Source organism: Chitinophaga parva (assembly GCF_003071345.1).
Lineage (GTDB): Bacteria > Bacteroidota > Bacteroidia > Chitinophagales > Chitinophagaceae > Chitinophaga > Chitinophaga parva.
Genome location: NZ_QCYK01000003.1, coordinates 980,414 through 1,095,756 on the forward strand (window position 1 = coordinate 980,414; position 115,343 = coordinate 1,095,756).

Consider the following 115,343-nt stretch of genomic DNA (forward strand, 5'->3'; position numbering starts at 1 on the left):
CATCCGGCAGGGCCGCTACTTCCAGCTGGGGCGGTGCCAGGTCTGCCGCAGCCGTGTCTACCATACCACATAAATAATTAAGGGTGGCAAAATCGTTGCGGTATTGCAGCTCCTGTTGCTGCAGTGACAGTTCCTGCTGCTGCACGGTCACGAGGAAGGCCAGGTAATCCGTTTGCCGGTATATATTACTATCTGTCATGCGCTTCAGCAGGGAGGCCTCCTGGCGCAGCAGGCGGGCGGTTTCTTCGGTGAAGTGCAGTTGTTCCAGGTCGCCGTAAGTGGTGATGTACTGGGTGGTAATGGTGCGTTGCAGGTCCTGGATGGTGCGCACGGCGTTGTTGTCCAGCGCCTGGTTTTGCAGGGTAATGGCGCGCAGCTGGGTGTTGAGGTTTTGCTTACCCGTAAAGTTCTTGCGCACGGTTACCACGGCGTTTACCAGCGCCCCGTTGGTGATCACCTCATCATAGCCCCAGCCATGGATGTTAGGTGCATACAGGTTGTTACTGGAACCGTCTACCAGGAGGCCATACCCGGCGCGGAGCCGCAGGCTGTCTATGCGGTTAGATGCCTGCTGTTGCTGCAGGTCATTGAGCAGGGGGCTATTGGTAGTGGCTTGTTGCAGGTAATCGTTGAGCGTGCGGGTCTGGGCCAGCGAAGGCAGTTGCAGGAGTACAAGCAGGAGTAAGTGGTATAACGTTTTCACGTAGCAAACCTAGCGGCTGATTCTGTGTAGAATGTGTAGCGGCGTGTTAAATAACGTTAAATTAAAAAGGGTTTCAAACCTACGTCTGAAACCCTTTTTTGACCTCTCGTGACTCCGTCTGGATTCAAACCAGAAACCTTTTGATTCGTAGTCAAATGCTCTATTCAGTTGAGCTACGGAGCCGTAGTTGTGATTGGGATTGCAAAGGTAGCCAAAAATTTAAAACTGCCAAATTTTTGTTGCTGAACCTGCTAAAATTTTCAGAGAAAAGCGGTGCTTCTTTTTGAAAAGAAAAGAGGCAAACCCTTTTGCTTGTTTGCCTCTTTTGTGACTCCGTCTGGATTCAAACCAGAAACCTTTTGATTCGTAGTCAAATGCTCTATTCAGTTGAGCTACGGAGCCGTTGTTTGTTCAGCGGGTGGCAAAAGTAGGATTCTTTTTTTAATTGCCAAATGCTTTTAAAATTTTTTTCTGCGGGCGGGGCTGTGGATAGTGCATGTGTATAACGTTGAAGATGAAGGCGGAAGCGGGTTGCGGGCTGATGCGCTGCTGTGGAAAAATGACTATCGGGGATAGGAGGTTGCCCATTCGGCCATAAATAAAAATGGTGGCATGCCATTTTAGTTGTACCTTCAGTTTTTCTTATTTTAATTTTTTACTGAATGACAACAAAGTATCAAGGAACCGTAAAGTTCTTTAACGATGCAAAAGGCTTTGGCTTTATCAAGCATGACGAGTCTAACAAAGAAACCTTCGTACACGCGAATGGTCTGATCCACGAAATCCAGCAGGATGACCGCGTGGAGTTTGAACTGCAGGAAGGCCGTAAAGGCATGAACGCAGTGAACGTTCGCCGCATCGACTAAGCAGAGGCCAGTTTCATATACTGACCTTGCTTCAATATATTAAACTTTACCTCTCTTCCCAAGCCCCGGCCTACTGGCCGGGGCTTTTTTACGTCCATTCCGCTATATTTGCGGCATAACACACTGATCTTGAAAATTCAACTCTGGAGCATAGGGAAAGAGAACGATGCTTACATCCGGGATGGTATTGCAGTATTCCAGAAAAGGCTGCAACATTATACGGACTTTGAGCTGCGCCTCATCCCTACCGTGAAGCAGGCCGCTTCCCTCCCACTGCCGGAGCTGAAAAAGGCCGAAGGGAAAATGATCCTGGACATGCTGGGCCCACAAGATTACCTGGTGGCATTGGATGAGCGGGGCAAAACCTTTACCACGCTGCAACTGGCCGATTTCCTGCAGCAGCGCATCAATGCGGCCACCCGCCAGGTGGTGATCCTCATAGGCGGGGCCTATGGCATAGATGCACCGGTATTGCAGCGCGCCCAATTGCAATTATCATTATCTTCCCTCACGTTTCCACACCAGCTGGTACGGCTCATCATGACGGAACAACTGTACCGGGCTTATACGGTATTACAAAACGAAAAGTATCATCATCAATAAAAAGAACCCATTGCCATGCAAATGTCTGCGACGCTGATTATTATTGTCCTTACCTGTGTGATCTCCCTCATTGCTTTTTACCAGGAAGGTTTGATGGAAGACCTGGCCATGTATCCTTATGAAGTGCGTACCCGGCACCAGTACTACCGTTTCCTGACCAATGGTTTTGTGCATGCCAACTGGATGCACCTGTTCTTCAACATGTATTCTTTTTACTGGGTAGGGCAGGCCGTGGAAAGTATCTTTGCGCAGATCAACTCCTGGCACTATATGTTCCCGCTGTATTATGGCCTGGGCATCGTGATACCGAGCATTCCCTATTTTTTCCGCCACCGTTTTGATCCCAACCGCCTGGCAGTGGGTGCTTCCGGCGCGGTATCTGCCTGCATCTTCAGCATTGTGCTGATAGAGCCCTGGTCTCCCATCTGGATCTTCTTTCTTAAAATGCCGCTTATCCTGTATGGCGTTGTGTTCCTGGCTATCAGTGCCTACATGGCCAACCGCGATTCCGGTACCGGCGGCGGCATTGCACACGGGGTGCATTTCTGGGGCGCGGTGTATGGGTTTGTATTTCCCATTATCCTGGAGCCCAGCCTTCTTTCCCGCTTCATTGCGCAGCTGCTGGGGCCTATTTTCAGATAGTGTATTTAGCATTTATGCATAACGCTGCCATAGCAAAATGATTTTGAATTAATTGGCCGCAAAGCCGCGCGCAGCCCGCAATTGTACCATATTTACAAGTTGTAAAAATGGTACAATTGCGGCTTTTTCTTATATTCGGTTACGTATTGCCGATGCCCTATGAGCTATAGAATTTTCTTTTCCGTTGTAGACAAGCAGCGCCCGGCTTTCTATCACAAGATACGCCGTCCCTATGCGGGCGCCTTCCTGGTGGCAGTGTTGCTCTGCGCCGTAGGCACCGCTTTTTCGCTGGTAAATGGATTCCTGCTTTTCTTACTCATTGCCGTGGGCGTGATCGTGTTCATCGCCGTACCGGTGATCACCCTGGAAGAATACCGCCTGCTGGGTGAAATGGTGGTGGGAGAACATATCCTTACTATCAAGGTGGGCAATGTGTCTTACGCCTATTATATGGCAGACATTGACAACATGGTGATCCGCTTTTCCGGCTACAAGAAGCAACACACGCAGGATGGCCCGGAAACCCATCCCAGCCTGGGCATCCGTAACTTCATCGAGTTTGACCACAAAGGGGCGCACTGTTCTTTTGAAGTGTTGTTTGTAGAAGAACACCTGCCGGCGCTCAACCGCATGTTCGACGTCTGGTATTCCTACCGCTATCCGTTCCGGCTGTACAGCGGCCAACGGGAGATCATGAAATTTTAGGAAAGTCTAATGCCTTGTTAATCAATTTTTACCCATGTTTGGAATGTCATTTGCTAGGATGAACTAACTTCATTCATACACGCACATGGCCAGACATACGTATAAAACCGGCATTATAGGCAACTGCGCTTTCATTGCGCACATAGGCATGAACACTAACGTAGAGTGGCTCTGCTGGCCGCGGATGGACAGTTCCTTCGTATTTGGCGGCCTGCTGGACCCGCAGAAAGGCGGTGAGTTCTCTATTTTGCCGGACGGTGAATTTACTTCCCATCAATATTACCTGGACAATACCAACATCCTCGTTACCGAGATCACGGCACAGGATGGCAACAGCTACCGGGTAACCGACTTTGCCCCGCGCTTCTTCCAGTATGACCGCTACTTTAAGCCCCTGATGATGATCCGCAAGGTGGAGCCCCTGCAGCAAACCGCCCGCGTGCGGGTGCGCTGTAATCCCGTGTGCGAGTATGGAAGCATGCCCCAGCAAAAATTCCGTGGCAGCAGCCACATTGAATTTGACGGGTGCACGGAGCGCATGCGCCTCACCACCAATATTCCTATCAGCTACATTATGGAAGACCAGTTCTTTGTGCTGAATGAGGTTAAGTACATGGTGCTCACTTATGGCAATCCCCTGGAAGCCGCGCTGGTAAGCACTGCGGACCGTTTTTTCCGCGAAACGGAACGATACTGGCGCACGTGGATCAAACATTCTTCCATTGCCAACTATTTCCAGCCGTATGTGATCCGTTCGGCCCTAGCCCTGAAGATCCACCAGTTTGAAGATACCGGGGCCATCATAGCAGCCAGCACCACCAGCCTGCCGGAATTCCCGGGTAGTGGGCGCAACTGGGACTACCGCTACTGCTGGTTGCGCGATACGTATTATGTGATCACTTCCCTGAATCACATCGGGCATTTTGAAGAGATGGAGAAATACTTCAACTACATCACCGATATTTCCTTCTCGGAAGACTTCCGCTACCAGCCCCTGTACGGCATTACCGGTACCAAGGAACTGGTGGAGACCATCCTGCCCCACCTCTCCGGCTACCAGGGCAACCAGCCGGTACGCATTGGCAACCAGGCCTACGAACATATACAAAATGATATTTACGGGCAGGTGCTTATTTCCATGCTGCCCTTGTATACAGACCACCGTTTTATTTTCTCGGAGCGCAAGGACAGCGCCCGCTGGGTAGCTTACCTGCTGGATAAAATAGAACGCACTATTGATGAAAAAGATGCCGGTATCTGGGAGTTCCGCAACTTTGCCAACGTACACTGTTACAGTAACCTGTTCCAGTGGGCAGGTTGCTCCGCCGCGGAGAAAATGGCCCGCACCATCGGTGACATTAACCTGGAAAACCGTGCCCGTGGCCTGAAAGAGCGGGCTGCTGCTAATATAGAAAGCTGCTACGACCCGCTGCGCAAAGTGTACACCAACGCAGCCGGCGGCACAGCCCTGGATGCCAGTACCCTGCAGCTCATTAACATGCAGTACCTGGACCCCAACAGTGAACGTGCGCGGGACCACCTGGCAGCATTGGAGAAGGAACTGAAAACGCCCAACGGCCTCTTTTACCGCTACCTGCACAGCGATGATTTTGGCAAGCCCAAAACCACTTTCCTGGTGTGCGCTTTCTGGTACGTGGAAGCCCTGGCCTGCGTGGGCCGCCTGGAAGACGCACAGCGCGAGTTCGGTAACCTGCTGAAATTCTCCAACCACCTGCTGCTCTTCAGCGAAGACGTGGATGAAGAAGATGGCAGCCAGTGGGGCAATTTCCCGCAGGCATACAGCCACGTGGGTTTGATGAATGCCGCGTACCGCATCGCCATGAAGCTGGATGTGCCGATCTTCCTGTAATTGTTAAAAATATTTATAAACAAAAAACCCTGGGGCCATGGCTCCAGGGTTTTTGCAATCTAATTCGCCATCGCATTTTGCTCCTGCAGGAACATTTTCAGCAACTGTCTTACCTCGCGGAAACTGCGGAGGTAGAAGCGGGCAGCGCTGATGTAACTGCCTACTTTGATGGTGTAGGCCGTGGCGGGTAAGGCCTTAAAGATGTCTTCATCTGTTACGTCATCGCCTATGCCCATGATGAAATCAAAGGAGGCTTCTTTCATCCACGACAGGGCAGCTTTGCCTTTATTGATCTCCACATTTTTTATTTCAATGACCTTATCGCCAGGGAGCAGTTGCAGGGGCTTGTCTGCAATGTAATAGCGCAGGGTGTCTACCAGTTCGTTAGCGCGCAACTCGCCCAGGCCTTCTTCCACTTTGCGGTAATGCCACACCAGTGAGTAGCTTTTTTCTTCAATGAGGGCGCCGGGCGTACGGTCTGTGAAGGTGTCCAGGATGGGCAGGATCTCTCCTTTCCACTGGTCCGTGAGGCCGGGGAGCTGCGTCCACTCCCCTTCCTGGCTTTTTTGCCAGGCCCCATGCTCTGCAATGAGGTCTATGGGCAACTGGCCAAACCACTGCTGCAGGTTATCTTTCTTGCGGCCGCTCACCAGTACCAGTTGGTTCTGGGGATCATTGGCCAGTGTGGTCAGGATCTTGTACAGCTCCGGGTCGGGGCTGGCCTCTTCCAGGTTTATATTAAAATCCACCAGTGTACCATCGTAATCCAGGAAGATGGCACGTTTGGAGGCGTGCACGTAATCGCGCACCATCTCCTGGGCCATGGTCATATTGATGCGGCGGGCCAGCATGCTTTGCTGGGTTTTCTTCACATCATCCAGGGTGGCCATAAAGAGTTTTACCCAGTGGTGCACGTTGAACTTGGCCACTATCTGGCGCATGGATTTCATACGGTGCTGCTGCTCCGGCAGCGACATTTCCAGGGCCTCATCAATGGCGGCCGCAATGGCGTTGGCATCGTTGGGATTTACCACAATGGCGTCTATCAGTTCCTTGGAGGCGCCCGCCATTTCACTGAGGATAAGCACCCCGTTGTTGTGAATGCGGCTGGCTACGTACTCCTTCGCCACGAGGTTCATCCCGTCGCGCATGGGCGTTACAAGGCAGATGTCCGCCAGGTTATACAGGGCGGCCAGTATTTCCAGTGGAAAGCTGCGGTAAAAATAATGGATAGGACTCCATCCCATGGTGCGGTAGCGGGCATTGATGTTACCCACCAGCTGGTCTATCTGGTCGCGCAGTTCCTTGTAGCGCGGCACGGTATCCCGGGAGGGGACAATGATCATGGCCAGGCCTACTTTTTCAATAGCCCAGGGATTGTTTTGCAGGAAAAGGTCAAAGCCCTGGAGGCGCTGCAGGATGCCTTTGCTATAATCCAGGCGGTCTATGGATAAGATGATGCGGATGTCCTGGAAGCGCTTGGCCAGCACCTGCACCTGGTTTTGCACACCGGCAGTGGAGGATAATGATTCAAACTTGCGGTTGTCAATCCCCATGGGGAAAGTTTCCACCATTACGCTGCGGTCGTTCACGGTAATGGTATTGGCAGATGCATGATAGGCCAGCAGGCGTACGCAGCTGCCTATGAAATGGCGGGCATCATCAAAGGTATGGAAGCCGATGAGATCCGCGCCCAGTATGCCATTGAGCAGTTCCACACGCCAGGGTATGAGACGGAACAATTCGTAAGAGGGGAATGGAATGTGCTGGAAGAAGCCGATGGAAGCATCCGGCAGGTCTGCACGGAGCATGCCGGGCAGCAGCAGTAACTGGTAGTCCTGCACCCAGATCACATCTCCCGGCTCTGCCACGGCCAGTATGGCCTCCTTGAATTTCTCATTGACCCGTATGTAGAAATCCCAGTAGGACTGCTCATAACGGGCATAAGTGCTCATGTAATGGAAGATAGGCCACAGGATCTCATTGCTGAATCCTTCGTAAAACTGGTTGATCTCTTCAGCAGTAAGATATACAGGCAACAGGTTCAATTTTGCCAGCTCTGTTTTGAGCTCGGTCTGTTCCATGACGTCGGTCACTTCCTGGCCGGGCCATCCAATCCATACATTGTTCCCTTCACGATACACAGAACCCAGGCCGGTGGCCAGGCCACCTTCACTGGGGGTCAATACAATTTCCCCGTTTTTACGGGTGATCTTCACGGGCAGTCTGTTGGATACAATAATGGTTTTTCGCATGATATAAATCCGTTTCCGATTAAATAAAAAAAGGGATGATACATGGGCGGATTAAGTGTGTCCCTCTATGGTTCGATAACGCCCATTTTCGCAGTATAATACTTTTTTCAGCGTTTACACACATATGTTTACCTGTAATAGATGCCGCAATTTTTGTGCAAACTATCTCGGTGTGGAATAACTGCGTGTATATGGGGTGCAATGGACGCAGGTTGAAGTAGCTATAAACGGGCTGTAAATGAGTGGGTTATGAATATTAAAAGTAAAATGACGGGAAGGCGGTTACACTTATAAATTTATTTGTTCTGTTCAACTTCGTACCTTATTTTTGTTTCCATTATAATTTCTTTCAAATGGAACAAAAATTTCAGGGAACTGTAAAGTTCTTCAACGAAGCAAAAGGTTTTGGCTTCATCAAGCACGAAGCTACTAACCGCGAAACTTTCGTACACGCAACCGGTCTGATCGACCAGATCCAGCAGAACGACCGCGTGGAATTCGAAGTAAAAGACGGCAAGAAAGGTGAAAATGCCGTGAATGTTAGACGTATTGATTAAGTTCGCTTTTTTAAATACATCATTGAGGTCCCGCCGGTTCCGGCGGGATTTTTTTTTGTGGCTATGGCAGGCTACCGGAACAAAAGAGGGTTGTCTCAAAGTTTTGAAACAGCCCCCTTTGTATTTGCAGTTGAAATTGGGATCTGTAAGTTCCGCGCATTCGCAATGGCAGGTTGCGGAATTTATGCCATCAAAATTTAAACTTCAACCCCACATTGGCTCCCAGCCCGCCAATATTGATGTAGGATTTCAAATCGTTAGACGGTTTGTTGTTATCCTTGTACAGCGTCTGCGCCCCGTTGGTACCGGTGGGCGTATTGGAGCTGGCATCCAGCGTGGTTACATAATCCGTATAACGCTCCGCCGTGCTGAGATCTCCCAGTCCGCGGTGTACGGTCTGCCCCGTGGGCTGACCGGTGACGGCATTGATGATCACCGTGTTTTCATCATACGCCGTTACTTCCTTCGATTTGCCATGTACCGGCACATTGCGGTATTCTGCTTCTACAAAGAGGTCGAACCGGGAACTGAGGGCAAAGCTGAGGCCCAGCGCTCCCTGGAAACCTACTGTCACATTGGGCTTTATCTGTTCATGGCGTGACACGGTGGTTTGTGCAATAGCCGTGGCACTGGGGCGGCTGGTCTGCGATGCTTCCGTTGTTATGTTGAGCCGGCCCCATAGTGGTACCACCACGCCAAAACGCACGTAGGGATTCACTTTGGCAAAGCCGGGGCTCATCACCACGCTGGGCGCAAAATCCACAGCATGTACATACCCGTGCGATTCCACGGCGCCCAACACCGTACTGGGCGAGCCTTCTGCCGTAACCGTCTGTTTGGTCATCAGGTTTTTGGCACTGGCATAGTAGTTAAAGGTACCTTCTATGCCTATGTATTTATTGAAGTTCCAGCCTACGCTCACACCGGACCTGAACCCTGCGCCGTAAGAGCCGGTGAGCACCTTGTCGGAGATCACGGTGGTGGCGCCGGTGCTGGTGTTGATGCTTTCATGGGTATCGTGAGGAGGATAAGGCCCCACATCGGGGAACTGGCCCTGTGACACGCTGAAATAGTAGCCTGCGGCCACTTTGAGGTAGAGCCCGTGGGTGCGGGGTGTCTCCTCTTTTTTATCCCTGCTGGTGGATTGGGCCCATGCGCCGGTGCTGAGCAAAAGCGCTGCGCCAGCGATAAGAACGTGGAGCGTTTTCATAAAAATTGTTTTGGTTTTTGTCGGGTTACAGAGCGATTTTGATTTGTTGTTAAATGCCGGATCGTGGAATAGACAATTTTCTTTTTCGTTTCAGGAGTATAATTGCAATGTTAAGGAATAGTTATCATATAAAGTGCGGAAATGGGGTAAAAAGCAAAGCCATTCTACAGCAGTGTGCAGAATGGCTAATTACTTTGTAGCATGTTATTATGCATTTAGGACATGGCTTCTGATCTGGCGTTGCGGCGGATGTCGTCTGCCGTGTCGTTGCTTTCATTGAGGATGGTGAGAATGCGTTCTCTCACGTCGTCCCTAAGGCCACTGATCTGCTGGCTGAACACATCTTTCAGGTGGCTGAGGTCTTCAGAGGTGGTGCCCCATACATTGCGGGCTTTACGCTGCCAGGTGCGGGCGGTGTCTTTGATCTTTTCGCGGGTGTCTTCACCAGATTCCGGTGCAACGAGCAGTCCGGCTGCAAAACCGGCCGCCAGGCCGATCAGGGCGCCTGTAAGTACTTTAGACATAAGATAGCTTTTTATGGTTAAAGAATCCTGTTCACAAATGACCCGGGGCTGCCGGATGAAGACCAGAAGTCCAAATATCAGGCCGGTTTGGCCCCGGCTGGCAGTGTGGAATTTGCCGGTTCCACACCTCAACGTGAGGACTTTTTACCGGTAAAAGCTATTGTTTGCCGGGTTGCTGCTTAAAGATATGCACCAGCATTGCGTACAATTCCGGGTGATGGCTTTCCAGCAAATGAGGCTGCTGGAAGAAGTATTCCGATGCCACCGCCAGGAACTCTGCCGGATTAGTGGCGGCATATGGGTTGATGTCGGAATGCCCTTGTTCTATACGCTGGATCTCGTGGTGGATGACCTGCAGCCAGGGAATGCTGTAGGCATGTTCCAGCAGGTTTTCCGGCACCCCGTCTGTAGAGCCATCTGATTTATCCAGGAGGTGTACAAATTCATGGATGGCGGTGTTGTGGTTCCCCTGCTGCAGGAAGCCCGCCCGCAGGGCATTTTGGGACAGTAACATCTGCCCGTTCATGGCGCCGCTGCCCACCATGCCCAGCACATTGCGCTCCCCTCCTTCAAACTGGTATTGCTCATTAAAGGTGTCCGGGTAGAGGATCACGTTGGTGAGGTTAAAGTATTTCCAATCCCTGAACCCGAAGATGGGGATAATGGCGCTGGCGGCCACCAGTACCTTATCCAGCGGTTCCACGGTAGCCCCCACTCCTTCTACCCTCACCTGCTTCAAAAACTCCGCACAATCTGCCTCAAAGCGCAACTTTTCTGCATCCGTTAGTTGCTGGTAATATCTTACGTGTTGCTGCAGCATTTCCTGCAAAGCCGCCGGCACCGCGCTTTTGCGGCGCAGATAGCGCTTCCGTAAATAACGGGCATAGCTGAAAATGACGAGGGCGACAAAGATGGTGAGGATGTACATAAAATTGGTCCTAGGTCTTAGGTCTTAAGTCTTAGGTCTTTTGTCTCAGGTTGATTTGTTGGGACCTGGGACCTAAGACAATCATTTATATTTCAAAAAGATCTCCGTGGCCCCGTAGCCATATTTGGGATGGTACTGGTTTACAAAGTAATTCACCTCGCGGGTGAGGCGGAGGATGTCGTGGATCTCGTCACGGAGCTTGCCTTTGCCTACGCCGTGGATGGCGATGAGTGTGGGCTGGTGGTGATGGATGGCCAGGTCCAGGTAGTGCTGGAATTCATTGAGCTGGATGCCCAGTATTTCCAGGTTGGAGAGACCTTTCCAGTCGTCTGTCAGCTTTTCAATGTGCAGGTCCACTTCCTGTTTGGGTTGTTGTTTGGGCTGTTGTTGCAGCGTGATGCTGTTTACCGCACTGGGATTGTAGGAAGGCACGTCAAAGCCGGCATCGGCGGACTTTTCCGGGTATTTTTCAAAAAGAGGGAAGGTAAGCGTGGCACCCTGGCGCATGTGCAGGTCACTGAGTTGCTGGAAGAGATGTTTGGGCTTCAGTTTCCAGGTTTTCGCAAAAGTGGGCGCCAGCTTGGGATCCGGATCTTTTAAGGAGAATACAAATTCAAAGCGGGGCGCATCATTGAGATTTTCAAACAGCAGGTCTGCCAGGTAAAAATTGCTGAAAGGCAGCACCGTGTTGCGGATCTCCAGGTGCAGGTGGCGGTTCAGGTAGATCTGGAAATTGAAATTGTAGGCAGTGGCATTTTCATTCAGCAGGTGAAACTTCAGCAGTTCCACTTCTTCTTCCATGCCGCGGCCCGCATATACAGGCAGTATGGAAAGCATGACGCCTTTTTCCATGCGGATCTGCCCTCCCAGTTTTTCTTTCTTTATTTCCTCACCCCGGGTCAGGTTTGGCTTGATGGAGGTTTGCGGTTTCTTTTGCGTGAAGCGGTGAAAATATGGGAAGTCGATCTGGTCGAGGTACACTGGAAATTGCACTTTCCCGATCTCGATCATGACCATTTTGTCGTTGATGATATCGATGATCCTGCCCTCTTCTTTGGAATGGAGGAGGATGATCTGGTCTCCTATTTCGTATTTCATGCCGCAAAAATACGGCGTTTTGCGAAAGAAAACCGTTGGGCCTTGAGACCTGGGGCCTCCCTTATCTCACACCCAGGTAAACACCGGCGCTGTTGCCACAAAATGCACTTCCAGGGGATCTACTTTGGGCTGGAGCCATGCTGCAAAATATTCCATGCCCGGTTGTTCGCTGGCAATGTGGCCCAGGACGATGAGGGCCGTGTTATGGCCCAGCAAACGCCCGTCCCGTATGTATTCTGCGGTTTCCCATTCCCGGGTTTCGCCGATGATCAGCACATCCGGACGTCCCTGCTCTACCAGTTGCACCTGCGATTCACTGGATGGCGCGCCAGGGCGCAGGCCTATTTTGGAAACGGGTTGTTGCAGGTCGCCGATGACGCGGAAATGATCTATGCCCAGTGTGCTTTTCAGGTGGTTCACCAGCCCACCCAGCGTGGTAGCGGGAATGTTGAACACGCGCGCTGTAAGATCATGATCCAGCTGCACCTGCGGCAGCCAGCCTGTTTTTTTGAGGAAGCCGTAGAAGATGGTATCAGGTTGCATGGCGTGGATGTAATCGTGGCAGCACCATACAGCTATCTTGTGTTCGGCCAGCAGCGCGGCTTTCCCGGCTATCACCTGGTTATTGGGCGTCCAGTCTTTTTTATCGGCGTGGTTGAAGAAGGTAGGCTCGTGCGCAATAATAAAATTGGCGCCCAGTTTTATGGCTTCTTTGATCACGGAGATGGTGGCAAACATGGTAGTTACAATACCGGTGACCTCCTGGTCCGGGCTGCCGGATTTTAAGGTATCTACCGTGTTGGGGATGGGCTGCAGGTTGCCGGCTTTCAATACCAGGTTGATGACGTCCTGCACGGTCACTGGCTTGTGGCTGGCCAGTACACGGGAAAAGGGCATTGCACTGAACGCCAGTGCTGCTGCGGCCCCGGAGGCCTGGGTAAGGAAGGTACGGCGGGTAGCATATTGTGGCATATGAAGGGTTGTATTTGGCATAAAAAAATTGCCTGACACTCGTGATTAGGACTGTCAGGCAATGTTTGTGTTACATGGCGGCACTGCACCGCGGCCGCCCGCACAGCTTGAGCTGTGTTGTTTATGATGGGTTATCTAAACCACGTTTAAGCTACTTCTTCGGGATGGCGCCGCCAGTGGCCGTCTATAGACCAGGGGCCGCTGCCTTCCACCAGGAAAAAGATCATCATACAAAGGCACAATACCGTTTGCCATAATACGGTGTGCGCGGAAAACAGGCCGGTAGGAGAATTGGCAAAGAACAGGGCGCCTACCAGAATAGGAAGGTTTACGATAATAGCCAGCCGGGTAAGTAATCCCAGCGCGATGAATAAGCCGCCCAGCAAGTGGGCAAAGATGATAAAATGAGCCATACCAACAGACAGGGCAGCCCAATCACGGTGTGTGTTGATCAGGGTGATCAGATCGTCCCGGTTCTGTATGAACATAACGCCTTTCCAAAACAAGAAAATACCTAATGCAAAACGAATGATATCCAGCCAGCGGGGATGGTGATTATCACCCCAGCCGCCTATGCGATCGAGTAAATTCATAGCGTTAAAATTTAAGGTTTCTAAGTTCAAAGAGCGGTGCACACATAAGTTACGAAAAATACCGGGAAAATCGTGCCACGGCGGGGATTTGGGCGGAAAAAATGTAACGGGTGTGGCATACAGGGTACCGGGGATATTGATGAGGGTGCTTTGAACGCGGAATTATAAAAAGGGGGAAGCGACTTAACACTGGCGGAATGCAGGGCAAAAATAACAAAGGCCCCCGCGCAATGTGCAGGGACCTTTTTTGTGCAGTCAATGTTTTTATGCGAGATGGTCAACTTTGGCTACCGCAGGACCTTTGGCCAGCTTGCTGTTTTTGCGGCTGTACCCAAAATAAATGGTAAGGCCTATCACCAGCCATACACCAAATACTTCCCAGTTGCGGGCGCCGATCTCAGTCATCAGGTACAGGCAGCACAGCAGGCCCAGGATGGGGATGAGCGACAATTTATGTATCACGCACTGCACCGCCAGGATAGCCGTGGCAATGAGGAAAATAATAAAGGGAATGGCTTCTCTTATATCAGCCCAACCGTTGGCAAAAGTAAGCCGCTCTGCCAGCTGGTGCCGGAAGGTAATACCTGCCACCAGCAGCAATACCGGGATAATGAAACGGCTGCTGATGTAAGGAATGCGGAAGCTGCCGCCTGAGGCGCCTTTTTCTTCCCTGGGCAGTAGCAATACGCCGCCGCATACCAGGATAAAGGCAAACAAGGTACCGATGCTGGTAAGGTCTGTAACGATGGTGAGGTTGAGGAACAACGCCGGGATACCTACAATAATGCCGGTAATGATCGTGGCAAATGAAGGAGTACGAAATCTTTTATGGATCCGGGAAAATGCTTTGGGCAACAGGCCGTCACGGCTCATGCTCATCCAGATGCGGGGCTGCCCTATCTGGAATACCAGCAGTACGCTGGTCGTGGCCACCACGGCGCTTACGGAGATAATGTAGCTTACCCAGTCCAATTTAACGGCGGTGAATACAAACGCCAGCGGGTCGGTCACTTTCAGTTGGGAATAGGATACCATGCCGGTAAGCACCAGCGCAATGGCAATGTACAACACGGTGCAGATCACCAGGGAGTACATCATGCCTTTGGGTAGGTCGCGCTGGGGATTGGCGCATTCTTCGGCGGTGGTGCTCACCGCGTCAAAACCAATGTAGGCAAAGAATACCGCCGATACGCCTTTCAGCACGCCGCCAAATCCATTGGGCATGAAAGGATGCCAGTTTGCCGTGTTCACATAGAACGCACCGGCAATGATCACCAGCAGGATCACCGCTATCTTGAGGGCCACCATGTAGTTGGCCGTTTTCTTACTTTCTGAAATGCCCACATAAGCCAGGTAGGTGACGATCACCACGATGAAGAACGCCGGCAGGTTCAGGATCACGGGCAGGCCAAAGATGTGTGGCGCATTGGCCAGTATTTCCGGGGTGGCACTGTCGTAGTTGCTCACTGTCCATGCGGGCAGGTGAAGGTGCAGGCCTTCCAGCAGGTTGGCAAAATAACCGCTCCACGAAATGGCTACGGCAATGTTGCCAATGGCATATTCCAGGATCAGGGCCCATCCTATTACCCAGGCGGCCAGTTCGCCGAAGGCTACATAAGAATAGGTATAAGCACTTCCGGATACAGGAATGCGGGAAGCAAATTCGGCATAACAAAGTGCGCAGAAACCGCAGGTAATGGCCGTGATGATGAACAGTACAGTAACACCGGGACCGCCGTCAAAGGAGGCCTGGCCAATGGTACTGAAGATCCCTGCACCGATCACGGCGGCAATGCCCATGGCGGTGAGGTCTTTCACCGTTAACACTTTATTCATTCCTCCATGGCCGTCGTTCAGTCCATCCTGGGCATCTTTTAAAATGGTGGTAAGGGACTTCTTGCGAAAGAGGGAATTGGACATAAATGGAATTGGTTAATGAAGGAAGCTAGGTTTGTTTTGTTGTAGTTGTAAGATAAGTAAAGCTGCTTAATGTTGGCGGTGCAGCAGGAAATCTGCTACTTCGGTGAGCGGGTGTTTACGGCCAGACACCACGGCGATGGCCTCCAGGTGGTCAAATGCCAGCTGGGTATAACGTTCCTTCTCCTTTTCTGCCCATGCATCTACTTTGCAGTCGCGGAAGACCTGCAGGGTGCGGCCCACCTTGTCATCGCCGGTATAGTCCAGCAGGCGGCGCAACTCTTCGCGCTGGGCGGGGTTGCAGAATTCCAGGGCTTTGAGCAGCAGGAAAGTTTTCTTGTTCACCAGGATATCCCCTCCTACCTGCTTTCCAAACTTTTCCGGGTCGCCAAAGGCATCCAGGTAGTCATCCTGGATCTGGAAGGCAATGCCCACATTCTTTCCAAACTCGTATAAATGCGCCTGGTTCCCCTCGCTGCCCCCGCCAATGATGGCGCCAAGCTGCAGGCTGGCAGCCAGCAACACGGAGGTTTTGAGGCCTATCATATGCACATAGTCGGCATACTGTACCTGGCCCGGATCCATTTTTTCAAAGTCCATATCCAGTTGCTGGCCTTCGCATACTTCAATGGCCGCCTTGTTGAACACGGCGGTGAGCCTTTGCTGGTAGCGCGGCTGCACCTTGTTGAGGAACTGGTATACGTAGATCAGCATTACATCCCCGGCCAGCAGGGCGGTGCTGTCGTTGTACTTGGTATGTACAGTGGGCATGCCCCGGCGCAGGGGAGCCTTGTCCATGATATCGTCGTGAATGAGGGTAAAGTTATGGAACAGCTCTACTGCATTGCCTACCTGGAAAGCGTCGGGGTGCAGCTCGTCGAAGAGTTCATTGCCCATGAGGGTCAGTACCGGGCGTATGCGCTTGCCGCCTATGCCCAGGATATAGCCGGCGGGCTCATACAATGATGCGGGCGTACCGGGGAAATGCCATTGGCTGAACTGCTTTTCGAATAGTGCGATTAAGTCTTGGAACGAGTGCATGGAGTGAATTTAACCAGGTGCAAAATAGTGAAAATTGTCCTAGGTCTTAAGTCTTAGGTCTTAAGTCTTGGGCAGTAGGTAACGACAAAAAAAGCCCGGAGCTTTTCTCCGGGCTTTAGGGACTTCCTGGTGGAAGGTTATTTCTTTTTCTTCACGGCTGCTTTTTTGGCGGCGGCTTTAGGCGCGGGTTTCGCGGCTTTCTTGGCAGCTGCTTTGGGCTTGGCCCTGGAGGTTGTTTTTGTGGCGGCTTTGGCTGTTGGCTTGGCAGTAGCTTTCTTTGCGGCTGCTTTGGAAGCGGGTTTCGCGGCCTTTACAGCAGCTTTTTTGGCGGCCGCTTTTTTAGCGGGGGCCTTGGCCGTGGTTTTGGCTGCGGCTTTTTTCGGAGCGGCTTTGGTGGCCTTTTTCGCAGTTACGGCTTTCTTGGCCGGTGCGGTAGCTTTCTTCGGCGTTTCCTTTTTAGCGGCGGTGGTTTTGGTTACCTTTTTCTTTGGCGCTTCTTTCACCTTTTTCGCAGCGGCTCTTTTGGCCGGTTCGGCTTTTTTCGGAGCGGCTTTGGCAGTTTTTTCCGCAGTGGTGGCTACTGTTTTGGCTTTCAGCTTTTTAGCGGTAGCAACGGCTGCTGCTTTTTTCTCTTCTGTTTTGGCAGCTTTGGTGGTAGCGGCTTTGGTGGCTGCTTTAGCCGTTTTTGCCACGGCCTTTTCAAATTTGGCTGCTTCTTTCAGTTGCTTGGCCGGAATAGCTTTGGATTTTGGTTTTACCTTTTTCAGGTCCTCTTTCGCGGCTTTTTCCGGTGCGGCTGCTGTGGCCTTGGTTTTCTTAGCCGGGGCTTCTGCGGCTTTGGTAGCCTTTTTAGCGGCAGTTTTCTTCACCGGTTCTTCTTCCACGGGGGCGGCTTTTTTAACGGCCTGTTTGGTGGCTTTCTTAGCTGGTGTGGCTACTACCGGTGCTGCTTTTTCCTTACCCTTGTCCTTGCCTTTGGTCTTAGTGGCTGGTGCGGGTGTGGCTTCCACGGGTGCTGGTGCAGCAGGAGTACCAGCAGCGGCTGCGGCTTCCCTGGCCAGGCGTGCTTCTTCCATGGCGCGTTGTTTACGGGCCTTTTCACGCAGCTTGCGCTTTTGATTCTTGGACAGCTTGGGCGCTGGCTCCTGGCCGCTGATGGGTTGTGCCTGGCCCTGCAACGGTTTGCCGGAAACGGGGCGCTGTGGCTGGTTTTCGGCTTGTTCCTGTTGCTCGCCTTCCTGGGCTTTATACTCGCGTTTTTTATCACGGCGCTTTTTCTTCCGTTCGCGGTTGCGCTGGCGGCGGCGTTCGCGTTCAGCTTCGCTGAGGCCCTGCTCCTGCTGTTGCTCCACTGCTTCCGCTTCTGCTTCCTGTTCCTGGGGAGCGGCCAGTGGCTTGGGCTTTTGTTTGTGCTTGTGCTGCGGTTGCTGGCGGCCTACGTTGGTGCGCATTACATCGCCGGGGGCGCGGCCATAGCCAGGTTCGTCCAGGTCGTAGTCCAGCTGGCGTTTATCCAGGTTAGCGGCTACTACCTTGATCTTTACTTTATCACCGATGGAGAATTTGATGCCGGTATTAGCACCCACCAGGGCGTATTCATTTTCGTTGTAGCGGAAATCGTCCTTGGCGGTGAGGCTGTGGATGCTTACCAGGCCTTCGCACTTGGTATCTACGGTCTCTACCCAGAAACCGAAGTTGCTCACGCCGCTGATCACGCCGGCAAAAGTATCGCCAATGAACTGCTGCATGTATTCCACCTGCTTGTATTTGTTGCCGGCGCGCTCACTTTCCATGGCCTTGCGTTCCATTTCAGAGCAGTGTTTGCACTTGGCATCCATTTCAGGGTCGGGGCGCACTTCGTTGTTCAGGCATTCCTGGATCACGCGGTGCACCAGCACGTCCGGATAGCGGCGGATGGGTGATGTGAAGTGGGCGTAATGTTCAAAGCCCAGGCCATAGTGGCCAATGTTTGACGTCGTGTAAGATGCTTTGGCCATGGTGCGGATGCCCATGGTTTCCAGCACGTGCTGCTCGGGGCGGCCATGCGCCAGTTGCAGCATTTTATTGAAGGAGGCGGCAATGGTCTCCGGTGTATGCATATCGAATTTATAGCCAAACTGCAGGGCGAACACGGAGAATATCTTCAGTTTCTCTTCATCCGGGTTATCATGCACGCGGTATGGGAAGGGCACGGGCTGGCCATTCACCCGCAGGCTGCTTACGTATTCTGCCACGGTGCGGTTGGCCAGCAGCATGAGTTCTTCAATGAGCTGGTGGGCTTCCTTACTTTCTTTCAGTATTACGCCAATGGGCTTGCCGTCAGGGTCCAGCTGGAATTTCACTTCCGTGGATGAGAAGTTGATGGCGCCATTGCGGAAGCGATCTGCCCGCAGCTGGCGGGCCATGTTATTGAGCAGCAGGATCTCATTGCGATAATGGGGGCCTTTGCCGGATTCAATGACTTCCTGCACTTCTTCGTAGGTGAAGCGGTGGTCGGAGTGGATCACGGTGCGGCCTATCCATTTGTTCTTCACTTTCCCGTCTGCCGTCATTTCAAACATGGCGGAGAAAGTGAGCTTATCTTCATGCGGGCGCAGGGAGCAAAGCTCGTTGGAGATCTTTTCCGGCAGCATGGGTAGCACGCGATCCGGCAAATACACGCTGGTAGCGCGTTTGTAGGCTTCTGCGTCCAGGGCGGAGCCGGGGCGCACATAATAGCTTACATCTGCAATGTGCACGCCTACTTCATAGTTACCTGTTTTGAGGAGGCGGATGGAAATGGCGTCATCAAAGTCTTTGGCGTCGTAAGGGTCTATGGTGAAGGTGGTTACCTTGCGGAAATCTTTACGTTTGGCTACTTCTTCCTGGGGTATTTCCTGGGGCAGTTTGTTGGTTTCTTCCATCACTTCATCGGGGAAGTTGAGGATAAAGCCATTGTCCAGCAGGATCTCTTTCATGGCCATATCACCGGCGTTGCGGGCGTCCAGGATCTCTACCACTTCCCCGGAGGGCTTGCGGCTTTTGCCGGACTCACCGCCCCAGCTGGTGATCTTTACCAGGGCCTTATCCCCGTTCACACCGCCTTTCAGCGCAGAGAGGGGAATATAAATATCGGGCAGCGTTGCATTGCGTTCAGACACGAGGAAAGCAAAGTTGTCACTCACCTGGAGGGTGCCGGTAAATTCGCTCTTCTTGCGGGTGTTCACCTGGGTGATCACTCCTTCCATACGGCCTTTGCCCTGGTGGACCACCTTTACGGTTACTTCATCGCCATTTTGCGCAGTGTTCAGATCATGGGGTCTTACCATAATATCGCGCTCCACGCCTTCTACGATCACGAAGGCCATGCCGGAACGGGTAATTTCTAACTTGCCAGTGTAGGTCTGGCCCGAGGAATTATTGTGTTGCTGCTGATGATGACGCTGTTGGTGATGGTTATGACTGCCCCGATTTGTATTCTTTTTTTTGTTCTTGTTTCTTGACATTGGGATGTTCGCTTGGTATTAGTTGTTAGTGACACGGCCCTCTATGTTTGTTGCATTCCCGGGCCCGTGTGTTAAGCATTCTGTTCCGCCGAGGCCGAGATCAGCGTATTTGCTATATAATCAAAAATATAATTATTAAATGAATCTCCCGCCTGATCCAGGAAGGAAATTTCTATGGGCATCACCGCGATGGTGAGCCCTGCTGCTTCAATCTCCTGCTGCAGCAGGTGCAGGCGCACGGCGTCTTTCTCGGTCGTGATCACCAGTTTGCGTGCACCGGGCAGGTCGTCCAGCTCTTTCCGGATCTTTGCCACGTCTGCAGGTCCGTAATAATAATGATCGGCAAAAGGCAGGAGGAACACCTTTTTGAACGATTGCTGTAGATGCCGCAGCAACGGCTCCGGGCGGGCTATGCCGGCCACCACCAGTACCGCATCGTATTGCCCCGGGTCAAAGGGCTCTGCGGTAAAAAGATCATACAACTGGCCGTACTGCAGGGCCGTGAAGTACAATTGCTGACCGGGCTGGGGCGCAATCTCCCGGCGGATGGCGTCCATTTCTTCCTTACCCAGGTCTGGCGGGCATTTGCTCACGATGATCACATTGGCCCGGAGGTAACCTTTCCGGCCTTCTCTCAGGTAACCAAAGGGCACCACGTGGTCTTTCGTGAAGCGGCGGCTGTAATCGGTCAGGAGGATGTTGAGCCCCGGTTTCACCGAGCGGTGCTGGAAAGCATCGTCCAGCAGGATCACCTGGGTATCGGGTACATCGCTCACCAACTGCGGAATGGCCAGCATGCGCTCCTCGCCTACACACACCGTAATGTCGGGGAATTTGCGGTGGAACTGCATGGGCTCATCCCCGATGTCATTGGCCGTGCTGCGGGCACCTGCCAGCACGTAGCCCCTGGTGCGGCGCTGGTAGCCGCGGCTCAGCGTGGCCACCCGGTATACGTCTTTCAGCAGCCGGATGAGGTACTCTACATGCGGGCTCTTGCCGGTGCCCCCCATTGATAAGTTGCCTACGGCGATCACTGGCAGGCTAAACTCCACGGCCGTAAGCACTTTGGAGTCGTATAAGCGGTTGCGCAGCCACATGATAAGGCCATACAGCAAAGAAAAGGGGTACAGCAGGAACTTCAAATATCTGAGCACGTTCATTTAGCTTTTAAAATCATAAATCGCCTGCGGCGTGATGGCCATCTTCAGCCGTACATCCCAGGGACCGGCATCATCGATGGCCGGCACCGGGTCAAACTGGCTGAGGCCAACGGTCAGTACATCCGGGCGGCATTGCTGCAAAAAACGGTCATACATGCCCTTACCGTAGCCGGCCCGGTGGCCCCGGAGGTCAAACGCCAGCAGGGGCACAAATACCAGGTCTATGCTGGAAGGCGCCACCAGCGTGCCTCCCGCGGGTTCCGTCATACCGTAGCGATGGGTGGTCAGCACGGTATGCGCATCCCAAAGATAATGCAGCATTTGACTGGTTTGCATGTCTGTGCTAGATAAAACTAAATTAACCTGCGGATGGGCCTCCCGCAACCATTGGGCCAGGGGCCGGGTGTCCACCTCTTTTTTTGCATCAATGGGCAGGAACAGGTGCACATAGCGCATGCTGCTGTAATCGAGGTCCATGCAGTGTTGCAGGATAGCGGCATTGGCAGTGGCAGCAGCCGTAGCGGGGAGATTGAGCCGCTTTTCCAGGTAAGTGATGCGCAGGTCTTTTTTAGTAGGCATGGCTTATCCGAAATTAAACGTCTGCGCTTTTACAAAAGCTTTGTCTATGTGGTCTGCAAACGGGATGCGCCCCAGTTTGGGGTACCTGCTCCAGCGCACAATGTCGTTTTCGTTGCTGTTTTCCGGGCCGTTAAAGATCCAACCCATCACCGGAGCGCCTTTTGCCCGCAGGATCTCCGCGGTCAGCAAAGCGTGGTTAATGCTCCCCAGGTAGTTCTGGGCCACAATGATCACGCGCGCCTGCAGTTGCAATACCATGTCCAGCATGAACTGGTCTTCATTAAGTGGTACCAGGATGCCGCCGGCGCCTTCTATCACCAGGGGACGTACCACGGGCTGGTGCTTTCTGGCCTGCTCCACGATGGGGCGCAACTGGATGGTGACACCTTCCATGCGGGCTGCCAGGTGCGGACTGGCGGGCGCTTTGAGCTTGTACAGCTCCGGGTGGCAGATCGTAAAATTGTTGCTGATCAACGCTTTCACGGTATCGCGGTCGGTACCTTCCATCAGGCCGGTCTGCACGGGCTTCCAGTAGTCGGCCTGCAGGGCTTCGGTAACGCAGGCGGCAGTAATGGTCTTTCCCACACCGGTACCTATCCCTGTGATAAAAATGCTGTTCATGGACGCAAAGGTAGTGTTTCGCGTACAACGTACAATGTACAGCCTACAATGTACCTCCTGGAGCGGAAATGACGTCGCGGTATGCTGTACGCCCTACTTTGTACAATTTCACTACATTCGCAAGGAATCATTTTTCCATTATGAAAATTTGCAACAACATCCTTGATACCATTGGCAATACCCCGATGGTAAAGCTGAATAAGATCACGGCAGCCCTGCCCTGCACGGTGCTGGCCAAGGTGGAATTCTTTAACCCCGGTAATTCTATTAAAGACCGCATGGCCATTAAAATGGTGGAAGTGGCAGAAGCAGACGGGCGCCTGAAACCCGGCGGCACCATCATTGAAGGCACTTCCGGCAATACCGGCATGGGGCTGGCCCTGGCAGCGGTGATCAAAGGTTACAAATGCATTTTTACCACCACAGATAAGCAGTCCAAGGAAAAGATGGACATCCTCAAAGCGCTGGGCGCAGAGGTGATCGTGTGCCCCACCAACGTGGAGCCGGAAGATCCCCGCTCCTACTACTCCGTGAGCAAGCGCCTGGCCAAAGAAGTGCCCAATTCCTGGTACGTGAATCAATATGATAACCTGGCCAACCGCGATGCGCACTATGAGCAAACGGGCCCCGAGATCTGGGAACAAACGGATGGAAAGATCACCCACCTGGTAGTGGCCACCGGCACCGGAGGCACCATTACCGGCACCGGCAAATACCTGAAGGAAAAAAATCCGGATATTAAAGTGTGGGCCATAGACAGCTACGGCTCCCTGCTGAAAAAATACTTTGAAACCGGTGAGCTGGATATGAGTGAAGTATACCCTTACATTACGGAAGGCATTGGGGAAGACTTTGTACCGGAGAACTATGACATGGACGTGATAGACCAGTTTGAAAAGGTGACGGATAAAGACGGCGCCGTGATGGCGCGCCGCATTGCCAAGGAAGAAGGCATCTTTGTGGGTTACTCCGCCGGATCCGCCCTGGCAGGCCTTATGCAGCTGAAAAGCCAGTTGAAGCCTGCTGATGTAGTGGTAGTGATCTTCCATGACCACGGCAGCCGCTATGTAGGCAAAGTATACAACGACCAGTGGATGATGGAACGGGGTTTCCTGGATGTAAAGACCGTGAAAGATGTAGTAGGCGCCCGCGCCGGCAAGCCCCTGGTGACCATCAGACCGGATGAAAAAGTGAGCGACGCCATCGCCAAAATGAAGAAGTTCGACATTGAACATATTCCCGTGCTGCAAAACGGCGATGTGATAGGTTCCGTATCTGAAAACGGCTTGTTCCTGCGCCTCATTGACGACGCCAACATTAAAGAGGCTGCCGTGAAAACCGTGATGCAGCCTGCATTTCCGCTGGTAGGGATGGATACGCCCATTGAGAAATTATCTTCCTACATCAACAAAGAAAATGGTGCGGTACTTACGAAGGATGACAGTGGTAACTATCACATTGTAACGAAGTATGATATTATACAGGCGTTAGGAAGTTAAATGATGTACATGGTACCTGGTACAAATGCTATGAAAATATTCACCGATCAATTACAACGCACTGTGCGCCTGGGTTTCCCGCCAAGGCGCATTGTTTCTTTGGTGCCATCGCAAACGGAGCTGCTGCATGCACTGGGCCTGGAAGCGGAAGTGGTAGGCATTACTAAGTTCTGCATCCACCCGGCGGCGTGGTTCCGTAGCAAGACCCGGGTGGGTGGCACCAGGCAGCTGAATATAGAGACCATCCGCCAGTTGCAACCGGACCTGGTCATTGCCAACAAGGAGGAGAATGAGCAGGTACAGATTGAAGCACTGGAAAAGGAATTCCTTGTGTGGGTGAGCGATATACAAACCTTGCCGGATGCGGGTGATATGATGCTGCGGGTGGGCGCGCTCACCGGCCGCGCGGAAAAAGCACAGGAGATCGTGAACGAAATTATGCAGCGCTTTGCGCAGCTGGCAGTAGCTGTGGCAGGCACCAAACGCAGGCGGGTGGCTTACTTCATCTGGCGTAACCCCTGGATGGTAGCGGCTTCGAACACGTTCATTGATTGCATACTGGACCAGTATGGGTTTACAAATGTATTTGCAAAAGAAAGCCGCTATCCTGTTTTTACCACGGAGCAGCTGCGCAAGGTAGATTGCGACCTGGTACTGCTTTCATCGGAGCCTTATCCATTTGGGGAGAAACATATGGCAGAGATGCACGATATATTTCCCGGCGCCATCATCAAGCTGGTGGATGGGGAAATGTTTTCCTGGTATGGCAGTCATTTGTTGCAAACGCCCGGCTATTGGGGCCAGGTGGCAGGATAAGCGGCCAGCGCGTTATCCCTTCAGCCCACCGAAAATGCTGGTCATCATTACCAGCAATACCAGCAACGTAATGCCGATATACAGCTTGTCCTTTTCCAAAACAAAGCCCACGAGTGAAAATGCCACGCGGAGAATGGGCGTAGCAATGAGCAACAGTGCGCCTAACTGGATGATCTCCGGGGAACTGCCGGTCACTGCCCCGTGGAAAATGCCGCTGTAGGTGGTGTAGCCATTGGTTTCCCCTTTAAAGACATTGTAGGCGGGCACCGGTAAATTACCTTTCATCATAAGATAACAAACCCCGCCGATAAAAGCTACAAGGCAGGCCGTGAGTACGCCATAGCGCAGCAGTTGCCCCACCAGTTGTTCTACATCCGTATCTTTCCAGCTGCGGTTTTTCTTTTCCATGTGTAACCGGTTTAACGTTAAAACTTGTGCTGGTAGCCGTTATAGATCATCTCTATGGCTACAAAGGTGATGGCTACGCAAAAGATGAGGCGCAGCGCCCTGGTGTTCATGCGCATCAGCAGTTTGGAACCGGTGAAAGCACCGGCCAATACACCGAGCATTACCGGAAATGCGAGCCCGGGGTCCACGTACCCACGTTGCAGGTACACCACCGCGCTTGCCGCTGCGGTGACGCCGATCATAAAATTACTGGTGGTAGTGCTCACTTTGAATGGGATGCGCATGGCCGTGTCCATAGCCAGTACTTTTAATGCGCCGGAGCCAATGCCCAGCAGGCCTGAGATAATGCCGGCCAGCGTCATGATGGAAAAGCCGGCGCCTACGTTCTTCAACTGGTAGGCCACTTCTCCGTGGTCTGTTGGGTATGTGTTATTAAGTTTGAGGATGCCCGCCCACTTACTGCCGGTGGTGAGTGCCTGCTCGTTCTTTTTTCTTAACGTCATGATGGCGGAAAAGATCAGCACTATACCAAAAAGAATGGCAATGGTGTTGGTAGGGGTATACACGGCTATCAGCGCACCCAGCACGGCGCCTATGGTAGTGGCTATTTCCAGGAACATACCCAGCCGCATGTTGGTAATGCCTTCCTTTACATATGCACTGGCAGACCCGCTGGAAGTGGCAATGGAGGCGAGCAGCGCTGCCCCGATGGCGTAGCGGATGTCCACGCCAAAGGCCAGGGTAAGCAGTGGAATGACCACCACGCCGCCACCCAGCCCGGTAAGGGAGCCGAGCAAACCGGCCAGGTAAGCGCCAGCCAGGAGAATGAGACTGAAGGTGAGTATTGTCATAAGGGGAGGTTATGTATCATTGGCACACTATATAACAGTCATGCTTATACGCTTTTTCCATCAGCTCTTTTAACACCAGGAAATCATTAACCAGGTGCAGCATGTTATACAGCTTCCCTTCCTTCAGGTCATCTGTCCACTCGCCGGGGTAAATATCATTCTCATTAAGTTCCTCCGCATCATATGCATCCTCCACCTGCACTTCATCCAGTGTATGCAGCAGGTCGCGGATCTGCGCTACTACATCCGGTGATTGATAGTGCAGGCCTTCTTCAATGGCATCGCCCAGTGCTTCAAAGTGGGCTGCATTCCAGTTGCTGAAATCAATGTCCTGCGCTTCACCGATGAAAGCATCGGGATAAAAAATAGCATTCACCAGGATCTCCGTATCCTCATCACTGATCAGTATTTTGTCCAGCAGGAACAGTAATGCATCTGCACTGCCCTGGAAACGGGCATGTGCAACAGCGCCTTTGGACGGATCGGCACCGGGGCCGCTGAGGGCCTGGAAAGCCTTGGCTGGCAAGGCATACAGGGTTCTTACTTCGCTCATTCTTTGTCAAATACTTTTTCCCCGCCAATGAAAGTGGCGAGTACCTTGGTTTGCAATACTTGTTTGGCATCCACCTTCATCAGGTCCTGGTCCAGGATGATGAAATCCGCTTTCTTACCGGGCTCCAGGCTGCCTACTTCTGTTTCCAGGAAGTCTGCTTTGGCGGCCCAGATGGTCATGCCGCGCAGGGCCTGTTCCCGGGTCAGGGCATTTTCCATCTGGAAACCGCCTGCGGGATAGCCGCTGGTATCTTGCCGGAAAACCGCTGCCAGGAAGGTTTTGAAGGGAGATATATCTTCCACGGGGAAGTCTGTGCCCAGGGGCAGCCAGCCATTTTGTTTCAGCAACTGCTGGTAAGCATAAGCACCTTTGAGCCGCTCCTCGCCCAGCCTTTCACCGGCCCAGCGCATATCGCTGGTAGCGTGGGTGGGTTGCACGGAAGGGATGATGCTGGCCTGGCCAAACAGGGCAAAGTCCTGCGGATCCACAACCTGCGCGTGCTCTATGCGCCAGCGTTTATCATTTTTACCGGACAGGTATTTATTGTAAATATTTAAGATAGTACGGTTACCGGAATCGCCAATGGCGTGGGTACACATCTGGAACTCCGTGGTGGAAAGCATATTTGCAATGGAATCGAAATGTGCAGGGCTGCTCAGCAGGAAACCATTCCAGCCGGGCTTGTCGCTGTAGGGCCGCAACAGGCAGGCGCCCCGGCTGCCCAGTGCTCCATCTGCATACACTTTTACGCCGTGCACATACAGGCGGTCTGTTTTGTAAGGGCCGCGGTGCAGGTAATAAGCGTAATTGGCGCTATCGTCAGACATCATTACATACAGGCGCATTTTCAGTTTGCCTTCCTGCTGCAAGGCATCCATCATATTAATGGCATCCACCTCCAGGCCGCAATCCGTGATCATCGTGAGGCCCTGTGCAAAGCAATTGGTTTGCGCAGCACCCAGCCATTTTTCAAGCAACGCTTTATTGGCCGCAGGCTCCACGGCTTCCATACGGTGCGCGGCATTATCCACCAGCACGCCGGTCAGCACACCGTTACTGGTCTCAATGCTGCCGCCTTCTATTTTGTCGCCGGCCTTGATGCCGGCCAGTTCCAGGGCTTTGGCATTGGCCAGCACGGCGTGGCCATCCACCCGGGAGAGTACCACGGGTTTATCCGGGAATAGATCATTGAGCACTTTATTATCCGGGAAGGCCTTGCCGGGCCAGCGGTTCTGGTCCCACCCGTTGCCGGTGATCCATGTTTCTCCGGGATGCGCAGCTGCAAAGGCTTTTACGCGTGCGGTCACTTCCTCAAAACTATTGGCGCCGTAGAGGTTTACGGCATAAAGGGATTTGCCATATTCCAGGAAATGCGCGTGGGCGTCTATGAACCCGGGGTAGATGAATTTTCCTTTGGCATCAATGGTGTTCTGCGGGTCAAAGCGGGCCTGGAGGCCGGCCGTAGTGCCGGTAGCTACCACGTGCCCGCCCTGGATCACGATGGCTTCTGCGGTGGAGAATGCGCTGTCTATCGTATATACATGCGCGTTATACACCAGCAGGTCGGCCGGCTTGCGGGAATTGCAGGCAGTGGCCAGTATGAGCAGGGCTACAAGGAAGGTGTGCAACTGTTTCATAGCAGGTATTTGGGTATAAATATAAAAGATAACTGCCACATGCCCCGGTATTTGAAAGTTGGAAATGACGGGCGGGAAATTGCATGCCCGCCAATTTGGACGTTTTCGAAACATTCCTGCCAGATTTGCATTTTGCCGGCAAGGATTATATATTTGCTTTCCTTTAAACGAAGAAACATGGGAAAATACAGAGCTGGCGTATTATTCGGCGATGAGCTGAAAGCGCTGTACAATGATGCGAAAGCACAAGGTTTTGCAATGCCTGCAGTAAACGTAATCGGTACTGATTCCATTAATGCAGTGCTGGAAACAGCCGCTAAAGTGAACTCTCCGGTAATTATTCAGTTCTCCAACGGTGGCGCGCAATTCTTTGCGGGCAAAGGTATGCCGAATGACAAACTGCAAGCAAACATTTCAGGTGCCATTTCCGGTGCCAAGCACGTGCACGAGGTGGCCAAGTATTATGGTGTGCCCGTAGTACTGCATACCGACCACGCTGCCGCCAAATGGCTGCCCTGGATCGATGGCCTGCTGGACGCTGGTGAAGCATTTAAAAAGCAAACCGGCCAGCCCCTCTTCTCCTCCCACATGCTGGACCTGTCTGAAGAGCCCATCCACGAAAACATTGAAACTTCCAAGAAATATTTCCAGCGCATGGCCCCCCTGGGCATGTCCATCGAAATTGAACTGGGTGTAACCGGCGGTGAAGAAGATGGTGTGGACAACAGTGGTGTAGACAACTCCAAGTTGTATACCCAGCCGGAAGACGTAGCCCTGGCTTACGAAACCCTGTCTGAAGTGAGCCCCCTGTTCACCATCGCGGCAGCTTTCGGTAACGTGCATGGCGTGTACACGCCTGGTAACGTGGAACTGCGTCCCGAGATCCTGAAGAACAGCCAGGACTTTATCCAGGCAAAACATAAAACCGCTGAAAAGCCCGTGTACTATGTATTCCATGGCGGTAGCGGCTCTCCTAAACACCAGATCGCGGAAGCGCTGACCTACGGTGTGATCAAGATGAACATTGATACTGATATGCAATGGGCATTCTGGGAAGGCATCCTGCATTACTACAAATCCAAAGAAGGCTACCTGCAGTCACAGCTGGGCAACCCCGAAGGTGCAGACAAGCCGAACAAAAAATACTACGATCCGCGCGTATGGCTGCGTAAGGGCGAAGAAAACTTCGTAAAACGCCTGGAAGAAGCATTCCAGGACCTGAACTGCATTAACCGTAACGCATAAATGCATCCAAGCTATAAGCCCCACGTTGTTTTGCCAGCGTGGGGCTTTTCCTTGCTACCTAAGACCCAGGGCACAACACCTAAGGCCCGGTAATATATAATGATATTTATATATTGTTTGCGAACATAATATGAGATTGCGCGACAAATAACGTAGATTTGCCAATTGAAACCCATAATGTATTTGAAATCAATCTGTTTCGTCACCAAAATAAGAATATGAATGGCTGTCTATGAATTTATTCGTATCTTGCACGCCTTTACGTATTCGTAACTCAATATTAACATATGTCCAGCTGGTTTAAACGCATTAAACAAGGCATCTCTACATCTACCAGTGAAAAGAAAGAAGCACCGGACGGATTATGGCATAAATGTCCTAGCTGTAAGAAAACCTACACCGTACGTGACCTCCGGGAAAACTACTATGTGTGCCCGAACTGCAATTTTCACAACCGCATTGACTCTAAAGAATACTTCGAAATTATATTTGACGATAAGAAAGGCGCTGAGCTTTTCGCTAACATTTACCCTAAGGATTTCCTGGGCTTCAAGGACCTGAAACCGTATGACCAGCGCCTGGTGGAAGCGCAGAAAAAATCCGGCCTTACGGATGCCATGCGCGTGGCGCATGGCGAAGTAGGTGGTTATGGCCTGGTGGTGGCCTGTATGGACTTCTCCTTCATTGGTGGTTCTATGGGCTCTGTGGTGGGAGAAAAGATTGCCCGTGCCATTGATTATTGCATTGCCCACAAAAAGGCCCTGCTCATCATTTCCAAATCCGGCGGCGCCCGTATGATGGAAAGTGCTTTCTCCCTGATGCAGATGGCCAAAACATCGGCCAAGCTTACCCAGCTGGCGGATGCCAGGATCCCCTACATTTCACTGATGACAGACCCCACCACCGGTGGTGTTACTGCCTCTTACGCAATGCTGGGTGATCTGAATGTGGCGGAACCCGGCGCCCTCATTGGTTTTGCCGGCCCCCGCATCATTAAGGAAACCATCCGCAAAGACCTGCCCCCTGGTTTCCAGAGCGCAGAATTCCTGCTGGAGCACGGCTTCCTGGACAAGATCGTAGACCGTAAAGAACTTAAACAACAACTGACGGTACTGCTGCAGTTGTTTGCACACTAATACCTGCCGCCGGCAGTGTACATTTTATGAAAAAACTGGAATTAAAGAACAGATCGGCTTACTATGAATATGCGATTGAAGACAAATACATCGCAGGCATGGTACTTACCGGCACGGAGATCAAATCCATCCGCGCGGGTAAGGTGAGCTTTAACGATTCCTTCTGTTTCTTTGACCGGGATGAGCTGTGGGTAAAGAGCCTGCACATTGCAGAATATTCCTTTGGCACCACGGCAAACCACCTTCCCCTGCAGGAACGTAAGTTACTGCTCACCAAAAAAGAGTTGCGCAAGTGGCAGCAGAAGATGAAAGAACGCGGCTATACCATTATCCCGCTGCGGATCTTCATCAATGACAAGGGCCTTGCCAAAATGGAAATTGGCCTGGGTAAAGGAAAGAAGCTGCATGATAAGCGGGACACTATTAAGGAACGTGAAGCAGACCGGGAACTGAGAAGGAATTATAAAGTATAAAGACATAGCAAAAGGCCGTCCCGGTTGGGGCGGCCTTTTGCTATGGAGAATTGGCGGGCAGGCAATTCTCTGCTCAATCATTTCCCACTTTCATCTTACGTTGTTGCGGGGATCACGGCCGCGATGAAAATCCCACCAAAGCTACCCCCAGCTTTGCCGCCAGTCCTTCCGCGCCCCAGCGCATCACCTCCCGGTGGTTTGCATGAAAGAAAGGCCTGGCCAATGGCGCAAGGACATTCATCCATCGCTTTTTCGTACATACGTTCCAGTTATACTTCACATTTACAATCCCATCCGCCGCCGTGATGTGAAAGATCCCCTCCCCTTCCAGGTCGCCGGTACAGGCGCAGCGCAGCAGTGTGTAAGGTATTTCCGCTAGCAGTTCCAGGTTGAAACGCAGCACATAAGGCATGCGGCTACGCAATGCATAGGCGTTCACCGCATGCAGGCCATCGGCATCCGCCGGGCAAAGGTTCGTTACGGAGAGAATGCCTTTCCACCACGTGGGCCATTGCTCCGTGGCGTAAATGACATCCCACACGGCGGGCAGGGACGCCTGCAACTGCCAGTTGGTTTCAAAACGGTAAATGGCGGGTTGAATCATGACAACACAAATTACTAATTCCGGGCCAGTGACAAATTATAATTAGTTTTAATGCTTTTGTGGGTGGTTTAAACTTAAAATACTATTTTGGCACCCTGAATCATACCTATCAACGTACCTGCATGTTTCCCGTACTCAGAAAGTCCCTCCTGCTCCCTGCACTTGCGCTCCTGTTGCTTTTTGCCTGTAAGAGCGGTGAAAAATTATACAATAAAGGCCGCTATGACGAGGCGGTGAATGCCTTTGTAAAGAAACTGCAGCAACGCCCGCAGGATGAAACCGCCCTGCGCCTGTTGCGGGAAGCCTACAACCAGTCCCTGGCCTCACACGAGGCAGTGGTGAACCGCTACCTGGTGTCTAACGATGCCCTGAAATGGGAAGGCATCAAGCAGGAATACCGTGCCATGCAGGCATTGTATAACGCGATCCACACCAGCCCGGCCGCACTGGGCGTGGTGACGCCCAAAGATTATTCCGCTGATATTTCAGGTGCCCGGCAGAATGCCGCGGATGTTCGCTACCAGCGTGGCGTGGCTTTATTGCAGCAAAACAACAAAAGCGCTTCCCGCCAGGCTTTCGATGAATTTGTGGCCTGCCTGGCGCAGCAACGTGATTATAAAGACGCCGCTGCCCTGCGCGACCAGGCATTTGCCGAAGGCGTGACCAACGTGATCGTAAGCCGCATCGAGGTTCGTTCTCCTTACTACCAGTTCACGGTAGACCAGTTCCGCAATTCGCTGGTCAATGACCTGAAGAATGCCAGTGACATGGGACGCTTTGTACGCTATTATGATGAATCTGAATTGACCACCAACAATATCCGCCCGGATGCCTGGCTGCAGATGCAGTTCTTCGACTTTGTAGTGGGCGAAACCCACACAGACCGTTACGCACAGGACCTGAGCAGGGATGTGGTGGTACAACTGAACCAGCAAGACAGCACCGGCAAATACCTGGAACGCCACATCACGGTAAGAGGCACGCTCACCACCATTACCCGCACGGTGATCACCAAGGGTATGATGGACTATCAGCTGGTAGCGCAGGGTAGTAACCGCATGATCTCCCAGGACCGTCTGCCGGGCAGCTTTACCTGGCAAAACCAGTTTGCCATTTTTAAAGGAGATGACCGGGTGCTGGATGATGCGCAGCGCAAGCTGTTGCAGAACAGGGACGTGCCGCCCCCGCCGCCCCAGGATCTTTTTATGGCGTTTACCCGTCCTATTTATAGTCAAATGGCCGGGAATTTGCAGCGCCTATCGGGTGTTTTGTAAAACAACATTAAAACCCCGCGTATGAAAAGAATGTTCGTGATGGGATGTTTGCTGGCCGCCGTAAGTACCTGGACAGCCTGCTCCCACTCCAAATCCGCCACTGGCGCCACTTCCAATGCTACTTCTGAAAATCCCTCCCTGCTGTACGACAAGGACTGGAGGCTGGTGAGCATGCAGGGGGAGCTGGTTGACACCGCCGGCATGCACCGCATCCCCGCTATCCGCTTTGGCAAATCGGACCACCGTGTAAGCGGCAATGGTGGCTGCAACGGGATGGGCGGTACCTTCACCGTTACGGGCGATAAACTGCATTTCTCCCCGCTGATCTCCACCAAGATGGCCTGCCCTAACCTGGACGTGGAAAATAAGTACTTTAAGCTCCTGGACCAGGCTACCCGTTTTGAGGTAAGCGAGGGGCGCCTGGAGCTGTTCAATGACAGCGGGTCCATCCTGCTGTTTGCGAATCCATAATTTTTTTGACACGCATTCGAAATAAACCTATATTTATAACGTTATAGCAACAGTCGAACGAGAGCACCCGGGCCCGCCCGGAGTGCTCTTTTTTGTATTCTTTACGATTATTTAACAAGAAAAAGACAATTCCATTGCAGTCGCGGTTGGCTGCATGGGGCGTCCCCTTTAATTTTGCAACATCCAAAACGGAAGCGTACCGAACCCGTCAACAAGTGCTGAATCACAACATGAAGAATATTAAAGTAATCATCGCCGTCGTTGCCATTGTGGGGGTATTTGCTGCCTGCCATAAGGCACAGGATACTACCTTGCCGAATGCCTTTTCGCTGAATGGTACCATGTACGGCACCCCTGTGGCCACTGCGGTTACCGCCGGTACCGCATACCAGGTGCTGACCCTCAGCAACGGGAATGTCAATGACTCCACGAGCCCCCGCGTGATCTTTGCCGTGGACTCGCTGGTAACGCCCTGGAGCTACCAGCCTTACGATTCATCCTCCCCCGCCAGCTACAACAGCATGCTGATGGCACAGGTGAGCTATAAAGACTCTACCCATAAAACCCTCACGAAACTACTGGATGGTACACTGACCATTCACAAGACCAATCCCACCCATTTTGTAATTGATTACGCCCTGGCGTATGATACGGTTTCCCTGACGGGCCATTTTAGCGGGACGATTGAGGGGTTGAAATAGCGGTGTACGCGCTGCGCAGCAGCGCTAGGCATCATTTTTAAAACCCCAGTCAGCCAGGTGAGGACCGTTATCGGCGGCCTGGGTGGCTAACTGGTCGCAGCGGATGTTGCCTTCATTAGTGGCGTGGCCTTTTACCCACTGGAAGCGGATCTTGTGCTTTTTGAGCAAAGGAATGAGGCGTTCCCAAAGGTCGCGGTTCTTTTTGTCCTTGAAGTTGGTGCGTTGCCAGTTCCAGAGCCATCCTTTTTCAATGGCATTTACTACGTACTGGCTGTCTGTGTAAAGGATGATGTCCAGTCCTTCGCGGTTCAGGGCTTCCAGGGCGGCAATGACGCCCATCAGCTCCATGCGGTTGTTGGTGGTATTGCGGTAGCCCTGCGATAGTTCCTTCTGGACCTTGCCCCAGATCATCACCACGCCATAACCACCCGGGCCTGGATTGCCGCGGGATGCACCATCGGTATATATGATCAGTTGCGACATGAATTAAATTGTAGAGGTATTGTGTAGTAAGTATGATGTAATCCTTACTGCACCGTACAAATTTGAGCGGGCGCAAAAATAACATTTTGGAGTACATGATCAAAGCAAACATCCACTTCTCCGTACTTATACTTACTACATAATACCTGCTAACACCCGCTACACCTGTATCACACCCACATTGAAAGCCTGCTCCAAAGGCGCCTGGTTGGCGGCCTGCAGGCTTTGGGCAATGATCTTGCGGGTATCTGCCGGATCAATGATCTCATCTACCCAGAGGCGGGCGGCGGCATAGTAGGGAGTGGTCTGCTCATTATAGCGTGTAGTGATCTCCGTTAGTAGTTTTTGCTCTGCCTCCGGGGTAATGGTTTCCCCTTTGGCTTTGAGGGTGGCTACCTGGATCTGCAACAGGGTTTTGGCAGCCTGCTCCCCTCCCATTACGGCTATTTTGGCATTGGGCCATGCAAAGATGAAGCGGGGATCGTAGGCTTTGCCACACATGGCGTAGTTGCCTGCCCCGTAAGAATTTCCCACGATCACGGTGATCTTGGGCACCACAGAGTTGGCCACGGCATTCACGAGTTTTGCGCCGTCCTTGATAATGCCGGCGTGCTCGCTGCGGCTGCCCACCATGAAGCCGGTAACGTCCTGCAGGAATACCAGCGGGATCTTTTTCTGGTTGCAGTTCATGATAAAGCGGGCTGCCTTGTCGGCGCTATCGTTGTAGATCACGCCACCCATTTGCATTTCCCCTTTTTTGTTCTTTACCATTTTGCGCTGGTTGGCCACGATGCCTACAGCCCATCCTTCTATGCGTGCATACCCGCATAAAATGGTTTTGCCGTAATCTTCCTTGTATTCATCAAACACGCCGTCGTCCACGATGTGGGCAATGAGGTCGTGCATATCGTAAGGGCGGGTGCTATCTGCGGGTATCACGCCGTAAATGTCTGTGCTGGGGGCCTTGGGCGCCAGGGGGGCAATGTGGTCGAACCCTGCACTGGCGGGCTTTCCCAGCCGGTGCATGATCTTTTTGATATGATCCAGGCATTCCTGGTCATTGGCAAATTTATAATCGGCCACCCCGGAAATGCTGGTATGGGTAATGGCACCACCCAGGGTTTCCGCGTCCACATCTTCACCAATGGCGGCTTTCACCAGGTAAGGGCCCGCCAGGAAAATAGAACCGTTGCCTTCTACCATCAGGATCTCGTCACTCATCACGGGAAGGTAGGCGCCGCCTGCTACGCAACTGCCCATCACGGCAGCTATCTGCGTAATGCCCATGGCACTCATGCGGGCGTTGTTGCGGAATACGCGTCCAAAATGTTCTTTGTCTGCAAAGATCTCGTCCTGCATGGGCAGGTATACGCCGGCACTGTCTACCAGGTAAATGATGGGCAGGTGGTTTTCCATGGCTATTTCCTGGAGGCGCAGGTTTTTCTTGCCCGTCATGGGGAACCAGGCGCCTGCCTTTACCGTCATATCATTGGCAACGATCACGCATTGACGGCCACTCACATACCCAATACCGCCTACGGTGCCGGCAGCAGGACAACCACCCTGCTCCGCATACATTTCGTAGGCTGCAAAGGCGCCGATCTCCATGAAATGAGAACCGGGATCAATGAGGTATTCAATCCGTTCGCGGGCAGTGAGCTTGCCACGTTGTCTTACTTTTTCCAATGCTTTTTTGCCGCCCCCGTGGGCAATTTCGCCCAACTTCGTTTTCATGGCACTGGTGGCCAGTTTCAGGGCATCTTCATTCTTGTTGAACTGTAGTTTTGATGATTCCATCGGAGAGAAAATAATTTCTAAAAACAATTTCCAACTTCAGGGAAATTCCAATTTCAATTTTCAAACAGGTGGAACTTCCCGGGTGGGCTATCTGTGATGATGGTAATTCGAGGTACTGTTTTCATTTTGCAAGTGGTGTGCCTTGCAGTCACGCATTTCAATTGACGAAAAAAAAGTGGATTTACCAAAAACAAAAAGCCAGGCACTGGATGCCCGGCTTTTGAAAAATTGTTTTACGAACCTTGTGCACTTAAAATCGGAGGTCGGATCTGATGGGTGGTCTGTCCTTGAATGGGGATGGATACATCCGTGCCTCTCAACTCCAGTAATGATCTTTATCAAATCTTTGTTCGTACACATATTTGCCAAACAGCTGTGTGTACTTTTCCCCGCTTTTCTTGAAGCCTACATTTTCGAGCAGTTCTGTCATGGCAGGTTGCTCGTTGGTGGTGAACATGTTGATCTTCTGGTACAACTTGTCTTTGCAGAAGGCCAGTACATCCTGCATAATATGCATGTCCACCCCTTTACCACGGTGCTCAGGGTGCACGAAGAACCAGCGTAGCTGGGCAAGGTGGCGACTCTGGGCCAGGATGGCAGCGGCACCTACGATCTGGCCTTTGTAAGTGGCCAGCCAGATGCGGTCTTTCACCGGGTTGTAGGTCTGCATGAAATCGTTGAACTCCTTGATCACGTGCGGCTCATAGGTCTGGTTGTAACCCAGCTCAGGGCCCAGCACACTGCCGTGCAGGTAGATGAGGTAACCCAGGTCGCCGGGCTCCAGGGAGTGGCGGAATACGATGTCGTGTTGCACATCGGGCTCCATGTTGCCGTCCTTTTGCCGGAATACATCCTGGATGGTGTGCATGGCATGGACCAGGTGCTCGTGACGGGCCTCCGGCACGGGCTTCAGGAGATTGATCACCTGCGTGTCCTGGTGTTCCGCGGCTACCGCCAGCAGTTTTTTGCCTTTCCCGGTGAGTTGGATGTACTGGGTGCGCGCATCGTTGGGCACTTTGCGGCGGCTTACCAGTTGCTCGGCCTCAAAGGATTTCAGCATACGGCTCAGGTAGCCGGGGTCAATGCGCAATTGCTGGATGAGGGTGCTCGACCGGCAATTGTCCTGCTGGCTAATAGCTTGCAATACCGTCAGTTCTGTGGACGACAAGTGATGGTCCGGGATCGGTTGTTGAAGGGCATTGGATAGTTCGGTAAAGAAACCGGTAAAATCTTTCACGGTTTCAATCAAATCAGGCGTCAAGGGATTCATCTTATTAATTGTCAGCGAAAAATACAAAACAAATTGACACGGGCAAACAGTTTTCGTTGACGCAGACAATTTTACAGTAAAAATGCAACTTTTATGTGAGGAGAATGCGCTGCCGGCATTGAGCCTGAATGGGTAAGATGGCAGACCAGACATTTTTGCAGGCGGCCTCTCCCCGGCATAGCTATTGCAGTGTTTAGCCGGGCCAATTTCCCTATGACCGGCCCATTAACACGACCTTATGAACGTAAAAGATTACTATAAAATCCTGGGCGTTGAGAAGTCCGCTTCCGACGACGAAATAAAGAAGGCCTACCGCAAAATGGCCAAAAAGTACCACCCTGATAAAAATCCGGGTGACAAGGCCGCGGAGGAAAAGTTCAAGGAAGCCAATGAAGCTTACGAAGTGCTCAGCGATGCCGAAAAACGCAAGAAATATGACCAGTTTGGGTCCGACTGGCAGCACTACGAGCAGCGTGGTGGCCGCCCGGAAGATTTTGACTGGAGCAATTTTGGCGGCAATGCCTATGGTGGCGGCCATTCTTACAGCTACAACTTCGGCGGTGGCGAGGAAGAAGGTGGCCAGTTCTCCGACTTCTTTGAAGCCCTCTTCGGGCAGCGCTTTGGAGGCGGTACCGGTGGTCGCAGGCAGCAGGCAAGGGGCCCGCAGAAGGGCAATAACCTTAACGCCACGATGGAAGTAAGCCTGGAAGATGCCTACAAAGGTGGCAGCCGCCAGGTGGAAGTAAATGGCTCCCGCCTGAGCATTAAACTGAAACCCGGCCTGCAAAACGGCCAGGTGATCCGCCTCAAAGGCAAAGGCCAGGAAAGCCGCAGTGGTGGCGAGCCGGGAGACCTGCTCATTACCATACAGGTGGCGCCGGATAACCGTTTTGAACTGAAAGGACAGGATATTTACACCGACGCCCCGGTAGATCTTTACGTGGCCCTGCTGGGGGGTAAAGCGCAGGTAACCCTGCCTGGTGGCGCCATTAACATGACCATTCCCGAAGGCACTAACAGCGGTAAGGTATTCCGCCTCAAAGGCAAAGGTATGCCGGACTACCATCACCCCAACCAGGCCGGTGACCTCTTCATCAAAGTGATGGTGCAGGTGCCCACCAACCTGAGTGAAAAAGAAAAGGCCCTGTTCCGCCAGCTGGCACAGGAACGTGGCATTACCGTATAGCAACTGCAAGCAATCCAATAAACCAAACAGGCAGGTAAATTGATTTTTACCTGCCCGTTTTTTATACTGCCCGCCTGGGGATCTTTGCTCCTGCCCCCTTTCCCGGGGAGCAGCGAAAATTCACTCCGGGGCCTTGCATACCTTGGGTAAACCTGATACCCCGGAACTATTTTAGTGGATCATTTCCGGTGCTGCCGGCTTCTCCAGCAGGTAGCGATAGATAAACCGCATCTTTTCATTTTCAAAATGCGTGCGTGCCATGCCTGGCCAGCCATGGCGGCCACCCGGATAGAACATCATTTCAAAGTGCTTGTCCAGTGACTGCAGCTTGCGCACCAGTTGAAGGCTGTTCTGCAGGTGTACGTTATCATCAATAGTGCCGTGCACGATCTGCAACATGCCAGTTTTGTCGTTGTATTTATCGGCAAAGGTGAGCACTGCGCCATTCTTGTAGCCTTCAGGATTGTCTTTCGGCGTATCCATGTAACGCTCCGTGTAGTGGGAGTCGTACAGGCTCCAGTCTGTAACGCTGCCGCCTGCCATGGCGTAGTTGAATACATCGGCATATTTGGTCACCGCCAGGCAGCTCATATAACCGCCGTAGCTAAAGCCAGTGATGCAGATCTTTTTGGGGTCTGCATAGCCTTTGTTCTCCAGGTATTTTACGATGGTGGCGTAGTCTTTCAGTTCCCAATCGCCCAGGTCGCGGTACATGTAGTTGACGCCGGCTTTGCCAAACTGGCCGCTGGCGCGGTGATCCATGGCAATCTGGATAATGCCTTCCTTGGCCAGCCACTGCTGGTTTGCATTTACGCTGAAGCGGTCATACACGGTGCCTGCATTAGGGCCTCCATAAATGCTGATCAGCACGGGGTAGCGTTTGGTGCTATCCATGTGCAGGGGCCAGGTGATAACGGCCGGCAGGTCAAATTTACCATCCTCACTTTTTACGCGGATCAGTTCTGTTTTAGCGTATTCGTACTTGTCGTAGTCAGCGCCTTTGCTGTCTGCAATGTTGGCGATCACCTTGCCGGTATTGGCTACCAGGGCCACTTTCGTGGGGGTGTTGATATTAGAGTACGTAGTTACGAAGTACTTGCCGGTGGGCGATACATTTACATCATTGTAATAATCGCCGGAGGTGAGGCGCTTAAAGCCGCTGCCATCCAGCTTTACACTGTACAGGTCTATGCGGGTGCTGTTTTCCTTGCGGGCGGTAAAGTATACCACGCCTGCTTTTTCATCAATGCGGGGCACGGCCAGCACGGAATACTCACCGGGTGCCAGTTGGCGGATCAGCTTACCCTGCATGTCGTGGTAGTACATTTGCATCCAGCCACTTTTATCGCTGAGGTATACGTAGCCTTTGTTGTTTGCCAGGAAGTTGAAACGGTCTACACGGTCTTCCAGGTCAATCCAGGTTTTCTGCTGCTCACGGTATAACTCAGATTTGGCGCCGGTTTCCAGGGAAATGGCGTAGAGGTGGTAATCGTTCTGGTCGCGGTTCAGCCATTGTACCCAGAGAGAGCTGCCGCTGGCATCCCAGTGCGGGGTGCCAAAGTACTGGTCGTCTTTTTCGTTGAAGTCGGCCCATACGGTTCTGGCAGTATTGATGTCTGCAATGCCCACTTTTACCTCGGGGTTGGGATCACCGGCTTTGGGATAGCGGGTGTTTTCCAGGAAGCCATGCTGGCCGGTTTCATCGTAGATGGGGAACACGGGCACCATGCTTTCATCCGTGCGGAAGTAAGCAATGTGTTTGCTGTCGGGGCTCCACCAGTAGGCTTTGTACTGGGTGGCACGGCCCAGGATCTCTTCCATGTACACCCAGCTGGCGTAGCCATTCAGGATGGTGCTGGTACCATCGGTGGTGAGCTGGGTTTCTTTATTGGTCTGCAGGTCATACACGTACAGGTTATTGGCCCGGGTGTATGCTGCGTGCAGGTGGTCAGGAGAAAGCGTGGGTACTTTTTCGGCGGTCTCCGTTTTGGTGAGCTGGCGTTCACCATTGGCGTCTTTATAAAATACGTCGCCGTCTTTCAGGAATACAGACTGTGGTGCGGCTGCGGGCTGGGCTTCCGTGGCGGTGGCAGGGCGGTTTTTACCGGTGGCGGCATTATAGATCACGTAGGTGGACGCGCCGTTATTGCGTTGTTCCAGGAGCACTTCATGGTCATTGAGCCAGAAGCGGGGAACGGGCAGGGACTGGGTGATGGCTGCGGACTTGTCGTGGGTGAGCGCGTCGGCGGCAAGGGGCCGCTGCTGGGCGTTTGCGGCGACTGTCATCAGCAAGGCCATGGACGCTAGTTGATATCGCATCAAGGTTTTTAGATTTTGTTGCAGTTTGAAAATGATGGCACGTAAAATAGGGAAAAAATGGAAAGTTGTCGTGTGAGGTGGGGGGCGTGGTTAATTTTGAGGATGTTCGGTTGGTGTGGTCTTAATATCGGCCCTTGTTTTCGGCAGGCAACCGGGATAGTTGATCTGCACAAAATCAATGAGTTTTTCCCTTACATAGCAACGCAGGTCAAAGGCGTTGCCACTGTTGGTGGCGCTCATGAGGGCGCGGACCTCGATGGTATGTTCGCTGGCGTTGGTCACCTGGATGGAATTCACGCGTTTGTCCCACAGCGGGTTTTCGTTGAGCAGGCGGGTAAACTCCTTGCGCAGCGGTTGTATGGGCATGGAATAATCCAGGTACAGGAAGGCAGTGCCCAGGATAGCGGCACTGTTGCGGGTCCAGTTCTGGAAGGGTTTTTCAATGAAATAATTAATGGGAAGAATAAGGCTGCGCTGGTCCCAGATGCTTACCACTACGTAGGTGAGCGTGATCTCTTCTACCCGGCCCCACTCCTCTTCCACCACCAGCACATCGTCTATGCGGATGGGTTGTGTAAAGGCGATCTGGAAGCCGGCCAGCAGGTTGCCCAGGGATTTCTGGGCGGCAAAGCCGATGATGATACCGCCCACGCCCACGCCGGTGAGCAGGCCGGTGCCCAGCTTGCGGAGGTGGTCAAAACTGAGCAGGATGGCACATATAGCCAGGATTACGATCACGCTGATCATAAACTTGCGTATAAACGTGATCTGGGTGCGGATCTTGCGCTCCCGCAGGTTGTCGGTCTTGCTCAGGTCGTACACGTGGAAAACGTAGTCTTCAAATACTTTTACAATGCCGATGAGCAGGGCCGCAAAGGCCAAGGTGAGGAAGATATCTACCGCTTTGTCGAACACCATTTCGTCCTTGCGGCTCAGGCGCATGTAGGGCTGTACCACGTTGAGGATCAGGAAAGGCAGCAGGTAATTTACCGGGCGGCCCAGGTTGCGCAGGATGGAGCGCAGGAGTGAAAACCCTTCTTTCTTGCGGGCAGAGAGTTTTAAAATACCTGCCAGCAGGAACTTAATGAGCAGGCCCACTACCAGCGCACTGGCCACCAGTAACAGGTTCCAGAAGAAATCAGGCAGGTGATCCAGCGTGTTGTAAATATTATTCCACATACGGCGTGTCTTGGTTGGGCTTAGTGTAACAAAATACGTTCCAGTGAAAGGGGGCCCGGACAAACAATGCCCACCGTCAACAAACCAGCAGGCGTGTAACCGGTGGAACAGATGACTTAAATCAGTTTTTGAAAACGGCTGGTATATTTTTCAAATTAATACATAGCTTTGCCTTGGTTTTGAAACAGCTACTTACCATATTATCTGCGATCGTCATATTACTCCAGCCTTTTCGCGGGGTACTGGACGCGCTGGCAGTAAACCAGCAGCATTATTATGTTTCTACCGTGCACACCCTCCATGGCCGCCCCGTGATCTATTGCGGTGATGAGGAATCCCTTCACAAAAAAGTACAAAAAGACCAGCAGCAGCGCTCCTCAGAAGAATCGTCTGACAGCCAGCGTACCGCGGTAGCTTTTCCCCTCTTTTGCACCACATTTGATAGCTATACAGCTCCTTTGCCGCCCACAGTGACCCAACTGTTTACTGCAACCCTGCAAAACAAGCCGGTAAAGGGTTTTCACGAGATCTTCCATCCGCCCTGTAACGCGTAATAAGGCGCACCGCTCCCCGGTGCAGATTTTGCGTGGCAGCTATTAGGTTATAGCTCCACCGGTTGTATTTATCATTATCTCCCTCCTTATTACTGATCCTCTATGTTCAAGCATAGCCTCGTTCTCTTATTACTGGGCGCAGGCGCTATGGCACACGCACAGTCCGTACACGGCGTGGTGTATGATGCCCTTACGCGCGAGCCCCTGCCCATGGCCATTGTATGTGATGCACACCAGCATCGCAGCAGCGCCAATGCCAGTGGTCATTTCCAGATACAAACCCAAGACAGTGTTTTATACATCAGCATGAATGGTTACCAGCTGGCTAAGGTAGCCGTGAAACCTTTGATGGACGTGCCTTTGCAGGTGTCGTCCAAAGAGCTGCAAACGGTGGTGGTCTCTGCCAGCCGCACCGCGGAAAAGCGCAGCGAAGCACCGGTAGCCATCAGCACCATTAGTGCGCAAACCATTGCAGATAACAAGGCCAACCGCCTGGACCAGTTACTGAACCAGGTGAGCGGCGTGATGATGGTAAACCTGGGCAATGAACAACATGAAATGAGCATCCGCCAGCCCATGACCACCAAGAGCCTGTTCCTTTACCTGGAGGACGGCATTCCCATCCGCACTACCGGCGTGTATAACCATAATGCCATGCTGGAACTTAATATGACGGCTGCCCGCCAGATAGAGATCATCAAGGGGCCGGCGTCTTCCTTGTATGGTGCAGAAGCGATAGGGGGTGCGGTGAATATTATCACAGCTGCCCCGCCGGCCTTACCTGGCGGCACTTTCAGCCTGCAGGCCAATAACAATGGTTACAAGCGTGCCGATGTGCAGGCCGGCACCAGCTTTGGCAAATGGGGGATGCTGGTGAGTGGCTACTATGCCAACCGGCATAATGGACCGATCGACTACAGCGATTTTCACAAAACGGCCGTAACGGTGCGGGCAGATTATAAGGCCAATGTCCATACGCTGTGGACCAATAGCATTACCCTGGCGGATTACTACAGCGATATGACGGGGGCGCTGGACAGTACGCACTTTGCACACCACGATTACAGTACGCCCTACTCTTTCACATACCGTAAAACCTACGCGTTGCGCGCCCGCAGCACGCTCAGCCATCGCTGGAATGAGCAATCTGAAACCCAGGTGAGCGCGGTATTCCGGGACAACGCTGTGAAGCAGAATCCCTCCTACTATATCTATAATGACTATCACAAGGCCAACGGGGTGTACGTGGGCGATCCGATGCTGGCGCATGGGCAGGTGAATGAAAATGCCTTCAGCAGTTACAGCCTGCTGGTGCAGCACCAGCAGCGGTTCCGCTTCCTGCAAAGCAAGCTGATAGCGGGCCTCAGCGGAGATTTCAGTCCGGCTGATTACTGGGCCAACTATATCCGTATTCAACGTAATGCAAAGGGTAACTATGTGGGCTATACGAAAACAGATTCCAGCCTGAGTAATTATAAAACCAATATCAGCAACGTGGCGGCCTATGCCCATTATGAGCTGAGCCCTGCCCGGGGTTTGAAGATCGTAGCGGCGCTGCGTTTTGATGAATACCGCTATAATTACAAGAACCACCTGCCTGCTTCCGCTTACTCCGGCGCACCGTCTACGGTGACAGATTACAACCGGTTAACGCCTAAGCTGGGCTTCACTTACAACTACCACAATGTGGGTGTGTACGGCAACTACAGCCAGGGCTTTGTGCCGCCACAGATCACCGATCTTTTTGGTGGGGTGAAAGTGCCTTTCCTCGATTCGCAAACCTTTTACAACTATGAAGTGGGTGGCTGGATGTCCCTGCTGCAGCAAAAACTGTATGCAGATGTAAGCCTGTACCAGATGGATGGCACCCACGAGATCATTTCCGTGCTGCAGGATGATGGTACGTACCGTAATCAGAATGCCGGCAAAACCCGGCACCGGGGCGTAGAGTATGGGATCACCTACCATCCCGCCACCAGCTGGACATTGCGTGTAAGCGCCACAAATGCACAGCATACTTTCCAGGACTATACGGAAAAAGGTGTCAGTTATGCGGGTAAGGAAATGGCCGGTGCGCCACATTTTACCAGCAACATGGCTGCTACCTGGAAGCCGGGATTTGTAAAAGGGCTGCGCCTGGGCGTGGAATGGCAGCACCAGGGTGGCTACTGGATGGATAATGCCAATACCAGCCGCTATGGCGGATTTGATGTAGTGAATGTGAGAGCGGGTTACCAGTTTGGCCGTTTTGAAGTATGGACCAATGCATTGAACGTGGGCAACCGCTATTATGCCACCATTGCCAGCAGTTCCGGGTATGGCAAAAGCTATAACCTGGGCGATCCGCGGGAGTTTAACGTAGGCCTTTCATGCCATTTGGGTAAATAAAAAGAAACCATGTCGGTGAAGAAACAAGTATATCAATGGCACAGGCGGCTGAGCATCATCATGGCTATCCCGGTGCTGCTTTGGGCCACCAGCGGGTTGATGCACCCGTTTATGACCTCGGTGAAGCCAAATATTAAACAGGGCGCCCTGGCCCCGAATGTGATAGACAGCGCGGAGCTGAAAGTGCCGCTGGGAGCGGTATTGCAGCAGCTTCACCTCGATGCTGTGCAGCAGGTAAATGTGGTGCGCATGCACCAGCAGGCCTATTACCAGGTGGAGCCGGGCAGCCATTATGTGAATGCCCGCACGGGAGAAGAACTACCCGATGGCGCAGCAGAATACGCGAAAGCACTGGCCCGGGGCTTCCTGGGCGACCGTAACTGCAACATTGTGCGCGTTACAAAACTGACGGAGTTTACAGACCAGTACCGCGATATTAACCGCCTGTTGCCGGTGTACAAAGTGGATTTTGACCGTGCGGATGGCATTTCCATTTACGTGGATGATGCCGGTAGCCGTATGGCATTGGCCACGGACCGTTTTCGCATCGGGTTCCAGCAGTTCTTTACGCTGATGCATACCTGGGAGTGGCTGGGTTTCCTGGGCAAGGGCCGGCTGGTGGTGGAAGCGGCGCTGGCAGCACTGGCTTTTATTACCGCAGTGCTGGGGCTTTACATCTTCTTTTTCACAAAGAAGCCGAGGGCTAACGGGAATCCCCGTATGAAGTACCGGTCCCTGCACCGCACTACTTCCATTGTGACAGTTTTGTTTACGCTGATGTTCAGCTTCAGCGGCGCTTTCCACGCACTTACAAAACTGAAACCCGATAACCGCCGGCAGTATTTTGTAGCGCCTTATTTCCCGGCGGCGGCGCTGCAACTGGACATGCCGCGCCTGTTGGCCCGGTTGGACCGGAATACGGCGATCAACAGCCTCTCACTGGTACGGCTACACGGGGATGACTACTGGCGGGTAAACCAGACCTGGTTTAACAACAGTGCCGACCTGGAGGCCTGCTGCCGTAAGCCGGGAGAGGTGGTGCCGGTGAATGCAAAGCCGAAAGTGACCTACATACGCATGACAGACTACCAGGTGCTGCCAGATGGGGAAGCGCGCTACGCGAAAGAACTGGCCCGGACTTTTAGCGGCCTGCCGGACCGGGATATTTTGTCGGTGACGCCCGTTACAGCTTTTGGGGGAGAGTATGAGTTCATTGACAAGCGGTTGCCGGTGATGAAGGTAAGCTATGGCGGCCGGGAGCCGGTGCGCTACTATGTGGAAACCAGTACGGGTGTGCTTGCTGTGGCAGTAGCGGACAAGGACCTGGTAGAAGGTTACAGTTTTGCCCTGCTGCACAAGCACCATTTCTGGGATGGGTTGGGTAAAACGGTGCGGGATGCGAGCACCATCATTGGCGCACTGCTGAACGTGGTGGCCGTGATAGTGGGATTGATCTTATACCGTTATTCACTGAAGAAGAAATACTAACGTTCACGTATATATTAAATTATACAGCATATGAAGAAGTCAGTTATTTTCCTGGGTGTATTTTTTGTGCTTTTGGTAGTAGGTTTTATGGTGCTGATCGTGCCAAAGATGGCGCCGGCAAAACAATTGCCGGTGCTGGGCAATCCGGGCCATCTCACGGGCGCCTTCTCTTTTACCAACCAGGAGGGCAAAACTATCACGGAACAGACGGTGGCTGGTAAGGTGCGGGTGGTCGAATATTTCTTTACCACCTGTAAGGGCATTTGCCCGAAAATGAATGCCAATATGCGTTTCGTGTATGACGCTTATGCTAAGGACCCGAAGGTGGTGATCCTGTCACACACCGTGGATCCCGAAACGGACAGTGTGCCCGTGCTGGCGGCTTACGCGGAGAAATTTGGTGCAGACGCATCGCACTGGATGTTCCTGACCGGGAGCAAAAAAGAGTTGTATGCAGTGGCCCGTGAGCAGTATTTATTATCCGCGGATGATGCACCTGCAAAAGATACTGCCGGTGACTTCATTCATACCCAGTACTTTGCGCTGGTAGACAAGGACAATCGCATCCGCGGCTTCTACGATGGCACTAATAAAGGCGAAGTGGGCCAGATGATCAGTGATATTAAATCGCTGGAATAGGCCACCAGTAGGCAGTTAACAAAATGTTCATATAAGAATCCCCTGTATGTCTTGGTGCTGCAGGGGATTTTTATTATCTTAATGAAACAACTGGAAGCCAGGTATTCAAACTGAAAAAAAAGTGCGTTATGGAGATTCTGACTGAAACTACTGCCTATGCTGGAAGCATCCCGGCCATTTACGACCGGTATTTGGCATCCCTCCTTTTTGAGCCGTATGCGGCGGAAACGCTGACCAGGTTAAAGGCCCTGCAGCCAACCTCATTGCTGGAACTGGCCAGTGGCACGGGTATTCTCACCCGCCTGCTACCCGAGGCATTTCCCGATGCGCAGATCCTGGCTTCTGATATTCACCCGGACACGTTGCAGGTGGCCCGCCAGAAAATAAAGGATCATTATAACCTGCGCTGGGAAGTGATAGATGCTACCCACATGCCGCTGGAGGATGCGGAGTTTGACGTGGTGGTGGCCAATTTTGGGGTAATGTTCTTTAAGGACAAACCGCAAGCTTTTAAGGAGGTCATGCGGGTGCTGAAGCCCGGTGGCACCTTCCTTTTTACGGTATGGGACAGCATTGCGTTCAATACCGCCTGCAACCTGGCGGATACCACGGTGGCCCGGTTTTTCCCGGCCAATACGCCTGGTTTTTTCCAGCTGCCTTACAGTTACAATGACGACTATATCATTAAACGTTCCCTGCATGCGGCGGGCTTTAGTGAAACGGATATAGAAGTGGTGAGCCTGATGGGATACAGCCCCTCTCCTGCGGATGCTGCGAAAGGTCTCCTGCAGGGCACGCCGGCTAATACGGCCATTATGGAACGGAACGGCGCAGCGCTGCCTGCCATGGAAGCTGCGCTGGCAGAGGAATTGCGGATGCATTTTGGCAGCAAGGACATCCATGTGCCGATGCAGGCAAAGGTGGTGAGAGCGGTGAAGTGATTAACAGGGAATTAACAAATGCTAAGAAAATTAGCGTAACTTTGCTATTGTAGTTAGTAAAAGTTGCGCTAATTTTATTTTTTGACCAGTTTGTTACCGATATGAATTTTGAACGTTACTCCTATAAAACCTTTGGCAACGATGAGCGGGTGCAATATGCGTTTGTGAGCAATGGAAGCCGTGGCCCTATCAATAAGATGCTTACCTTCTCCCATTTTGGGGAGGAGATCTATAACCTGGCGCTGGAGGATATTGATGAAGACACCGGCTCATTTAACCAATATGCGGTAACCAACAATGGGGACACCCAGAAGATCCTGCTAACCATTGCGGAGGCGGTGGTGCATTTTACGAGCACGCGGCCCTGGGCGCAGATCTTCATTAAAGGAAACAGTGCCGCCCGTAACCGGCTGTATCGCATGTATATAGGGCGTTTCATGGCGGATATCCGTCAATGGTACGAGGTATATGGCCTGCGGGGCAAAACCTGGGAAATCTTTGAAGAACGGGGTGATTATGGGGCGTATTTGGTAATAAGGCTTAAATGATTGGGAGAGAAGTATGCGACAGGGCTAAAATAAGCGGAGGAGAAGTGTGCGGCAGGGCTAGAATAGGCGGAAGAGAAGTATGTGACAGGGCTAGAATAAGCGGAGGAGAAGTATGCGACAGGGCTAAAATGGGCGGAGGAGAAGTATGCGGCAGGGCTAGAATAGGCGGAGGAGAAGTGTGCGACAGCGTAAAAATAATACAAGGGTAAGTGTGCAACTGGCGTAAAAATAATTACAAGCGCAAGTGTTTGGCCAAGACCCCAATTTATCCTAACTTTCAAAAAAAAATATTCCGTATGAAGGATATCAAAATCACTATGGAGCAGCTCTCTAAGAGAAAGTTTACCAGAGATGACCAAATGCCGGATTACAGCCAGCGCCATGGTCTCCAGAAAAAGAATGCAGAAGCTAAAGCACTCTTAAAGGAGGTAGGCCTTCCTGATTTTGCAAAACTGAAAAGAAACTAAGTCCATTGTGGCCCGGGGCAAATGTTGCTTCGTGGTAAATATAAGTTGGGAAAAATAATTGAAAGCCGCTACACCAGCGGCTTTTTTACGTCTTATAAGAAGGCTGCTACGGTCTGCAAATAGACTAATTGCCCGTCACTAGGGAAAGCGCCGTAATAGCCATGCGGTAATTCAATTGCGCTGCATAGAGATCTGCCAGGGCTTTGGCCAGGTCTGCCTGTGTGGCCAGCACTTCGCGCTTAAGCAACGTACCTGCCAGCCGCGCATCTTCCTTCATCTTCAACTCTTCCCGGCGGTAGCGCACCGCTTTCTGCGCCGCTTGTATCAAAGCGTGTGACTGCTGTACATTGCGGTAGGCTTTCTGCACCGCAATAGTGATGTGTTCTCTCGTGTATACCAGGTTGGTATCTGCCTGTTGCTGCAGTGCCAGGCGTTCATTCACCACGGCCCGGCGCCCTCCAAAATCAAGGATATTCCAGTGCAGGATCACGCCTACAAAAAAGTTATTCTCCGGCAACAAACTAATAGCATTCTGATACCCATAGCCGCCCGCCAGCCCCAGGTCCGGGATAAAGTCCTTGCGCGCGGCAGATACGCCAAAGGCGGCCTTGTCACGGGTTTGGGAGGCAATGCGCACATCCGGGTTCTGCTCACTGGCCTGTGTTACATAAGCAGATAGCGGCTGCAGGGTATAGATTGTATCCATAACCGGTAGCGGGGCAATGGGAGTGGCCGGCGGATAGCCTAATAATTCATCCAGGTCGTCCTGGTAGTTCTGGTATTGATAGGTGAGCTGGAGGGTTTTCTGTTCTTCGTCTGCCAGCTTTGCCAATAGGCCGGTACGGTTCACGGAATCTGTTTTGCCCGCCATCAGGGCGCTTTCTATGTCATACAGTTGTGCATTGAGCATTTCCGTCTCTGCCTGGGCCTGTGTAAGTTGTTGTTGTGTAATGAGCAGGCCGAAATATAATTTCTCCACCCCCTGTTTTATTTCCAGGGCTGCTTTGTCCAGCTGGGTGCGGGCTATGACGGCTTCGGTTCTGGCCACCTTCTCTCCCACCGCTACTTTGGTAAGCTGGGTAATGGGTTGAACCGCGGTAACGCCACCCAGCAGGAGATTATGGTTGCCCTCAAAAAGTTTGATGTCACGGTCCGGGATGGGCGTGTTATTGATGTTGCCCAGCTTTCCCTCACGCAGCGTGATATCTGTTTTTACATTGTACACATAACCTGCGGTGGCACTGAGGTTGGGGAAATATTTACTGTGCACGCCATTCACCTTGTACTCACTTTCCCTCACCTTGGCGCGCTGGATCTGCAGCAGTTTACTTTGCTGCACGGCCTGTTCCCTGGCATCTGCAAGGCTGATGCGCACGGAGTCCTGTGCCTGCGCGCCCAGGCAGCATAATAAACACAAAAGGATCTGTTTGCCTGCGTACATAAATGCTATACCGTGGCCGCTGCGGTAACGGGCTGTTGTCCGGACCCGGCCAGGGGTTTGTGTTTGATAAAAGTGACAAATAATACGGGTATCACCAGCAGCGCCATGATCATGGAAAACACTACGCCTACTGCAATGACACTGGCCAGTGGGCTCCACAGGGGGGAGCCGGAAATGATCATGGGCAATACGCCAATAGCTGCTGCCATGGCAGTAAGGAAGATGGGGCGCAAGCGGCGTTTCCCTGACTCTACGGCGGCCGTAGGAATATCCATCCCGTGCCGCAACAATTCATTGGTATGGTCTACCAGGATAATAGCATTGCGCACCACGATGCCGGAAAGACTGATAAGGCCTATAAATGCAGTGAAACCAAAGGGGTTGCGGGTGATGATCAATCCCAGCAAAGCCCCAAAAAGACTAAGTGGTATGGATGCCATCACTACCAGGCTTTCCTTCAGATCGCGGAACTGGAAAAGGAGGATGAGGAAAATGAGCAGGATACTGATGCCCAGTGCTACCACCATCTGGCGGAAGGTTTCCTGCTGGTTTGCATACTCCCCGCCATACTGGATGCGGTAGCCTGCCGGCAATGGCAGCTTTGCAATGGATGGCCGGATCTCTTTGAGAATGCCGGAGGCCAGGTAACCCTTGCCCGGTTCTGCGGCAATGGTAAGCGTGGGAATGCCGTTGCGGTGCATAATGCGCCCGCTTTGCCACTCCGGTTCCAGCGTGGCTATCTGGCGCAATGGCACGCTGCTGCCGGTAGCAGGAGAAAGCACGTAGGTATTTTGCAGATCGCTAAAACTGGCCCTGCTGGCGGCATTCAGGCGGAGCACCAGGTTCACTGCATTGTTGCCCTCCCAGATGGTGGTAATGGGCGCACCGGTAAACCCTGTGTACACCAGCGTGGCAATATTACTGGTGGTAAAGCCCAGGCGATTGGCCTCCGGTTTCAGTTTGATGCTTACGCCGTAATAATCCTCATGAAAGTCTGACCGCACGAGCGTGGCGCCTGGCGTCTTTTCCACGATGGCCTGCACTTCTGCGCCAATACGCTTCAGCGTGGCAATGTCACTACCTGATATACGTACTTCCACCGGCGAGAGCATTACATCGCCCTGCTGCATAAGGCGCACATGTGGCCTGCCTTCCGGCACCCACGCGTCTACTTCGCTATCCAGTTCATCCGCAAGTTGTGCTGTTTCTTTATCGTCGTGTGTGTTGATCAATAATTGCCCGTAGTTAGTGACTGGCGGCTCGGGGGAGAAGTTGTAATAAAAACGGGGTGCGCTGGTACCGGAGAAGCGGGCATAGCTTACCACACGGGGATCTTTTCTCAGGTGCTCTTCCAGGCGCATCATGGCGCTGTCTGTTTTTTCCAGGCGGGTACCGGTGGGCATCCACAGTTCTATTACAAACTGGTTGCGCTCCGCGGCGGGAAAGAATTTTTGTTTCAGTTGTGTAAACAGCAGTCCTGCTGCTGCAATGGAGAGCAGTGCTGCCGTAAGTGTGACGCCTTTGTGGGCCATGCACCATACGATTGCCTTATCATAGCCCTCCTGCATGTAGTCCAGCAGGGACCTGCGTTTCCGGCTCGTAGCTTGCGTACCAGGATCGTGAAGACCTTTTTTGATGAAGGTGTAGCAAAGAAAAGGTGTCAGCAACATAGCCACCACGAAGGAGGATGCCAGTGCAATGGATACGGTGATGGGCAATGCGGAGATAAACTCGCCGACGGAGCCTTTCAGGATGAGCATGGGCATAAAGGACGCGATGATCGTGAAAGTGGCGGTGAACACGGGAATGACCAGTTCACTGGCGCTGCGCCAGGCGGCGTCCCACCGGTCCGTACCCTGATCCAGTAGTTCTACGTAATTATCTGCTATTACAATGGCATCGTCCACCACCATGCCCAGCACCACGATCAAGGCTGCCAGTGATACCTGGTGCAGCTCTATGCCGAGCATGTGCAGCAACGCGAAGGTGACAGAGACCGTGACCGGGATGGCCATGGCGGCTACGGCTGCAATGCGGAAGGGCAGCAACAGGATGGTAACGATCACCACGGACACGATGGCCAGGAAAAACTCGCGGATAAAATCGTTTACGCTGGAACGTACAATGCGGGGCTGGTTCACGATGGTACTAAGCTCCAGGGTGGATGGCAGCTGGGTTTTAAGGATGTCCAGTTCTTTGGCTACGGCTTCGCCAAATTGTACAATATTATTGCCTTCCTGCATTTCCACGGAGAGCAATAAAGCACGGCGCCCATTTACCCGGATCTTGCTATCGGGGTCTGCGTATTCACGGGTCACATCGGCCACATCGCCCAGTTTTACCACCTGGCCGGTGGTGGTGGAAGTGCCGATCAGTTGATTGCGAATAGCATTTTCCGTATTGAAATAGCCCTTGGTATAAAGCGGTACTTTGCTTTCCGGGGTCTTTACATCGCCCGTAGGGCTGATGCTGTTCTGCGACTGCAGCACCTGCACTACCTGCGGCAGCTTAATACCGTACTGGGCCAGCTTTTCAGAGCTGGAGGTCACCGCTATTTGTTCCTTGCGCTCTCCATAGGTTTTGATCTTGGACACTGCGTTTACCGTGCGCAGGCCATCCGCTATTTTTTGCTGGTACACTTGTAGCTGCGCATAGTCCAGGCTATCAGAAGAAAGCGCAATGAGCATGGCAATGGTATCGCCAAAATCAGCATCCACGATCACGCCCTTTACGCCCTGTGGCAGCGCCGTTTGCTGCGTGAGCACCAACTGCTGTTGCAGCTTGGCCCAGAACACATCGGGATCTTTGACCCATTGTTCCAGCTCCACGTTCACGATGACCATGCCATCGCGGCTGGTGGAATAGGTTTTTTCCTTGCGCACTTCTGCATACTGGAAGAGCACTTCTTCAATTTTCTTGGTAACCTGCTGCTCCACCTGGGCCGTGTTGGCACCGGGGTAAATGCCGATCACCAAGCCGGTACGGATGGTGATCTTCGGATCTTCGCGGCGGGGCATGGTGAAAAGGGAGTACACCCCGAAAGCCACTGCCAGCAGGAGTACGGAGAGGGTGACCTGGTGATATTGCAGGGACGATCTTACCAGGTTCATAGTGCTGTATTTTGGATGGCCACCGGTGATGCATCGTTGAGTTTCTGCTGGCCACCCGTGACCACCAGCTCCCCGTTGCGTAGCCCGGAACTGATGCGCAGGCTATTGTCCTGTAGATCATCTACGGTAACGGTACGCTTAAAGGCCTGGTGTTTTTGCGGATCTACCACAAATACATAGGCGTTGGATTGGTCTGCATCGTGGAGCAATGCTTCTGCGGGCAGCAGCTGCATGGGCACCACCTTTTGGGTGCGCAGGCTTGCCTGGGCCACCATGCCGGGTTTAATGAGGTTATGCGGGTTAGGGATGTCTACCTTTACTGCGTAAGCGCGGGTAGTAGCATCGGCCACTACGCCGATCTGGGCTACTTTGCCGGTAAACGTGGAGTCTAACGCTGACAGGTATACGCTTACTTCCTGCCCTTGTTTTACCTGCGCCAACTCTCCTTCCGGTACCCCCAGCGAAATGCGGGCCGGCTGCATATTCACCATAAACAATACCGGCATGCCCTGTCCCACCACCTGCCCTGGTTCCAGGCTTTTGCGGGCAATGACCCCGTTGGCCGGGGCATATAACTTTGTATCATGGAGATTCTTAGCGGCCAATGCATAGCGGGCCTTCACTTCCGCCAGCCCGGACACGATCTTCTGGTAGTCTGCATCGGTAAGGCTGCCCCGGTTGTGCATGATGGTGAGGCGGCGGTATTCATCGGAGACCTTGTCTACATTGGCCTGGGCAATATCCACCCCCAGGGCATAGTCTGCGGGGTCCAGGCTGGCCAGTACCTGGCCTTTTTTCACGGGAGCGCCTTCTTCCACGTTCACCGTATTTACACGCCCGGCTACCTGGAAGCCCAGGGCCGTAGTGTGCTCCGCCTCGGCATTGCCACTCAGCGAAAGCACCAGGGGCTGGTCAGCGCTTTGTACCTTGGTCACCTGCACGGGAACGGGCGCAGCACCGGCTTCCACGGGATGACGCTGCTGGTGACAGGCAGCGATGGCAAGCAGGAATAATAAGCAATAATGTTTCATATAGTTGTTACAGTGAGGGGCGTTTACGTGTAAACAAACTACGGGCCGGAATGGTTCATTTTGCCGGTCCGCAGCAGGAAATTCTTACCAAAGGTCACTGGTGACAGCTGTCATATCCTGCATTGTGCCCTGTCATCCGCCTGTAGGTCCATTCTTACTAGCTTCACAATAGCCATACCGGTAATTTCATGTTCCGGGTATTAGCGCGTTGAATGGAGATCATCCATCCAACGGAGTTCAAGTAATTGTAATTGATAATGTCTAAAAACAAAACCAATGAAAAAGAACATTTCACTCACCTTCTCCGCCCTGTTGTTGTTCAGTGGATTATCCGCATTTTCACAACAGGTGCTGCCCACTGTAACTATAACGGCCGGCAACTACAAATATCTCGGTGCGGCGTCGGGCGCTGATGATGCTGCGCCTGTGCAGCGGCTGCAACGTACAGCAGCAGCTTATGACGTTAAATCTTCCGACTATTACGAGGAAGACTATGAAAATTATTTTATCTCCTTCTATTTGCCCGCAGGGCGGGTACTGGCCTGTTATGACAATGCAGGGAAAATACTTTACACAGTAGAAAGATACGAAGATGTAGTATTACCTGCTGTTGTTTCTAAAGCCGTTGCGGAGCGCTATCCGAACTGGGGGATCACGAAGGATGTGTACCTCGTGAACTATAAGGAAGGATCGGGCCAGGTTGGCAAAAAATATAAGCTGGTGCTTCAGAATGGAGACAAGCGGATAAGAATAGTGACAAATGAGCAGGGTGAAATCCTGTGACGGGTTATGAGGCTAAAGACGCCGGGTGGGTGGAACACAGGTATCTCTGCCCACCCGGCCTCATGACTTATTATGGCCCGCTTTCCTGGCGGATGAATGCCGAAAAAGTTTCCCGAACGCTACGGCAAAGAAAGTCAATGATGACGCTGCGCCTACCAGCAAAAATTCACCTGCACGCAGGGCTTCAGTTTTGAAAACGACCTGGAAAAAAGGTGTATAGGTAATGACAACCTGGATAAGGACGATAGCAATAACAGCCAAAATGAGCGGCTTGTTCTTAAAAAATCCTTTTTTAAACAGACCCGGGGCGTTGGAGCGGATGGCTAATAAATGCGCCATCTGGCTCAGGCACAGCAGGTTAAAAACAATCGTTTGCCAGTGTAGCTGGTTCCGGATGGCCCAGTACTGTATAGACAAAACAATGCCGGCCATCAGCATCCCTGCCCACGCCATGTGCAGCCCCCGTCCATTGGCAAAAACACTTTCCTGGCGGGGCCGGGGAGGCCTGTTCATTATATCCTTTTCAGCCTTTTCAAACGACAGGGAGATGGCCGGCAAGCCATCTGACACGAGGTTGATCCAGAGGATATGGATGGGCAACAGGGCAACCGGCAAACCAAACAGCGGGCCAAGCATTAATGCCCATAGTTCACCAGCATTGGTCGTCATCAGGTACGTTATGAACTTTAGTACATTGTCGTAAACCCTGCGCCCCTCTTTTACTGCCTGCACAATTGTTGAGAAATTATCGTCCAGCAGGATCATATTCGCCGTGTCCCTGGCAACGTCTGTTCCGCTAACGCCCATTGCAATACCTATGTTTGCCTGTTTCAGTGCCGGCGCATCGTTAACGCCATCACCGGTCATGGCTACGTAATGACCTTTTTGTTGTAAAGCGGTAACTATCCGGAGTTTTTGTTCGGGTGAAACACGGGCATAAACCTTTATTTTTTCAACCTTGGCGAGCAGCGTATTTTCATCCATCTGCGCCAGGTCACTACCGGTAACAAGGAGATCCTGATCGTTCTCTAATATCCCTGTTCGTGTGGCAATGTTCTTAGCAGTAAGGGGATGGTCGCCTGTGATCATTACCGGTATGATGCCGGCACTTTTACACTGCATTACAGCACTATATACTTCTTCTCTCAGGGAATCTGCAATGGAGGCCAGGCCCAGAAAGTGCAACTCCTTCTCATGAACGCTACTTTGCGGATCTACAGGCAACTCATCCCAGCACCGGTATGCAAAACCCAATACCCGGTGGCCATCTGCGGCCATGGCATTGATCCTTTTCTCTACGGATCTGATATCAACCCCGGGGCACCGTTGCAATAACATATCGGGGGCGCCTTTGGTAAATGAGATGATCTTGCCATTGTGTCTATGGAATGTGGTCATCAGCTTCCGGTCTGCGTCAAACGCGATTTCAGAGACACGGGGCCAGTTGCCGGTGTCAATATGATGAACTAGCGCCATGTCCACCAGCGCAACTTCGGTGCTATCGCCTCTTAAGTTCTGCGCTGCATCGGCAGTTACATCATTATTTAAGGCGAATGCGCTTAACAACATCCGCCCTTGCCCGTTTTCGCCGAGCTGGCCCAATTCTTCCCGCTCATACAATCTTTCATTTGCGAAGACGGTTTCCACCTGCATCTGATTTTTAGTAAGCGTACCGGTTTTATCAGTACAGATGACCGTTACCGCGCCAAGGGTTTCCACAGAAGGAAGATCCTTAACAAGGGCATTGGACCGGGTCATCCTCTTTGCCGCCAGCGCGAGGGATATCGTGATCACGGCCGGCAATGCTTCAGGGATAGCAGCGATCGCCAATGAAATACTCGTCATGGCCATTTTAAGCACCTGCTCACCGCGCAGCCAGCCGGAAATAAAGAAGATGCCACATAATCCCAGCACTAACAAAGACAGTTTCTTTCCGAATGCGGTCATGTGTTGCTGCAGCGGGGAAGCCGCCCGCTGCCCCTGGACCATCTGCGCTATGCGACCGAGCTCAGTTTGCATACCCGTAGCTATAACGACGGCCGTGCCGCGGCCATGGATAACATAGGTTCCCTTAAAAGCCATATTTTTCCTGTCTCCCACGGCCAGTTGATCCTTCTCTAATGAATGAGCAACTTTGTCGATCGCTTGTGATTCCCCGGTTAGCGCGGCCTCTTCAGTCTTCAAATTTACAGACGTGATGATCCGCAAATCCGCGGGGACCGTATTACCGGCTTCCAGGATAACAATATCCCCGGGCACCAGGACCGATGCCGGTTCCCATGTACTAACACCATCACGTAAAACCCTTGCCTGGGCAACGGCCATCTGCCTCAGAGCACGTATACCTTTTTCTGCACGGGATTCCTGGAGAAAACCGACAAGTGCGTTCAGTATAACTATTGCAAGGATAGCGATCGTATCTTTGACGTCACCCATAATGCCGGCCATAACAGCCGCCACTATCAAAATAATGATCATAAAGTCTTTGAATTGCCCCAGGAGAATATTGATGGCGTGTTTATTCCTCCCCTCTTTTATTTCATTAGGGCCATATCGCAGCAATTTCTCCCTGGCATCCCTGGTGCTTAATCCATTTTCTCCCGTTTCCAGCAGCTCAAAAACCTCCTTTGCGCTTAAACCGTACCAGTTCATTAATGCAGGTTTATTTTAATTGATATCTTATTGGGTGGTGCTACGAGTTGAGCACCGGGGCCGGAAGCTCGGCAGCTGAAATATTTTCAATACCCCTTATCAACGCATCGGGGGTGAACGAGATGGAGTCAATGCCCTGTTCCACCAGGAACCTGGAAAATGCCGGAAAATCACTCGGGGCCTGTCCGCACAGGCCAATTTTTATACCCGCCTTTTTTGCAGCGGCTATCGCCTGTTTTATCAGGATCGTTACTGCTTCATTATTTTCATCAAACAGGTGGCTGACGATCTCTGAATCCCTGTCCAGCCCTAAAGTCAGTTGGGTAAGGTCATTTGAACCAATAGAAAAGCCATCAAACAACTGCGCAAATTTATCCGCCAGTATAACATTGCTTGGTATCTCCACCATTACATACACTTGTAACCCGTTTTCTCCCCGCTTCAACCCGAAAGTTTCCATGGTCTGCAACACCTGGGCCGCTTCTTTCAGGGTCCGGCAGAACGGGATCATCACTTTTACATTTGTAAGCCCCATTTCATTCCTGACCTGTAAGACAGCCCTGCACTCGAGGCCAAAGCCTGGCAAATAGCGGCTGTCATAATAACGGGATGCGCCCCTGAACCCGATCATGGGATTTTCTTCTTTGGGTTCATAGAACGTTCCCCCAACCAGTGATGCGTATTCATTCGTTTTAAAATCGCTCATCCTTATGATCACTTCATCGGGATAAAACGCTGCGGCCACCTGGGCGATGGCTTCTGCGAGCCTGCTCACAAAGTAGTCTGCTTTATTACTGTACCCGGCCGTCATTTGGGTGATAGTAGCCTTTACCGGGCCATCCGGCAGCTGGTCATATTGTACGAGTGCCATGGGATGTATGAGGATCCGGTTATTGATGATAAACTCCATGCGCAATAATCCTACGCCTTTCGCGGGATAACCGGAGAGTTCAAATGCCCTGGCAGGATCAGCCAGTATAAGCATTGGCTTGGTTTTCGTTTGCGGAACTTTGGACAGGTCTATGGCTACCATTTCAAATGGAATGTTCCCTTCATACACATACCCTTCATCCCCTTCGGCATTTACAACGGTTATTATTTGCCCGTCGCTGATCACTTGTGTGGCGTTACCGGTGCCTACTATTGCCGTAATGCCTAATTCACGCGCAACTATAGAAGCGTGGCTGGTCCGGCCACCACGATTGGTGACAATGCTCACGGCTTTACGCAATAAGGCATTCCAGTCAGGGTTCGTTATATCGGCAATGAGTATATCGCCCTTTTCTAACTTATCTGCTTCTGCAAGTGAATGAATGATACAGGCCCGCCCACTGATGATCTTTCTCCCAACCGCTTCGCCCTTGCAGAGCATTTTTCCTGTTTTTTGCAACTTATAGGTATAAAGTTGCCGTTTTTGTTTCTTTGAGTGTATCGTTTCCGGCCTGGCCTGTACAATATAAATATGCGCTGTTATTCCGTCTTTCGCCCATTCAATGTCCATGGGTACGCCATAGTATTTTTCTATTTCATAACTCCAGCTGGCAAGTTGTAACACTTCATCGTCCCTTAATATCCACCGTCCTTGTTTTTCCGGCGGCACATCCACATTCTTTACGGGCCGGCCGGATGCCCCGCTTTCATCGTAGATCATCATTTGTTCCAGCCGCCCTTTCTTCCTGCCGATAATTGCTTGCTGGTGTTGTGTCAGGGCCGGTTTGAATACCAGGAACTCATCCGGGTCTACGGCCCCTTGTACTACGTTCTCTCCGAGCCCCCAGGCCCCGGTGATGTATATAATATTCCGGTGCCCGCTTTCGGGCTCTATTGTAAAAATGACGCCTGCCGAAGCTTTATCAGCACGGACCATGTATTGCACTCCCACACTGATGCCTACATGCATGTGATCAAATCCATTATCAATGCGGTATTTAATAGCTCTGTCATTGAACAGGGATACGTAACATTTGATTACAGCCGCCAGCAGGTTCTCTTTACCGGAGATATTCAAAAATGAATCGTGCTGCCCGGCAAAGCTGGCTGTAGGCGAATCTTCTGCGTTAGCACTGCTGCGTACTGCTACAGACGCATTGCCGTTAGTGCCAGACAGCTGTTCATAGGCTTTGATGATCTCCTGCTTGGCAACATCCGGTAGTACCGCGTTTTCTACCAGCGCCCTGCATTGCTTTGCTACCTGTGGTAAATTGGAAAGCGTTTGCTGGTCAATGGTGGCCAACAACTCACTTAGCTTTTCATAAAGCTTGTTATAGGCCAGGAATAACTGGTAGCAGGCAATGGTGATCGCAAAACCATCCGGCACATCAATGCCAAGCGGTCTCAGGTTGTTGAACATTTCACCCAATGAAGCATTTTTTCCACCCACCTGTAATAGCTTGCCCATATTAATATTGGCAAAGGGGATAATATATGTTTCCATAAATTCCGGATTTGTATTAACTGAAATTTGCGCATACTGGTTGGGTATGGCCTGCCTGAACCTGTTGCTTTGCACCTGGTTACGGGCCGCTTATTTATTGTGGGCAATGAATAGCGGGATGTCAAGTTCCCGCATCAAGATATCTGCCACGCTCACTTTAAACATCCGGCTTAGGTCGCTGCGCCGGTATGCGCCGAGTACAACCAGGTCATTCCTGGCGTGCTCCCGGAGGTGCATTAGTATTTGTTCCTTTTCATCTCCCTTGACAACCGTATAGGCAGCTTTTGGGAGATGGCCCTTTATATAATCCCGCATTAAATTGCTATCCGGAAGCCTGGTATTATCCGCATGATGTTCCTTTACCGTGAATACTTCCACCGCCACATCCATCGAGTCGCCCAGCAGGTAGCTGAACATTTTTATGGCATGTATGGATGAGGGACTGCCATCGTACAGCAACACTATTCTTTCTACAGGTTTATAACTGCCAGGCACTACCAGTACCGGGCAATGGGCTTCGGCCAGCAGGTCCTGCATGAAGGTAGTGGGCGATTCCTGCTGGTATCTTGAAAATGTCTCCGATTCATTGATCAGCAGCAGGTCGGAAAACATGGTCTCCCGCTTCAGGTCTATGAAAGCGATCCCCTTATCGCGATGAATGGAAAACTGGATACCGGCCTTTTCGCAGGCAAGTTGAAATTGCCTTGCGGCGGCATCCCGTTGCGATTTATCCTGTACATCCAGTTGTTCCATCACCTTTTCATAGTCTCTGTGTGTTCTCATGATCTCTAACATATTGTAGTGCTGGTAAGTCAGGTCATCCAGGAAAACGCCCACCAGTTGAGCTTTTGCTGCCTTCGTCAGCTGAATGGCATAATTGAGCGTAGCCTGCGACATGTTAAATCCGTCGAATGCAGCCAGGAACTTTTTCATCTTGATTTTTTTTTGTGTTAGCAACCACAGTTGGTATTTCAATTCAGGCATTGCCTGTACCGGGACCGTTGTACCGGATCGTTCTTAAGGCAAGCACTATCACCCACAGCAGAAAAACGCCGATATTAATACATTCCCACACCCCGATCAAAGGCGTAGGTGTTCCCCTGGCAATGCCAGGAGCAGCGATAAAGGTTAGCAGGCCAAAAGCGATAACGAATATCAAAGTAATGATGGCGTAGACCCGGAACCCCTTGCCGAAGGCCTGGGCGCTGAGCCCCAGTGAGAGCAGGAATATGATTTGCGTTACAGCCCCAAGGACGATGTGGGCCGTATCTGAAAAGCTGCCGCCGGTGGTAGCCAGCATGTCCCGTTGGTGCATAGGCGCAAGTGGCCAAAGGAGCCCCAAAACTGCATAAGCACCCAGCAGTAATCCCACCATCCGTAACGGGCGGTATTGCCGGCCCGAATACCAGACACCCATGGCGAAGGCCAGCATTAACCATGTATAGGGCGTGCATAATATGATCCATAGGGTGCGTGTAGGAGCCCCTATGGCCGACAGTTCACTGATCGTTTGCCCTGCAAGATCGTAGGTAGGCTCTCTTGCAGCCACAATGGCGATTATTGTAGCATACAAGAGTGAAGCGGCAATACCACAAGTGAGTAAAAGCCTGCGCAGGACCTCCCTTGACGGAAGCTGCCAGGCATTTGCCAGCAGGCCCACCAGCACAGGCACGCCCCACATCAGGTGCAGCCAATGCAGCTTCAGGAGAATAGCGATCTCTATCCAAAACCAGGTAACCATACCACCCAGTGCAACGCCCGCCATGATCCAGTCGTTAGATTTTCGTGTAAAGACCGTGTAAAACGCCACCGTGTTCAATACTCCCAGGCAAAAAAGCAGGAGACCGGGGATCGTGAAATCAGGAAAGCTGCCATGCATGATCGTTACCGGCATATCCATCAGGCTCCCGTCTGGTACCGCCATCAGCATAACCCCTCCCGCCAGGCAACCCGCAGCTTCATAACCCAATACGGAAAGGACCGTTATCCTGGGCCAGCGCGGATGGGCGTTCATCGCGGCAACCGGTGTCCCATTTGTGGTAAATGATATTGGAGTTGACATATCAATCGCGTTGTGGATGGTGAGCTACCCGAAAATAGCACTCCTCGCAGGGAAAACTGCTGACGCTGATCAATGTAACGGGTAACAGCTGTCACACTTATAGCTACCCCGGGTGGCTGCCAGCACTTAAGACCGCACTAAACATTATTTGGATGCAACACTCCCGGTCAGGCTGCACCCTAAACAAAATGGCCGCCTGGACAGACGGCCATGTTCACTTACATAGGTATTTGTTCAACATTAGTGCTTGAGTGTATTGACTGGAATTTTTAACCTGGTGAAGGTGCACTGCGCCTGCTTCATTGCTGCCCCCGCAGCTTTGCAATGCGTAGCACCTGGTTGAAGGGCTGCCCTGCATGAAGAGAATACGGGGGGTGATAAAGAAGGGTTGCCTGGCCCGGAAAATATTGTCCGGAATCCCCCCTGCAATTGGCAGATCCTCCCTCCGGGCCGCAACCAGTGCGCACTTACATTTGTACTGGTATCCTCAAAACACACACATATGGCTATTTTATCCGCATTCAATTTCATTACGCTCAATGGGTATTTCCAGGGGCCCCAGGCCGGCGATATCAGTTGGCACCACCACGATAGCGATGCGGCGGAGTATTCTGCCAAAGCATCCGGGCAGGAACATATCCTGCTCTTTGGCCATACCACTTACGATATGATGGCCAGCTTCTGGCCCACGGACATGGCTGCCCAGCAGTTTCCCGAAGTGGCCAGGAACATGAACGCCGCGGAAAAAGTAGTGGTATCCCGCACGCTGGATAAGGCAGACTGGGCGCATACAAGGGTGATCAACGATAATGTAGTGGAAAACATCCGGGCGTTGAAACAGGGCAGCAAACCTATCACTATCCTGGGTAGCGGCAGCATCCTTTCGCTGTGTGCGGAGCATGGGCTGCTGGACCAGTTGGTGGTGATGATAGACCCGGTGGCATTAGGAGAAGGATTTCCCATTTTCAAAGGCGTATCAAAGCCACTGAAGATGGAACTGAAAGAAAGCAGGGTGTTTGACCGGAGTGGTATAGTATTATTGACCTACAAGGTCTTTTGAGCCAGGCTGCGTTGGTAGTATTGCTTTGCTACATACACTACCACGCCCGATGCGGTGGCAACGAGCCCTGCTTCCATGAACTGCACGCCGGTGCTATAAAAGATAGCGATCCAGATGGCAATGGCCAGGATAACGGGCAAGGGGAACAAGGGCATGTGCCATTTGAAAAAATTACGTCCCTTGCGGCGGTGCAGCATTAACAGCCCCACGCCCTGGGCAATGAACTGTACCAGGATGCGCATGGCCAGGATGGCCGTGATCACATCCTTCATCTTGAACAACATGCTGAAGATAAAACCGAGCGCCCCCAGGAACAGCAGGGACACATGCGGGAAGTGTTTGGTAGGATGCACCCGGGCAAAGACTTTGAAGAAGGCGCCATCTTTTGCCGCCGCATAAGGCACGCGGCTGTAACCCAATGTGGCGGAGAACACGGACGCAAAGGCCACCCAAAGGATCAGCACTGTTACAATGATACCGGCCGTGGTGCCCAGCAGGTATTCGGTAAATTCACTCACTACATAATCGCTGGCCTGTATCCTGCCCAGCGGCAATACGGAAGCCACGCTTACATTCATGCAAAAATAAAGCAGTGCAATAATGCCAATGGAAATGAACATGCTGCGTGGAATATTCACTTCCGGTTTTTTGATCTCACTACCCAGGTGGCACACATTGTAATAACCCAGATAACAATAGATCGTCTTTACACTGGCATATCCCAGCGCGCCGGCAAATGCTTTGTTCACCACCAGGTTATCATTCATATGGCGGATGGGCTCCAGGAAGTTGCCATGCGCCACGCCACAGCCAATCACCCAGGCCATGGTGCCCAATACGCCTATCCACATGGCTACGCTGATCTTACCAATGGTTTCTATCTTACGGTAAAGCAGGATCACCACCAGGATCACCACGCTGCCGCTAATGAGGCGCTGCACCAGACCGGCCGTGAAAGGCGTCATTTTAGGCAAGAGGTAAGCGGCATACTGGGAAAAGCCAATGGCAGCAGAGGCCATGACCAGCGGCGCCAGGATGAGGACCTGCCAGGTAAAAAGAAAACTCATCAACTTACCGCCCTTTTCACCAAAACCGGCTTTCAGGAAGTTGTAGCTGCCCCCTGCTTCGGGAAAGGTGGCGCCCAGCTCACTCCAGATCATGGCATCTACAAAACTCAGGAAAGCCCCGGCCAGCCAGGCATACAGGAACCAGGGGCCCTGCATCACGGCTGCTACCCCGTTGAGCACTACAAAGGGCCCGATGCCCACCATCTCCGTAGAATTAATAGCCGTTGCCTGCAGCAGGGTAATGCGCCGCGCTAGTGTGTCCTGACTCATAATTCCGGTAAAAATAAGGCTCTTGGCGGAGAATTAACACTGTTAGGTCTGCCGGGCAGCAGGTGCTGTGCTATCTTTTAGGATATTACCTGCTGCAAGTGGTGTTTGCGAAGGGGTGACACAAAAATATAAATCGTGCTATCGGTTATAAAAATTAGGGGAAGATCATGCGTGATGATCTTCCCCGTTTGTTATAATGTGGATCTGCTACTCACAAATGGCGCTTGCCGCAAATAGCGGTTGTGCTGTAACGCGGTGACCATGAAGCGGGCTATATCGCCTGCCATGACCTGCTGCGCGGTGCAATCACGCAGCTCCACCAGCAGGTTTCCGCTGCCTTCTTCAAAATGAATGAAAGGTACCCGCAGCATTGTCCATGCCAGATTGCTTGCCTGCAACAACTCAAAAGATCGCTGCCGGTCTGCATGTGCGTCGGGGAAGTGCAGGTGCATCCACGCCGTAGCCTGTTGTGCCGCAGGACCTTTATGATCCCCGGGGGCGTCTACATTTACACCTGCCAGCACTATGTAACGGCTGATGGAAGCCTGCTGCATAGCTTCCAGTAAATGCGCCGTGACCTGTAATGCCACCAACGGCTCATCTTTCCGCTGGCCGATGGTACTGAGCACTGCGTTGCATCCCTGTAGTAAGTGCGTTATGCAAAGGAAATCGAGGGCGTCACCGGGTACAATTTCCAGTGCGGGATGGGCGTAATCGAACAGCTCCGGGTGGCGCACTAACGCGCGTACGTGGTAACCGGATGTCAATAAATGATGGAGTAGAAAGCGGCCGGTTCTGCCGGCTCCGCCTAAAAGGGCTATGGTAGTGGGTTGCATGCTTGTAAATATTGAAATAACCAAAACAGCCACCAGGTACTGGCAGCGTTATCACCGGCGGGCACCGGGCGTATTAATATTTACAAATCTCTTTTAATGTGCTGAAAATAGTAATAAAACCGGAAATACAAGCCGCTGCTTTCATCGCAGCGGCTTGCTGCTTATTTGCCAGCGTTATTATTCGGCTTGTAGTCCGCATACCATTTTCCCAGGTCTGTGAGCTGGCCGTTAGCGCTTACCAATGCAGACGACCAAAGCCTTGCGCTGGCAGGATCGCCGGAGAACCAGGCATAGCGCTGCACGTAGGGGGCGGCTTCCAGCTGGGGCAAGAGGCGTTGCATGAAAGAGAGCACCGTGGCGGGTGTGTAGGGATTGTCTGCCATGGATTTGGCATCGTTGGCGCAGGTGGCAAACTCGGTAACCCAGATGGGCAGCTTGTAGGTATTGTACAGGGTTTGCAGCACCTGCATAAAATTCTGGTCATCTGTGCCCACGTACATGTGCACGCAGATGAAATCAACCCGGCGGCCCTGTGCCTTGGCCTTTTGCATAAATTCTGTGAACCAGTTCACTGTAGGCCAGCTACAGGCGGGGCTTCCCAGGGGCAGGTCCAGGCTCTCCAGTTTGGGCCAGAGGGCCAGGGCCTGGTCTGCCGTCATATTCGCCTGGTCCGGCAGGTCGGGCTCGTTGAAGCCGATCACGTATTTCACCTTGCCTTCCGCCTTGCGGGCTTTTACATAGGCAATGTTATCGTCAGTGACATTGCCACTGCCCCAGAACATGCTTACAAATTCCGTGTGGGAAGGCGCCAGTTCAAAGGGCAGCGTGGTGCCCCAGGTATAGAACCAATGGCTTTTGAGGGTGGTTACATTACCGTACCAGGTGCCGTTGGCAGTGTTGGTGCTGAAGTCTGTACCTTTCTTACCCACGGAATCCATGGTGGTGGGTGGTGGTTTGGTACCGCCATTGGATGGGGAATCTTTTTTGCTGCATGCAAAAAGTACAAGGCTGCAAAGCAGCAGGATAGAGCATTTACGCATAGGTTTATTGGATATGGGATATGATCCAAGATAACACCATTCACCGTAAAAACAAAAGAGGGTTGTCTCAAAACTTAGAGACAACCCTCTTTTGTTCGGGAAACCTGGTGGAGCAACTTTCCGTTTAGGCAATTCTCAGGGCCTTCATTTTACTGATGAGATTTTCCCTTCGTATAGCCTTGCGTGTAAATTATTCTTCTGCAGCTTCTTCGTTCACAAAAGTTTCTGCAATTTTTGTCAGCGTGTCGTCCGTGCTTTTTTCATTGTCCAGTGTGCGCTGCAGTAATTGCTGCACATCAGTGCGGCCCAGGTGCTGTGCAAAGGTGCGGAGGGTGCCGTAAGTGCCTATTTCGTAGTGCTCTACTTTTTGTGCGGCCAGGATAAGGCCGGCGTCTCGCACCATGGAGCCGGGTTCCGTGTCCTCCATGATGGTGGTGGCTTCTGCCAGCAGGCCTTCCATGGCTTCGCATTTTTTAGCGCTGGTCTTTTCGCCCAGGGCTTCAAATACCTGCTCCAGGGTGGTCACGTGTGTTTTGGTTTCTTCCGTGTGTTTGCGGAAGGCTTCTTTCAATTGTTTGCTGGTAGCTGCCTTTTCCATTTTGGGCAGGGCTTTTACCAGGTGTTGTTCGGCCCAGTAGATATCTTTCAGCTCGTCTACCAGGAAGTTGTGCAGTTCTGAATCTGCCTGCTGATTGCGTGTGCGCGGTGCACTTGCTGTTTTTGTTGCCATAACATATCTTTTTTGAGGGTGAAGGTTTAGGGAAGTAGTGCAACAACGGGGCCACGGGCTTTACCTGGCAAGGGTTGTAGCTGAGTATGTAGCATTGTTTCCTGAAGCTGGTGCAAGGACTGCTCATCCGTAAGCGCTGGCATCAAATTTTTGTTGGTGGATTTTCCGGGAATGTTTAATATTGCGTAATCACTTACGTAATTAATTATAGTGTTATGGAGTTTTTTGATGAAGTAGGTAAAATGGCAATTGGCAGCCGGCTACGGATGCTTACAGAGACCATTACAGCAGACGCACAGCAGATCTATGCACTGCATAAAATAGACTTACAGCCCAAGTGGTTCCCGGTGTTTTATGTATTGAGCAGCGGGAAGCAGAAGACCATTACCGGCATTGCCAAAGAGATAGGCCACTCCCACCCTTCTGTGAGCAATATCATCCAGGAAATGGTGAAGAAAGGACTGGTAAAGGAAAAGAAAGACCCTGCGGATGGGCGCCGCACGCTGGTGAGCCTTTCGCCTAAAGGGAAGGCGTACACGGAGCGCATCAAAGACCAGTACCTTGATGTAAATGCTGCTATTGAAGAAATATCCGACCAGGCTAATCACGACCTGTGGAAGGCCATTGGAGAATGGGAGTTCCTGTTGAAACAAAAGTCGCTCCTGGAGCGGGTAAAGGCCCACCAAAAGCTGCGGGAAAGCCGGCAGGTGCGCATTGTACCGTATGAAAAGCAATATGCCACTGCATTCCGGGAACTAAATGAAGCATGGATCGCTAAATATTTTACGATAGAGCCTATGGACCGTGCCATGCTGGAAAATGCGGAGGCCAATATCCTGGGCAATGGGGGCTACATTTTCGTGGCGTTGTACAAAGGGGAAGTAGCCGGCGTATGCGCCCTGGTAAAGATGGACGACCCGGTGTATAAATATGAACTGGCCAAGATGGCCGTGTCTCCCGTGTTCCAGGGCAAGAATATTGGGTATTTGTTAGGGAAAGCGGTGCTGGACCAGGCGAAGGCGCTGGGAGCCCAACAGGTGTACCTGGAGAGCAACACTATGCTAAAACCCGCTATCAGCCTGTATCATAAGTTGGGCTTTGAGAAGGTTACGGGGCATGAAACGCCTTATGCGCGGTGTAATATACAGATGGCGGTGAGGTTAGGTTGTGAGCAGTAATTCATTTTCGGTCAACAGCATTCAGGTACAGGTTTCGCTGGTCTCAATCTTTGACCTCTATCCACACCGGCGCATGGTCACTGCTTTTCTCCCATCCCCGCACGTGTTTGTCTACGCCGGCTTTCAGCAGGCGTTTATCCACTTCGGGGCTTAGCAGGAAATGATCAATCCGCAGGCCTGCATTGCGGCCGTAGGCATCGCGGAAGTAATCCCAAAAGGTGTAGATCGTTTCATCGGGATGCAGCTTGCGGATGGCGTCCGTCCAGCCCTGGTCCACCAGGGTTTTAAACGCAGCGCGGGTTTCCGGGCGGAAGAGCGCATCATCTACCCAGCGTTCCGGTTTGTATACATCTTTTTCCGTGGGCATCACATTATAATCACCGGTAAGCACCACGGGTGAGCCCAGTGCCAGTAAGGTTTTGGCGTGCTGCTGCAGGCGCTGGAACCAGGCCAGTTTATAATCAAACTTGGGACCAGGCGCCGGGTTGCCGTTGGGCAGGTAAAGGCCACCTATAATGATGCCGCCTACATTGGCTTCAATGTACCGGCTGTGCGTGTCTTCATCATCGCCGGGCAGGGCGCGGCGTATTTCTTCAATAGGGGCGCTGCGTGAGAGGATAGCCACCCCGTTCCAGCTTTTCTGGCCATGCCAGATAGCCTTGTAACCCGCAGCGGCAATGGCGGCTTCGGGGATCTTTTCCTGGGGCGCTTTCAGCTCCTGCAGGCATACCACATCTGGTTTTGTTTCTTCCAGCCAGCGCAGGAGCACCGGCAGGCGGCTGTTGATGCCGTTCACATTGTAGGTGGCTATTCTCATCGTGTTGCATTTGGGGCCATGGCCCGGTCCGGGCCAAAAATGGCACAATTGTATCATATAAGCAATAAAAAAGCGGGTAATTCCGGCTGTGCGCGTATAAAAAAGGCCCGTCCCGGCCGAACCAGAACGGGCTTTCCCTATCCAATAATCAACTGCCTGTCCACGACAGGTTACAGCGCACAAGTACTTATACTAAAATGCATTGAGCTCTGCCAGGTGTGTGTACGTGGCGTTATAGCTGGTATTGATCGTTACTTTGAAATAACGGGCATCCCTAAACGAAGACAGGAACTGTGGTTGCAGGTCTTTGTTATTGGCCAGGGTAAAGGAGCCGCCGGAGGTCCAGGTCACATTATCCAGGCTGGTTTCCACTGTTACGTTCTGGGGCTTGCCCGAATTGTCCGACTGGCGGGGCAGGAAGGAAAGGCCATGCAGGGTCTTCACTTCTCCCATGTCAATGGTGATGTAATGCGGAGGCCCCGGCTGGCCGCCGGCCCACTGGGTGTGCCAGTAGGTATTGGGATCGCCATCCAGGCAAAAGATGGCCCGCCCGTTGTTGGGCCCTTCCCCGCTGGCCTCCTGGGATGAGAAGCTTATCACATTCCAGTGGCTGCGATCATAATCCGTATAGTCGGCCAGGTTAGGCTGGGCCCTTACCTTGAAGAAGGCGGTTTGCAGTTTGTCATTGATCTTTGCATTGGCACTTTCGATGCGCACGGCCAGCATAAAATCTTTGAGAATATCCATGGCTCCTTCCCCACCGGTCTTTACGGAAATGTATAAAGGGCCAGTGCTGGAGGCGCCGTGGGGTATCACTGCGGAGGTGGCGCCCAGCACATAGGTCTTTTCCGGCAGTACCGGGTAGCTGGTGCCGTTAGCCTGGTTAAAGCTGTCTACCAGGGCGTTATCCACGGAGAAGTTTACGACAATATCCTGGGTGGGTGCTTCCGCTCCACCATAGTTGGCAGAGTACACCATGGTTTGTGCGGTATCGGAGATCTTTAAACTATAGACAGCGGGGCTGGTGTAGGCCTGTGCCATGTAGATCTGTGTGTAGCTGGATACCGGCTGGTCGGGAAGGTCGTAATGATCTTTGCAACCGGCGCAAAGGGAAGCCAGCAGCGCTATCCAGGGCATGCATTTTTTATATCGTTGCATAACGGGTTCGTTTTGATCAAATAAAGAAGATTACCAGTTTGGGTTTTGTACCAGCAGTTTGCTGCGGTCCATATCATACTGGCTGATGGGCCACCAATAGTTGTTGGAGCGGAACAAATGCGTGGAGGCTACCTGGCGCCTGTAAAAGTCGTTGCCATCCTTGTTGATGTTCATGCCATGCATATCGCCCATCACGTTGGGCGCTATTTTCCAGCGGCGTATATCAAACCAGCGGTGGCTTTCAAAGGCCAGTTCTATGCGGCGTTCCGCATGGATCTTGTCCCGCATTTCCGCTTGTGTGCCGGGTACAGGCAGTGCATTGGTGCCGCTGCCGTATTGGGGAATACCGGCACGCTCGCGGATCATGTTCAGGTAGCGGGCAATGTCCGCATTACCGGGATCATATTCGTTGAGGGCTTCTGCATAGTTGAGATAGATCTCGCCCAGCCGGAAGATGATCTCCGGGCGGTCCTGCTTCTGCCCTGTACCACCCGCGCCGGCATTGGTTTGTGTGCCAACGTTCTTACGGATGAGGTAACCGGTGCGGCTCCAGTCTGTAGGATGGCCACCTTTGCCATTGGGCCCGCCATAGAAGAAACTTACCGGTGCCGCCGCCTTCATATTGCCCCCATAGAAAATGGAATTGTTAAACGTAATGTCTGTATAGAAGCGGGGCTCCCGGTTCATATACATGTTATAAAAAGTAGTGCCCAGTGTATCTGTGAAACCTTTTTCTACATACAGCGGTGATGCTGAAATGGACTTGCCATCTTTCATAAAATACGCATCCACCTGCTCCTGCGTGGCGGCTACACCGCACCAGCCACCCGCCTGGCGGGGCATGGCATTTACATCCCAGGCCACCAGGTTATTGCTTTTCCGTACAAAGATCTGCTCACTGTTCCACGCCACGAAGAAAATGCCCTGGAGTGATTTACTCACATCCCCACCGGGGTCTTTGTACAGGTGGTACAGGTTCAGGTCTATCACGGCTTTGGCCGCATCGGCTGCCTTCTTCCATTTCTCTTTGTCCACCGCCTGGCTGATCAGGGGCTTACCATCTTTATTTACAAAAGTGGCCTGCTCTGTGTTACCGTTATATAGCGGGCTGGCGGCATACAACAACAGCCTGGATTTAATGGCCAGTGCGCAGCCTTTGGTCATGCGGCCCCCTTCCACGTCGCTGGGCTGGCCTCCGCTGGAAGGCACCAAGGGCAGTGCTGCTGCAGACTGGTCCAGTTGGTCTGCCACATAGTTCACGCAATCATCATACGCAGTGCGGGGTAGTTGCATGTCATCCGCCGGCGCATCGGGTGCTACGGGATCATCGCCCACCAGCACCACGGGGCCATACTGGCGCATGAGCAGGAAATAAAAATAGGCGCGCAGGCAGCGGGCTTCCGCCTTGTACTGGTCTATGAGCTGCTGGCCGTTCAGTGCGCGGATCTCATCGTTTTCATCAATGTGCGCCATGAAGTAGGTGGCGGAACGGATACCGGCGTAGTAATAACCCCAGCTGTCAAAGGGCGGCCCGGTGGGACTGATGTTGCCAATATTCACATCATAGATCGGGTACTTGGACCAGGTAATGTCTGCTTCATCCGCGTTGCCCACCCAGGGGTTGGTGTTCCACTGGTCGCCGTCATCGTTGATGTAGCTGTATACGTTGGCCAGGTATTGTTCGGAAGTAGCTTTCTTTTTAAATACCTGGTCTATGGTCAGGCGGTCATTGGGCACCTGGTCCAGGTATTTGCTGCAACTGCAAAGCAGCAGGCAGCAACAGAGTATGAATACATGTTTCATGGATCAATAGCGTTAAAGGCTTAACGGAAAGAGAGTTTCATGCCGGCGTTATAGGTTTTTACCAGCGGGTATTGGGCGCCACGGCCATCACCCAGTTCCACATCCCACAGTTTAAAGCCGCTGAAAGTAGCCAGGTTGTTGCCTATGAAATAAAGGTTGATGGCGCTCAGCCCGGCCTTTTTGAGCCAGGGACGGTTGGTGAAATTGTAGCCAAACTGGAGGGTCTGTAAGCGCAGGAAGGCCCCGTTCTTCACCCACCAGGAACTACCTGCATAGTTCATATTATCATTGCCATAGGTGAGGCGCGGATACAGCGGGTGCGGATCGTGGTTCTCCGGGGTCCACCGGTCTGTGATCTGGGCCAGCAGGTTGCCTCTTTCGCCGCCCTGGCTGAAGGGCTGCAGGCCATCGCCATTCAGGGAAATGTCTACGTTGCTGATGCCTTTGAACCACGCGGCTACAAACCAGCCTTTCCAGGAGACCGTAGGCCCAAAGCCATACACGATCTCCGGGATGCTGCCATAGCCAATGGGGCCCTGGTCGTAGGAGTCAATCTTGCCGTCGCCGTTGAAGTCTTTGTACTTGATATCGCCGGGCATGTTGGTGCCGGACTGGTAAGGGCTGCTTAGTATTTCATCCTTGGATTGGAAAAGGCCCAGTGCCGTATAGCCGAAACGCTGGCCCATCTTGCGTCCTATGCGTTGTTGCCAGGGGTAGGGCCAGGGTGCATTGGCGTCATTGATCACCATGGCACGGTTCCAGGTGAAGTTGCCGCGGAAGCCTACCTGGAAATCGCCCCAGCGGTCGTTCAGCTCCAGGGTAGCGTCTATGCCGCGGTTGTGAACGGCGCCCAGGTTGGCATAAGGCAAACTACGTATACCCGTGTACGTTGGTACGTCGCCCCGCTGGCGGAAAATGCCGCTGCGCTGTTCATTGAACGCATCTACGGTAAGGGAGAGCTTGTCTTTGAGGGTTTTGATCTCCAGGCCCAGGTTGGATTTCTTTGCTTTTTCCCAGGTTACGGACACGGCGTAGTCACCAATATCCATACCGGTGCCGATATTATGATCAGTGCCATTGGCCCCGTAATCATAACCACCATTGCCATTGCCCACTGTAGCAATGTAGGCAAAGCGGCGGCCCCCGATGTTGGAATTGCCCACCAGGCCATAAGAGAAGCGCAGTTTCAGGAAAGAGATCTTATCCTCCATGCCTTTGAAGAAGGCTTCGTTAGACACCACCCAGCCTGCACCGAATGAAGGGAAGAAACCGAAGCGGTGATCTGGCGCAAAGGTCTCTGAGCCATTGTAACCAAAGTTTGCTTCCGCGAGGTAAGTGTCATTCCAGTCGTAAGTAAGCCTGCCTGCCAGGCCCATGTAACGGTAAGGGATAGAGCCGATGAAGTCATCGGAAAAAGCATCTTCCTTATCAGACTTATTGAAGAGCACCAGGCCACTCACATCGTGTTTGTGAAAGCTGCGCTTGTAGTTGATGGCTGCTTCTGTGTAGTACTGGCGGGTGCCGCCATTGCTACGGCTGTAGCCCAGGAAGTCCGTGCCCACGGAGGTTTTATCCAGCAGGAGGTTGCCCAGGCTATCGCGGCCGGTGGCCAGGTAGCCATCTACTGTTTTGGTGCGGCTGATGGTGTGGGAGTTGTAGTTGTCAAACGAGAACATGCCTGTAATGGACAGGCCGGGCACCCAGAAGCCCAGGTCCTGTGTTACCCGGATATTGCTCCACAACTGGCTCCTGAACTCCGTTACATAGCCGCTTTGGGTCAGCAGGTTGTAGGGATTGAAGATGTCACCCGTGCGAAGCTGGGAGTGCAAGCCATTGGAATAAATAGCCGGTATTACCACGGGCGGCAGCAGGTAAGCCGCGCCCCAGATGGCATCCACGCTGTTGCCGGGAAAGTTGCCGTTGCTGATCCAGCCGGAGGCGCCAAAATCCACCCTGGTGGTTTTGGTCACTTTCAGGTTCAGGTTGGACGTAAAATTATAGCGGGTGAATTTGATAGCGGAATTGTATTGCGCCAGCTGGTCTGTTTTGTACATCCCTGTTTCATCATAGTAGCCCACACTCAGGTAGTACTGCGCGTTTTCGCTGCCCCCGTTTGCGTTCACGCGGGCGCGGCGGTTCTGGCCGTATTTGTTGAACAATACCTTGAACCAGTCTACATTCGGGTACAGGTCGGGATCTTCGCCACTGGCGGTTTTGGCAATGCGGTCGTCGCTGTATTTGGGCAGTGGATCATTGGGATTGCTGTTGTGATAGGCTTCATTAGCCATTTTCATATAGGTGATACCGTCGGCAAACCTGGGAACGCGTGTGAATTGGGTAAGCCCCTGGTCGTATTGTGCATTGATGAGGGGGCGTCCTATTTTACCGGTTTTGGTCTGGATGAGGATCACACCATTAGCCCCGCGCACCCCATACACGGCGGTGGCCGATGCGTCTTTCAGGATGCTGAAGCTGGAAATGTCCTCGGGATCTACGTTGGCAAAGTCACGCTCCACCCCGTCCACCAGTACCAATGGGCTGGCGCTGGTAAAGGTAGAGATGCCGCGGATGTAGATCTCCGCATTGTCGTACCCCGGCTGGCCACTGCGCTGCACGCCGATGATGCCGGCCACACGGCCGGCAATGGCATTGGTCAGGTTAGCCTGCGGTAACTTCAGGTCTTCTGCCCGCACGGTACTTTGGGCGCCGATGAGGGTTACGCGTTTTTGCTGGCCATAGCCCACTACCACTACGTCTGCCAGGTCGGCTGTTTTCTCTCTCATTACCACCTGCATGTTGTCGCTTACGGCCACGGTTTGCGGCAGGTAACCGATGATGGAAAACTGGAGGGAATCGTTGCGCGAGGGCAGGTTGATGGTGAAGGCGCCATCCGCTTTGGTCATTGCATTGGCTGCGGCATATTTGCTGCGGATGGTAACGCCGGGCAGGCCCTGGCCTTTACTGTCGCGCACACTGCCACTGACGGTAATGCGCTGCTGGGGCGAGGGTTCTTTCCGGTGGATGATCACGGAATTATCCAGGATGTTATACGACAGTGGCTCATTTCGGAAACACTGTTCCAGCACGGTTTTCAACGGTTGATTGCTAACGCTGAGGGTCACCGGGCTGGCATTGGCGAGCAATTCATTTTCATAGATAAAGGACACGCCGCTTTGTGCCTGTATTTTGCGGAATACGTTTTCCAGGGCCATGTCCTTCACGTTGAGTGAAATATTTTGCGCCGGTAGGGCAACGGGAATAAGGGCCAGGAAAAGGGCGATACAGAAGGCCCGGACACACGGGCCTCCCGTCCGGTCGTGGCGACCGGTACGTGGAATGCAGTTCATGCTTGTTACAGTTTAATCGTGGTTCTTTTGGTTGATCTGTTTTTACAAAACAGTGATTACAATGTGCTGCTGTGTCAATTCATAACGGAGGGCGCCGGTGAGTTCCAGGCGTTTGAGCGCATCTTCAATGTGCGTGTAATGATCGATTCTTCCTGTAAAACGTCGGTTAAAGTTGCCGGTACCATGCACCAGCTCAATGCCGTACCAGTGTTGCATATCAGCGAGTACATCGCCCAACCTTTCATTGTCGAAGGCAAATTGCCCATGCATCCATGCAGTGACTACTTCCGTATCAGCGGGACGGGTGGTGAAATGGGCCCCGTCGAAGTAGGCCTGCTGTCCAGGATGCAACACCAGGGTGCGTTCCGGCATTACAACGTGTACGGCTCCGGTGAGCAAAGTGGAGCGGGTGCCACGGGGATCAAAGGCCTTGATGTTAAAGCTGGTACCGAGCGCCTGTATGGCCTGTTCCTGCACGTGCACGGTGAAGGGACGGGTGGCGCTGGCATTTACTTCAAAGAAGGCTTCTCCCTGCAGGTACACGTCGCGTTGGTCTTGCCCGAAGTACACCGGGAAACGCAGGGTGGAACCGGCGTTGAGATGTACCCGCGAGCCATCGGTCAGGGTGAGGGCAAAGGATTCTCCGTGTGGCGTACTGATGCTGTTGGTATCCGGCTTTACAGCGGTTGCATCCTGCGTGTAGGTGAGTTGTCCTTTTGCCTGTAACTGGGCAGAGGTGCCGGACGATTGGGCTACTACGCCCTTGCCGGCATCGCTGAGCGAAATTTTCCTGCCGTTGGCCAGCGTGAGCCAGACCTTTTCAGCGGGTGGTGAAGTACGGGCTACCGCGGGTGCCCCACTTCTGTTTGTATTCACATGACTATGCCAAAAGTAATAAGCGGAAACGCCAATTCCAAGTGCGATGCAGGCCGCCACGGCGCGTGCCCACCGCATGCGGCGCAGGCCCCCTGGTTTGCGGGCCATGGACACCTGCAGGCGCTGGGCTATTTCCAGGCCGGTGATGGTGTGGGCCAGCGGATCGCCCCGCCAGTGCTGGTCTTCCAGTTGCATCTCGTCCTGGTAGGCATGCAGTTCGGCAATGCCTTCCGCATCCAGCGTTCCATCCAGGAACTGCCGGTAGCGGGCCAGGAATTCTTCTTCGGTCATTGGATCTCCTTTGTAGTAAAGTATCAAAAAAATTGCCCCACACACATACAGGCAGGAAATTTTTTTCATTATTTTTCCGGCGTTATCAATTCCGCGTTTTCAAACCAGCATCATGTTCTACGATGAATTAACGGATGCGCAATTGTGGAATGCCGTACGCGCCGGTGACCAGCAGGCGTTTAACCGGCTGTTTGACCGGTACTGGACAGGGGTCTACAAGACTGCATATAAATACCTGAAGGATAAGCCAACGAGCCAGGAGATTGTTCACGATATTTTTCTAAGCCTGTGGAGCCGGAGGCAAACGCTTGAGATCACATCCTTCCCGGCCTTCCTGCTCACGGCTACGCGCTTCCAGGTATACAGCCGCAAAAGGGCGCCCCGTATCGTGCTGGCAGGCGATGAATCGGCGGTGCAGGACGTAGCGGGTGCCGGCGAGGCAGACCTGCGCATCCGCGAAAGTGAACTGCATGCACAGCTGCAACAACTCCTGCAGCAACTGCCCCAGCGCTGCCGGGAGATCTTTAACATGAGCCGCTTCCAATACCTGTCTAACGATGAAATAGCCCGGCAGCTGGGCATTTCCAAGCGTACCGTGGAAAACCAGCTCACCACGGCGCTGGCACATTTGCGCACGAATTTGAAAGATATTTCCGGGGTGCTTATTATTGCAATGTTTATTACCCATTTTTCCAAGTAACTGACCATCATGCGTATTCATGTTTTGCAGCATGTTTCCTTTGAAGGCCCCGGCTGCATTGCCCGCTGGGCCGCCGCCCGGGGACATGTGCTCACCACTTCCCTCCGCTCCTTCCCGGCTGTACATGATTTTGACGCCCTGGTGATCATGGGTGGTCCTATGGGCGCTTATGAAGATGACCAATACCACTGGATGCCTGCTGAAAAGGCATTGATCCGGGAAACCATTGCCAGCGGCAAAAAAGTGCTGGGCATTTGCCTGGGTGCACAACTGATCGCCAGTGTATTGGGCGCGGCGGTAAAGGCGGCACCGCAGAGAGAGATAGGCTGGTATCCTGTGCAACCCACGGCGGCCGCGAACCGGCATCTTTGGCTGGAGGCCGTGTTTGCAGACGCCCCTGTAGTATTTCACTGGCATGGGGATCAATTTGCTATTCCCGCGGGTGCAGAGGACCTGCTGACCAGTGCCGCCAACGTGCACCAGGCGTTTTTGGTAAACGACCAGGTGCTGGGATTACAGTTTCACTTGGAAGTGATGGAGGCTGATATGGAGGCAATGCTGGAGCATGGCGCTGAAGACCTGGCTCCCGGTGCCTATGTGCAAAACGCAGCGCAGATCAGGGCCGGCAGTCCCCACCTGGCGCGGGCTAACGCGCGGATGGTGCAGCTGCTGGATGGCTTTTTTGGCGGAATGGTGGCCCGGCTCCGTGCCGGCGACTGGGATGCCCACCAGCAGGTGATAGAGCGGTATCACCGCCTCCTCTTCCATTTTGTGTCCCGGATGATCCCCGATCCGCGGGTGGTGGAAGATATAGTTGTCGGGACGTTTAGTAAGCTCTGGGAGTACCGTTCCCGGGTTACGGACCTTGCCACGTTGCGCACACTTTTGTTTACTACTTCCAGGAATGATAGCCTGGTGCAAATGCACAACGACAAGGACCTGCTGCGCCGGTTTGGAAAATCGCCGGAGGCTGTGCCGGATGGCGATGAATGGGTGGAGCAGGTAATTGCCAGGGCGGATGTGTACGCGGAGATCTTAAAGGCGGTGGATGCATTGCCGGGGGAAATGCCGCAGCTTTTCGTGGAAGGTTTCCTGGATAAAATACCGGAGGCAGAGATGGCGGAGGCGAGGAAAGTTAGTACGGGCGCGATGACGCAGCAAAAAGCAGATAGCCTGGCGTTGCTCATGGAAAGGGTGAAGGAACAGGGAGCGGTGGCAATAAAGATATTACAGGACTGGTTAGCGGAACATCAGGATTGACAATGTTTCAATACGTTTTTAAACGCTTATGCGTCATACAAAAAGAAAGGGGCCGCAGCCCCTTTCTTTTTTATTTACTGCCACCATAACAGTGGCGCTTTATTTATATTCCTGTTTGCCCGGAAGGGCTTGTCGTGCGGTGGTGCATTGCTCTGTGCGTCATCCGTGGTCACTGTTACGGTCCCGATGGCCAGGTTCAGTTCATCCAGGGTGGTGTAAGTAGTGCTGCCTGCGGTTTCCATAGGCCCGTTGCTGTAGCAGTTACTTACCAACAGGGTCTCGCGGTTCTGGAAATCATCCGTGGCAATGGCGCCTGCTTTGGGTGCGGCAGCACCTTCCAGCTTACTGAAATGCACAAAACAATTGCGCACCGCTGTTGCCTGCCCAGTAGTATCGCCCAGGTACGTGAAGCCCAGGATACCGGCGATCATCCCATTGCTCTTTGCCGCAAAGTTAGCGTAGCACATATCCACTTCGGTGTACTGCATATTTCCCACAATTCCCGCCACCTTGTTGCCTTCCAGCCTGCCCGTGAAAGAAGAGCCAATGATGCGGGCGTGCTGCGCTTCCGCCACCAGGCCGCCCGCCATGCCACTGCTGTCTGCAAAGCGGATAGTACCTTTTACGCTACAATTGCGGATGGTGCCGTAATGCACGGTGGCCAGCCCTGCCGTATAGGCGTTAACGTTAGCATTGCGTATGCCCCTGGCGGACAATACCAGGCGCACATTTTTCAGCACCGCGTCCTTGTCCAGGGTGTCAAACAGGGCTACATCCGTGGTGCCCCTGCGGCGGTAAGGTGCGTAAATAGTGAGATTGGAGATCGTATGTCCTTTACCGTTATAGCTGGAACCAAACTTCACCGGCACCGGGCAATCCCTGAACGTAGTGTCGGGGAAGGCAAAGTCACAGGCCTGGGTGTAAGCCACCTTGTGGCCGCTGGTCTTTGCATGGCGGCCCATGGCCAGGAAGTCGCGGTAATTGCGGATCACGTATTGTTCTTTTACTGTGCGGGTGGCAAAACTATCCGCCGGCTGGCGTGTATTCACCACCGTTAGGGTGAGATCACCATCCTTGTAATCCGCCAGGGACAGGCAGTTCCAGGCATAGGCGCCGGTAGAGTCCGTGGTGAACTGGCCTTCCGCAGCCTGCAGGCCGTGGTGCAGCAAGCCTTTGCCGCCGGTAATGCTATAATTATAAGTAGTAAAGGGAGCGCCATGCAGGAAGTACGCCAGGGTATCGGGGTGAATGGTCATCCAGTCCATGTCTGCAGCGCCATAACGGGGCTGGCTAAACGAAAGCACGGGCTTGGGCGGTGGAACCACTGCTACAGGGACTACCGGCACCGGTTTGGGGACCGGCCGTTTTTCCTCTGTTTTGCAGGTTACCAGCGCCACCGCTATCAGCAGGCAGGCCGGCAGGACGTGTTTGAATTTCATGGGTAGGGTTTCTAGGGAGGGCAAAACTAAGAAATATTTATCAACGTGGATAACTTTTTTTGTTAATATGATAAAAGGCGCCGTGAACGTCTCAATTTCCAGGTTTACCGGGAAAACCCGGAAATTGAAACCAGCCACTTATTACGGGCGGTTGAAAATTATTCCTTCCCTGGCCTGGGCATTACCTGGTGCCCTTGCGCCCATAAGAAATGGGCCGCACCAGGAAAATGATGCGGCCCATACTGTGTGTTATGCGCATTAATTGCCTTTTGCGGGCAAGTACTTTTCAAGGGCCCTCCAGTCATAGTACTGGAACACCTTGCCATTGCTCATCGCTACAAATAGTCCTTTGGGAAATTTTTCTCCCAGGTTTACATTGGTTACGTCAGATCCGTCGCTCTCAATGGTGGAAGTAGGGATTTCCGCCAGGAGCGGGTGCTGGTGCGGATTGCCGGGCTGGCCTTCCCGCCGGAATACCAGGAAAGTATTGGCCTGCTGGTTGGATACCAGGATATAACCGGTGCTATCGCCCGTTTCATAGATGGAAATACCTTCGTTGTCGCCCTTGAATTTGCCTTCGCCAAACAAGGCCAGTTCTTCATTGCCTTTTGCGGGGTCTGCATAGTATTTGCGCACGCCCACTGTTTCATCGGAGTAATAGATATAACCCAGCTTGTCATCCACGGCAATGGATTCTATTTCTTTTTTGCCGCTGAACTTACCAAACTTTCTTACCAGCCTGGCGCTTACATTGCCGGTACCGTCATCGCCCAGCTCATATTGCCAGAGGTAGGAACCTTCCAGGGGGCCCGTTTTGCGGCCTACCACGGCATAGATCTTACCCGCGGGGTCTTTGTACATGGAAATGCCCATCAGGTCACGGAACTCCGGTTGGTCCTCTCCTTCAAACACGGGAATGCCCCCTTTGTCCAGCGGCTTCATGTCCGGCAGGGAATAAATGCGCAGCATGTGGGTGTAGCGCTCTGTCACCACGGCAATATCTGTAGGCTTACCATTGAGCACCAGGCCGTATTCGATATCTACATTGTTAGGTCTTTGCAGGCCTTTGATGGTCTTATCCTTCAGCTCTTTACCGTCCAGGTCAAACACATAGAGCCCCCCTTTTTCATTCTTGTCCGTGCCAATGATCAGGCTTTTGCTTTTATCAGTGGGGTTGATCCAGATCGCGGGATCGTCTGTGTCGTAGTCCACCATGTCTGTAACTATCGCCGGTTTCAGTGCTGCACCGGGCGGGGTGCTGCCGGCCGCATCCTGTTTCACCGTGGTGGCACTGCAGCTGCAAAGCGCTACCATGGCTGCTATTGCGCACCACCTGTGGTGATAACTGCTTATCATCATCCTTATCTTTTTAAAGAAGGAAACCGTTCTTTCAACAAAAACGGTTTCCTTTTACAGAATACAATTACGTGTGATCAACGTCCTTTGCCGTTCTTAGTTGGTACCAAAAGCACCAAAGAATGCAGATGGAGCGGGCGATTTATAGGTAACACCATTTACGGTTACACCGCTGGTAATGAAGTAGGGGGTGAAACCGGTGTAAGCACCTGTGAGCGCGGGGGAGCCGGCTTTCAGGTGGAAGTCCCAGCTGGCATTGAAAGTATAATCCAGCAGCGGGTTGGTTGCAAAGGGGAAGTTGTTGAACATCGGGTCCTTGTCACCTGCGCTGGCGCCGGTGATATCGTGTGCACCGTATACAGCGTCTTTCACCACGGGGCTCAGTTTAAAGCCATCGTAGGCCGTAGCTGTGCCGTTGGTAATGTGCTGGGGAACATCGCTGCGCTGGGTGCCACCTGCATAATAGTTATAATCGATCTTGCTGGCCAGGTCCGGTCCATCGGTGGCATTCAGCTGCCAGGACGGGGCTTTGGTGCGGAACATGGCGTTGATCACCAGGTTGTTGTACACATTCACCAGTACACCCTTTTCGCACCAGATAGAACCGCCTTTGGGGGCGTTCGGGTCTCTTCTCCAACCGGAGTTGATGATGGTGTTATTGTAGGCATTGATCTGGGCTTGCGCACGGGTAGCGCTGGCGCCGGAGTTAGACAGTTTAAAACCGTTGGTATTGGGGCTGTACATCAGGTTGTAGGCAGCGTCCACTTTACAACCGGCTTTCACGTTGATGGCTTCACCACCTGCTTCACCTACGGCGTAGAAAGTATTGTTCATGAAGATGCAGCTACCACCCTGCACGTAGATGGCGTCTTCGCCGGTGCTGCGGAAAGTCGTGTGCTGGATCACGTATTTGCCCGCGGGGTTGTTGGTGTTGAATGCCACCATCCCTTCTCCACCACCCGCTTTGAACAGGCCTGCGGTTACAGAGGGAGAAGTAGCGGTGGTAACGGCGCCGGTGTACTCGATGACCGCATGATCTATCAGGATCTCGGAGCAGCTGGTAGAGCCGATGATGCCGCCCCAGAGGCGTTTAAAGGTGTTGGCCGCGGTTCTTTCAGCAGCAGGAACAGATACCAGTACGGGCGCATCGGCGGTACCCTGGATATACAGGTTGCCGTTCACGATCCATTCGATCTTGGTAGCGTTTGCATCCTGGCCACCGGTGCTGATATTGATCTCCACGCCTTCTTCAATGGTGAGTGTTTTACCGGCGGGCACATTGATATGGCCGGTTACATTCACTACGGAATATTTAGCCCAGGTACCTTCTACGGCGCCGCTTACAGAAATGGCGTCGTTCTGGGTTACGGTTACGGAGCAGGTAGCCGTTTCACCACCATCTTCTGTAGTGATGGTGATAGTAGCGCTACCGGGTTTTACAGCGGTTACTTTACCAGCTGCGTCCACCGTGGCCACATCCTGGGCGGAAGAGGTCCACTTAACATTCTTGTTGGCTGCATTAGCCGGGAAAAGTGTGAAGGACAGGGTTTCCGTGCCACCAGGTTTCAGGGTAAGCGTGGTTTTAGACAGGGTTACACCTTTAACGGTCGTATCCGGTTTGTCTTTTTTACATGCTACAAAACCCAGCATGATCAGGGTACCAAGCGCAAGGAATAACTTGAATGTTGCTTGTTTCATTTGGTGAACTTTTTTGTTGATGGAATGATGTTTAGAATTTAAAGCGGAAGCCCAGCATAATGGTCTGGCCGTAATAGTCTTTACGGGTCACTGTACCATTCCGGAAGGTTTCGTAGCCGGGTGTTGCATCGTTCGCGGCATTCACCTTCTTCACGTAGTCTTTGATGGGCGTGTTCAGCAGGTTGGTGGCTTTTGCAAACACCACGTAGTGGCGGGCGAACTTCTTCTCCACGGATGCATCCACCTGTACAAAACCACTTTGCCAGATGTCATTGTCCAGGTAGCGGGACACGGCATAGAGCCTGTCGCCGGTGTAGCCCAGCGACAGCTGCCCGTCAATGCCGTTCTTGACGCTTTTATACAACAGGCTGAAGTTGCCTACGTGCGCGGCCTGCCCGGCCAGGCGGCGGGCCTGGTTCACATTCTTCAGTTCCACGTGTTGTGTGCCATCCGCATCCGTAGTGTTGTAGTAAAAAAGCTTGTCCGTAGTGATACTGGAATTGGTATAGGTATAATTCAGCTTTACGCCGAAGTTGTAAATGAATTTGGTGTAGTCCAGTTCAAGGCCGTAATTGGTGGCATTGCCAAAGTTTGTGGGCATATAGAAAGAGCCCTGGCCCTGCAGCACCATCCCAAACTCAATGGGGTTCTCTATCTTCTTATAGAACACCCCCGCCATGAACTGTTCTGAAGGTTTGGGAAACAACTCATAACGCAGGTCCGCGTTGTGCGCCACCGTGTGCTTCAGGTCCGGGTTACCGGCTTCGGTGAGGTCTTCGTTCACGATGCGGTAAGGCACGATCTCGAAGAAACTGGGGCGGTTAATGGCTTCATAATAAGAAGAACGCAGGTTGGTCATTGCATTCAGCTTGTACTTCAGGTTCAGGCTGGGCAACACGTCGGTGTAAACCTGGTTGCCATCGTTCTTCAGGCCATCTGTGGCATGATCCAGGTGGTAGCCCTGGTCTGTATGTTCCACGCGCACGCCGCCCACTGCCTCCAGTTTACCCACGTTCACCTTGCCTTCCAGGTAGCCTGCTGCAATTTTTTCAGCGGCATCATAGTTCAGCGGATCGCCGGTGGAGCCGCTGGGGTTGAACACCATGAATTTGATCTCACTGTATTTGTTCCAGTCCTTGCCTTCAATCAGGTTGGTCTGTGAGCCTGCAGGTTTGGTCTCGTCATAAGGCCGGAACTGGTATTCATTGAAGAAATTGGTGCGTTGTTTATCGCGGTACAAGCCACCGGCAGAAAGGATTACAGGCGTTCTTGCGCTCCCCAGGTTGTAATGGAAGTTCAGGTAGCCGGCCTTGTCTTCATCGGCGTTGTGCTCCCATCTTCTTTCCGCGCCGCCCAGCACTACCACGGACTTGGGGTTCTCTACCCCGTTCCTTACGGTGGATGCCAGGTGCACCTGGCTGTTGTCCGGCACTTCGTTGGTGGCTTTGGAATACACAGCAGACCAGTCTATGCTGAAACGGCTGTTGAAAAAGCGGTGGTCTCCTTTCAGTGTATTGGTAAAAATATTCTGGTGGGTGTAGCGGAAACGGCGGTCGTAGCCTACGTTGTAGCTGTTGTTTGCGGGATCATAACCTACGGAGAGATTGATGCTGCGCTCGTCCCTTACCTGGTAGTTCCTGAAATCCAGCCAGGCGCTGTAGAATTGCAGTTTATGCCGGTCATTGAAGCGGTAGTCCAGTTTTGCATGCACGCCGGCGCGTTCCTGTTGTTCAGAGAAGGTCCGGTCATCGCGGGAGGTGATCACCGGCAGGTTAGATGCATCGCTGGTAGCGGTGGTGAAAGAGAAATAGGTACTGTTGGCACCGCGGTAGCTGTTCTGGTAAGTGCCGGCCACTAACACGCCCAGTTTGTCGTGCAGGAAACGGTCGCCCACGGAAAGGCCGCCAAAGATATTGGGTTTAAACCCGGAGGATTGTTTCATGTCCAGCAGGCCTGCATTGAAGTCCCTGGGCTTTGCAGGATAGGCGGCACCCAGTTCCTCGAAAGGCGATTTACTGGCGATCCGGGATTTATCATAGGAATAAAAAGGCCGGTTGAAGAAAAGGGAGTTGGCGCCGGTGGCCAGGTTACCGGAGATCTGCAACTTGTCCGGGGCGTCTTTCATCACCATGTTAATGGCACCGCCAATACCGTCACCTTCCATATCGGGGGTGAGGGATTTATATACTTCCAGCCGGTCCAGCAGTTCCGCCGGGAAGATATCCAGGGGCACAAAGCGGTTCTTGTTATCCGGGCTGGGGATCTTTACACCATTCACCAGGGTATAGTTATAGCGCTTGTCCATGCCGCGCAGCAGGGCATACTGGCCATCGCCGGTGTTGTTCCTTTCCACGGTAACGCCGGATACGCGCTGGATCACATTGGCCACGGTGAGGTCCGGCGAGAGCTGGATGGCGCGGGCAGATACGATGTTCATTACATGGTCTGCATTCTTTTCCATATTGCGTGCGCTGGCGTCCCCGTTCTTTTCGTGGGTGCCGGTAACGACTACGCCCGCCAGTTCTTTACGGTCTGTTTTGAGTTCAATGACCGGTAGCGTGGTACTGTCAGTGGAGATGCGGCGTGTTTCCGTGGCGTAACCGATCATGGAGATGGTGATCTCGTAGTGACCCTTCGGCATATTTTTGATCATGAAGCTGCCATCCAGCCCGGAAACGGCGTGGTAGGAAGTGGAGGATACCCTTACTACCGCCCCGGTGATCGCTTCTCCTGTTTCCCCGGATATGATCAAACCCTTTATTGTTTGACCGGATGCGGAAGCTCCCAGGCAGAGGAGCAGGAATGACATGAACAAAATTCGGCGCATAGATCTGATGCATTTTTTTCGCAGGACAAAGCTGGAGAAAACCTTTTGCAGCACGAAAAATGCGGCGTTAACGAACAGGCAACACCGTTAACAGCGGGCGTTACAAGGTGTAACAATTTTATTGTAACTAATTGATTTTTACACCGTACAAGTGTAACAAAAGCGACCGTTAAGAAATTGTTACCGTAACATGAGGGAATTGTTACGGGTTGTAACGTGAGTGGCTGATTCCTCGGTGGTGCGCTCTTCTTTGTCGCAAACCACCCGGCAGGTTGTCGCATGTACGGCGGTTGCATGCAAGCGGTTCTCCCTAAGTTTGGTTTTTAAAACAACATCACATGGGTAAACTGATCCTTGAAATGCAATTCTCCCTGGACGGCTTTGCTGAAATGCATTTCCTGGTAAACCCTGCTGCCCTTGGAAAAGGGTTGCGTATTTTCCATGACCTTACTCAACTGGCGCTGGTGAAGGCTACGGGATTTGCCTGCGGCGTTACGGCCCTGCATTACCGGCTACAATGATTGCAGGAAACTGGACAGGTTCTCTCCCTGCTCCAGTTTCAGTTTTTTACGGAGGCGGTGCCGGATCACGCGCAGGCTGTCCGGGGAAATGCCCAGTAAGGTGGTGATATCTGAGGAGCTGAGGTTCATTTTCAGTAAAGCAATGAGGCGCAGGTCATTCGGCGTAAGATCGCTGCACACGGCGCGCACTTTGTCGAAAAAGCTTTCATGTACCTGCTCAAACACGGTACGGAATTCGCCCCAGTACGTATCCTGGCTGGCGCTGATGTTGATCTTATGTACCAGTTGTTTCAGTTGTTTTTTGTGATCCCGCTTGTCGTCTTTCAGCAGCTCATTCAGGTCTGTTTTAATGGATTCCAGCACTTCATTTTTTTGAATGAGGTGCAGGATCTGGGACGACAGTTCCTTGCTCTTCACTTCCAGTTGCTGCTTCAGGTTCTCTTCTTCCAGTTGCTTGTTCTTCAGTTCTGCTTCCAGCAGGCCATGCTCTGTTTCAAAAATATGATGTTGTGTTTTGCGGATCTGCTGTTCGGTCCTGATCTTCAGTTTCTGGCGCATGTAGATCAGCACGGCTACAGACAACAGCAGTAGCAGGATGATCACGGAGGCGGCAATGATGATCCCATTCACTTGTTTTTCCGCATTAAGCCGCGTGATCTCCGCGTTCTTTTTCTCCGTATCAAAGAGCACCTGCATGAGGGCGATCTGCTTGGAATTTTCGCGATCGTAAATTTCCTTAAAGGACAGGCGTGCTTTCTCCGTGTAATAGTAGGCGCTGTCGTACTGTTTCATTAACCCATAACTGCGGCCTATGTCGCGGTAGGCGGCGGTGAGCTGGTATTTTTCGTTGAGCTGCTGTGCCAGTGCCAGGGCGCGTTTGGAGTATTGCAGTCCGCTGGCGTACTGGCCGGTCTTGCGGTAAATGTCGCCCAGGTTATTGACCACTTCTATCTGGGCTATGTTGTTGTGGTAGCGTTCATTCAGCTGCAGCGCCACCTGGTAGTAATGCAGGGAGGAGTCGTACCGCCCCTGGTCTTCCATAATGCTGGCAATGTTCTCATAGATCTTTGCCAGCGCAGAGCTGTCGCCGTTGTGCACCAGGTGGCTCATGGCCAGTTGCTGGTACAGGTAGGCGGAGTCATAGGCCAGGCGTTTTTCATACAGGTGGCCTATCTCTCCGTAGCTTTCCGCAATGCCTTTATGATCGTCCAGTTTCCGGAACAGGGCCAGGGCTTCGTTAAATTCGTCCATGGCCTGGTGGGGTTGTTTGTTATAATAATAAATATTGCCCAGGTAGTTGAGGGTTTGGGCTAACTGCCGGTCCTGGTGTTCTTCGCGGAATATCTTTTGCGCTTCCAGCAGGTGGTCTATGGCTGCGGCATAGTTGCCCTGGTGGTACAGCACCTGTCCCATTTGCTGCAGGCAGGCGGCCTCCTCTACCCTGTTCTGTTCCAGGCGGGCCTTGGCTATCAGTGATTTTAAAACGGTGTACGCAGAGTCGGGAAATTCAGTGGAAAGCTCCGTTACGTCAAACCGGCCATCCGTGTGGGTTTGCGCCTTCAGGGCGGTGGGCAGCCCCCAGGTAAACTGGCAGGATAAATACAGCAACAATAGTAATCTGGTCGTAATGTCCCTCATTCAATACACAATTAGCCACGGGCAAATACCGCAAAATAATGGTATTGCCCCAGCAGGAATGCCAGTTTACAAAAAGATAATATACTCCGGTGCCGATGGAGGTATTGCCGGAATAAAGAAAAACGCCGCAAAATATTTTTGGTGGAGGAATAAAAATTTTAGTACGTTTGCTAAAAATATTAGCAATACGAAATCGTGGGAGGCGCTAAACTAGATATCATCAACCAGCTGAGAAAAGAGATCCTTTTGATGGAGGGGCATAAGCCGGTGGTACGCCCGGAAGGCGACCACAGTTTAGGCCCCCTGGCCGGTGCTTTCCCGGATGGAGGACTGCCGGTGGGGGTGCATGAATTTATCAGCATGGAAACGGAGGCCGCTGCGGCCACCGTGGGTTTTGTAGCCGGCCTGCTCAGCCACCTGCTGCAGCAAGGGGGTGTATGCCTCTGGATCAGTGCTGCCCGTACTTTATTCCCGCCCGCTTTGCTGGGCTTTAACATACAACCGGACAAGGTGATTTTCATAGACCTGCTGTACGATAAAGACGTGCTCTGGGCGATGGAAGAGGCCCTGAAATGCGGGGGGCTGGGGGCCGTGGTAGGAGAAATGCGGGAGATCAGCTTCACCGCGTCCCGCCGCCTGCAACTGGCCATAGAACAAAGTGGTATTATGGGATTTGTGCTGCGCCACCGGCCCCGTAATCTCAATCCCATTGCCAGTCTTTCCCGCTGGGAGGTGCGCCCCTTACCCAGCATCGTGGAGCCAGGCCTTCCTGGTATTGGGCATGCCTGTTTTTCCGTGCAGCTTTTAAAACTGCGGCATGGCCAGCCTGCCCACTGGGAGCTGGAATGGTGCGAAGGCATGTTCAAGGCACGGATACCCTGGCAGGAACGCATGCCTGCGCCAGTGCACCATAACCATAACATAACGCCACATGTAGCGTAGTGGTGTGGTGCGCCTGGGCGTTGGAATCTGAAACACCTTGCTGTTGGAAATTGTGAATTTGGAAATTGATCTACATTGTCACGCTTTATCGCAATCTGGTTCTATCATTTAAAAACAGACTGGTACACTTTAGCTGAGCCGGCACTGAAGCAGGTGCCTTTTGTGCTGAGTGAAATGAACCGGGGGCGCAAGCTGATCACGGCAGTGAACCCGGTGGCCCTGGACAAGGAACTTTTTCCCGGCATGACCGTGGCGGATGCCAAAGCACTGGTACCGGGATTGCACGTGAAGGACGATCCACCGGATCTTGCACATACCTTACTGAATACATTAGGCGAATGGTGTATCCGTTATTCTCCCGCTATTGCCCTGGATCCGCCAGATGGGTTATTGCTGGAGGCTACGGGTTGCACCCATCTTTGGGGAAGTGATGGCGTATATCTTTCCACCATCAAACATTCCCTGCGCAAACGCGGCTATCATGTGCGGGCGGCCATTGCAGATACGGTCGGTGCAGCATGGGCTGTAGCCCGCTTTACCAAAGGGGATGGTTATGTACGGGAAGGGGAACAGGCCGCCGTGCTAAAACCCTTGCCGCCAAAGGCTTTGCGGCTGGAGGAAGTGTTGCTGGACAAGCTGGATAAACTGGGCTTCCGGGAGATAGACAGCTTTATGCGCATTCCCCGGAATGTACTGCGCCGCCGTTTTGGGCCGGAGCTGTCCCGCCGGCTGGACCAGGCCCTGGGGTACGCCAGTGAATTACTGGAGCCCATACAACCACCGGAGCCATATGAAGAGCGGCTGCCCTGCATGGAACCTATTGTGGCAGCAGCAGGCATCCGCATTGCCATAGAACGGTTGCTCGCGGCACTTTGCCGGCGGCTGGAGGCAGAAGGCAACGGGGTGCGCACGGCTACGCTGCACACGTTCCGCGTGGATGGGAAACGGCAGCAGATCAGCATTGGCACTAACAGGGCCACCTATCATGTAGCGCACCTGCAAAAATTGTTTGAAGAAAAAGTGTGCATGATAGAACCGGACCTGGGCATAGAAATGTTCCTGCTGGTAGCGGATAAAACCGGCCCGGTAAAAGTGCCCCAGGTGAAGCTCTGGGCCCAGGACGCCGGCCTGCAGCACGCGGCCCTGGCGGAGTTGCTGGACCGCATTGGCAACAAGTTCGGGGAAGAGGTGGTGCACCGTTACCTGCCCGTGGAAAGGCACTGGCCGGAGCGTTCCATACAACCAGCATCTTTGGAAGCGGTACCACAAACCGCCTGGAACCACCGGGTAAGAAGGCCGATTATGCTCCTGAAACAGCCGGAAGAGATCACGGTGATGTCTCCCCTGCCGGACTACCCGCCTATCAACTTCCGTTATAAGAACCAACTGCACACCGTGCGCAAAGCCAGTGTACCGGGGCGCAAAGAAAGGGAGTGGTGGATGGACGCAGGCCAGCCCAGGGATTATTACATGGTGGAAGATGAAAACGGCCGCCGCTACTGGTTATTCCGCCTGGGGCATTATGATGATGTAGTGCCCTGCAAATGGTATATCCACGGATTTTTCGCTTAGTGATCCAACCATTTCACATCCCTGCTACTTACTGCATAACACCTGCTGTATCATACACTCCCCTGCCAGGCATGTTCACTGTACAGGGTGCAATTTGAATTTTCATGTCTTACACAGAACTACAGGTCACTACTAATTTCAGCTTCCTGCGCGGTGCGGCTCACCCGGAAGAGCTGGTAAAACGGGCGCTGGAACTGCAACACACGGAAATAGCCATTACAGACCGGAACACCCTGGCCGGCATTGTAAGAGCCTATGCCGCGTCTAAAGAAGCGCCTATCCGTGTAATTCCCGGGTGCCGGCTGGACCTGCTGGATGGGCCTTCCCTCCTGGCCTACCCGGTTAACCAGCAAGCCTATGCGCGCCTGTCGTCCATGCTGAGCACCGGCAACCTGCGCGCAGAAAAAGGACAATGCCACCTGTACCAGGAAGATGTTTTTGCCAATGCGCGTGACATGAAATTCATTGCCATAGCACCTTCCTACCTGGATGCACAGTTCAATTTTGATCCTGCTTTTGTAAAAGACCTGGAACGTTATAAGGATGTTTTTGGAAAAGATCTTTACCTGGCCATTACCCGGACTTACCAGGAAGAGGAAGACAAAATACTGTTCCGCTTACAGCAACTGGGCCGGCGGCTGGAAGTGCCACTGGTGGCTACAAACGATGTGCATTACCACATCCCGGAGCGCAGGGAACTACAGGATGTGCTGACCTGTATCCGGGAAAAATGTACGATCTACGAAGCAGGGTTCCGCCTGTTTGAGAACGGGGAACGCTACCTGAAAAAGATAGCGGAAATGCAGCGCCTTTTCCGGCAATACCCCGATGCCATCAAATGCACCAAAGAAATTGCAGAAGCCTGTCATTTTTCATTGAACGAGCTGAAATACGTGTACCCGGAAGAGATCACCAGCCTGGGACGGTCGCCCCAGGAAGCGCTGGCGGAAGAGACCTACAAAGGTGCACAGAAACGCTACCCGGGTGGCGTGCCACAAAAGATAAAGGACAGCATTGCACATGAGTTGCGTTTCATTGAAGAAATGGGATACGCGCCTTATTTCCTCACCGTGTACGACATTGTAAATGAAGCCAACCGCCTTAATATTCTCTGCCAGGGGCGTGGCTCCGCGGCCAATTCCGCGGTGTGTTATTGCCTGGGGATCACCGCGGTGAACCCGATGGAATTTGAACTGCTTTTTGAGCGCTTTATTTCCGCTGCGCGCAATGAGCCACCGGATATTGACGTAGACTTTGAGCATGAGCGCAGGGAGGAGATCATGCAATACATCTACAATAAATATGGGCGCGACCGGGCAGCTATTGTAGCCACCGTAACACAGATGCATACCAAGGGCGCCATCCGGGATGTGGGCAAGGTAATGGGGCTTTCTGTAGATACCATTGGAAAACTGGCGGCTTCTGTATGGCATTTTACAGAAGAATGGTTTGATGAAAAACGCCTGGTGGAACAAGGACTGAACCCGCATGATCAGCACCTGCGCAAGGTGTTGCAGCTTACAGGCCAGTACATTGGTTTTCCCAGGCAGCTGGGGCAGCACACCGGCGGCTTCGTGATCACGCAGGGAAAGCTCACGGAACTGTGCCCCGTGCTGAATGCCCGCATGGAAGACCGCACCTGTATTGAATGGAACAAGGATGATATTGATACGCTGGGCTTCCTGAAGATAGATGTACTGGCATTGGGCATGCTCACGTGTATCCGCAAATGCTTTGACCTGCTGCGGGATCATTACAACCTGCCACTGACACTGGCTACGGTGCCTACCAACGTAACAGCGGTGTACGATATGATCTGTAAAGGAGATACCATCGGGGTGTTCCAGATAGAAAGCCGCGCGCAACAAGCCATGCTGCCGCGTTTGAAGCCCCGGGAATTTTATGATCTCGTAATTGAAGTGGCCATTGTAAGGCCCGGGCCTATCCAGGGGGACATGGTGCATCCTTATTTGAGACGGCGGAATGAATTGGAAGAAGTTGTTTATCCCAAAGGATTGGAAGAAATTCTTAAGCGCACATTAGGTGTGCCCCTGTTCCAGGAGCAGGCCATGAAAATAGCCATTGTAGCGGCAGATTTCACCCCGGCGGAAGCGGATGAACTGCGTCGCGCCATGGCCACGTTCAAAGCCAAGGGCGTAGTGAATAAGTTTAAAACAAAGCTCATTGAAGGTATGTTGAAGAACGGCTATGAGCAGGACTTTGCGGAGCGTATCTACAGGCAGCTGGAAGGTTTTGGCAGCTATGGTTTCCCGGAAAGCCATGCCGCCAGCTTTGCACTGCTGGTATATATTTCTTCCTGGATCAAATGTATGCACCCGGATGTATTTGCCTGCGGGTTGCTGAACAGCCAGCCGATGGGCTTTTATGCGCCAGCCCAGATAGTACGCGATGCGAGGGAGCACGATGTGGTGGTACTGCCGGTGGATGTGAATTTTTCCTGCTGGGACAATACCCTGGAACCGCAGGAAGGCAAACCATGGCACGCCCTGCGCCTGGGTTTCCGCCAGGTGAAAAGCCTGGGCGAAGAAGCGCTGCAGCCCTTGCTGCATGCGCGCCCCCAACGGTTTGATACCATCCTTGCCTTACATGAGCAAGGTCTTTCCGTGCGTATCCTGGAAGTACTGGCAGATGCAGATGCTTTCCGCTCCATGGGGCTGGACCGGCGCCAGGCCCTGTGGGAGATCACGTCCCTGCACGACCGGCCCATTGCCCTCTTTGAAGGCCAGCCCTCCGCAAGCACCTTTGAAGCGCCGGTGCAGCTGCCATTGATGACGCCCTCGGAACATGTGGTGCAGGATTATGCCGCCATGGCCCTCTCGCTCAAGGCCCACCCGGTAAGCTTTGTACGGGAGCAGCTTACAGCACTGCAGGTACTCTCCACGGAAGACCTGCTGGCGCTGAATGACGGGGACCCCTTGCGGGTAGCGGGCTTGGTGCTGGTAAAACAAAGGCCCGGCACTGCTTCCGGCATCTGCTTCATCACCATTGAAGATGAGAAAGGCGTGAGCAACCTGGTGGTGTTCCAGAAATTATTTGACCACTACCGGAAGGAAATATTGGGCGCCAAATTGCTCATGGTGGAAGGCACCATGCAAAGGGAAGGTGAAGTAAGGCACGTGGTGGTGAAACGCTGCTATAACCTTACCTACCTGCTGCGCAAAGATGCCCATGATGTGATGCCGGGTGGCCGCAATTTCCGCTAGTGCAGGATGGTCTGCGTTCTGCGCAGGTTGTCCGTAGCCTGCAGGATCTGTGCTTTGAGTTTTGGATTATAACCCGGATGTGCCTGCAGAAATGTTTCCACCGCCTGCCAGGCAACCGGGTCCTGGTACATGCTGAACGTGGCATTCAGCCAGGACTGTGGGAAAAAGATGTCGCCGGTGCGTTGGATCTCTTCCAGCAGGGAAAGGCTTTGTGGCAGGTATTTCAATGCTGTTTGCTGGCGCAGGGGATGATGCAGGTAATAGAGCGCCGTTACCACCCAGGCTTCTTTCTGGCGGCTGGCCCGGTCGGACAGGGCGGCAAAGAAACGGTCGCGCACCGTGCTATCGGGTGAGAGTGCGGGTTGCAGGTATTGCAGGCGTTTTCGGCGGTCAGGATCTGCAATGCGCGCCAGCTGCCGGTCCAGCACCGTGGCGGCCGTGTCAGCTTTCAGGGCAATAGACAAGGCCAGGCTGGTGTAATCATCTTCACTGAGGGTTACCTTCGGCGGCGCCTTTTTATCCTGCCAGATAGCGTATATGCGTGCCTGTGCGGCGGCAGTGCTGTATACATCCTGGTAGGCTTTAAATAACAGCTTGCGGTTGTTGGGCGCCTCCTGTGCTTCCAGGGCCGTCCAGAGCGCGGTTTCCAGCATGGCGGTGTACTGGCTGCGTTGTGTGGCGGGAATAAATTCCCAGTAGATGTTGGTGATATAACCGCTCAGCAAACGCAGGTTCATTTCATCCCGCTCAGCCGGCAGTCCTTTTACAAACAGCCGCAACAGGTCAGCGGGTTTGTAAGTGCGGCCCGCCAGCATGTTCTCGTAATCGTTGATATAAATGGCTGCGCGTTGCAGGCCATTGGGCAGCCCGAAAATACCGGTACCCAGGGCACTGTCCACCGGGAAAAGGCCGTATCCCCTGCCGTCTGTATTGAAGAGGATGTGTTGCGGAACGGGCAATGCCTGCGGGAATGGTATAACGGTGTGTGCGCCTTTGGCGGCTACGGTGATCACGGTGTCATAGCCCGGGTACACCAGGGAAATATTGAAGTATTGCGGCCATACGCGTTGTGCATTTCCGCTTTCCGCCTGCTGATCGATATAGAGGGCGCTGAGACGGTCCCGGGTTACGATACTTTGGGCGCTGAACACCGGGCGGCCGGTCTCATTCACCCACACCTTGTTCCATTGCTCCAGGTCATTGGGCGTGTATCTGCCCAGTATTTTGATCAGGTCCGGCCAGGTAGCGTTATCGTAGGCGTATGTTTTCAGGTACTCGCGGATGCCCTGCCGGAAGGCGTTTGCGCCCATCAGCAGTTCCAGCTGCCGCATCATAATGGGAGCTTTGTGATAAATGATATTGCCGTACATGGTGCCCGCTTCCTGCAGGTTACCCAGCTGCTGGCGTATGGGATTGGCACCGGGCGTCCGGTCTACGCCATACGCCGCGGGATAGTGGTCCAGCAGGAATTTCTGGTTGAAGGTGGCATTGCCCATTACTTTTTCCGTCACCTTATCGGCCATGAAATTGGCAAATACTTCTTTCATCCATACGTCGTTGAACCATTGCATGGTCACCAGGTCGCCAAACCACATGTGCGCGGTTTCGTGTGAAATAAGGTTGGCGCGGGCTATGTACTGGTCCTTTGTGGCGCCCTGGTCCAGGAAAAGACTGGAGGCTTTGTACTGCACTTCACCAGGGTGTTCCATGCCGCCAAACTGGAAGTCAGGAATGCCTACAAACCCTACTTTCTGGAAAGGAAATGGAATACCCGTCCATTGCTCCAGGAAGCGGATGGCAGCTTGATGGGCAAGGAATATGGAGTCCACGCTGAGGTGGATCTTGGCAGTGTCTGTTTCCCGGTAAAGGAAGTGTGCACTGCGCTCGCCTACCGGTTGTTCCACATACTGGTATTTGCCGGCCGTAAAGGAAAACAGGTAGGTGGGCAGCGGGTCGGAGGTGAAAAAGAAATAGCGGGTCTGGTCTCCACTCCGCAAGGTGTTGCTTACACTGCCATTGGCCAGTACTTTCCAGTCGCTGGGCACGTCCAGCGTAAGGCGGAAGCGGCTTTTGAGATTGGGCTGGTCAAAGCAGGGAAATACGGTGCGTGCACGGTCCGGAACAAACAGGGCGTACACATATTCGTCATTACGGTTCAGGGATGCATCGCCGGCGGTGAAGCTGATCGTTACATTGTTTTCGCCTTTACGGAGGGAGGCTGCAGGAAGCAGGAGATGTTCCTGTTGCAGGTTGATGGCCACGGGACGGCCATTAACAGCGAGTTGGTGCACTGCGGTAGCTGGTTGCTTAAAGTCCAGCTGCAGCGGGGCTTTGTTATCGCGTAGCCGGAAACGGACCGTTTCTGTGCCGGATATGGGATCCTGTTTTTTAGCCGGGATCTGGAATGCAAGTGTGTATTGTATGTCTTGCAGCACAGCCTTGCGGTAGCTGGCCAGGGCAAAAGATACGCCTGGTTCCAGGGCCGGTACTGGCGGAATTGCGGGTGCCCCTGCAATGTTGGAAGTACTATGCTTAGGATGGCCGGAAGCCGTTGCAGACGGGCTGACGCTTGTTGTTCCCAAGCCGGAAGTACTATGCATAGGATGGCCGGAAGCCGTTGCAGACGGGCTGACGCTTGTTGTTCCCAAGCCGGAAGTACTATGCGTAGGATGGCCGGAAGCCTGCTTTACAGCGTTGGTGTTTGTTTGTACAGGTGCAATTGGTTGGCTGGTTGGCTGGCCCATGGCGGCTTCCATGACGGAACCTGCCAGTATGGCCAGGATGGTGGTGCGCTTCATGCAAGTTGGTTTGGCAGAGCGCTAAGATAAGGGTCTCCGGCTTATTTCACAATGAAAGGCCTTTCTTCTTCCCCGTTTACACGGCGCACATACACATCGTGCCGGCGGAAAGGCACCACGATGCCGGCATCACGAAAAAAATTACTGGCCATGGTCAGCCGACAACCGGTATGCTGCCACAGATCTTCCCAAAAAAGTAGGCACATACACTGTTTTCGTTTCGGGGTCATAACCAATATCCGCGGTTTTATGATTGGTCTCATGGGTATCCAGTAACAATTGTTTGTCGCCTGCGGCATTTACATAATACAGCCATCCGCCCCAGGATGTCACCAGGAAATCGCCGTTGCCAACGGGTTCTATGCCATCGCCTCCATGCTCCAGGTCACAAAGCTTTCTCACCTTATGCGGCGCGTCAGATACGTACATGCCATCACCGGTGAGGATGTATACCAGTTTGCCCACCGCCTTAATGCCGTTCACGCCTTTAAGGCTGTCCGCATATAGCGAGGGCTTTTCTTCTTGAATCTTAAATACATTGGACTGCTGCGTATCTGTTACATACACGGTACCATCATTGGCCACCGTAATATCATTAAGCCCCTTGGCGCCGGGTACCGGTATTTTATGATCAATCCTGTTTGCCGGAATATCGATCACCACCACGTTGGAAAGATCCGCCACGTACAGCAGGTTTCCATAACGGGCCAGCCCTTTCGGGGCATCCAGGCCGGTGATCCAGGTATCGCTCAGCACCTTGCCGTGATGGTCCAGCCGGGCCACGCCGCCTTTATGGTCCGCCGCCCAGGCGCCTCCGTCTATCAGGGAAACGTATAGGCATTCCCGTTGGGGCAGCACGGATTCGGGGATGGCCAGCACGCTGTCTGTTTCCCAAAGTTTATCTACCCGGTGTTGCGCGATGGAGGGCCGGCCTGTGGCCAATGCCAGGGCAAGCACAGACATGGAAAGGGTACAACGCATAAAATGGTGAGGTTAAAGGTGATACTAAGTTAGCTACTTGTTACGTGGTATGTGCTCCCCTAAATTAGCTAAATATTATCTTGAAGGCCTGTTTTTTTGCCTGTTTGGACCGTACAAAAAGCAATTTATTATCACCTACCCCCAATCCAATTACCCGTCAAACAGCGCATTTCTGGCCTCGGCACTACCGCAGCCAAAGACGACAACGACCTGCTGCCCGCGCACTTCGCCGGCGCACGGAACGATGACGATGCTACCCTGGCGGCGGTGCGCCCGGCTCCCTGCGCTAACATGGGTGGCACCCATCTGGCGAGGATGGTGGCCGCTTCGCCGGCCGCTGTGCAAATGATGTACAGCGGCCTTTTTGCACGCGATAGCCGGTGCCGCTCAAAAAAATAATTTGCGCAAGTAAATACTTGCACATATATTCGCAAGTAATTACTTGCATATTATGAAAGCCAGACGTGACGTATACCAGGCTATTGCAGACCCCACCCGCCGGGCTATCATTGGCATGATTGCAGCGGGGCCTCAGAATGTAAATACCATCGCGGAACATTTTACCGTGACCCGGCAGGCCATTTCCCTGCACGTGAAGATCCTGGAAGACTGTGGCCTCATCGTGATCCACCGGCAGGGGCGCGACCGTTTTTGCGAAGCGCAACTGGACCAGCTCAGCGAAGTGGCTTCCTGGGTGGAGCAATACCGCCAGCACTATGAACGCAAGCTGGACAAACTGGAAACTTACCTTGAACAACTCAAAAAAGCAAAATATGGAAAGTCAAAAAAGTAGCACCCAAGACCGGGAATTGCGCGTTTCCCGCCTGTTCAATGCCCCGGTAGCACTGGTATGGGAAGCCTGGACGCAGCCGGAGCATATTGCCAACTGGTGGGGCCCCGATGGCTTTACCTGCACCATCACCAAAATGGATATGCGCCCCGGCGGTGACTGGCACCTGGTGCTGCACGGACCGGATGGTACGGACTACCGCAACGAAAGCGTGTTCAGCGAGATCATCCCGCTGGAGAAGATCGTGTACCAGCATACTTCGTCGCCCATCTTCACCGCTACCATCACCTTTGAAGCGCAAGGCGAACAAACCCTGCTGCAATGGCATATGCTCTTCCAGTCGCGCGAAGAATTTATCCAGGTGGTGAAGACCTACAAGGCAGACGAAGGCCTGAAACAGAACGTTGTTAAACTGGACGCTTACCTTAAAAAAATGCAATAATATGGCCACTCCTTCCGCCAGCGGCCATGCGCCCGTGAATGGCATACAAATGTATTACGAGATCTACGGCGATGGCGGCACCCCGCTCCTGCTCCTGCATGGCGGCGGCTCTACCATCCAGAGCAGTTTTGCGCACTTCATCCCGCACTTACAGGGTACGGTGATCGCCGTGGAACTACAGGCCCATGGCCGTACTACTGACCGGGATGCACCGGAATCCTTTACACAGGATGCGGATGATGTGGCGGCTTTCATCCAATACCTGCAACTGGGCGCCGTACATGTACTGGGTTTCAGCAATGGCGGCAGCACCGCGCTGCAACTGGCCATCCGCCACCCGGAAAAAGTAAAGCGGGTGATCTCCATTGCCGGCGCTACCAAAAGGGCGGCTTTCCCCCACGGCTTTTTTGAGGGCATGGCGCAGGCTACCCTGGCTCATATGCCGGAGCCGCTGCAAAAGGCCTTCCTGGCGGTAACGCCCAGCCAGCAAGGGCTACAGGCTATGTTTGAAAAAGACCGGGACCGCATGCTGCACTTTGAAGACTGGCCGGATACCCTGCTGCAGAGTATACAGATGCCGGTATTGCTGCTGGTAGGTGATAAGGATGTAGTGTCCGTAGCGCACACCCAGGAAATAGCGCAAACCATTCCCCATGGACAACTTGCGGTACTGCCGGGCGGCCATGGCGTAATGATCGGTGAGATGGAGGCACCGGGCACGCAGCATCCCTGGCCGGCCATCACAGCGGCCATCGTGCATACTTTCCTGCAGTAAGGATGGGCGCTTATGGGCGCCCGCCTTTTTACCAGGCAGGGCGCAGGTGGGCTCCGCAAGCTCATCCATGAAAAATAGATCCAACGGATCTGCCATTGCAAAAATTGCCACCTGGAACAGCGAAAAATACACGCCGTCATGGCATACCTTTGCCTGATGGAAAACTACAAACCCATTGTCCGTGAATGACCAGCCACTGCCCGGATCCTCCGCCGTGTAGCAACCTACGCTTCATATTTACCACAGAATCCCTTTATAGCTTGAGTGCCGCACCACCTACAACTGCATGAATAAGCTGACTTTATCCCTGCTGGCCCTGCTTGCACCCGGCATTGGTTTACACGCACAAACTACGGATAGCACCACTACGCCAACCGCCTTCCAGAAGATAGCACCTACCCTCTGGGTATTGCCCGCAGCCGCCATTACTTATGGGGCCGTTTCCCTGCATAGCGACGGGCTGGAAGACCTGAACGAACATGTGAAATGGGAAGTATCACAGGAGCATCCCCACAATAAACTGCACATTGATAATTACCTGCAATGGTCACCGGCGGTGGCCGTGTATGCGCTGAATGCTTTTGGGGTAAAAGGAAAACACGATTTTGTGGACCGCAGCCTCATTTATGGGATGTCTACCGTGATCATGGCCAGTACGGTGTTTGCCACTAAAGACCTTACCCACGAGTGGCGCCCTGACCACTCTGACCAGTACTCCTTCCCTTCCGGGCACACGGCTACGGCCTTTGCTGCCGCTGAGTTTATGCGCAAGGAATACGCGGACCAGTCTATCTGGTACGGCGTGGCCGGGTATGCCGCGGCTACGGCCACGGGTTACCTGCGCCTGTACAACAATAAACACTGGTTAAGTGATGTAGTGGCGGGGGCCGGCGTAGGTATTCTTTCTACCGACCTTGCCTACTGGCTGTACCCGAAAGTAAAGCGGTTGATAGGCGAAAAGCCGCAACTGGCGCGCAGCATGGCGCTACCTTACTATAATAATGGCAGCGTGGGGCTCAGCTTCGTGCATCAGCTCTAGGGCATTAGCGTGCGCATGTGCGCCTGTTTCACAGGCGCTAATCTTTCCTGCGCGTAGGTAGTGAAGTAATGGTGGCTTTGCAGGAAGGCATAGGTTTTTTCTTTCCAGTGTTCAATGGGCTTGCCAAAACGCGCTTCCATTTCAGCTTTCACCAGCGGGTCCATTTTCCAGAATTCATCGCTGCCCAGGTGGTAGGTATCTGCATCGCAAATGATCTGTTGCAATAGGGTTTGTGGCTCGGCGGGCAATTTGGTGGCCATGATGCAACCGGCTATGATCTCTATGTTAGCCGCGGGAATGGGATGCTCCGCAAAATAGGCCCGCATGAGGCGCACACTCTCCTGTTCGTGCGTGGCAAGATCTGCAAACAGGTGGCCGGTATCATGAAACCAGGCGGCTGCCAGCAGCATAAAATTATCGGTATCACTCAGCTTGTAAAATGCGCCTATTTCAATGGCATGCAACACTACGTCTGTAGTGTGGGCGGCGTTGTGGTAAAGCAGGAAAGGCCGGTTATTAGCGGCAAACAAATCGCAGACATACGTTCCTATATCATAAAGAGAAGCATCCGTCATTAGCATGCCTAAAACTAGCAGCGGATTTTGACGCAATTCTGTAGCGTAAAATTCCAGGCAACCCATTCCTTAATCCTCCAGGAAGTGAGGATCAGTACCCGCGGCGAAAGTAACATACACGCGCTTCCAGGGAGCATCGCCCACCAGTTGCCATTGATGGCCTTTGCCACTGGTATCGGTAGCCACCAGCACATCGCCGGGGCGCAGGGTGAATTGGTCACCGGTGCTGGTCACAAATTCCAGCACACCATCCAGGGTAAGCACGTACTGGGTGGTGGGCGCATTATGCCATTCAAAAGCACCGTGGGCAGGTGTTTCACGGAAATAGATCTTATCAGCGTTGATAAAAATATCGGTCTGGATCCGGCCGGTCTTTACATGGGAATGTCCATCAGCGTCGGCATAAAGCAGGTAGGCTTTGATCATCTGTTGTAGCATTTTTTACGACTGAGAAAATATTAAGGCAGGCGGGCCACCAGTTGCTCGGGCATCCATTTCAGCGCAGTGTAGATCAGCTTCCATTTAAAGCCGGGCACAATGGTGAACCGGTGTGCAGGCCGCACTACGGCGCGGGCAATAAAAGCAGGTTCCAGCATCAGGCTTTCCGGGAGGCCCAGTCCCGCGGTCATTTTACTGCGGATGTAGCCCGCCACGATCACATTTACGGTAACCTTTCGGGAAAACAGGTACTGGCGCAGGCCGGCCAGGTATTGTGTAAAAGCAGCCTTGGTGCTGCCGTAAATAAAATTGCTCCTGCGGCCCCTCACCCCGGAAAGGGAGGAAAGCCCCACAATGCGCTCCAGCCTTGTATTCTGTGTATCCATGGCCACGATGTTGAGGATGGATACGGCACCTGCATAGTGCACCTGCATCATTTGCAGGGCACCGGCAAAATCACGCAGGGCGGCTTCGTTGTGCTGCAGGAAACCCGCCGCGTACACCACGACGTGGGGCTTTTCCGGCAGGGCCGCATAAAAGGCGGCATGGCTGTTAAAATCTGTTGCGTCAAAATACAGCACGTCCACCCATTCCTTTTGCATCACCTTTGCCGCTACAAAATCGTGCAGGGCATCCGTACTGCGGGAGGCTGCCAGTACCCGGTACCCCAGCGCATTGTACTGGAGGATGGCGGCTTTGGCCACATCGGAATTTGCACCCAGCAGGAGTACCGTTTTTGTTTGCATAGGCACCAAAGATAAGGCTGCGGCTTTACTGTTCCAGTATTTTCTTGCGATGGGTAATGCCCCATTCCGCCAGGGCGCCAATGAGGCCATGGAGGCTGCATCCGTGCGGGGTGATCGCATACTCCACGGTAAGCGGGAAAGTGGATATCTCCGTGCGGGTAACGAGCCGGTGGGCCTCCATATCCCTCAGCTCCTTGGCCAGCACCTTGTCCGTAATGCCCACTTCTTTCACAATCTCTTTAAAACGTTTGGGCCCAAATGTAAGGGACACGATGATGGGCAATTTCCACCGGCCATGGAGTACTTCCAGGGCATCTTTCACGGGCAGCATAAGGCCTGTGCAGCGCTCCTGTGCATGTGGATCGGTTTTAAGCTGGTCGAGGTCTGTTTTAAGCATGGGCAGTTATCTTTTTTTAATGGCAGTATCCCAAAGGATAGCACCAACGGTATCACGAAGGATAGTGCTTTCCGGCTGGAAAGCGCCGTGGTAGCGGGATCAAAGATAAATAGCTTTGTGCGAAAATTTTGTACCATGAAGATATTACATCTCGTATCCAGCTCCCGCGGCGCACAATCTTTCAGCCATAAACTGGGCAATGCCATCGTGGAAAAACTGCAGGCAGCGCATGCCGGCGCGGAAGTGATCACCCATAACCTGGTGACCTCTCAATTTCCCCACATGGAGGAAGTGCATATTACCTCTTTCTTTACACCGGCGGAAGAGCGCTCCGCAGCCCTCCTGGAAGCGGTGAAACATTCAGAAGCTGCTGTAGCAGAACTTAAAAGCGCAGACGCCATCGTGATCGATGTGCCCATGTACAACTTCACCATTCCATCCACCCTGAAAGCGTGGATAGATCACATTTGCCGTGCAGGCCAAACCTTCAGCTACACGGCGGATGGTCCTGTAGGCCTGGTTACCGGTAAAAAAGTATACCTGGCCATCTCCTCCGGCGGTGTATATTCTGACGGGCCCATGAAAGGCTTTGACTTTACAGAACCTTACCTGCGTGCCGTACTGGGTTTCCTGGGCATGACGGATGTTACTACTTACCGCGTGGAAGGTGTGAGCATGCCGGGTGGCGCGGAAACCGCATTGCCGAAAGCAGTGGCCGCAATCGCTATTTAACAGCCGCCAAAGAACAAACTAAGCAAAAGGGAAGACCGCAGCACGCGGTCTTCCCTTTTATTTTATCACCGCACTGTTATAGCGCTGTTCAAACCACCTGCGCCATGACAGGGCGCTTTACCGGCATTGTTTTTTTACTTCGCTTGCCCCACCATACCAGGAAGCCGGTAATGGGCAGGCTGGCGCATACGAGGCTGATGAGAAAAGCAATGATCTTGCCCGTAATGCCCCCAATGGCGCCTACATGGACGTCAAAATTCATGCGGATGAGCATTTCCGCGGCAGTGGCATCTTCATATGGTTTGTTGAAAGGGCTTTTGCCTTTCAGCTCCTGCAGCGTGTAGCGGTCATAGAAGCGGGTGTAGTTTTTATAGTACGTGCCATCTCCCGGGTTATAGGAAATAGAAATGGCGTCGCCTTTTTTCTGCGCAAACTGAATGGACAGGCTGCCTTCATTTTTATAACCCCGGTTCAGGGCCGCCCAGAGGCTATCCTCCGCGGAAAACAACAGGGCCTGTGCAGGAATATGGGTACTGTCGGAAAACCTGCGTGCACGCAGGTCTGGCAGGGTTTTACCGCCGGAGGCCGTCCAGTAAATGGCTTTGGGTACCCATTTAAAACCGAAGTAAATACCTGTGATGCCGAGAATAAGCCCACCCAGCAGCGCGTAAAAGCCCAGTACATTGTGCAGGTCATAGTTCACTCTTTTAAAGGACGCTTTCCACCTGATCTTAAAACTCTTGTCCACGTTTGCCTTCTTCAAATTCTTAGGCCACCACATTACCAGGCCGGTGATGAGCAGGATAATAAAGATGCCAATGCTCCAGCATACAATGGGCTGGCCAGTTTCGCGGGGCAGCCACAGGTTGTAATGGCCCGCTAAAATGAAGCGGAAGAAATCCTTTTCCAGCGCTTTTACTTTTAAGATCTCACCGGTGTAGGGGCTCATGTACACCATCATGTAACCGGTCTTTTTATCGCGGTAGGTAGCAATGGCGGCTTTGCCCTTCCCGGGATATTGCACACCGGTAATGGTTTTGCCGGGCTTGCCTGCCTGGTCGCCAAACTGGTGCCGCGCGGCTATTTGCTGCAAGGCTGATGGCGGCAGGTAAGCCCGTTCCTCTGTTTTTACAAACTGGTAAGGCTGGGCCCATTCACTGATCTCTTTCTGGAATGCCCAGATGCAACCGGTGATGCTCACAATGAAAACAATGACGCCGGAAATGAGCCCCAGCCACAGGTGCAGCCAGTCGTTTGCGCGGCGCAGCAGGGACTTGCCTTTTGCCTTCCTGGCGGCAATAGTAGTGGTGTGCAATGCCATAAGCTGGTTTAGAAATTATACATCACGGTCATCCGCAAATTGCGGCGCGGCTCTACGATGTAGCTGTAGAAAGAAGCAGTGGATTTGGGATTGGTATCCAGGGACGCTGCGGTGAGCAGGCGCTGGTGGTTCAGCAGGTTATTCACCAGCAGGTTTATACCAAATTTATTGCGTTGGTAAGAGATGCCACCATCTGCGCGGAAGTAGTCCGGCATGTTAGGCGTGGTGGTAGTGCCGGTATAACGGCGGCCCTGGTATTGCACCCCTCCATTCAGCCCAAGCCCATGCAGCGCGCCCTTTTGGAAGCGGTAACTGAGCCAGCCGTTGGCAATATGATTGGCTGTGCCGGCGGTTACATTGCCCACGATCTTGGTGGGCTGGCCGGGCGATTCTTTCGTGATCTTGGAATCTGTATACGCATAGTTAGCCACCAGGTTCAGGCCTTTCACGATCTCGCCATTGATATCCAGTTCCACGCCCTTGCTTTGAGTGGCACCCAGCTGCACCTGGTAGGTGGTAGTTCCATTCACGTGGGTGGGATCGGTATCCGGTGTCAATGCATTTACGCGGTTAATGCGGTATACGCTGGCGCTGGTGGTCCAGGAACCCTTGAACCAGTCCCGCTTTACACCTGCTTCCAGGTCATTACCTTTCACTGGTTTGAACGCATTGCCAAAGAAGTCGGTGCCGGATTGGGGCACAAAGGACTGATCATACAGGGCGTATACAGCGGTCTCCTGGTTGATAGCGTAACTCAGCCCAACACGGGGCGACCATACCTGGTCCTGTATATCAGCAGTCTTTGTTTTACCCACTGTTTCCGCATAGGTAAAGCGCAGTCCCAGTGACAGGCGCAGTTTGTCTTCAAAGAAGGCCAGTTCATCCTGTGCGTAGGCTGAGCCATACTCTGTTACAGTAGCGTAGGCGGTAGCTCCTGCACGGGTGCGGATATCTACGGAGCGGTCTATCCGCGGAACGGAATCCATGGGCAATCCGTAAACGGGATTATAGATATTGAACACGCGGCCACCGGCAAAATTGAGGCTGGAGGTGAGCTGCCGGAAATCGCCCCAGAACTTTTTGTTGCCAAAGTCGGCCCCAAACAGGATACGGTGACGGATGGCACCGGTCCTTTCTTCTCCGCTCACCGAGAATTGTGCAAAGCGGTTTTCGCCTGCTTCATCCCCAATGCTGTAAGCGCGCTGCATGTTGCCGGCAGAGTCCAGGCTGGAAGGCCAGATGCTGCCGGACCGCATGCCAAAATTAAAATAGGCCACCTGTGCATGCGCCTTCCAGCGGTCACTGAACTGGTGGTCCAGGTATACATACACGCTGTGGTCGCGGATCTTGCCGGCAGGCACAGAAGGGTCGCCGTAAAAGAAGCTGTTGTTCACATCCGGGTCTGCCAGGCCTTTTTTGGAGAAAGAATAGTTGCCGTTTGCCAGGTATTTAATGGCCTGGTAGGTGTATTCAAATGTTACGGAGGTCTTGTCGTCTATCAGGTATTTCAATACCGGGTCTATCATCACACGGTTATTGAAATTGTACTTGGTAAAGTAATCCTTTTGCTGGGCAGCAGCGTTGAGACGGTACAGCAGGCGCCCGTCTTTGCTCAGTTTCCCGTCCAGGTCCACCGTGCCGCGGTAAGTACTGAAGCTGCCCATGCTCATGCTCACGGCCTGGCGGTTTACGCCGGTAGGCTTTTTGGTCACCACGTTATAGAAGCCACCCGGTTCACCGGCGGCCAGCATAAAACCCGCGGGGCCTTTTACAAATTCAATGTTTTCTATCATCGCAGCATCTTCCGCGGTAGGGCCCCAGCTGGCTTCAATATTCATCCCGTTGCGGAATGCCGGGATCTTGGAGCCGCGCATGCGGATATTTGCATACTGGTTGTCCCAGTGCCCCTGGCGGGTTACCCCACTTACGTTGCGGGTCATGCCGTCCACCACATCAAACACCTGCTGGTCTGCCAGGGTTTGTTTGCTGATCACCTGGATGTTCTGCGGCAGGTCTTTGATGGCCGTTTGCAGGCGCAGGGTGTTAGACACGCGATCCACTTTGTAGCGGGCGCCGGAGCGCACCACTACTTCGCCCAGTTGTGCATCAGACACTTCCAGCTGGAACGTGATGTTGGACTGCCTGGCATTGTCTGCCAGCTGCACGTTGCGGATCATGGGTTTGTGCCCCATCAGGTATACCTCCACCTGGTAAGCGCCGCCGGGCAGGTTTTTGAACATGTAAAAACCGTTATCGTTGGTCTCCGTTACTTTATCCGTGCCCGTAAGCCGCACCAGCACACCAGCTGCGGGCGCATTATCGGTGGTGATCACCTGTCCGGAAATAATACCTTTTATTGTATTCACCTGTGCAAAACCAGGCAATAGCATCAGCAGGAGCAATAGTGTGCCCAGCACGGAGGGCAACACGCCGTGTCTTTTGTTAACAGCATTCATCTTAAATGACGTACAGAATAGGTGATAAAATTGTTGAACAGTCAATAACCGGTGCATGCTTCCGTACAACGTTTATACGTTCCGGTTACTGGCGTAAAGGTAGGGCGCACGAAAAGTGTAATGCTTACGCGATCGGGAAAAATGGAAAGCGAAAACGGAAAAACTGGAACGGGCATAAAAAAGCGCAGGGCATGGGAATGCCTGCGCTTTTTTGCGGGAATGTAGGCGCGACGCATTTTACACCGCGCATAACGAGATTTTTCCGAATCGGATTTGGCGCGTTGCCGCCATCCCGGAAAAAAAAGCAGATAAGATCAATGATGCGGAGCCGGCATGGTGGGGATATGCGGGTCTAATCATAAATAAAAGGGATTGGGTGTAGGGAGATTTGTGCATTAAATGTAGGCAAAATTGTTTGAATCCATCAAGCATTGGTTTGATCTGCGTAAAGGCAGGAATGACCACTCATGCTACCTTTGATGCATAATTTACCTACCATGGAACAACTCAAAGACAAGGTGATCGTGATCACCGGCGCCAGCAGCGGCATTGGCGAAGCAGCCGCCCGCAAAATGATACGCCTAGGCGCCAGGGTAGTACTGGCCGCCCGTAGAAAAGAACGCCTGGAGGCCCTGGTGCAGGAACTGGGTAATAATGCCCTGGCCGTAGCCACAGATGTAACCAGCAGGCCGTCCGTTGATGCGCTGGTAACCACCGCTATCACGCATTTTGGGCACATAGATGCATTCTGGAACAATGCCGGCATTATGCCCCTTTCTTTTTTTGATGAAGGACGTGTGGAGGAATGGGACCAGATGATAGACGTGAATATCAAAGGTGTGCTGTATGGCATTAACGCGGTGCTGCCCCACCTGCTGGAGCGGAAGGCAGGGCACATCCTTACCACATCATCCATTGCAGGCATCCGTACCAATCCTGGCATTGGGGTATACAGCGGTACCAAGTACGCCGTGCGCGCCATCATGGATACCTTGCGCCAGGAGGTAGCGCAATATATCAAAGTGACCACCATTTATCCCGGCGCCACGGTATCTGAGTTAAGCGAAGGGATCAATAGCCCGCGGGTAAAGGCAATGTATCTCAACAATCCGGCGCCCGCCCCGCAGATGGATGCAGAAGCGATTGCCGATGCGGTGGTGTACGCGATTGGCGCGCCCGGCAATGTAAATGTGAACGATCTCGTATTGCGGCCATTGGGACAGGTGCGGTAGACCGGCAGGCGCTTTTACTCTCCCAGCCAGCGCTTACGGATGGCCAATTGTAAAGCGTCTACCTTTTCCAGCGGGTACACTTTAAACGTACCAGCTTCTATGCCCAATCCTCCGTAAGCCAGGTACTTTGCATAGTCCGGCTCTTTTACGGTATACACGTAATCAAAGATCTCTGGCAGGGCCACGCCCGCGGTGCTTTCACACGCCTGGCGGAATTCATCATCCGTGAATCCACGCTGCGCCTGCTGGTAAAATTTGCGGTACAGCAGGCGCATTACATCGTCCAGTGATCTCTTATTCTGCGTGGCGTGGCGGATGGCCATGTCCAGCAGCAGGCCCACGGCAGGGCCTTTTTCGTAATAAGAAATGGTTTTGTTCACCGTATCGCCCTTGCGGCCAAAAGGCCCGTCGCTCCAGGTTTCCCAGCTGGCCTGGGCCAGGCTTTGGTACAGGTGGCCGGGCTGGGTTTCATACGCGGCAATGTTGCCGGAAAAATCTTTCAGCAGCGCCGTAGCATCCATGAGGCCTGCCCGCTTCATCATCATGTATTCATAATATACCGTCAGCCCTTCCGATACCCACAGCATGTTGGTGCGGTTTTCCCGGTCGTAGTCAAAGGGGCCGAGTGCGATGGGGCGGATGCGTTTTACGTTATAATGGTGGAAATATTCGTGCGAGATAAAACTCAGCAGCTGATGGCGCCCGCCTGGCGTTTCCAGGCCTTCGCCGGTGAAGCTGATGGTGCTGGAATTGAGATGCTCTATGCCGCCACGGCCGGGGCCTATGGCCAGGAAGGTATAATGCTGGTAGGGAATATCACCAATGATGCCCGTGGCTACCGTGATCAGTTTTTGCAGATCGTCTGACAGCTGCTGCTTGTTAAACTGCCCCATGCGATAGCCGGTGAAGTAATGCGGCACTCCATTTACCTTAAAGCTGGGCGCGGATTCCAGGTTGCCTGCCAGGATGGGACTGTCAAACAACACATCAAAATCCGGTGCACGGAAGGTGTGCGCGCTGCCGGGCACCGGTTCCAGGCCGGTGGCCACATCTTTCCATCCCGGTGCGGGTAGTATACTAACGGTAACGGGCATACGAATATAACCAGCTGCGTACAGGAACACACCGGCCGGTGAGAGGTAGGCATGAGTACTGTCCAGCCAGGGCTGGGCCACAAAGGCGGTGGCAGCTGTCACCTCGTATGTAATGTGCAGGCTTTGCCCGGGCGTATGGGCTACGCGCCAGGTGTTTGCCCCGGTGTGCTCCCAGCCCAGGGGCTTGCCACCTGTAGCTGTGGCTTTGAAGGCACTTACATTCCTGGCGTAGTCCAGCAGCTGGTAATAGCCAGGCATCCATCCCGGCATTTTCAGGTCGGTGATAGTGCCTGGCAGGCCCTTACAGTCCAGGGTTACCAGGAAGTGGTGGCTGTCCGGGTGCGGCATGGCCACCGTGTAGTGAAAGGAAGCCTGCTGCGCCATGGCAGCATGGCTACTGCATAAGATCAGTAAGAGCGTGGATAAGCAACGTTGTGAGCGGGTCATGCCCTAAGATAGCATGTTGGCTTTACCCGCATTTCACAGATTTTAACCTTTTTTAGTTAAATGCATCACTGGGCCATGAATGCCTCCCGCTCTTTGCGCAGGCGCTCATCCTGGGAGGCTTCCCCGTCTTTCTCTACCTTGCGCAATTCCTTGTATCTCATGACCATACTCACACCCACCAGGAAAATCAAGATGGCAAAATAAAGGTCAAATTATGCTACAGTTGCGCCGGTATTGTGTTTGGCCAGGGCCAGGTGCGCATATGCACCGGCATGGGCTGCGTCCAGCGCCAGTGCCTGGGAGAAGGCTTCCACCGCGGCTTCCGGCTCGTGCAGGCCCCAGAGGCCCAGGCCTGTAATGTAATGGCAGTGCACCTGGTTGCGGCGTTGCAGGTCGTCTTCAAAGATCAGCAGGTCTGGCAGGGATACGGCAAAGTAGTCGATGCTCACGGTATCGTGCAGGTGTTGCTTGCCATAAGCCACCAGTTTTTCAAAGATAGCCTTTGCCTTTGCCGGCTGGTGCAGTTTTTCCCAGGCCAGGCCCTGGTAGCAGATCTTATCGGGCTGCTGGTCGTTATAGAAAATAGCGGCGGTGGGCTCACTGAGCCCTTCCGTGGCCTTATGGAAATAGCTGGCCGCTGTTTCCGGTTGTTGCAGCGCCTCATAAGCGCAGCCCAGCCAGTAGAAGATATCATTTTCCTGGGTGCCATACAGCTTGCCCTCACCCAGGCTGTAGGGATATTGCTGCGCCTGTTCCAGCCATTGCACGGCGAGGGTTGGCTCACCGCGGCGGATGGCGGCAATGGCCAGCTGCACAAGGCTATACACGTACTGGCCGGAGGCTTTGCCCTCCCCTCCTTCCCAGGGATGGAACTTGCGCTGCAGCAGCAGTTCCAGTGCCATGGCTGGTTCGTGGATAAGGTTGTATAAAGTTACACGCTCCAGGTACAGATCATCGCGCAGCAGCACCGTGCCCAGGTGGGCTTCCAGGAATTGTAATCTTTCCTGCGGACTGCGGCCCAGGCGCTTGTACAGCTGATCCAGCTCCATGAGTATACGTGCATCACCGCGGTCCAGTGCAAAGGCCTTTTCATAACTGGCCAATGCCTTGGCGGCATCCTGCTGCTTGTTAAAGTAAGCAATGCCCAGGTTACGGTGCACGGTGGGCATAGCACCGTTAATGGCGGCCGACAGTTCCCAGTAAGCCACGGCATCGCTGTACTGGCGTTTATCGTAAAACAGGTTGCCGAGATAGTAGGGTGCATTGCCGTCTGCAGTGTTGTGTGCTATGGCATATTCCAGCACGGCAATTTCTTCCAGGCGGTTAGGGAAGCACAGGTAAGGATCGGCGGAGGCGGCCTGCTGCAGCCATTGTTGGGCGGTATCCGGCTGGCTGGTTGCGGCGTATAGCCATGCCAGTGTGTAGTACACCATGGGGCTGGTGGATGCGCCCTGCAAGGCCAGGCTCAGTAAACCAATGGCTTCCCGGAAGGCGCCTGCCGCTGCGTAATCCAGTGCATAAGCGAGATAGTTCTGTGCATCGCCGCGGGCCAGTGTTTTCAGTCTGGCAGTATCCTGTAGTTCATACAAGGCGCCGAGGTTGAACGGATCTCGCTGCAAGGCCGCTTGCGCAGTTTGCTGTGCTTCTTCCGCGCGGCCCAGCTTGCGGAGGGCGAGGGCCTTTAATACATAGGCCTTGCTGTTATTGGCATTATGATCCAGGCTTTGCTGTGCGTGTACTAACGCAGACGCATATACGCCGTTCCGCAGGTCCAGCTGGGCCACGGAAAAATAACCGGCATCTTTCCACGCACGGCTCCAGGTGGCTTTATAGAAAGCTTCATAGGCTTCCGCATAGCGGCCCTGGAACTGTAGGCAGAGGCCCAGGTTATAATACGGCTCACTGTCGTAAGGATTGGGATTGCGCCGGGTAATGGTGGCAATGGCGGTACGGAAATAAGTTTCGCTTGCTGCAAACTTGCCTCTTCTCAGGTACCATACGCCCAAGGCGTTGTTGTTGCGCGCATCACCCGGCTCCCGGCGCAATGCTTCCTCGTAATACGGCACGGGGCTGTACGTGGCGTGGCGGTACTGCTCCAGGTGCTGGCCGGTGAGGAACAGCTGTTCTGTGCTCTCCATCTCAGCAGGCATTTGCGCGGGTTTGGCCGGTTCCGGTATTTCGTTCTGCCGGTTCTCCGCGGGAGCATAGCGGAGCAGCAGCTGGGTTTCACTGCTGATGCACACTTCCACCTTTTGCTCATCATAAGTACCCACCAGGGGCAGTTGCTGGATGAATACGTGTTCCGGTTTCAGGTCTGTGTGCGTCATGTATACCGGTTTGCCATCGTAGTACACCTGGATCATCACCTGTTTTTGCAGGGACGTGCCAAATACTTTCAGTTGCATGCCGTCTTCATTTCCCTGCACGGAAAGCAGGATGTCCTTGCTGGCATTTTTCACCACGCCCAGGTCGCGGTAAGGCAGGAAATATTGGGTAAAGGATTTTTGCTCGTAAGGCATCAGCCAGGAGAAGTCCGGCTGGTTGTCGGTAAATACGCCGGTCATCAATTCAATGTAGGGACCATCTTCATCCGTGAGGTTGCGGTCCCACGCCTGGCCAAAATCACCGTGGCCCCAGGTCCATTGCTTCTTCCCAGGCGACACATGGTGGTTTGCCACGTGCAGCAGGCCCGCCTGTGTATCGTGCTCATAGCCGCCTACAAAATCATAGTCGGACCGGATAGCCATGTAAGACGTAGGCACCGGGATATTTTTATACAGGGAGATGTCGGTGCCGGGTGCGTAATCCACTTTGTAATAAGTGCCGGTGGCAATGGGGAACGTAGCTACGTCGCGCTTACCGTGGTCAAATACGGCGTTTACGTCCGGGGGGAATACGGATTGATAATGATCATTCACCTTCACTGCCGGGTTAGCCCACCAGAGAAAGGTTTGGGGCAATGCAGAACGGTTGTACAACTGCGCATTGATCTCCAGGTAAGCCTTGCCCGGGTGCAGGGTAAAGGCCACCATGCCCTTGGTATGGAACATGCGTTCCACTTCATTCACCCACACGGTTTTGCTGCCGTCTGCATGCTCCTCCAGTTTAAAATCTACGGGATCAAAGGTGCTGGGCCGGTGGTGCTGGGGCCAGTTAAATTCTATGCCGCCGGAGATCCACGGCCCGGTAAGCCCTACCAGCGCGGGTTTTATCACCTGGTTATAGTAGATGAAATGGCGCTGGCGGATCTTGTCGTATGCCATTTGAATGCGCCCGCCCAGTTCGGGCAGTATCATGATCTTCAGGTATTCATTTTCCAGGAAAAGACCGGTATAAGCCTTGTCTGCTTTTTCGTCACAGATCTTTTCTATCACAGGGTTGGGATACACCACGCCGCTGCTCCCCTGGTACACCCGTTTTTCAAAGAACATAGGATTCTTGTCCGGCTTGCCGGTGCCGTAGGTGGGAATGATCACCTGCTCCTGCCAAACCGATACACTAGCTTCACGCATAACTATTGATTTAATGTCTGATTAACTGTTCCTCCAGCGCTTCCAGGGTTTGCCCCTTGGTTTCCTTTACCCTGCTTTTAACAAACAGGAAGCCCAGGAAGCAAATGCCGGCATACATATAGAAAGGGCCATAAGTACCCAGTGCGCGGGCCAGCACCGGGAAGGTAAATACCAGCACGAAATAGGCGCTCCACAAACAGATGGTGGCCACGGCAGATGCAGCGCCACGGATCCTGTTTGGGAAGATCTCTGCGATGAGCACCCAGGTAACCGGCGCCAGCGACATGGCATACATGCCAATGGCCAGCATCACGAAGATGGACACATAACCGGCGCCTGCATGATTTTGCAGCAGGAACGCCAGCACGATATACAGCACGGACAACCCGATGGAACCCACCAGCATCAAGGGCCTGCGGCCCAGCTTATCCACCTGCCACATGGCCAGTATGGTAAACACCAGGTTCACCAGGCCTATCACCACGGTCTCCATCAACTGATGATCAAGGTTGGCACCTACCGATTCAAAAATGGTGGACGTATAATTGAATACCACGTTGATGCCGCACAGTTGCTGGAACACCGCCAGTAAAATGCCCACCACTACGGCAGACCGTACGCCTTTTCCAAACACCGCTTTAAAAGGCACGGCACCACCTTCCATGGAGCGCGAAATGGCTGCATGGGTAGCTGCCGCAAATGAAGCAGCGCCCAGGCGTTGTAATACTTTTTCTGCCTCCCCCGTCCGCCCGGCTTTGATGAGCCAGCGCGGGCTTTCCGGCAGCCACAATACACCTAGTAAAAAGATGGCGGAAGGCACTGCGCCCAGGCCAAACATCCAGCGCCACGATTGTGCGCCTTCTTTCGCTAAAAAGTAGTTCACCAGGTTTGTGACCAGGATGCCTATTACTACGGTGAGCTGGTTGATGGCCACATTGCGCCCCCTCACCTCCGCCGGTGAGATCTCCGCAATGTACATGGGGCATAGCATGGAGGCCATGCCCACACCTATACCGGCCATAAACCGCATAGCCATAAAAAAGGCCAGGCTGTGTGCCAATGCAATGGCAACGGACGATAATGCAAAGATCAACGCGGCCAGCATGAGGCCCGCGCGCCTGCCATAACTTTCTGCAATGCGGCCTGCCA

95 protein-coding genes and 2 tRNA genes (2 of these 97 running past the window's edge) are annotated in these 115,343 nt (G+C 52.9%); 39 read left to right on the forward strand and 58 right to left on the reverse strand.

Annotation, left to right across the window (positions count from 1 at the left end; all coding sequences use genetic code 11):
• The 3 genes from DCC81_RS23135 to DCC81_RS23145 form a co-directional block, all read right to left on the reverse strand.
• A protein-coding gene (locus DCC81_RS23135) for a TolC family protein (protein ID WP_108689033.1) crosses the window boundary here: on the reverse strand, positions 1–703 show its 5' portion. Its footprint begins 533 nt before the window's first position; 703 of the gene's 1,236 nt are visible here — the first part of the coding sequence; its start codon is at positions 701–703; its stop codon lies beyond the left edge, outside the window.
• Positions 704–812: 109 nt separating this feature from the next.
• Positions 813–886 (reverse strand) — tRNA-Arg (locus tag DCC81_RS23140).
• Between the two features lie 145 nt (positions 887–1,031).
• Positions 1,032–1,105, reverse strand: a tRNA-Arg gene (locus DCC81_RS23145).
• 260 nt (positions 1,106–1,365) lie between these two features.
• Between DCC81_RS23145 and DCC81_RS23150 the strand changes: the two genes are divergently transcribed.
• The 5 genes from DCC81_RS23150 (at position 1,366) to DCC81_RS23170 (ending at position 5,389) form a co-directional block, all read left to right on the forward strand.
• Positions 1,366–1,569 (forward strand): cold-shock protein, encoded by a 204-nt coding sequence (locus DCC81_RS23150; protein ID WP_108689034.1) that lies wholly within the window; start codon positions 1,366–1,368, stop codon positions 1,567–1,569.
• A 129-nt stretch (positions 1,570–1,698) separates the two neighbouring features.
• Positions 1,699–2,172 (forward strand): 23S rRNA (pseudouridine(1915)-N(3))-methyltransferase RlmH, encoded by a 474-nt coding sequence (locus DCC81_RS23155; RefSeq protein ID WP_108689301.1) that lies wholly within the window; start codon positions 1,699–1,701, stop codon positions 2,170–2,172.
• Positions 2,173–2,193: 21 nt separating this feature from the next.
• Positions 2,194–2,814: a rhomboid family intramembrane serine protease gene (locus DCC81_RS23160; protein WP_165806708.1), complete on the forward strand. Its 621-nt coding sequence runs from the start codon at positions 2,194–2,196 to the stop codon at positions 2,812–2,814.
• Between the two features lie 159 nt (positions 2,815–2,973).
• Positions 2,974–3,519: a hypothetical protein gene (locus tag DCC81_RS23165; protein WP_108689036.1), complete on the forward strand. Its 546-nt coding sequence runs from the start codon at positions 2,974–2,976 to the stop codon at positions 3,517–3,519.
• A gap of 85 nt (positions 3,520–3,604) precedes the next feature.
• Positions 3,605–5,389, forward strand: coding sequence for a glycoside hydrolase family 15 protein (locus DCC81_RS23170; RefSeq protein WP_108689037.1), 1,785 nt, complete (start codon positions 3,605–3,607; stop codon positions 5,387–5,389).
• Between the two features lie 59 nt (positions 5,390–5,448).
• Here the strand turns inward: DCC81_RS23170 and DCC81_RS23175 are convergent, their stop codons facing one another.
• Positions 5,449–7,644, reverse strand: coding sequence for a bifunctional alpha,alpha-trehalose-phosphate synthase (UDP-forming)/trehalose-phosphatase (locus DCC81_RS23175; RefSeq protein ID WP_108689038.1), 2,196 nt, complete (start codon positions 7,642–7,644; stop codon positions 5,449–5,451).
• Between the two features lie 353 nt (positions 7,645–7,997).
• Between DCC81_RS23175 and DCC81_RS23180 the strand changes: the two genes are divergently transcribed.
• The gene (locus DCC81_RS23180; protein ID WP_108689039.1) at positions 7,998–8,201 is read left to right on the forward strand and encodes a cold-shock protein; all 204 of its coding nucleotides are present in this window, start codon (positions 7,998–8,000) and stop codon (positions 8,199–8,201) included.
• A gap of 190 nt (positions 8,202–8,391) precedes the next feature.
• Here DCC81_RS23180 and DCC81_RS23185 read toward each other — a convergent pair whose 3' ends face one another.
• The 12 genes from DCC81_RS23185 to bioD form a co-directional block, all read right to left on the reverse strand.
• The gene (locus tag DCC81_RS23185) at positions 8,392–9,411 is read right to left on the reverse strand and encodes an outer membrane beta-barrel protein (protein WP_108689040.1); all 1,020 of its coding nucleotides are present in this window, start codon (positions 9,409–9,411) and stop codon (positions 8,392–8,394) included.
• Positions 9,412–9,626: 215 nt separating this feature from the next.
• Positions 9,627–9,935 (reverse strand): YtxH domain-containing protein, encoded by a 309-nt coding sequence (locus DCC81_RS23190; protein WP_108689041.1) that lies wholly within the window; start codon positions 9,933–9,935, stop codon positions 9,627–9,629.
• A 157-nt stretch (positions 9,936–10,092) separates the two neighbouring features.
• Entirely contained in the window at positions 10,093–10,863 is a 771-nt protein-coding gene (locus DCC81_RS23195; RefSeq protein WP_108689042.1) for a M90 family metallopeptidase, read from the reverse strand.
• Positions 10,864–10,944: 81 nt separating this feature from the next.
• Positions 10,945–11,961: a Smr/MutS family protein gene (locus DCC81_RS23200; protein ID WP_108689043.1), complete on the reverse strand. Its 1,017-nt coding sequence runs from the start codon at positions 11,959–11,961 to the stop codon at positions 10,945–10,947.
• Between the two features lie 66 nt (positions 11,962–12,027).
• Positions 12,028–12,933, reverse strand: coding sequence for a Nif3-like dinuclear metal center hexameric protein (locus DCC81_RS23205; protein ID WP_108689044.1), 906 nt, complete (start codon positions 12,931–12,933; stop codon positions 12,028–12,030).
• Between the two features lie 146 nt (positions 12,934–13,079).
• A complete protein-coding gene (locus DCC81_RS23210) occupies positions 13,080–13,526 on the reverse strand; it encodes a DoxX family protein (RefSeq protein ID WP_108689045.1) in 447 nt (148 codons plus the stop codon).
• A gap of 264 nt (positions 13,527–13,790) precedes the next feature.
• The gene (locus DCC81_RS23215; protein WP_108689046.1) at positions 13,791–15,446 is read right to left on the reverse strand and encodes an amino acid permease; all 1,656 of its coding nucleotides are present in this window, start codon (positions 15,444–15,446) and stop codon (positions 13,791–13,793) included.
• Positions 15,447–15,512: 66 nt separating this feature from the next.
• The gene (locus DCC81_RS23220) at positions 15,513–16,484 is read right to left on the reverse strand and encodes a polyprenyl synthetase family protein (protein WP_108689047.1); all 972 of its coding nucleotides are present in this window, start codon (positions 16,482–16,484) and stop codon (positions 15,513–15,515) included.
• Positions 16,485–16,621: 137 nt separating this feature from the next.
• Positions 16,622–19,969: a ribonuclease R gene (gene rnr / locus DCC81_RS25755; RefSeq protein ID WP_205686415.1), complete on the reverse strand. Its 3,348-nt coding sequence runs from the start codon at positions 19,967–19,969 to the stop codon at positions 16,622–16,624.
• 71 nt (positions 19,970–20,040) lie between these two features.
• Positions 20,041–21,129, reverse strand: coding sequence for a tetraacyldisaccharide 4'-kinase (gene lpxK, locus DCC81_RS23235; RefSeq protein ID WP_240613055.1), 1,089 nt, complete (start codon positions 21,127–21,129; stop codon positions 20,041–20,043).
• Complete coding sequence (locus DCC81_RS23240; protein WP_108689048.1) at positions 21,130–21,708, reverse strand: 5-formyltetrahydrofolate cyclo-ligase; 579 nt, start codon at positions 21,706–21,708, stop codon at positions 21,130–21,132.
• Positions 21,709–21,711: 3 nt separating this feature from the next.
• Positions 21,712–22,329 carry a dethiobiotin synthase gene (bioD, locus tag DCC81_RS23245; protein ID WP_108689049.1) on the reverse strand — a complete coding sequence of 206 codons (618 nt, stop codon included), beginning with the start codon at positions 22,327–22,329 and terminating at the stop codon, positions 21,712–21,714.
• 140 nt (positions 22,330–22,469) lie between these two features.
• Here bioD and DCC81_RS23250 point away from each other — a divergent pair, with 140 nt between their 5' ends.
• Positions 22,470–23,828, forward strand: a complete 1,359-nt coding sequence (locus tag DCC81_RS23250; RefSeq protein WP_108689050.1) for a pyridoxal-phosphate dependent enzyme — start codon at positions 22,470–22,472, stop codon at positions 23,826–23,828.
• 30 nt (positions 23,829–23,858) lie between these two features.
• Positions 23,859–24,644 carry a helical backbone metal receptor gene (locus DCC81_RS23255; protein WP_108689303.1) on the forward strand — a complete coding sequence of 262 codons (786 nt, stop codon included), beginning with the start codon at positions 23,859–23,861 and terminating at the stop codon, positions 24,642–24,644.
• A 12-nt stretch (positions 24,645–24,656) separates the two neighbouring features.
• On the opposite strand, the gene DCC81_RS23260 is transcribed toward DCC81_RS23255, so the two are convergent.
• From DCC81_RS23260 to DCC81_RS23275, 4 genes are read right to left on the reverse strand one after another with little or no spacing between them, the layout of a single operon-like run.
• Positions 24,657–25,052: a DUF1634 domain-containing protein gene (locus tag DCC81_RS23260; RefSeq protein WP_108689051.1), complete on the reverse strand. Its 396-nt coding sequence runs from the start codon at positions 25,050–25,052 to the stop codon at positions 24,657–24,659.
• Positions 25,053–25,069: 17 nt separating this feature from the next.
• Positions 25,070–25,903, reverse strand: coding sequence for a sulfite exporter TauE/SafE family protein (locus tag DCC81_RS23265; RefSeq protein WP_108689052.1), 834 nt, complete (start codon positions 25,901–25,903; stop codon positions 25,070–25,072).
• 16 nt (positions 25,904–25,919) lie between these two features.
• Positions 25,920–26,456: a DUF1877 family protein gene (locus DCC81_RS23270; protein WP_108689053.1), complete on the reverse strand. Its 537-nt coding sequence runs from the start codon at positions 26,454–26,456 to the stop codon at positions 25,920–25,922.
• On the reverse strand, positions 26,453–28,093 hold the full coding sequence (locus DCC81_RS23275; RefSeq protein ID WP_108689054.1) for an amidohydrolase: 1,641 nt from the start codon (positions 28,091–28,093) through the stop codon (positions 26,453–26,455). The genes DCC81_RS23270 and DCC81_RS23275 overlap by 4 nt, the downstream gene beginning before the upstream one ends.
• 177 nt (positions 28,094–28,270) lie before the next feature.
• Here DCC81_RS23275 and fbaA point away from each other — a divergent pair, with 177 nt between their 5' ends.
• From fbaA to smpB, 3 genes are all read left to right on the forward strand, one after another.
• The gene (gene fbaA / locus DCC81_RS23285; protein ID WP_108689056.1) at positions 28,271–29,338 is read left to right on the forward strand and encodes a class II fructose-bisphosphate aldolase; all 1,068 of its coding nucleotides are present in this window, start codon (positions 28,271–28,273) and stop codon (positions 29,336–29,338) included.
• Between the two features lie 287 nt (positions 29,339–29,625).
• The gene (accD, locus tag DCC81_RS23290; RefSeq protein WP_108689057.1) at positions 29,626–30,474 is read left to right on the forward strand and encodes an acetyl-CoA carboxylase, carboxyltransferase subunit beta; all 849 of its coding nucleotides are present in this window, start codon (positions 29,626–29,628) and stop codon (positions 30,472–30,474) included.
• A 26-nt stretch (positions 30,475–30,500) separates the two neighbouring features.
• Positions 30,501–30,947 carry an SsrA-binding protein gene (gene smpB / locus DCC81_RS23295; protein WP_108689058.1) on the forward strand — a complete coding sequence of 149 codons (447 nt, stop codon included), beginning with the start codon at positions 30,501–30,503 and terminating at the stop codon, positions 30,945–30,947.
• 112 nt (positions 30,948–31,059) lie between these two features.
• On the opposite strand, the gene DCC81_RS23300 is transcribed toward smpB, so the two are convergent.
• A complete protein-coding gene (locus tag DCC81_RS23300) occupies positions 31,060–31,551 on the reverse strand; it encodes an SRPBCC family protein (RefSeq protein ID WP_108689059.1) in 492 nt (163 codons plus the stop codon).
• Positions 31,552–31,673: 122 nt separating this feature from the next.
• On the opposite strand from DCC81_RS23300, the gene DCC81_RS23305 reads away from it, so the two are divergent.
• The 3 genes from DCC81_RS23305 (at position 31,674) to DCC81_RS23315 (ending at position 33,997) form a co-directional block, all read left to right on the forward strand.
• A complete protein-coding gene (locus DCC81_RS23305; protein ID WP_133177778.1) occupies positions 31,674–32,825 on the forward strand; it encodes a tetratricopeptide repeat protein in 1,152 nt (383 codons plus the stop codon).
• A 21-nt stretch (positions 32,826–32,846) separates the two neighbouring features.
• Positions 32,847–33,296: an META domain-containing protein gene (locus DCC81_RS23310; RefSeq protein WP_108689061.1), complete on the forward strand. Its 450-nt coding sequence runs from the start codon at positions 32,847–32,849 to the stop codon at positions 33,294–33,296.
• Between the two features lie 230 nt (positions 33,297–33,526).
• Positions 33,527–33,997: a hypothetical protein gene (locus DCC81_RS23315; RefSeq protein ID WP_133177779.1), complete on the forward strand. Its 471-nt coding sequence runs from the start codon at positions 33,527–33,529 to the stop codon at positions 33,995–33,997.
• Between the two features lie 24 nt (positions 33,998–34,021).
• On the opposite strand, the gene rnhA is transcribed toward DCC81_RS23315, so the two are convergent.
• The 3 genes from rnhA to DCC81_RS23330 form a co-directional block, all read right to left on the reverse strand.
• Positions 34,022–34,480: a ribonuclease HI gene (rnhA, locus tag DCC81_RS23320; protein WP_108689063.1), complete on the reverse strand. Its 459-nt coding sequence runs from the start codon at positions 34,478–34,480 to the stop codon at positions 34,022–34,024.
• Positions 34,481–34,639: 159 nt separating this feature from the next.
• A complete protein-coding gene (locus DCC81_RS23325; protein WP_108689064.1) occupies positions 34,640–36,277 on the reverse strand; it encodes an acyl-CoA carboxylase subunit beta in 1,638 nt (545 codons plus the stop codon).
• Between the two features lie 316 nt (positions 36,278–36,593).
• Positions 36,594–37,538 (reverse strand): bifunctional helix-turn-helix transcriptional regulator/GNAT family N-acetyltransferase, encoded by a 945-nt coding sequence (locus DCC81_RS23330; protein WP_165806709.1) that lies wholly within the window; start codon positions 37,536–37,538, stop codon positions 36,594–36,596.
• 247 nt (positions 37,539–37,785) lie between these two features.
• Here DCC81_RS23330 and DCC81_RS23335 point away from each other — a divergent pair, with 247 nt between their 5' ends.
• Positions 37,786–38,733 (forward strand): DnaJ C-terminal domain-containing protein, encoded by a 948-nt coding sequence (locus DCC81_RS23335; RefSeq protein ID WP_108689066.1) that lies wholly within the window; start codon positions 37,786–37,788, stop codon positions 38,731–38,733.
• A 171-nt stretch (positions 38,734–38,904) separates the two neighbouring features.
• Here the strand turns inward: DCC81_RS23335 and DCC81_RS23340 are convergent, their stop codons facing one another.
• Together DCC81_RS23340 and DCC81_RS23345 are read right to left on the reverse strand one after the other, a co-directional pair.
• A complete protein-coding gene (locus DCC81_RS23340; protein ID WP_108689067.1) occupies positions 38,905–41,052 on the reverse strand; it encodes a S9 family peptidase in 2,148 nt (715 codons plus the stop codon).
• Positions 41,053–41,142: 90 nt separating this feature from the next.
• A complete protein-coding gene (locus DCC81_RS23345; protein ID WP_108689068.1) occupies positions 41,143–42,231 on the reverse strand; it encodes a mechanosensitive ion channel family protein in 1,089 nt (362 codons plus the stop codon).
• Between the two features lie 179 nt (positions 42,232–42,410).
• On the opposite strand from DCC81_RS23345, the gene DCC81_RS23350 reads away from it, so the two are divergent.
• The 8 genes from DCC81_RS23350 (at position 42,411) to DCC81_RS25635 (ending at position 49,256) form a co-directional block, all read left to right on the forward strand.
• The gene (locus DCC81_RS23350) at positions 42,411–42,785 is read left to right on the forward strand and encodes a hypothetical protein (protein WP_108689069.1); all 375 of its coding nucleotides are present in this window, start codon (positions 42,411–42,413) and stop codon (positions 42,783–42,785) included.
• Between the two features lie 102 nt (positions 42,786–42,887).
• Complete coding sequence (locus DCC81_RS23355) at positions 42,888–45,173, forward strand: TonB-dependent receptor (protein WP_108689070.1); 2,286 nt, start codon at positions 42,888–42,890, stop codon at positions 45,171–45,173.
• Positions 45,174–45,188: 15 nt separating this feature from the next.
• A complete protein-coding gene (locus tag DCC81_RS23360) occupies positions 45,189–46,661 on the forward strand; it encodes a PepSY-associated TM helix domain-containing protein (protein WP_165806710.1) in 1,473 nt (490 codons plus the stop codon).
• A 30-nt stretch (positions 46,662–46,691) separates the two neighbouring features.
• Positions 46,692–47,300 carry an SCO family protein gene (locus tag DCC81_RS23365; RefSeq protein ID WP_108689073.1) on the forward strand — a complete coding sequence of 203 codons (609 nt, stop codon included), beginning with the start codon at positions 46,692–46,694 and terminating at the stop codon, positions 47,298–47,300.
• 128 nt (positions 47,301–47,428) lie between these two features.
• Positions 47,429–48,241, forward strand: a complete 813-nt coding sequence (locus DCC81_RS23370; RefSeq protein ID WP_108689074.1) for a class I SAM-dependent methyltransferase — start codon at positions 47,429–47,431, stop codon at positions 48,239–48,241.
• 101 nt (positions 48,242–48,342) lie between these two features.
• Positions 48,343–48,789, forward strand: a complete 447-nt coding sequence (locus tag DCC81_RS23375) for a DUF6934 family protein (RefSeq protein WP_108689075.1) — start codon at positions 48,343–48,345, stop codon at positions 48,787–48,789.
• The gene (locus DCC81_RS25630) at positions 48,786–48,998 is read left to right on the forward strand and encodes a hypothetical protein (RefSeq protein WP_165806711.1); all 213 of its coding nucleotides are present in this window, start codon (positions 48,786–48,788) and stop codon (positions 48,996–48,998) included. Before DCC81_RS23375 ends, DCC81_RS25630 begins: the two co-directional genes overlap by 4 nt.
• A gap of 87 nt (positions 48,999–49,085) precedes the next feature.
• Positions 49,086–49,256 carry a hypothetical protein gene (locus DCC81_RS25635; RefSeq protein WP_165806712.1) on the forward strand — a complete coding sequence of 57 codons (171 nt, stop codon included), beginning with the start codon at positions 49,086–49,088 and terminating at the stop codon, positions 49,254–49,256.
• A 124-nt stretch (positions 49,257–49,380) separates the two neighbouring features.
• Here DCC81_RS25635 and DCC81_RS23380 read toward each other — a convergent pair whose 3' ends face one another.
• Genes DCC81_RS23380 through DCC81_RS23390 form a run of 3 tightly spaced genes read right to left on the reverse strand, consistent with a single transcriptional unit; the run spans position 49,381 to position 54,838 of the window.
• Positions 49,381–50,673 (reverse strand): TolC family protein, encoded by a 1,293-nt coding sequence (locus DCC81_RS23380; protein WP_165806713.1) that lies wholly within the window; start codon positions 50,671–50,673, stop codon positions 49,381–49,383.
• Between the two features lie 29 nt (positions 50,674–50,702).
• Positions 50,703–53,807, reverse strand: a complete 3,105-nt coding sequence (locus DCC81_RS23385) for an efflux RND transporter permease subunit (protein WP_108689077.1) — start codon at positions 53,805–53,807, stop codon at positions 50,703–50,705.
• Positions 53,804–54,838, reverse strand: a complete 1,035-nt coding sequence (locus tag DCC81_RS23390) for an efflux RND transporter periplasmic adaptor subunit (protein ID WP_108689079.1) — start codon at positions 54,836–54,838, stop codon at positions 53,804–53,806. The genes DCC81_RS23385 and DCC81_RS23390 overlap by 4 nt, the downstream gene beginning before the upstream one ends.
• A gap of 276 nt (positions 54,839–55,114) precedes the next feature.
• Here DCC81_RS23390 and DCC81_RS23395 point away from each other — a divergent pair, with 276 nt between their 5' ends.
• Positions 55,115–55,621 (forward strand): nicotinate-nucleotide adenylyltransferase, encoded by a 507-nt coding sequence (locus tag DCC81_RS23395; RefSeq protein ID WP_108689081.1) that lies wholly within the window; start codon positions 55,115–55,117, stop codon positions 55,619–55,621.
• Between the two features lie 60 nt (positions 55,622–55,681).
• Here the strand turns inward: DCC81_RS23395 and DCC81_RS23400 are convergent, their stop codons facing one another.
• The 4 genes from DCC81_RS23400 to DCC81_RS23415 form a co-directional block, all read right to left on the reverse strand.
• Complete coding sequence (locus tag DCC81_RS23400; protein ID WP_108689082.1) at positions 55,682–58,273, reverse strand: cation-translocating P-type ATPase; 2,592 nt, start codon at positions 58,271–58,273, stop codon at positions 55,682–55,684.
• A 40-nt stretch (positions 58,274–58,313) separates the two neighbouring features.
• Complete coding sequence (gene ppsA, locus DCC81_RS23405; protein ID WP_108689304.1) at positions 58,314–60,707, reverse strand: phosphoenolpyruvate synthase; 2,394 nt, start codon at positions 60,705–60,707, stop codon at positions 58,314–58,316.
• Between the two features lie 90 nt (positions 60,708–60,797).
• Positions 60,798–61,640, reverse strand: a complete 843-nt coding sequence (locus DCC81_RS23410; RefSeq protein WP_165806714.1) for a universal stress protein — start codon at positions 61,638–61,640, stop codon at positions 60,798–60,800.
• 43 nt (positions 61,641–61,683) lie between these two features.
• The gene (locus tag DCC81_RS23415) at positions 61,684–62,769 is read right to left on the reverse strand and encodes a DUF998 domain-containing protein (protein ID WP_108689084.1); all 1,086 of its coding nucleotides are present in this window, start codon (positions 62,767–62,769) and stop codon (positions 61,684–61,686) included.
• Between the two features lie 502 nt (positions 62,770–63,271).
• Here DCC81_RS23415 and DCC81_RS23420 point away from each other — a divergent pair.
• Positions 63,272–63,829, forward strand: coding sequence for a dihydrofolate reductase family protein (locus DCC81_RS23420; protein WP_108689085.1), 558 nt, complete (start codon positions 63,272–63,274; stop codon positions 63,827–63,829).
• On the opposite strand, the gene DCC81_RS23425 is transcribed toward DCC81_RS23420, so the two are convergent.
• The 4 genes from DCC81_RS23425 to DCC81_RS23440 all read right to left on the reverse strand — a co-directional run bounded on the left by DCC81_RS23425 (position 63,814) and on the right by DCC81_RS23440 (position 67,772).
• Complete coding sequence (locus tag DCC81_RS23425) at positions 63,814–65,166, reverse strand: APC family permease (RefSeq protein ID WP_108689086.1); 1,353 nt, start codon at positions 65,164–65,166, stop codon at positions 63,814–63,816. The genes DCC81_RS23420 and DCC81_RS23425 overlap by 16 nt on opposite strands.
• A 191-nt stretch (positions 65,167–65,357) precedes the next feature.
• Positions 65,358–66,002, reverse strand: coding sequence for an NAD(P)-dependent oxidoreductase (locus DCC81_RS23430; RefSeq protein WP_108689088.1), 645 nt, complete (start codon positions 66,000–66,002; stop codon positions 65,358–65,360).
• A 161-nt stretch (positions 66,003–66,163) separates the two neighbouring features.
• Positions 66,164–67,042 carry a glycosyl hydrolase gene (locus DCC81_RS23435; RefSeq protein WP_108689089.1) on the reverse strand — a complete coding sequence of 293 codons (879 nt, stop codon included), beginning with the start codon at positions 67,040–67,042 and terminating at the stop codon, positions 66,164–66,166.
• 190 nt (positions 67,043–67,232) lie between these two features.
• Positions 67,233–67,772, reverse strand: a complete 540-nt coding sequence (locus DCC81_RS23440) for a YciE/YciF ferroxidase family protein (protein ID WP_108689090.1) — start codon at positions 67,770–67,772, stop codon at positions 67,233–67,235.
• Between the two features lie 215 nt (positions 67,773–67,987).
• Here DCC81_RS23440 and DCC81_RS23445 point away from each other — a divergent pair, with 215 nt between their 5' ends.
• The gene (locus tag DCC81_RS23445; RefSeq protein WP_108689091.1) at positions 67,988–68,950 is read left to right on the forward strand and encodes a bifunctional helix-turn-helix transcriptional regulator/GNAT family N-acetyltransferase; all 963 of its coding nucleotides are present in this window, start codon (positions 67,988–67,990) and stop codon (positions 68,948–68,950) included.
• Positions 68,951–68,993: 43 nt separating this feature from the next.
• Here the strand turns inward: DCC81_RS23445 and xth are convergent, their stop codons facing one another.
• From xth to DCC81_RS23470, 5 genes are all read right to left on the reverse strand, one after another.
• The gene (gene xth / locus DCC81_RS23450) at positions 68,994–69,767 is read right to left on the reverse strand and encodes an exodeoxyribonuclease III (protein WP_108689092.1); all 774 of its coding nucleotides are present in this window, start codon (positions 69,765–69,767) and stop codon (positions 68,994–68,996) included.
• Between the two features lie 192 nt (positions 69,768–69,959).
• Positions 69,960–70,925, reverse strand: coding sequence for a discoidin domain-containing protein (locus DCC81_RS23455; protein ID WP_108689093.1), 966 nt, complete (start codon positions 70,923–70,925; stop codon positions 69,960–69,962).
• Between the two features lie 30 nt (positions 70,926–70,955).
• The gene (locus DCC81_RS23460; RefSeq protein ID WP_108689094.1) at positions 70,956–72,728 is read right to left on the reverse strand and encodes a RagB/SusD family nutrient uptake outer membrane protein; all 1,773 of its coding nucleotides are present in this window, start codon (positions 72,726–72,728) and stop codon (positions 70,956–70,958) included.
• Positions 72,729–72,748: 20 nt separating this feature from the next.
• Positions 72,749–76,075 (reverse strand): TonB-dependent receptor, encoded by a 3,327-nt coding sequence (locus DCC81_RS23465; RefSeq protein ID WP_108689095.1) that lies wholly within the window; start codon positions 76,073–76,075, stop codon positions 72,749–72,751.
• Between the two features lie 42 nt (positions 76,076–76,117).
• Entirely contained in the window at positions 76,118–77,242 is a 1,125-nt protein-coding gene (locus DCC81_RS23470) for a FecR family protein (protein WP_165806715.1), read from the reverse strand.
• 112 nt (positions 77,243–77,354) lie between these two features.
• On the opposite strand from DCC81_RS23470, the gene DCC81_RS23475 reads away from it, so the two are divergent.
• Both DCC81_RS23475 and DCC81_RS25640 read left to right on the forward strand, forming a co-directional pair.
• Entirely contained in the window at positions 77,355–77,942 is a 588-nt protein-coding gene (locus DCC81_RS23475) for an RNA polymerase sigma factor (protein ID WP_108689099.1), read from the forward strand.
• Positions 77,943–77,951: 9 nt separating this feature from the next.
• The gene (locus tag DCC81_RS25640; protein ID WP_165806716.1) at positions 77,952–79,202 is read left to right on the forward strand and encodes a glutamine amidotransferase-related protein; all 1,251 of its coding nucleotides are present in this window, start codon (positions 77,952–77,954) and stop codon (positions 79,200–79,202) included.
• A 74-nt stretch (positions 79,203–79,276) separates the two neighbouring features.
• On the opposite strand, the gene DCC81_RS23485 is transcribed toward DCC81_RS25640, so the two are convergent.
• The 4 genes from DCC81_RS23485 to DCC81_RS23505 form a co-directional block, all read right to left on the reverse strand.
• Positions 79,277–80,641, reverse strand: a complete 1,365-nt coding sequence (locus tag DCC81_RS23485; RefSeq protein WP_108689101.1) for a hypothetical protein — start codon at positions 80,639–80,641, stop codon at positions 79,277–79,279.
• 258 nt (positions 80,642–80,899) lie between these two features.
• Positions 80,900–82,000, reverse strand: coding sequence for a phytase (locus DCC81_RS23495; RefSeq protein WP_240613056.1), 1,101 nt, complete (start codon positions 81,998–82,000; stop codon positions 80,900–80,902).
• A gap of 93 nt (positions 82,001–82,093) precedes the next feature.
• Entirely contained in the window at positions 82,094–83,695 is a 1,602-nt protein-coding gene (locus DCC81_RS23500) for an Ig-like domain-containing protein (protein ID WP_108689107.1), read from the reverse strand.
• A gap of 31 nt (positions 83,696–83,726) precedes the next feature.
• Positions 83,727–86,522 (reverse strand): TonB-dependent receptor, encoded by a 2,796-nt coding sequence (locus tag DCC81_RS23505; RefSeq protein ID WP_108689109.1) that lies wholly within the window; start codon positions 86,520–86,522, stop codon positions 83,727–83,729.
• 338 nt (positions 86,523–86,860) lie between these two features.
• Between DCC81_RS23505 and DCC81_RS23510 the strand changes: the two genes are divergently transcribed.
• Positions 86,861–87,043 carry a hypothetical protein gene (locus DCC81_RS23510; protein ID WP_108689110.1) on the forward strand — a complete coding sequence of 61 codons (183 nt, stop codon included), beginning with the start codon at positions 86,861–86,863 and terminating at the stop codon, positions 87,041–87,043.
• Here the strand turns inward: DCC81_RS23510 and DCC81_RS23515 are convergent.
• The gene (locus tag DCC81_RS23515; RefSeq protein ID WP_108689112.1) at positions 87,035–88,681 is read right to left on the reverse strand and encodes a tetratricopeptide repeat protein; all 1,647 of its coding nucleotides are present in this window, start codon (positions 88,679–88,681) and stop codon (positions 87,035–87,037) included. The genes DCC81_RS23510 and DCC81_RS23515 overlap by 9 nt on opposite strands.
• On the opposite strand from DCC81_RS23515, the gene DCC81_RS25425 reads away from it, so the two are divergent.
• The 4 genes from DCC81_RS25425 to DCC81_RS23530 all read left to right on the forward strand — a co-directional run bounded on the left by DCC81_RS25425 (position 88,671) and on the right by DCC81_RS23530 (position 94,419).
• Positions 88,671–88,895, forward strand: coding sequence for a hypothetical protein (locus DCC81_RS25425; protein WP_133177780.1), 225 nt, complete (start codon positions 88,671–88,673; stop codon positions 88,893–88,895). The two genes, DCC81_RS23515 and DCC81_RS25425, sit on opposite strands and share 11 nt — an antisense overlap.
• Complete coding sequence (locus DCC81_RS23520; RefSeq protein ID WP_205686416.1) at positions 88,877–89,623, forward strand: ImuA family protein; 747 nt, start codon at positions 88,877–88,879, stop codon at positions 89,621–89,623. Before DCC81_RS25425 ends, DCC81_RS23520 begins: the two co-directional genes overlap by 19 nt.
• 75 nt (positions 89,624–89,698) lie before the next feature.
• Entirely contained in the window at positions 89,699–91,195 is a 1,497-nt protein-coding gene (locus tag DCC81_RS23525; RefSeq protein WP_108689114.1) for a Y-family DNA polymerase, read from the forward strand.
• 104 nt (positions 91,196–91,299) lie between these two features.
• Positions 91,300–94,419: an error-prone DNA polymerase gene (locus tag DCC81_RS23530; RefSeq protein ID WP_108689116.1), complete on the forward strand. Its 3,120-nt coding sequence runs from the start codon at positions 91,300–91,302 to the stop codon at positions 94,417–94,419.
• On the opposite strand, the gene DCC81_RS23535 is transcribed toward DCC81_RS23530, so the two are convergent.
• A complete protein-coding gene (locus tag DCC81_RS23535) occupies positions 94,416–97,217 on the reverse strand; it encodes a M1 family metallopeptidase (protein ID WP_240613057.1) in 2,802 nt (933 codons plus the stop codon). The genes DCC81_RS23530 and DCC81_RS23535 overlap by 4 nt on opposite strands.
• 141 nt (positions 97,218–97,358) lie before the next feature.
• Complete coding sequence (locus DCC81_RS23540; protein WP_240613058.1) at positions 97,359–98,198, reverse strand: SMP-30/gluconolactonase/LRE family protein; 840 nt, start codon at positions 98,196–98,198, stop codon at positions 97,359–97,361.
• A 451-nt stretch (positions 98,199–98,649) separates the two neighbouring features.
• Here DCC81_RS23540 and DCC81_RS23550 point away from each other — a divergent pair, with 451 nt between their 5' ends.
• The 4 genes from DCC81_RS23550 to DCC81_RS23565 all read left to right on the forward strand — a co-directional run bounded on the left by DCC81_RS23550 (position 98,650) and on the right by DCC81_RS23565 (position 101,244).
• The gene (locus tag DCC81_RS23550; protein WP_108689122.1) at positions 98,650–98,991 is read left to right on the forward strand and encodes an ArsR/SmtB family transcription factor; all 342 of its coding nucleotides are present in this window, start codon (positions 98,650–98,652) and stop codon (positions 98,989–98,991) included.
• Entirely contained in the window at positions 98,972–99,430 is a 459-nt protein-coding gene (locus DCC81_RS23555; protein WP_108689125.1) for an SRPBCC family protein, read from the forward strand. Before DCC81_RS23550 ends, DCC81_RS23555 begins: the two co-directional genes overlap by 20 nt.
• A gap of 1 nt (position 99,431) precedes the next feature.
• A complete protein-coding gene (locus DCC81_RS23560; RefSeq protein WP_108689127.1) occupies positions 99,432–100,205 on the forward strand; it encodes an alpha/beta fold hydrolase in 774 nt (257 codons plus the stop codon).
• 286 nt (positions 100,206–100,491) lie between these two features.
• Entirely contained in the window at positions 100,492–101,244 is a 753-nt protein-coding gene (locus DCC81_RS23565; RefSeq protein ID WP_108689129.1) for a phosphatase PAP2 family protein, read from the forward strand.
• Here the strand turns inward: DCC81_RS23565 and DCC81_RS23570 are convergent.
• From DCC81_RS23570 to DCC81_RS23585, 4 genes are all read right to left on the reverse strand, one after another.
• Positions 101,241–101,819, reverse strand: a complete 579-nt coding sequence (locus tag DCC81_RS23570) for an HD domain-containing protein (protein WP_165806717.1) — start codon at positions 101,817–101,819, stop codon at positions 101,241–101,243. The genes DCC81_RS23565 and DCC81_RS23570 overlap by 4 nt on opposite strands.
• Before the next feature lie 69 nt (positions 101,820–101,888).
• On the reverse strand, positions 101,889–102,245 hold the full coding sequence (locus DCC81_RS23575) for a cupin domain-containing protein (RefSeq protein ID WP_108689133.1): 357 nt from the start codon (positions 102,243–102,245) through the stop codon (positions 101,889–101,891).
• 32 nt (positions 102,246–102,277) lie between these two features.
• Positions 102,278–103,003, reverse strand: coding sequence for an SDR family NAD(P)-dependent oxidoreductase (locus DCC81_RS23580; RefSeq protein WP_108689135.1), 726 nt, complete (start codon positions 103,001–103,003; stop codon positions 102,278–102,280).
• Between the two features lie 25 nt (positions 103,004–103,028).
• Positions 103,029–103,400 (reverse strand): winged helix-turn-helix transcriptional regulator, encoded by a 372-nt coding sequence (locus DCC81_RS23585; protein WP_108689137.1) that lies wholly within the window; start codon positions 103,398–103,400, stop codon positions 103,029–103,031.
• A 135-nt stretch (positions 103,401–103,535) separates the two neighbouring features.
• On the opposite strand from DCC81_RS23585, the gene DCC81_RS23590 reads away from it, so the two are divergent.
• Positions 103,536–104,132, forward strand: a complete 597-nt coding sequence (locus DCC81_RS23590) for an FMN-dependent NADH-azoreductase (protein WP_108689140.1) — start codon at positions 103,536–103,538, stop codon at positions 104,130–104,132.
• Between the two features lie 88 nt (positions 104,133–104,220).
• On the opposite strand, the gene DCC81_RS23595 is transcribed toward DCC81_RS23590, so the two are convergent.
• On the reverse strand, positions 104,221–105,453 hold the full coding sequence (locus DCC81_RS23595; protein WP_108689142.1) for a PepSY-associated TM helix domain-containing protein: 1,233 nt from the start codon (positions 105,451–105,453) through the stop codon (positions 104,221–104,223).
• An 8-nt stretch (positions 105,454–105,461) separates the two neighbouring features.
• Positions 105,462–107,909, reverse strand: coding sequence for a TonB-dependent receptor (locus tag DCC81_RS23600; RefSeq protein WP_240613059.1), 2,448 nt, complete (start codon positions 107,907–107,909; stop codon positions 105,462–105,464).
• A gap of 497 nt (positions 107,910–108,406) precedes the next feature.
• Here DCC81_RS23600 and DCC81_RS23610 point away from each other — a divergent pair, with 497 nt between their 5' ends.
• A complete protein-coding gene (locus DCC81_RS23610) occupies positions 108,407–109,141 on the forward strand; it encodes an SDR family oxidoreductase (RefSeq protein ID WP_108689146.1) in 735 nt (244 codons plus the stop codon).
• A gap of 14 nt (positions 109,142–109,155) precedes the next feature.
• On the opposite strand, the gene DCC81_RS23615 is transcribed toward DCC81_RS23610, so the two are convergent.
• From DCC81_RS23615 to DCC81_RS23625, 3 genes are all read right to left on the reverse strand, one after another.
• Positions 109,156–110,682: a M61 family metallopeptidase gene (locus DCC81_RS23615; RefSeq protein WP_108689148.1), complete on the reverse strand. Its 1,527-nt coding sequence runs from the start codon at positions 110,680–110,682 to the stop codon at positions 109,156–109,158.
• Positions 110,683–110,894: 212 nt separating this feature from the next.
• Positions 110,895–114,194 (reverse strand): DUF5107 domain-containing protein, encoded by a 3,300-nt coding sequence (locus tag DCC81_RS23620; protein WP_108689150.1) that lies wholly within the window; start codon positions 114,192–114,194, stop codon positions 110,895–110,897.
• A gap of 10 nt (positions 114,195–114,204) precedes the next feature.
• On the reverse strand, positions 114,205–115,343 hold the 3' portion of the coding sequence (locus tag DCC81_RS23625) for a sugar porter family MFS transporter (RefSeq protein WP_108689153.1). 202 nt of this gene lie beyond the right edge of the window; the window shows 1,139 of its 1,341 coding nt (coding positions 203–1,341); its start codon lies beyond the right edge, outside the window; its stop codon occupies positions 114,205–114,207.

What these genes read in the sequence shown, in the direction of transcription:
- DCC81_RS23150 (WP_108689034.1), top strand. Translation starts at nt 1,366, where the DNA reads ATGACAACAAAGTATCAAGGAACCGTAAAGTTCTTTAACGATGCAAAA.
- DCC81_RS23160 (WP_165806708.1), top strand. Translation starts at nt 2,194, where the DNA reads ATGTCTGCGACGCTGATTATTATTGTCCTTACCTGTGTGATCTCCCTC.
- DCC81_RS23165 (WP_108689036.1), top strand. Translation starts at nt 2,974, where the DNA reads ATGAGCTATAGAATTTTCTTTTCCGTTGTAGACAAGCAGCGCCCGGCT.
- DCC81_RS23170 (WP_108689037.1), top strand. Translation starts at nt 3,605, where the DNA reads ATGGCCAGACATACGTATAAAACCGGCATTATAGGCAACTGCGCTTTC.
- DCC81_RS23175 (WP_108689038.1), bottom strand. Translation starts at nt 7,644, where the DNA reads ATGCGAAAAACCATTATTGTATCCAACAGACTGCCCGTGAAGATCACC.
- DCC81_RS23180 (WP_108689039.1), top strand. Translation starts at nt 7,998, where the DNA reads ATGGAACAAAAATTTCAGGGAACTGTAAAGTTCTTCAACGAAGCAAAA.
- DCC81_RS23185 (WP_108689040.1), bottom strand. Translation starts at nt 9,411, where the DNA reads ATGAAAACGCTCCACGTTCTTATCGCTGGCGCAGCGCTTTTGCTCAGC.
- DCC81_RS23190 (WP_108689041.1), bottom strand. Translation starts at nt 9,935, where the DNA reads ATGTCTAAAGTACTTACAGGCGCCCTGATCGGCCTGGCGGCCGGTTTT.
- DCC81_RS23195 (WP_108689042.1), bottom strand. Translation starts at nt 10,863, where the DNA reads ATGTACATCCTCACCATCTTTGTCGCCCTCGTCATTTTCAGCTATGCC.
- DCC81_RS23200 (WP_108689043.1), bottom strand. Translation starts at nt 11,961, where the DNA reads ATGAAATACGAAATAGGAGACCAGATCATCCTCCTCCATTCCAAAGAA.
- DCC81_RS23205 (WP_108689044.1), bottom strand. Translation starts at nt 12,933, where the DNA reads ATGCCACAATATGCTACCCGCCGTACCTTCCTTACCCAGGCCTCCGGG.
- DCC81_RS23210 (WP_108689045.1), bottom strand. Translation starts at nt 13,526, where the DNA reads ATGAATTTACTCGATCGCATAGGCGGCTGGGGTGATAATCACCATCCC.
- DCC81_RS23215 (WP_108689046.1), bottom strand. Translation starts at nt 15,446, where the DNA reads ATGTCCAATTCCCTCTTTCGCAAGAAGTCCCTTACCACCATTTTAAAA.
- DCC81_RS23220 (WP_108689047.1), bottom strand. Translation starts at nt 16,484, where the DNA reads ATGCACTCGTTCCAAGACTTAATCGCACTATTCGAAAAGCAGTTCAGC.
- rnr (WP_205686415.1), bottom strand. Translation starts at nt 19,969, where the DNA reads ATGTCAAGAAACAAGAACAAAAAAAAGAATACAAATCGGGGCAGTCAT.
- lpxK (WP_240613055.1), bottom strand. Translation starts at nt 21,129, where the DNA reads ATGAACGTGCTCAGATATTTGAAGTTCCTGCTGTACCCCTTTTCTTTG.
- DCC81_RS23240 (WP_108689048.1), bottom strand. Translation starts at nt 21,708, where the DNA reads ATGCCTACTAAAAAAGACCTGCGCATCACTTACCTGGAAAAGCGGCTC.
- bioD (WP_108689049.1), bottom strand. Translation starts at nt 22,329, where the DNA reads ATGAACAGCATTTTTATCACAGGGATAGGTACCGGTGTGGGAAAGACC.
- DCC81_RS23250 (WP_108689050.1), top strand. Translation starts at nt 22,470, where the DNA reads ATGAAAATTTGCAACAACATCCTTGATACCATTGGCAATACCCCGATG.
- DCC81_RS23255 (WP_108689303.1), top strand. Translation starts at nt 23,859, where the DNA reads ATGAAAATATTCACCGATCAATTACAACGCACTGTGCGCCTGGGTTTC.
- DCC81_RS23260 (WP_108689051.1), bottom strand. Translation starts at nt 25,052, where the DNA reads ATGGAAAAGAAAAACCGCAGCTGGAAAGATACGGATGTAGAACAACTG.
- DCC81_RS23265 (WP_108689052.1), bottom strand. Translation starts at nt 25,903, where the DNA reads ATGACAATACTCACCTTCAGTCTCATTCTCCTGGCTGGCGCTTACCTG.
- DCC81_RS23270 (WP_108689053.1), bottom strand. Translation starts at nt 26,456, where the DNA reads ATGAGCGAAGTAAGAACCCTGTATGCCTTGCCAGCCAAGGCTTTCCAG.
- DCC81_RS23275 (WP_108689054.1), bottom strand. Translation starts at nt 28,093, where the DNA reads ATGAAACAGTTGCACACCTTCCTTGTAGCCCTGCTCATACTGGCCACT.
- fbaA (WP_108689056.1), top strand. Translation starts at nt 28,271, where the DNA reads ATGGGAAAATACAGAGCTGGCGTATTATTCGGCGATGAGCTGAAAGCG.
- accD (WP_108689057.1), top strand. Translation starts at nt 29,626, where the DNA reads ATGTCCAGCTGGTTTAAACGCATTAAACAAGGCATCTCTACATCTACC.
- smpB (WP_108689058.1), top strand. Translation starts at nt 30,501, where the DNA reads ATGAAAAAACTGGAATTAAAGAACAGATCGGCTTACTATGAATATGCG.
- DCC81_RS23300 (WP_108689059.1), bottom strand. Translation starts at nt 31,551, where the DNA reads ATGATTCAACCCGCCATTTACCGTTTTGAAACCAACTGGCAGTTGCAG.
- DCC81_RS23305 (WP_133177778.1), top strand. Translation starts at nt 31,674, where the DNA reads ATGTTTCCCGTACTCAGAAAGTCCCTCCTGCTCCCTGCACTTGCGCTC.
- DCC81_RS23310 (WP_108689061.1), top strand. Translation starts at nt 32,847, where the DNA reads ATGAAAAGAATGTTCGTGATGGGATGTTTGCTGGCCGCCGTAAGTACC.
- DCC81_RS23315 (WP_133177779.1), top strand. Translation starts at nt 33,527, where the DNA reads ATGAAGAATATTAAAGTAATCATCGCCGTCGTTGCCATTGTGGGGGTA.
- rnhA (WP_108689063.1), bottom strand. Translation starts at nt 34,480, where the DNA reads ATGTCGCAACTGATCATATATACCGATGGTGCATCCCGCGGCAATCCA.
- DCC81_RS23325 (WP_108689064.1), bottom strand. Translation starts at nt 36,277, where the DNA reads ATGGAATCATCAAAACTACAGTTCAACAAGAATGAAGATGCCCTGAAA.
- DCC81_RS23335 (WP_108689066.1), top strand. Translation starts at nt 37,786, where the DNA reads ATGAACGTAAAAGATTACTATAAAATCCTGGGCGTTGAGAAGTCCGCT.
- DCC81_RS23340 (WP_108689067.1), bottom strand. Translation starts at nt 41,052, where the DNA reads ATGCGATATCAACTAGCGTCCATGGCCTTGCTGATGACAGTCGCCGCA.
- DCC81_RS23345 (WP_108689068.1), bottom strand. Translation starts at nt 42,231, where the DNA reads ATGTGGAATAATATTTACAACACGCTGGATCACCTGCCTGATTTCTTC.
- DCC81_RS23355 (WP_108689070.1), top strand. Translation starts at nt 42,888, where the DNA reads ATGTTCAAGCATAGCCTCGTTCTCTTATTACTGGGCGCAGGCGCTATG.
- DCC81_RS23365 (WP_108689073.1), top strand. Translation starts at nt 46,692, where the DNA reads ATGAAGAAGTCAGTTATTTTCCTGGGTGTATTTTTTGTGCTTTTGGTA.
- DCC81_RS23370 (WP_108689074.1), top strand. Translation starts at nt 47,429, where the DNA reads ATGGAGATTCTGACTGAAACTACTGCCTATGCTGGAAGCATCCCGGCC.
- DCC81_RS23375 (WP_108689075.1), top strand. Translation starts at nt 48,343, where the DNA reads ATGAATTTTGAACGTTACTCCTATAAAACCTTTGGCAACGATGAGCGG.
- DCC81_RS25630 (WP_165806711.1), top strand. Translation starts at nt 48,786, where the DNA reads ATGATTGGGAGAGAAGTATGCGACAGGGCTAAAATAAGCGGAGGAGAA.
- DCC81_RS25635 (WP_165806712.1), top strand. Translation starts at nt 49,086, where the DNA reads ATGAAGGATATCAAAATCACTATGGAGCAGCTCTCTAAGAGAAAGTTT.
- DCC81_RS23385 (WP_108689077.1), bottom strand. Translation starts at nt 53,807, where the DNA reads ATGAACCTGGTAAGATCGTCCCTGCAATATCACCAGGTCACCCTCTCC.
- DCC81_RS23390 (WP_108689079.1), bottom strand. Translation starts at nt 54,838, where the DNA reads ATGAAACATTATTGCTTATTATTCCTGCTTGCCATCGCTGCCTGTCAC.
- DCC81_RS23395 (WP_108689081.1), top strand. Translation starts at nt 55,115, where the DNA reads ATGAAAAAGAACATTTCACTCACCTTCTCCGCCCTGTTGTTGTTCAGT.
- DCC81_RS23400 (WP_108689082.1), bottom strand. Translation starts at nt 58,273, where the DNA reads ATGAACTGGTACGGTTTAAGCGCAAAGGAGGTTTTTGAGCTGCTGGAA.
- ppsA (WP_108689304.1), bottom strand. Translation starts at nt 60,707, where the DNA reads ATGGAAACATATATTATCCCCTTTGCCAATATTAATATGGGCAAGCTA.
- DCC81_RS23410 (WP_165806714.1), bottom strand. Translation starts at nt 61,640, where the DNA reads ATGAAAAAGTTCCTGGCTGCATTCGACGGATTTAACATGTCGCAGGCT.
- DCC81_RS23415 (WP_108689084.1), bottom strand. Translation starts at nt 62,769, where the DNA reads ATGTCAACTCCAATATCATTTACCACAAATGGGACACCGGTTGCCGCG.
- DCC81_RS23420 (WP_108689085.1), top strand. Translation starts at nt 63,272, where the DNA reads ATGGCTATTTTATCCGCATTCAATTTCATTACGCTCAATGGGTATTTC.
- DCC81_RS23425 (WP_108689086.1), bottom strand. Translation starts at nt 65,166, where the DNA reads ATGAGTCAGGACACACTAGCGCGGCGCATTACCCTGCTGCAGGCAACG.
- DCC81_RS23430 (WP_108689088.1), bottom strand. Translation starts at nt 66,002, where the DNA reads ATGCAACCCACTACCATAGCCCTTTTAGGCGGAGCCGGCAGAACCGGC.
- DCC81_RS23435 (WP_108689089.1), bottom strand. Translation starts at nt 67,042, where the DNA reads ATGCGTAAATGCTCTATCCTGCTGCTTTGCAGCCTTGTACTTTTTGCA.
- DCC81_RS23440 (WP_108689090.1), bottom strand. Translation starts at nt 67,772, where the DNA reads ATGGCAACAAAAACAGCAAGTGCACCGCGCACACGCAATCAGCAGGCA.
- DCC81_RS23445 (WP_108689091.1), top strand. Translation starts at nt 67,988, where the DNA reads ATGGAGTTTTTTGATGAAGTAGGTAAAATGGCAATTGGCAGCCGGCTA.
- xth (WP_108689092.1), bottom strand. Translation starts at nt 69,767, where the DNA reads ATGAGAATAGCCACCTACAATGTGAACGGCATCAACAGCCGCCTGCCG.
- DCC81_RS23455 (WP_108689093.1), bottom strand. Translation starts at nt 70,925, where the DNA reads ATGCAACGATATAAAAAATGCATGCCCTGGATAGCGCTGCTGGCTTCC.
- DCC81_RS23460 (WP_108689094.1), bottom strand. Translation starts at nt 72,728, where the DNA reads ATGAAACATGTATTCATACTCTGTTGCTGCCTGCTGCTTTGCAGTTGC.
- DCC81_RS23465 (WP_108689095.1), bottom strand. Translation starts at nt 76,075, where the DNA reads ATGAACTGCATTCCACGTACCGGTCGCCACGACCGGACGGGAGGCCCG.
- DCC81_RS23470 (WP_165806715.1), bottom strand. Translation starts at nt 77,242, where the DNA reads ATGACCGAAGAAGAATTCCTGGCCCGCTACCGGCAGTTCCTGGATGGA.
- DCC81_RS23475 (WP_108689099.1), top strand. Translation starts at nt 77,355, where the DNA reads ATGTTCTACGATGAATTAACGGATGCGCAATTGTGGAATGCCGTACGC.
- DCC81_RS25640 (WP_165806716.1), top strand. Translation starts at nt 77,952, where the DNA reads ATGCGTATTCATGTTTTGCAGCATGTTTCCTTTGAAGGCCCCGGCTGC.
- DCC81_RS23485 (WP_108689101.1), bottom strand. Translation starts at nt 80,641, where the DNA reads ATGAAATTCAAACACGTCCTGCCGGCCTGCCTGCTGATAGCGGTGGCG.
- DCC81_RS23495 (WP_240613056.1), bottom strand. Translation starts at nt 82,000, where the DNA reads ATGATGATAAGCAGTTATCACCACAGGTGGTGCGCAATAGCAGCCATG.
- DCC81_RS23500 (WP_108689107.1), bottom strand. Translation starts at nt 83,695, where the DNA reads ATGAAACAAGCAACATTCAAGTTATTCCTTGCGCTTGGTACCCTGATC.
- DCC81_RS23505 (WP_108689109.1), bottom strand. Translation starts at nt 86,522, where the DNA reads ATGCGCCGAATTTTGTTCATGTCATTCCTGCTCCTCTGCCTGGGAGCT.
- DCC81_RS23510 (WP_108689110.1), top strand. Translation starts at nt 86,861, where the DNA reads ATGGGTAAACTGATCCTTGAAATGCAATTCTCCCTGGACGGCTTTGCT.
- DCC81_RS25425 (WP_133177780.1), top strand. Translation starts at nt 88,671, where the DNA reads ATGTCCCTCATTCAATACACAATTAGCCACGGGCAAATACCGCAAAAT.
- DCC81_RS23515 (WP_108689112.1), bottom strand. Translation starts at nt 88,681, where the DNA reads ATGAGGGACATTACGACCAGATTACTATTGTTGCTGTATTTATCCTGC.
- DCC81_RS23530 (WP_108689116.1), top strand. Translation starts at nt 91,300, where the DNA reads ATGTCTTACACAGAACTACAGGTCACTACTAATTTCAGCTTCCTGCGC.
- DCC81_RS23535 (WP_240613057.1), bottom strand. Translation starts at nt 97,217, where the DNA reads ATGAAGCGCACCACCATCCTGGCCATACTGGCAGGTTCCGTCATGGAA.
- DCC81_RS23540 (WP_240613058.1), bottom strand. Translation starts at nt 98,198, where the DNA reads ATGCGTTGTACCCTTTCCATGTCTGTGCTTGCCCTGGCATTGGCCACA.
- DCC81_RS23550 (WP_108689122.1), top strand. Translation starts at nt 98,650, where the DNA reads ATGAAAGCCAGACGTGACGTATACCAGGCTATTGCAGACCCCACCCGC.
- DCC81_RS23555 (WP_108689125.1), top strand. Translation starts at nt 98,972, where the DNA reads ATGGAAAGTCAAAAAAGTAGCACCCAAGACCGGGAATTGCGCGTTTCC.
- DCC81_RS23560 (WP_108689127.1), top strand. Translation starts at nt 99,432, where the DNA reads ATGGCCACTCCTTCCGCCAGCGGCCATGCGCCCGTGAATGGCATACAA.
- DCC81_RS23565 (WP_108689129.1), top strand. Translation starts at nt 100,492, where the DNA reads ATGAATAAGCTGACTTTATCCCTGCTGGCCCTGCTTGCACCCGGCATT.
- DCC81_RS23570 (WP_165806717.1), bottom strand. Translation starts at nt 101,819, where the DNA reads ATGACGGATGCTTCTCTTTATGATATAGGAACGTATGTCTGCGATTTG.
- DCC81_RS23575 (WP_108689133.1), bottom strand. Translation starts at nt 102,245, where the DNA reads ATGATCAAAGCCTACCTGCTTTATGCCGACGCTGATGGACATTCCCAT.
- DCC81_RS23580 (WP_108689135.1), bottom strand. Translation starts at nt 103,003, where the DNA reads ATGCAAACAAAAACGGTACTCCTGCTGGGTGCAAATTCCGATGTGGCC.
- DCC81_RS23585 (WP_108689137.1), bottom strand. Translation starts at nt 103,400, where the DNA reads ATGCTTAAAACAGACCTCGACCAGCTTAAAACCGATCCACATGCACAG.
- DCC81_RS23590 (WP_108689140.1), top strand. Translation starts at nt 103,536, where the DNA reads ATGAAGATATTACATCTCGTATCCAGCTCCCGCGGCGCACAATCTTTC.
- DCC81_RS23595 (WP_108689142.1), bottom strand. Translation starts at nt 105,453, where the DNA reads ATGGCATTGCACACCACTACTATTGCCGCCAGGAAGGCAAAAGGCAAG.
- DCC81_RS23600 (WP_240613059.1), bottom strand. Translation starts at nt 107,909, where the DNA reads ATGAATGCTGTTAACAAAAGACACGGCGTGTTGCCCTCCGTGCTGGGC.
- DCC81_RS23610 (WP_108689146.1), top strand. Translation starts at nt 108,407, where the DNA reads ATGGAACAACTCAAAGACAAGGTGATCGTGATCACCGGCGCCAGCAGC.
- DCC81_RS23615 (WP_108689148.1), bottom strand. Translation starts at nt 110,682, where the DNA reads ATGACCCGCTCACAACGTTGCTTATCCACGCTCTTACTGATCTTATGC.
- DCC81_RS23620 (WP_108689150.1), bottom strand. Translation starts at nt 114,194, where the DNA reads ATGCGTGAAGCTAGTGTATCGGTTTGGCAGGAGCAGGTGATCATTCCC.